We start from the raw sequence: 115,343 nt of genomic DNA, 5'->3' as shown, positions 1-115,343 counted from the left end.
GGCGTGCTCAATATTTCAATTATTCTATCCGAACAGGACGGATCCATCGATATTCCGGAAGGTTATGAATCAATGTTAGCCTTTGTCCGCATGCTGTTTCCGGAAGCAGCGGATCAAATAGAAGCCTATGAAATTGTCGGCTCCTATTGTCCGGGCACTTATGACTTAAGCATCGGCGGCCGCAAGTTCGCAGGGATTTCCCAAAGAAGACTACGGCAAGGCGTCGCAGTCCAAGTATATTTATGCGTGGAAGGCAGCGGCGCTGAACGTGCAGAACTCATTCGCGATTTATACGAAAACGGTTTGCAAGGCGAGCAGACAAAATTCACCTACCCAACGATACAGCCGGAAGTAATGGCATCCCTGTCGGAACTTTTAGGTGAACCACTAACTGTCAGCGACATCAACATTCGTGTCCAGCTACTGCTCCGAGCGCTTTCAACAGAAGAATTCCAAATGGCAGGCCTAACGCCGGAAGAAATGGAACTCTATCTGTTCTACTTAAATCGCGTCGTCGAACGAAATCAAAAAATGCTTGCAAGAGGTTAAAAACGCATAAATCATGTTAGACACGCATAAACGCGCGCAATCACTCATAAACGCGTAGAATCACTCATAAATCGCACAAGACACGCATAAACTCACGCAATTACGCATAAACGCCCCCTCCCCAAAAATAAAAAACCGCCGGATCAATGATTGATCGGCGGTTCTTTTGATACGAGGTTGCCGTTACGCTCCATCGTGAAGACCGGGGCGGTACGCTCAGTGTCATCATCCAATGTAACTAATCTACGGGCGCGGTTCATGATCTGCACGAACTGTTCGTAGTCGCTTCTCAAGGTTTTATTCTCCAATTGAAGCTTTTCAATCTCTTTTTGAAGAGTCTCGACTTTCTCATTTGCGATTTTTGCAGTCTGTTTCCATCTGAGTGATTCAGAGTCGCCTCCGCCGCTATGATGTAAACGAATTAAATAAGCAATAACGGTGTCAAGGGATAATGCGGATAGTGGGACAGGCGTCCGCTCTTCCTGATCTTCCCCTTGCAAAGGGCTATATAGCTGTTGGCTGCGTCGCTTGAAATCAGCACCTAACACACGCATTGCCTGTTTCCGTTCCTTTTTCGCCTCAGATAGTTCTTTCTCGTAATCGCGGCGAACGACTGCATTCCATCTGAATCCGCAAGCGGCAGCTGTCCTATTAAGGGCATCGCCCACTTCTTCGAATGCGCCTAACTGTGTACTGCCTTCCCTGACATGCCGCAACACCGTCTCGGCTAATAAAATATCATTTTCCTCGAGCCAAGCATCCTGTCTAACTTTCACCATCTCCTTGCCTCCTGCCATGTTAATAGTCTCTTTCTTACGGTCAGTGTGGACAGTGTTGAATCCTTTTATTCATTCAAACTAAAACACTTTCCAAAAAATATAAAGTTCTTTTCAAAGAAAACCGTCCTTTTCTCATCTTCCACCTTCTCGACTTTTTGATATACTTAAGAAAAGGCATCGACGGAGGTGGATGAATAAGTGGACTATAAAAATGAAAAGCTTTTCGAAGAGAAAGTATTCAAGGATCCGGTCCACCGGTATATCCATGTGCGCGACAAAGTGATTTGGGACGTCATCGGCACGCGCGAATTTCAGCGGCTTCGCAGGATTCGGCAGTTAGGGACGACCTACATTGTCTTCCACGGAGCGGAGCACAGCCGTTTTCAACACTCATTAGGCGTCTATGAAATTGTTAGGCGGATCATTGATGACGGTTTTAGCGGGCAAAAGGAATGGAATGCTGAAGAACGATTACTGACACTTTGCGCAGCCTTGTTGCATGACCTCGGACATGGCCCGTTTTCCCATGCGTTTGAAAAGGTATTCGCGCTTGACCATGAAAAGTTCACGCAAGACATCCTGACAGGGGACACGGAAGTGAATAAAGTGCTTCGCCGCGTTTCGCCGGACTTTCCTCAACAAATTGCAGATGTCATCGGCAAGACTTATCCGGACAAGCTTGTCGTCAGCCTCATTTCAAGCCAAATCGACGCAGACAGAATGGATTACTTGCAACGGGACGCCTATTACACTGGCGTATCCTACGGTCATTTCGACATGGAGCGAATTCTTCGCGTCATGCGTCCAGACGAGGAACAGGTAGTTATCAAGTTTAGTGGAATGCACGCGGTGGAAGACTATATAATGAGCCGCTACCAAATGTATTGGCAAGTCTACTTCCACCCGGTTTCGCGAAGCGCAGAGGTCATTTTGATGAAAATCCTGCATCGTGCAAGATATCTACATAAAAGCGGCTACAAGTTCACTTACGAGCCTGTCCAATTCAAATCATTTTTCGACCGGACATTCGGGCTCGAGGAGTACATATCGTTGGATGAAGGCGTACTGATGACCTATTTCCAATGGTGGCGCAATGAAAAAGATGAAATCTTGGCGGACCTATGCGATCGCTTCCTGAATCGCCGACTATTTCAATACGCTGAATTCGATCCTGCGACGGAATACCGGAAAATTGGCGAACTTGAAAAGCTATTCAAAGAAGCTGACATAAATCCAGAATATTATCTTGTCACAGATTCATCTTCGGACCTGCCATACGATTTTTATCGTCCAGGTGAAGAAAATGAACGCGTGCCAATTTACTTACAGATGCCAAGCGGGGAGCTGCGTGAGCTATCCCGTTCATCGGAGATTGTTGATGCGATATCAGGTAAACGAAGGACTGACCATAAAATTTATTTTCCAGAGGATCTGTTGGCTGCGAAAAGGGATGAAAACCCTTTGTACGATAAAATTTTACGGATGTTAAGAGGGTAGGAAGGAGTGGAGTGGCTTGTTGCAAGAACATGCCAAGATTGTGCAATTTATTGCCATGGCAAATGAAGTGAACGGACGGAAAAAGCTGCAAAAGATGATCTATATCGCTAAAAAGATGGATTTCCCTTTTGCTGAAAAATATGAGTTGCATATGTACGGACCTTATTCGGAGGAATTAACGCTCCGAGTCGAGGAGCTATGCGAAATGGGCTTCCTCGCGGAAAGCTGTGAAGATAAAGGTTCCTACGTCCAATATAGCTATAATGTAACGGAGGAAGGGGAACGATTCGTCGAAATGGCGGAATCTCCTCACGCCAGTTTAGACGATCTCCTCAGCAGACTGAACGGAAAAAGTTCAAGATTCCTTGAACTGGTTTCCACTTTGCTTTATTTCGATTACCTACCAAAGGACGAGCAAATCGCTAAAGTGCATATCGTGAAAAATAAACTAAATTTCAGCGAAGACGAAATGAACGACGCCTTCGCATTCATCGCAGAACTCCCAACGTGTTCGACAGTCGCATAATAGTACCGAATCCCCTTATGAAAGGGGATTTTTTTATTGGAATAAAGTGATGGAGACCCCGCGCTCAAGAACCCTAAAACCCAATAAAAAACGATGTGAGGATTTATATTCTCACATCGCTTCGATCAGTTGGCGTCGCTCGCGCGTTTGCCTCCAGTTGCAAAATGGTTTTTGGACATTTCTTCGATAATGACAGAAACGTTTTGAATCGGAGCACCCGTCGTTTCAGCGACGACCGCAGACACTTTTTCACAGAGATTGCGTTTCTGCTCATCCGTGCGGCCTTCAAGCATTTTTACAGTTACGATTGGCATACTATTTCCCCCTTTCGACTATCTTTAGGTATAGTGTATATAATAGCAGAATGGGAGGGGTAATAGAAATGACGAATGAGCAGAAACCAAAACAGAAATTAGGATTTACCATCATAAAAGATGATCCAACCGATGGGCATAAAGGGTTCGGAATCGGATCATTGTCACTCGAAAACGTCTCGCCGGTAATCGTCGACATCAATGAAGAGGAGGCGCGCATCGAATTCGGTGCGATGCATGCCCGCAGCGACACGGAACGCGGTGTAAAATTCACGACGAACCGAGAAGATTCCGAAGGCGGGAAACCATACTGGCTCGTCTGGGTCACTATCGACTTCAAGGAAGAAGGCCCCTACTATGCCGGCGTTACTGCATGCGAAATGGTTGTAAACAAAGAGAAGCGCAGAGGATATAAAATTCTTGCCGATCATGTCAATAGAATGGATAAGTCAATGAAGCGGCATATAATGGTCGATTTTATGGATGATAAATCGAAAAAGATTCTCTCCAATTTCCTTTCGACGCATAATAAAGAGATGTGGGACCGAAGCGAACCGAAATTACACATCGATTTAGCCGTAGATTCACCCGAATTATGAACAAACTGTGAAACTTGCCATATACAGCAACTTCTGAGGTTGAATGTCAGTTCAAAAGGAAGTACACTGAAACTACAGCTTGCACTTGTAAGCTAGGACAACCGGAACATGTATATTCTGTCAAATGCTGGTTCATTACCAACCCAAGCAATGCTCCATCACAAGACAGACTGCATGCGACGGTAAAAAAGCTTTGCCTCTCCGATGAATTTCGGAAGGCAAAGCTTTTTTGATTTTTGAATGAATTGCCGGTTCTCGTTAATACATCAAGAGTTCTCGTTCATGGCCCAGGAGTTCTCGTTAATAGTCAAGGAGTTCTCGTTAACGTATCGTGAGTTCTCGTTCTCGGTCTTGGAGTTCTCATTAACGCCGAGTAACTTCTCTTTCTCGACCGAAGACTTCTCATTTATCCACAAAAAGTTCTCATTCCCTGCCCGAAACTTCTCAATCACTAAAAAAATGTCTATTCAAAAAACGAAAATGGAAACAGTTCAAAAGTTCCTGACTCACTGTCCTGGCCGTTATTCTGTTCGCGCAAGTTCTTGTCGGTGCAAAGTTTTTGTGGCATGTCTTTTTCCTTCAAGTACATAAGTCGCTGTTTCGGACATTCGTTGACCGCGATTCCACCGGTTTCGATATCGACCTTTATACTGCTGATGCCTTTCGGTGGGATGAAAGGCTCGGGTGCTTTGCCAGCATGCACCGTTTCCATGAAGTCGATCCAAATTTTCTTTGATGCGGCTTTATCCTGAAGGTCCGTCAGTTGTTGCCCGACGTCATATCCTGTCCAAATTCCGGCAGTGAGTGACGGCGTGTATCCGATAAGGTATTGGTCAGAAATGGTAGTTCCTGATTTAGCGGCATATGGCCTGCTTTGCTTGGAACGCATTGAAAGACCGGTAGCAACGGAATAATCATTGAAAACGGGGTCGAACATTCCTGTCAGTAAATGGGTGAGCACAAATGCATCCTGTTCGGTAATGGCCCGCTTCGTATTTTTCTTCGGCTGCTCGTATACCGTCTTTCCTGTCGAGTCCGTAATGGACAATATGGTTGTAGGTTCGACTTGCAATCCGCCTGAAGCAATCCTGTTATAGGCGTTTGTCATTTCCAACAATGAAACCTCGGATGTCCCCAACGCAACTGCCGGTGACTCCTGGAATTTAACGTTAATCCCTAAGCGCTCCGCCATTTTATTGAATTTCTTATATCCGATATCCTCAAGCGTTTTTACAGCATAAATATTATCTGAAATGGCAACTGCCTGGGCCAGGGAAATTGGATGGCCAGCGAATTTCCCATTAACGTTTTTCGGTTCATAGGTGGAGCGTCCTTCATCATAGGTGAAAACTGTCCGTTCCGTAGACTTGAACGTCAATGGGTTGTAACCTTCCTCAAGCGCCGCCGCATATAATATCGGCTTCATTGCAGAACCAGGCTGCCGTTTCGCTTGTGTCACCCTATTGAAAGGACTTTCCGAATAATTCACGCCTCCGACGAGCGATGTGATGGCCCCGGTTTCAGTCTCAATTGACATAAACCCGACTTGTAGCTCACTATCAGGCATATATTTCGCGATGTACTCCTCGGCCGTCTTCTGATGATGTTGGTCAAGGGTTGTCCGGATTGTCCAACCACCCTCAGCGGGGTAGCGTCCTTTTTTGCTCAAAATCTCCTCCGCTTCCTTCCAAACTTCAGCAAGGAAATAAGGGGCGATCTGCTTCATGTCGGCCCAGTCATCCGTTCTTAACGTGATTGCAATATCCGCCGCACGGTCCCTTTGCTGTTCAGTGATAAATCCCTGATTCTTCATAAGCGAAAGGATCAGCAATTGCCTCTCCCGGGATTGCTCCGGATAATCACGTGGTGAGTAAACCGATGGACCTTTCGCAATCGCCGTAATGACCGCCGATTCCTCAAGTGTCAAATCCTTCGCAGACTTCGCGAAATAATACCGACTTGCAGCCTCAACACCATACATTCCGTGACCGAAATAGACCGTATTCAAATAGCCTTCCAAAATGACATCTTTCTCATAGAAAGTTTCAAGCCGGTACGCATACAATGCCTCTTTAATCTTCCGGGTCCATGATTTTTCATGTGTTAAAAATAAATTACGGGCATACTGCTGGGTAATGGAGCTCGCGCCTTCCGCTTTACGCATCGATTTAATATCTTTCAAAACAGCTCCGGCAATTCGTTTATAATCAAATCCGTTATGATTGAAGAAATTCCTATCTTCTGTCGCAATTACGGCGTCGATCAAAAACGGGGAAATCTCATCAAGATCAACCCAATATCGACGTTCTGCGGAAAATTTATCACCAATTTGCCGCCCGTTCTTATCAAGAAACACACTCGCTTTTGGGACGCTTAAAGAAGGAGCGCCTGTAATTTGAGCGTATAGACGAAGGCATAAAAACATAGTGAAAAACGCAGTTACCGCTGTAATCGCCAGCATGGAAAAACGTCGTAAAAATACTCGTCTCTTTTTCTTCTTTATATACTCTACTCTTTTCATGCAATCCCTTCTCCCACCGTTCTTTGCAGTCAGTATGCAACAGGAAGAAGAAGATTAAACTGAAAAAACGGGAGAAAATGATATTATCATCATCTATTGGAATACTAGGGTGGAAAACGATATAATGAATAGATATTTTGAACCTTAAGGGCGGTGCACGTGTGAAATCAAACATAGAAGGACGTAATGTGAATGTTCATCTTCAGTCCACAATCCGGCACGATGGCCAAACTGCGGATAAACATGAACTGATAGCTTCAGGGATTTTGATTGAAAAAGCAGGTAAAACGTATTTGCAATTTGAAGAGAATACGAACGGTCAACAGGTGAGGACGACTGTCAAATTGGATGAACCGGATGCATTGATCATGAGAACAGGTGCAGTTCAAATGCGTCTGCCTTTCACTGTCGGAGAAATTCGACCAGGTACATATGGCGCAGGTCCAGCGACGTTTGACTTATTAGTAAATACGACGAAACTCGAAGTAATGGAAAACAGGTTTACGGCACATTACGAATTACATGTGGAAGACGCACTTCTTGGCATACATGAAATGACGATTCACTACACGGAGGGAAAATAATGAACGCAGTTGAAAAGATTCAACATGAAATCAAAGAAGCATTTCGCGAGGCGGTAGTCGCTTCTGGACTTACAGAAAGCACTGAAATTCCCGATATCCTCCTCGAAACACCGAAAAACAAGGAGAACGGCGATTATGCAACAAACATCGCGATGCAATTGACGAAAATCGCGAAAAAGCCACCACGCGCGATAGCTGAAGCAATACTTGAGAAAATAGATACATCCAAAACAGCTATTCAATCTGTCGAGATCGCAGGTCCAGGTTTCATCAACATTAAGCTGAAAAGCGATACGTTAGGCGAGGTCATTACCGCGGTTCTTTCCCAAGGGGAAAACTACGGTCGTTCCACTTACGGCAAAAACGAAAAAGTACAAATCGAATTTGTTTCAGCGAATCCAACAGGTGACTTACATCTTGGACATGCTCGCGGAGCGTCGATCGGCGATTCATTAAGCAACATCCTCGATTTTGCAGGCTTCGATGTAGCAAGAGAATACTACATCAATGACGCGGGCAATCAAGTGAATAATTTGGCCCTTTCAGTCGAGGCCCGATACTTCCAAGCATTGGGTCTTGAAAAAGAAATGCCAGAAGACGGCTACCATGGACAAGACATCATAGGGATCGGCAAGCAATTAGCTGAGGAATTCGGAGATAAATACGTAAATACGTCAGAAAAGGAACGTCAGGAGTTTTTCAGAGAGTACGGACTTAATTTCGAATTGGCGAAATTGAAGCAGGATCTTGAGAATTTCCGTGTACGATTCGATAACTGGTTCTCTGAAACATCCCTCTACACGGATGGGAAAATCGGCATCGCGCTTGATAAATTACGCGCGAACGGGCATGTTTACGAAGAAGACGGTGCGACATGGTTCCGCTCAACAACATTCGGGGACGATAAAGACCGTGTACTTATCAAAAATGACGGCACATATACGTACTTGACGCCGGATATCGCGTATCACGAAGACAAGCTTCGCCGCGGTTTCGATAAGCTCATCAACATCTGGGGTGCTGACCACCACGGTTATATCCCGCGTATGAAGGCAGCGATTGAAGCGTTGGGCTACAACCGCGACACACTTGAAGTGGAAGTTGCACAAATGGTGCAGCTTTACAAAGACGGCGAAAAGTTCAAAATGAGCAAGCGGACGGGGAAAGCTGTCACGTTGCGCGAACTTGTTGAAGACGTAGGTCTTGACGCAGTCCGTTATTTCTTCGCAATGCGTTCGGGCGATTCACAGATGGACTTCGACCTCGACCTTGCCATTTCGCAGTCGAATGAAAACCCTGTATACTACGCGCAATACGCGCACGCTCGGATTTCATCAATTTTGCGACAAGCGGATGAATCAGATCTTTCCGCTTCAACGGATTATTTGAATTTATTGCAATCCGAAAAAGAATCGTCGCTATTAAAGAAAATCGGCGACTTCCCGCGGGTAGTAAGCGATGCAGCAAGAATGCGCGCTCCGCACCGGATCACAATCTATATCCAAGAGCTTGCCGCGGAATTCCACAGCTTCTACAACGCGGAAAAAGTGCTTGACCCTGAAAACCGCGACTTGTCCAAAGCACGCCTATCTCTAATAACTGCAACACGCACAACAATCGCAAACGCATTGAAACTAATCGGCGTATCCGCTCCGGAAAGAATGTAATCGAATCGATTTGCCCCTCCAAACAGTGGAGGGGCTTTTTAGTGTCTGCATAAAAGTAATTATCCTGCCCAAAAACGCATAAAATTCCGCAATCCCGCATAAATCCTCCCAAAAACTTATAAATGCCTAAAATCACGCATAAATCCTCACAATCACGCATAAATCACAATACTCACGCATAAATCCCCGCAATCCCTCATAACGCCCCTCGACAACAAAAAAATCTATAGTATAATTAATCTCGTACCAAAAATTACATAACCAAACATGAAGGTGCCCCGCCGTCAACGCCGGGGTTAAAAGGGAAGTCGGTTCAATGCCGGCGCGGTCCCGCCACTGTATGTGCTAGTCTTGCCGCAAGAACGCCACTGGAAAAACTTCCGGGAAGGCGCAGGCAATGCGTTTGATGCACGAGCCAGGAGACCTGCCTTCATGAGTCACCCGTACCCTACGAGGATAGGTTTGGTGGAAATCGGCACAGTTATTCTTTTCGCACGCCGTATTTTTACTAAGCACATTCCTCCGTTCACAAAACGGGGGATTTTTATTTGGAACAAACAGGAGGAAAAGAGAATGAAAAAGTTTTGGCAACTATGGCTGACAGCAATCCTTGCGACGTTCCTGCTCGCGGCATGCGGCACGGATAATGCGAAGAAAGACGACGCATCAAAAACAACACAAAGTGATGTTGCAAAAGAAGCATTCCCGCTTACGTTAACTGACGCAATCGGCAATGAAATCACGCTTGATAAAGCACCTGAAACTATCGTTTCCATGGTGCCAAGCAATACGGAAATTCTATTTGCGCTCGGCCTCAACGAAGAAATCGTTGGCGTCAGTGATTTTGATGATTACCCAGCAGAAGCTCTTGAAAAAGAAAAAATTGGAGGACAGGAGTTCAATGTCGAGAAAATCGTGGCAATGAACCCTGACGTTGTTTTTGCACATGAATCCGGCCTTGGCATGGGCGCTGACGGGCTACAACAAATCCGCGATGCAGGCATTACAGTGTTTGTAGTTAAGAACGCAACGAATTTCGATGAAACATATACGACAATCGAGACAATCGGACAAGCAACAGGTAAGAATAAAGAAGCTGAAACAATCGTATCTGACATGAAAGCGAAAGTGGCTGAGACAATCGCGAAAACTGACAAAGTCAAAGCGAAGTACATGAAGCGTGTCTTCATCGAAACATCCGATGCGCCTATCTACGCACCAGGCAAAAACACATTCATGCAAGAAATCCTTGAGATGATTAGTGCTGAAAACGTAATTACTGAAGAAGGCTGGGTCATGATCAGCCCTGAAGAAATCGTCAGTCAAAACCCTGACGTCATCCTTGTTATGTACAGCTACGTTCCGGATATCGTTGAAAGCGTGAAAAACCGCGCAGGCTTCGCGGATATCACTGCCGTCAAGGAAGACGCTGTCATTCAAGTCGATGAAAACTTGACAAGCCGTACGGGTCCACGCCTTGCTGAAGGACTGGAAGAAGTAGCGAAGGCGGTTTACCCAGAGGTTTTCGGTGAATAAAGCAATAATTGCCTACATCGTGTCCGCCGCCACACTTATCGTGGCGGTATGGCTCGGTGTATCAATTGGAACCGTTAAAATTCCGGTTCAAACATTTTGGGACTCATCGGATACAACAGCTTCAAATATACTATGGAAAATCCGCATGCCCCGCGTCATCCTCGCTGGGTTAGTCGGTGCATCGCTCGCAATTTCAGGAGCCGCCTTCCAAGGATTGCTGAAAAATCCGCTCGCAGATCCATACACCCTCGGAGTGTCGTCCGGCGCCTCTGTTGGTGCTGTTGTGACACTCTTTTTTGGTTTATCGATTCCAATTTTGGGCACATATACACTTCCAGTATTCAGTATGGCAGGCGCAGCCGTGACAATGTTCCTCGTCATTAGCTTTGCAAAACTCGTAGACCGCTCGATGAAAATGGAAACAATCATTCTAACCGGAATCATCTTCGGTTCATTTTTAGGCTCGGTCCTGTCGCTCATGATCGCTCTCACAGGCGAAGAACTACGGCAAATTATCAGTTGGCTCCTTGGAAGCGTTTCGATGCGAGGGTGGAATTACATTTTAATGGTGCTGCCGTTCGTCGTCATCGGCTCCTTCATCCTTTGGCTCAACCGCAGGGAATTGAATGCAATGCTATTCGGGGAAGAACGCGCCCATCATTTAGGTGTCAACGTCAAACGCCGTAAAATCATGATCCTTTTAGGAGGCTCCATATTAACAGGCTCAGCAGTCGCCGTTTCAGGGACTATCGGCTTCGTCGGATTAGTCGTGCCACATATGACACGTCTCATGTGGGGGTCGGATCACCGACATTTGCTCACTTTATCATTCATGAACGGCGCATCCTTGCTCATCATCTGCGACCTGATCGCGAGAACAATCATCTCGCCAACAGAATTGCCGGTTGGCGTCATTACAGCATTCATCGGTGCACCGGTGTTCGCGTACATCTTTTACAGACAGAGAAGGAAAGGGGCCATGTAATATGCTGAAGGTAGACAACCTATCAGGAGGCTACGGCAAAGAACCGATCGTCAAAAACATCTCATTCTCTGTGAAGAAAGGGGAAGTATTAGGCATCCTTGGTCCGAATGGCAGCGGGAAATCGACGCTCCTGAAAATCATTTCAGGCATCTTGCCGAAACTTGAAGGAACTGTCCAGATTGACAGGCAGGATGCCGCAGTTTATTCCCAAAAACAATTTGCAAGAAAGGTCGCGGTCCTTCCGCAACTTCATGCACATGCCTTTTCACATACAGTAAAAGACACCGTCGCACTTGGAAGATACCCGCACCAATCCGGGCTTTTCTCGTCCTGGTCCAGTGAAGATGAAAGCGCAGTGACCAAGGCAATGGATTATACAGGCGTTACCCGCTACAAAGACACACCGATTGAGCTTCTTTCAGGGGGCGAACAACAGCGCGTTTTCGTCGCACAAGCACTCGCGCAAGAAGCACCGATCCTCCTGTTGGACGAACCGACGAACCATCTCGATATTGCCCATCAGCAGCAACTATTGGATACAATCCGGAAACAAGCAATCGAAAAAGGCGTCACAGTCATTTCCGTCTTCCACGACATCAACCTTGCTTCACTTTATTGCGACCGGTTGCTCCTTATGGATAAAGGACGGATTGCGACCATCGGTGAACCGAAGGATGTCATCATGGAGTCGACAATCGGTACTGTATATAACGCTCGCGTAAAAACACAGGCGCACCCTGAACTACCGAAGCCGCAGATGACACTCCTTCCTGAGCAAAAAGGGGAAGTAAAACCGTTTACTGTCAATAAACAGCATTTCACCGTCACGGCCGATCATGTTTCATTAAAAGTGGAACAACCATTGAAAACGATCTCATCTGCAGTCACGAACCCAGGGCTCGGCTGGTACCGTGCATTCGTCAACCGCCACGTCGATGCCAACTACAACTGTGAAGACGTCAAAGCGGAAATGGCGGATTATCTCGAAAAACGTGGCTACCATCTCACTGACACCGTCGGCATGATGACCGCCGTCACTACCGAACACGCAGAAATCGGCGAATATAAGGGCGAATTCGGCACCGTCCTCATCATGGTGACAGCGGGGGTAGGAAACGCCGTCGATGTTTCGCAAGCCCTCAGTCGCGACCGAGAACCGCACATCGGCACCATCAACACATGGGTCATCGTCAACGGCCATCTGCCCGAAGAAGCGTTCATCCAAGCGATGATCACAGCAACCGAGGCAAAAGCGAAGGCACTTCAAACCGAAGATGTCAAAGACCCGCTCACCGGTTCAATTGCAACGGGAACGTCAACCGACAGCCTGCTCATCGCAGCAACGCAAGAAGGACAACATCTGCCCTACGCAGGACCGATCACCCCCCTTGGCAAACTGATCGGCCATGGCGTCTACGACTGTACCATTCGCGCTATTAAAGCCTATAAAAAAGCGAAAGGATGGACCTCTTAATGCAAGCCCATTTTATTGCAATCGCGTTAGGGTTCGTCCTCGACCGCTTAATCGGGGATCCCTCGAACTGGCCGCATCCTGTGCGATGGATCGGCACATTCATCTCGAAACTCACCGCGGTCCTGAACAAAGGACGCGCCCGCGTACTTAAAGGCGCCGGTATGTTGTTCATAACTCTTTTCCTCGTAACAGCAATCGCGATTGCCATAACCGGTATCGCCTACCAATTACATATCGTATTCGGGATCATCACCGAAGCGATTCTTATCGTCATCGGACTTGCCCAAAAAAGTCTACGGGATGCCGCACTCGAAGTGTACGAACCACTAAAGGCAGGAGACATGGATGCAGCAAGGACAAAACTGAGCTATATTGTCGGCCGTGACACAGAAAGATTAAAAGAACCCGGCATTGCACGGGGCGCAATCGAAACCGTATCTGAAAATACTTCCGACGGCGTGACAGCACCATTATTTTGGGCTTTCCTTTTCGGCGCTCCAGGATTATGGATGTATAAAGCCGTCAACACACTCGATTCAATGATTGGCTATAAAGACGAGCGCTACCGTGATTTCGGCAAATTTTCTGCCCTCGCAGATGACGTCTTGAATTTCATCCCCGCAAGGATCACAGGATTGCTCATCTTGCTGACGTCGCGTAATGAAAGTGGCCTCCCACTTAGGAAACGACTAAGCGGCTGGAGCAAAGACGCCAGGCGACATCCAAGCCCGAACAGCGGGTTTTTGGAAGCCGCAACCGCATGGCAGCTTGGCATTAAATTAGGCGGGAAAAGTACATATCGAGGGACTGTATCCGAACGACCGGAAATCGGGCCGGGACAAAAGCCGTTGAATGGAGAGCATATAAAATCTGCAATCGAGCAAATGCACGCAGCCTCATTTGCATTTTGGATAATCTTTACCATCATTGGAGTGATCTTCTATGCAATTGCCTGAACACGGGGCGAACCCCCGCCATGTCTATGAAAAGTTTGGAATGGAAGCCCCTGCCGAAATAAACGATTTCAGCGAAAACTGCAATCCCGCAGGGCCTCCTCGCGCAGTTTTTGAACTCTGGCCAAAACTCATTTCTCGATTAAACGCATATCCCGACCCATCAGGCGAACCGTTTCTGTCTGGTGCAGCGAATTATCATGGCATTCCCGTTTCATCTGTTATCGCAGGAAACGGTGCAGCCGAGCTATTTTCGCTCATCGCGGAACGCTATCGAGGGAAGCAAGCAATTGTCGTCCATCCGACATTTTCGGAATATGAAGCGACGTTGCAAGCAAAAGGAGTAGAAATCACCCGGATTGTTGCTTCGGAAGAGGACGGCTTCAAGTTACCAGTCGAAACGATTTTGAATTCACTCTCATCCGCATCTGTCGTTTATTTGTGCACACCAAATAATCCGACAGGCATCCTACCGGAGCGAGCTGACTTACTATCAATCATACATAAAGCAGGCGAGATCGGCTGTGAAGTCGTACTTGACGAGGCATTCATTGACTTCATCGACGAAAGCAAATCATTCATCGCCCAGGTGAAGGATTTTCCACACGTCATCATCGTCCGCTCAATGACGAAAATGTACGCGATACCAGGTATCCGACTCGGTTACGCCGTCGCGCATCCAGACGTGATTGCCAAATTGAAATCACAACTGCCACATTGGAATGTCAACGGGATGGCGGCCGCAATCGGCGCGGTTTGCCTCGACCAGGAAGCCTATCGCATCGCTGCAATCGGTCACGCGAATGAAGAACGCAAGAAAATGACAGAATTCCTAAAACATCATGGATGCACCGTCACCGATTCAGAAACCAATTTCCTCTCATTTAAGCCGCCGAACGCAAGAAAGCTATACACAGACATGCTCAAGCAAGGCATCGTCCTCCGCCACTCAGAAAACTTCCGCGGCATGGACGGCCACTATCTACGCATCGGCATGAAAAGCAGTGAGGAAATGGAAAAGTTGCGAGGCAAGCTCACAGAGTGGTTTGAAAACGAGCGTTTCTTGGAATAAACGAGCGGTTTTGCAAAAGAATGAGCGGTTCCAGGAATAAACGAGCGGTTTTGCAAAAGAATGAGCGCTTCCTGGAATAAACGAGCGGTTTTTCGAAAGAACGAGCGCTTCCTGAAATAAACGAGCGTCTGCGCAAATCCGCCTGCGTGAAAGTGTCCCTCCATCGTAGAAATGAGAACTTTCAGTAGAAGAATGAGAACTCTATGTAAGTTAATGAGAACTCTTCAGTAATAAACGAGAACTCTCGCGCTGAGAACGAGAACTTCCTGGTCAAGAACGAGAACTCATGCACAGAGAACGAGAACTCGCCTCTCCATTTCCACGGGGGCTTGCAAACTAACAAGCAAACACACCTCGTGCCAAGTGTACTTAACAATCAAAAGAACTGATTTCTAACAGAATGGTGGTCCAAATTATGAGCGGAAAACTGACATTCATCAGCGGAGGCGTGCGAAGCGGGAAGAGCGCTTATGCGGAAAAACTGCTCATCAAAGGCGCAATCACCGCGGAAAGCAGGCTTGTCTATATCGCATCAGGTCGCGCGGTTGATGAGGAAATGAAAAAACGAATTGAAAAACATCAATTGGACCGTGCAGAACAAGCGTGGACGACAATCGAGCAGCCCGCTAACCTGTACGAGGCATTGCCTTTCATTCAACAAAACGATTTCGTCCTTTGGGATTGCCTCACGACTTGGCTCGCGAATGAATTGTACACGAAACAAGACGGTCAGTTTTGTATCCAACTCGATGGATGCATGGAAAATAAGGCAAAACAAATGCTCGAAACAGTGGATGAAATCCGTAAAAAATCAGCACATCTCGTCATCGTTTCAAACGAGGTCCTCGACGAATTTCCATCCCCTTACAAAGAAACGAAGAAATACAGCGAATGGATCGGCAGACTGCACCAAAAACTCGTCGCCTTAAGTGACGACGCCATCGAAATGGATTACGGTCTACCGCAATACTGGAAACGCGAAGGGCAGGTGGCAGTACGATGAAAGGAATCATGGTGATGGGAACGGCTTCGGACGTCGGAAAAACGATGATCTGCACCGCTTTATGCAGGTTGCTTTCAGACGAAGGGATGCGGGTCGCCCCATTCAAATCACAGAACATGTCGCGATTTTCCACAAAAGCAATAAACGGCGAAGAAATGAGCCGGGCGCAATACTTGCAGGCTGAAGCGGCGCGCACAACGCCAATCATCGAGATGAACCCGATCCTGATAAAGCCGGTTGGAGGGATGAAATCTGACGTCCGATTCTTCGGCGAAGCATTCAACGCAATCGATGGATTCGCCTATCGGGAACAATTTTTCACTAAAGCAATCGACGCAATTCGCACATCACTCGACAGGCTTAACGAAAAATTCGACGTTCTCGTCATCGAGGGAGCGGGAAGTCCTGCAGAAGTGAATTTGAACGACCGTGAAATCGTCAATATGAGAGTCGCAGATATGGCGGATGTACCGGTTTTACTCGTTGCAGATATCGACCGTGGCGGCGCAATCGCTTCAATTGTCGGCACGCTTCAGTTGATGGAACCGGAGCATCGGGCACGGGTCAAAGGGATCGTTATTAATAAATTCCATGGTGACGTCGCGCTGTTCGAGGAGGGTATCGATTTTATTGAAACATACACGGGCATTCGCGTCGTCGGGGTCATTCCACATATGATGAATCACGGGATTGAAGAGGAAGACACCGATCGACCCCAACAGAAGGCGCCTGCTGGAGTCGACATTTACGACGAGTGGGCGAAGCATGTGAAGGCGCATATCGATTGGCCGTATCTTCTTTCGGTCATCAAGGTGTCAGGCCAATGAACGGGCTTTTACTATCACTTCAGTTTTTCACATCAATTCCGGTGCGCAAAGAGCTGCCGATGGAGAGAAAAGACGTGACCCGAATGTACATCGCGTTGCCAATCATCGGTGGACTAATCGGAATCTCGATGTACTTAATTGCCTATCTCTTTACCAATGTAATCGGCACTGGACCCTTGCTTGCAGCGGTATTTGTCGTTCTGACTGGCGTCGCACTGACGGGTGGCCTGCACTTGGATGGATTCGCGGATACGGGAGATGCTTTTTTTTCGTATCGCGATCCTATTAAGCGGCTTGAAATACTGGTCGACCCACGTATCGGCGCGTTCGGGACAATGTCACTCGTATTGCTGATACTCGTGAAAATCGCATTGTTCCATGAGTTTTTGTTAGGTCATACGGAATGGCTGCCATTATTCCTTGCTGTTCCAATCCTATCGCGGGTAGGGATGAATATTTACTTTACAACGACACGCCCCGCAAAGGAGAAGGGAATTGCGCATTTTTTCATGGGGAAACTTTCAAAAGGGAAGTTGATTGGCTGGTCAATCTTAATTGGAGCAACAGCTTTAACTGGGCTTGGTTTGGCGCTTCACTCTGTCATTGCTCCGGTCGCACTAGTTCTCGTTCTTGGAGCTGGCCTGTTTTTATTCAGAAGATGGTCTTTAAAGAATTTCGGTGGCGTTTCGGGTGACCTTTGCGGGGCATTCATCGAAGGGATGGAGGCGTTGTTATGGCTAACAATCATCATTTGTATCTGATTCGCCATTTACAGACCGCTGGGAATCGGGAACGCAAATATATCGGTTGGACGGATGAGCCTATTGAAAAGGTTTCAGATGTGTTTTGGAATTTAGCAATCCCCGAAATCGTGCATGGAAGTGATCTGCTACGAGCTCAGGAGACTGCGGCATTGTTGTTTCCAAATGCGGTCTACCATTCGGATGCGAGATTTCGTGAATGCAATTTTGGCAATTTTGAAGGGAAAACATACGCCGACCTTGAAATGGATAAGGACTACCGCAATTGGTTGGATGATATGGAGAGGCGTGCACCGCGTGGCGGAGAAAGTATGTCGGACGTAGAGCGGCGCGTACTTGAAGCGCTTACGGAAATGCCAAACGGTGCCGTCATTGTCACACATGGTGGTCCAATCCGCATCGCGATGACCAGGTTTTCGAAAGAAGTATCCGATTTCTGGTCATGGGAAGTCCCTCACGGATCGGCATGGAAATTCGAGTGGGAAACATACGATAAGTTGAAGGAGAGCGGACGATGCATGTCATTATCGGAGGTGCCCATAACGGGAAAAGGGACTATGTCAAAAAGTTAATGGTCGGCAAGGAATATTACTGGCTGGACTTTTCCGTTGAAGATTCCCCATTTGACGCAATCCCGAATGAACCGACACGGCATACTGTCGTTATAGAACATATCGAAAGTTGGTTAACGACTACCAACTTGTCGGAAGAGACTTCAATTCAGAAAATAGTAGAGGCAGTAGAAGGAAGAGACGTCATTTTCATTTTAACGGATATCGGACGAGGAATCGTGCCGATGGACGCTCTACAGCGGGCGCTTCGGGATGCATGCGGGCGGCTTTATCAGCAGTTAATTGCGCAAGCGGATGAAGTGACAAGGATCTGGTACGGCTTACCACAAACATTGAAGAAAAGGGGAGAAATCGGATGAAAATTTACACGAAAACTGGAGATAAAGGGAAGACAAGTCTGATCGGGGGGCGCGTCGATAAGGATAGCCTTCGCGTTGAGGCATATGGAACGATCGACGAATTAAATTCAATCATCGGCAAGGCGATGACGGAGCTTGAGGGCGATAAATTCGCGGATTTACTTGAGGACTTGGAAGCAATTCAGAATGAATTATTCGATGGTGGCGGGGATTTGGCAAACGTCATGAAAGAGCGTCACTATAAGTTATCCGATGAGCCGATTGAAGTATTGGAAAAGCGAATTGATGTGTTAATGGAAGAAGCGCCGCCGCTTGAGAAATTCATCCTTCCGGGCGGATCACCTGCAGCTGCGACACTACATATCGCAAGAACAGTGACACGTAGGGCAGAGCGGGTAACGGTGACATTGATGAAGGCGGAGGAAGATGTACCAGGCACAGTACAACGGTATTTGAACCGCTTGTCCGATTATTTATTCGTAGCGGCCAGAATCGTCAATGCGCGCCTTGGCGTTCCTGACAATGAATATGTACGCAGTGCGAAAGTGTTCCGCACAGGTAAAAAGAAAGAGGACTGAAAATGAATGTAAGAACGCTTGTCTTAACAGCTTTATTCGCAGCACTCTGCGCAGTCGGCGGGTTCATAAAAATCCCGTCCGGCGTAGGATCCTTGGCGTTAGACACGGTGCCAGCGCTTCTCTCAGCATCCTTTTTGCCACCGGTTTTCGTCGGATTTGCATCAATGACAGGTCACATCGCATCGGCAATGTACGCGGGGTTCCCGCTTGGCCCATTCCACATTCTGATAGCGATCGAAATGTTAGTCATCCTTTATGTTTTTGCACGTCTTCATAAAGCGGGAAGACATTCGTGGAAGTGGATTTTCTTCATCATCGCAAACGGACTGCTTGCGCCGTTGCCGTTTTACTTCCTTGTATCGCCAGCATTCTTTATCCGTGCAGTTCCTGCAATTTTACTCGCTACAGTCCTGAACGCAATCGTGGCAGCAGTTGTTATGCCTGCACTATCGAAAACCGTGAGCGGCAGATTCGGTCTAATTCGATGAGGAATGCAATCGAACTTGGCGATGGACTTATCATAACGACCGACAATTCAGGTGGCATCGGGGAGAAACCGAATGATCTTGTCGCGGTTCCTGATAAAGTAACCGCCCATTTCGCCGCGCGGGTCGCATTGCTTGAGCAGTGGGCCGCACACGCCGACCCGATTGCCGTTCTCATTCATAATTTCAGCGGTGACGAAAGTTGGGAGGCGTATGTAGCGGGCGTAGAGGAAGTCTTCCGGGAATCAAATTTGGATACTCCAAAAATTTCAGGCAGCACTGAAACGAATATGCAGCTCATGCAATCGGCCGTTGCTGTTACGATGATTGGAAGGAAGCGGGAAGCTGCTTGCGAAACCGATTGCGCTTGGTATGTGTACGGCACACCGCTTGTCGGTGGGGCAGTTATGGATAGATCGGGCGAAATCGCCTCCCTCCGATTAATCAAGGAAGCGATGGACCAAGGAATTATCCATCGAATTTGGCCAGTAGGATCCCGCGGGATTTTGGAGGAGTTTCAGAAGTTGACAGGCAACCTTAAAATTGAAATTCAAGTGAATGTTGATGTAAATAAATCAGCGGGTCCCGCCACAAGTGTGTTGGTCAGCGTACCGGCGGCTAAAATTGAAAAAGCAAAACAGCATTTTCAGGAGAAACTATATGAAATCGTCCCGCAAAGTGGCGGCTCCAATGTCAGGTAAATGACGTGGAGTCGCTTTTTCAAACTCAACTAAAGTATCGGAAAATAAAAAATATCCATTGACTGAATGCTCATTCATATCTTAGACTATTAAATATAACGTCGACAATGTATCCGTTTTCTACTACACTATTCATAAAGTTTATAGTTATCGGAAGGGGAGGAAATGAATGAATGCATTATTAGTCGCTAACTGGATCTTATTCCTTGCAGTTGTTGCCTATGCGCTTGCATTATTCACACATTTAATAACGTCACGTACGCAATTCATTAAACTCGGACGAAAAGAAGAGTTTGATAATAATGTGTCTCGTAGACTTCAAGCAATCTGGGTGAACGTGTTTGGTCAGAAAAGATTATTGAAGGATAAGAAAAGCGGGATCATCCACGTCATGTTCTTCTATGGCTTCTTATTAGTCCAGTTTGGTGCAATCGACCTTATTTGGAAGGGCTTGAAACCGGGCTCGCATTTACCGTTCGGACCGATTTATGGCGGATTTACATTCTTCCAGGAAATCGTTGTTGCCGTCATTTTGGTGGCCGTCGTTTGGGCATTCCACCGTCGTTACGTTGAGAAACTCGTCCGCTTGAAGCGCGGCTGGAAATCTGGACTTGTCCTGATTTTCATTGGAACACTTATGGTTTCGACGCTCGTTTCAAACGGCATGAACATGATATGGCAAGGCCATGAAACGACTTGGACAGAGCCAATGGCATCTGCAATTGCAACCGCTTTCAGCTTCATGAGCCCGACTGCAGCAGCAGTTGTGTTCTTTATCGCATGGTGGATTCACTTGCTCACATTGCTTACTTTCCTCGTCTACGTGCCGCAATCGAAGCATGCGCACTTGATCGCAGGACCAATCAATACGTATATGATGCGTTTTGACCGCAGAGGGAAGCTTTCGCCGATCGACTTCGAAGCACTTGAAGAAGCAGAAGACGAAGACGATATGCCGGCACTTGGGGTTGGCAAAATCACCGATTTCACACAAAAACAGATGATCGACTTTTACGCTTGCGTAGAATGTGGCCGCTGTACGAATATGTGTCCAGCTACAGGGACGGGCAAAATGCTGTCCCCGATGGATTTGATCACAAAACTTCGCGATAACTTGACGAACACTGGGGCGCTCGTCACGAAGAAACAACCTTGGGTGCCGGCTCCAATGTTCAAGCATACGAAGGGCAACCAAATCGCACTTGCAGCAGGTCTCGAAGGTGCGACGCTTGATGATATTTACAACCCATCCCTCATCGGCGACGTCATCACGGAAGAGGAAATCTGGGCTTGCACGACTTGCCGTAACTGTGAGGACCAATGTCCGGTTATGAACGAGCACGTCGACAAAATTATCGACCTTCGCCGTTATCTTGTTATGACGGAAGGGAAGATGGACGCAGATGCTCAACGTGCGATGACGAACATCGAACGTCAAGGAAATCCATGGGGTCTTAACCGTAAAGAGAAAGAGAACTGGCGCGACATGCGTCCGGAGCTTCACATTCCGACAGTGAAAGAAATGAAGAAAGCGGACGAAGAGTTCGAATACCTCTTCTGGGTCGGATCGATGGGGGCATTCGACAACCGTTCACAAAAAATCGCACTCGCTTTTGCGCATTTGATGAACGAAGCGGGCGTCAAATTCGCAATCCTCGGGAATAAAGAGAAAAACTCCGGTGACACGCCACGTCGTCTCGGGAATGAATTCCTATTCCAAGAACTTGCGACAGGTAACATCGATGAATTTGAAAAAGCAGGCGTCAAGAAAATTGTCACTATCGACCCGCATGCATACAATATTTTTAAGAATGAATATCCGGATTTCGGCTTCAAAGCGGAAGTCCTTCATCACACTGAAATGCTATATGACCTCGTCATGGCAGGGAAGTTGAAGCCAGTGCATCCGATCAATGAAACAATCACGTTCCATGATTCCTGCTACCTCGGCCGATACAACGACGTTTACGATGCACCGCGGGAAATCCTTAAAGCGATTCCAGGCGTCAACCTTGTCGAGATGAAACGTAATCGCCAAGACGGCATGTGCTGTGGAGCGGGCGGCGGACTCATGTGGATGGAAGAAGATACAGGCCACCGCATCAACGTTGCACGTACAGAACAAGCGATGGAAGTCAGCCCAGGAATCATTTCATCAGGCTGTCCATACTGCTTGACGATGCTGTCCGACGGTACGAAAGCGATCGAAGTGGAAGACAAAGTCGGAACGTATGACATTGCCGAGCTTCTTGAAAAGTCTATTTTCGGAGAAAATCTTCAAGCAGCTGGTGAAGAGGCGGAAGAACAGATTTTGCAATAAACTCAACATTGATTAAACCTATTAAACTATGTCCGATAAATGCAGGATATTGCAACAATTAAAAATGAACGGTATAATTAAGAAAATTGTAAGCTTAGTGAATATCAAGTTAGCGGAAAATGATAGGGAGTCTTTGCACTCCCTATTTTTTCGAATTAATAACCGAGCGAGCGTTCAGTCATCACTGCTTGCAAAGAAATGAAAACGTTATCATTTGAAATGGAGGAGAAGGAAATGAATCGAACAGTCATTATTGATGGGGCACGTACTCCATTTGGAAAATTTGGTGGTGCATTATCCGGCCAAACAGCAAGCGATCTTGGCGCAATTGCCATCAAGGAAGCATTGAAACGGGCAGATGTGAAGGCGGAAGACATTGACGAAGTGATTATTGGTACCGTGCTGCAAGCAGGTCAAGGGCAAATCCCTTCCAGACAAGCAGCGACGAAAGCGGGAATTCCATGGTCGGTAAAAACAGAGACCATCAATAAAGTCTGTGCATCCGGAATGCGGAGCGTCACGCTTGGCGACCAGCTTATCCGTCTCGGTGACGAAGAAGTAATTGTAGCAGGCGGCATGGAATCAATGTCCAATGCGCCTTACTACTTACCGAAAGGCCGCTTCGGATTGAAGATGGGCGACACACAATTGGTGGACGGCATGATCTACGACGGCCTTTCCTGCTCATTCACACCGGACCGCGTTCACATGGGGACGTACGGAAATAAGACAGCCGATTCATTTTCACTAACACGTGAAATGCAAGACGAATGGTCGTTACGAAGCCATGAGCGAGCACTTGCCGCAATTGACGAAGGGAAATTTGCTGAGGAGATTGTTGCCGTAGAAATCCCGCAACGCAAAGGTGATCCGGTAAAAGTTGAAGCAGACGAAGCACCTCGCCGAGATACTTCACTTGAAACACTCGCAAAATTGCGCCCAGCTTTCGGAAAAGATGGCACCATCACAGCCGGAAACGCGCCAGGCGTCAATGACGGTGCATGCGCACTTGTCTTAATGAATGAAGAGCGTGCGGCGAAGGAAGGCAAAAAGCCTTTAGCAACAATCATCGGCCACGCCGAAGTTGCAATTGAGCCCGAAAACTTCCCACAAACACCAGGACTCGTCATCAACGCATTATTGAAGAAAACAGGAAAAGACCTATCAGACATCGATATCTTTGAAATAAACGAAGCATTCGCAGCAGTTGCTCTCGCAAGCTCGCAAATCGCAGGCCTTGACCCTGAAAAAGTAAACGTCAACGGCGGAGCAGTCGCCCTCGGTCATCCAATCGGCGCAAGCGGAGCACGTATTATCCTAACACTTGCGTATGAACTTAAACGCCGCGGCGGCGGAATCGGCATAGCCGCAATCTGCTCAGGCGGCGGGCAAGGCGACGCGATAATGATTGAGGTAGAGAAAGAGTAATTCAGGAAATAGCATCGACTTCTCATTACGGGGTCTGGAGTTCTCATTTATTCACAAAGAGTTCTCCATACAACGTAGCGAGTTCTCGTTTTATCCAAAAGAGTTCTCATTACAGCGACCGGAGTTCTCGTTTAATCCTAAAGAGTTCTCATTACAACGTTTAGAGTTCTCGTTTAAACGAACTTTTCAACAGTAAATATTTTCAATCGTAGACGGGGGTACTTGATTATGGAAATCAAAAAAGTAATGGTTATCGGAGCTGGACAAATGGGTGGAGGAATCGCCCAAGTATGCGCACAAGCCGGCTTTGACGTCAAATTGAACGATATCAAAGAAGAATCCTTTGAGAAGGGGCTTGCCGTTATTACGAAAAACCTTTCCCGCAACGTCGAAAAAGGTCGAATGACGGAAGACGAAAAGAATGCAGTCCTTGGCCGCATTACGAAATCGCTCGACCTTCAAGATGCATCCGACGTCGACATCGTCATCGAGGCAGCAGTCGAAAATATGGACATTAAGAAATCAATTTTCAAACAGCTCGACGGGATTGCGCCAGCGCATGCAATTCTCGCAACAAACACTTCATCCTTACCAATCACTGAAATCGCAGCAGTGACGAAACGTCCGGAAAACGTTATCGGCATGCATTACATGAACCCTGTTCCTGTCATGAAGCTCGTCGAAATTATCCGCGGCCTCGCGACTTCCAACGAAGTGTACCAAGCTGTCGAAGATATGACTCGTAAACTATCAAAAACGCCTGTCGAAGTAAATGACTTCCCAGGATTCGTCGCAAACCGTGTCCTCATGCCGATGATCAACGAAGCAATCTACACATTGTACGAAGGCGTTGCTTCAAAAGAAGCGATAGACGAAGTGATGAAACTTGGCATGAACCATCCAATGGGACCTTTGCAACTCGCGGATTTCATCGGCCTCGACACTTGCCTTTACATCATGGAAACGCTTCACGAAGGCTTTGGCGACTCGAAATACCGCCCTTGTCCGTTGCTCAGAAAGTACGTCAACGCAGGCTGGTTAGGTAAAAAATCCGGCCGCGGATTCTATGAATATTCTTGATTTGATAAAGGCGACGGCTATGTAATCTGGTAGGTCAAAGGTCATGAAACGACGATAAAATTGTGAACATGACCGATAACTTGGCGGAACTGACCGAAAAACTAACCGCTCGTGACCGATAACCCGCCGAATTTGACCGATAAATTTGTGAACATGACCGTTAACGGGTGACTATCACGTTAAGTAAAGGAGCTAATTCCAATGGATTTTCAATTCACCGAAGAACAGCAGATGATGCGTACGATGGTCAGGGATTTTGCGAAGGCAGAAATTGAACCGTTCATTCCACGCATGGAAGCAGGCGAGTTTCCACGCGAAATCCTGACGAAAATGGGCGAGTTAGGTCTAATGGGCATTACCGTGCCAGAAAAATACGGCGGCTCTGATATGGACTTCGTTTCCTACATCATTGCCATTCATGAACTGTCGAAAGTGAGCGCGGTTATCGGCGTCATCCTTTCCGTTCATTCTTCAGTCGGCACGAACCCGATCATGTATTTCGGAAATGAAGAACAAAAAGACCGATACTTGCCGAAAATGGCGACCGGTGAATACCTTGGCGCTTTCTGCCTAACTGAGCCAGGCGCAGGTTCAGACGCCGGATCACTCAAAACAAGAGCCGTGAAAAAAGACGATCACTACGTACTGAACGGCTCTAAAGTGTTCATTACAAATGGCGGGGAAGCGGATGTCTATATCGTGTTTGCATCGACCGATTCTTCAAAAGGGACTTACGGCATCACGACATTTATTGTCGATAAAAATACTCCAGGACTCATCATCGGAAAAGACGAGGAAAAGATGGGGCTTCACGGTTCGCGAACTGTGCAACTCACATTCGAAGACATGAAAGTGCCTGCGAAAAACGTACTTGGCGAAGTTGGCGAAGGCTTTAAAATCGCAATGGCAAACCTCGATGTCGGGAGAATTGGCATCGCAGCACAAGCCCTTGGTATAGGAGAAGCTGCCCTTGAAGCAGCTACCGCCTATTCAATGGAACGTAAGCAATTCGGCAAACCAATCGCAGCAAATCAAGGAGTCGGCTTCAAATTAGCTGACATGGCAACCGCTTCCGAAGCGGCAAGACTCCTCGTCTACCGCGCAGCACAACTTCGTTCGGAAGATAAACCATGCGGAAAAGAAGCCTCCATGGCAAAACTTTTCGCATCCCAAACCGCTGTCGACAACGCCATCGAAGCCGTTCAAGTATTCGGCGGCTACGGATACACAGAAGACTACCCAGTAGAACGCTACTTCCGCGACGCTAAAGTAACCCAAATCTACGAAGGCACAAGCGAAATCCAGCGCATCGTCATCAGCAAGCATTTAACGAAATAACGAAAAGCGGAAGGCGCTTGCTCAGACGCGACAGGCATAAGACAAAGATTCGGTGTGGCGTTTTTTGCCACAAAGAATCTTTGACTTATGACCCGAGCGTTTAGCGCCTGGAGCTGGACAATAACGAAAAGCGGAAGGCGCTTGCTCAGACGAGATAGGCATATACAGTAAATACACCCATACCCTAAGGAGGAAACAAACATGGATTTTAAACTATCGGAAGAACATGAAATGATTCGTAAAATGGTACGCGATTTCGCAATGAATGACGTCGCTCCGACAGCAGCCGAACGTGATGAAGAAGAGCGCTTTGACATGGACATCTGGAACAAAATGGCCGAACTTGGTCTGACAGGTATCCCTTGGCCAGAAGAATATGGCGGAATCGGCAGCGACTATCTTGCATATTGTATCGCAGTTGAAGAACTATCACGCGTCTGCGCGTCAACTGGTGTAACGCTTTCTGCACATACATCACTCGCTGGATGGCCGGTATTCAAATTCGGTACGGAAGAACAAAAGCAGAAATACCTTCGTCCGATGGCGGAAGGAACAAAAATCGGTGCATACGGTCTAACAGAACCAGGCTCAGGTTCAGACGCTGGTGGCATGCGCACAACTGCGAAGCTTGACGGGGATCATTACGTATTGAACGGCTCAAAGATCTTTATTACAAACGGCGGAATTGCTGACATCTACATCGTATTTGCGGTAACAGATCCGGATTCGAAACATAAAGGCACGAGCGCATTCATCGTCGAGAAAGACTTTGCGGGCTTCTCCGTAGGGAAGAAAGAGAAAAAGATGGGGATTCGTTCATCACCGACAACTGAAATCATGTTCGACAACTGCCGTGTACCGAAAGAAAACCTACTTGGTGAAGAAGGCGAAGGGTTCATCGTAGCAATGAAAACATTGGACGGCGGCCGTAACGGAATTGCCGCGCAAGCAGTTGGAATTGCGCAAGGTGCACTTGACGTCGCTGTTGACTATGCGAAAGAGCGTGTCCAATTCGGCAAACCAATCGCTGCGAATCAAGGAATCGGCTTCAAACTTGCTGATATGGCAACTGCGACGGAAGCATCCCGTCTACTCACATACCAAGCTGCATGGCTTGAGTCAAATAACCTGCCATACGGAAAAGCATCTGCAATGGCGAAACTGATGGCCGGGGATACGGCGATGAAAGTAACTACGGAAGCTGTTCAAGTGTACGGCGGTTATGGCTACACGAAAGACTATCCGGTTGAGCGCTACATGAGAGACGCGAAAATTACGCAAATCTATGAAGGAACGCAGGAAATCCAGCGCCTTGTCATCTCCCGCATGCTGACAAAATAATCGGGGAGGATGATGCAAGTGAAGCGCGAAGTGAAATCGTCGGTCAAAGATGAAAGTTTGATTGAAAAAAGACGTGATCAGATCATCCAAGGGGCCGTCCGACTTTTCAAGGAAAAAGGATTCCACCGAGCAACGACAAGAGAAATCGCGAAAGCAGCCGGTTTCAGCATCGGCACTCTTTACGAATACATCCGGACGAAAGAGGACGTCCTCTACCTTGTCTGCGACAGTATTTACAATGAAGTGCAAAGCCGCCTGTCCGCCTCGATGGATCAGGAAGGAACTGTGGAAGGGCTCCAATCGGCAATCGACACATATTACCATCTAATCGACGACATGTCTGACGAATTCGTCGTCATGTACCAAGAATCAAAGTCATTGCCTAAGGACGCCCTCCAGTACGTCCTGAAAAAAGAGATGGAAATGGTCGCCTTATTCAAAAACCTACTGCAAGCATGCACCCGTTCAGGTGAATTGCGGATTAACGAGGAAGCCGTCAACTTGGCGGCACACCATCTCGTCGTTCAAGGACAAATGTGGGCATTCCGCAGATGGGCACTGCGCGCCGACTACACCATCCAAGACTTCATCAGCTTTCAAACCGACCAACTATTTAATGGAATCTTGAAAGGTTGAACCTTAAAAGAAAGGGTGTGCGAGAAATGCAAACAACTGAAATATACAAATCGAAGCACCACGTCCGGTTCGTTACGGCATCCAGCCTATTCGACGGCCATGATGCGTCCATCAATATTATGCGCCGCATCCTGCAATCGACCGGCGCCGAAGTAATTCACCTCGGACATAACCGTTCCGTCGAAGAAGTCGTCAATGCGGCTATCCAGGAAGATGTACAAGGAATCGCCATCTCCTCCTACCAAGGCGGACATGTCGAATACTTCAAATACATGTACGACCTTCTCCAGGAAAAAGGCGCGCCGCATATTCGTATTTACGGCGGCGGTGGCGGCGTAATCCTTCCGAAAGAGATCAAGGAACTGCATGACTACGGCATTGCTTGGATCTTCTCACCCGAAGATGGCCGCAAAATGGGCCTTCAAGGGATGATCAACCGCATGGTAGAGGAATGTGATTTCCTCACAGAAGTTGATGATGAATTAGAACGTCTTGAAAACGTTAGCACCGATCGTCCAGAAGTGCTTGCCAATTTGATCACATATGCGGAAGAAATGTATGACAAAGAAAACCCTGACGCGATTCAATTAATCAAAAAAGCAAGGGAACTTTCTAAACATACGCCGGTTCTTGGAATCACAGGAACGGGTGGGGCAGGGAAGAGCTCACTTACTGATGAATTGATCCGCCGTTTCTTGCGCGAATTGCCGGAGAAGAAAGTTGCAATCCTATCCATCGACCCGACGAAGCAAAAGACGGGCGGAGCATTGCTTGGGGACCGCATCCGCATGAACGCAATCTTCAACAAGCGCGTCTTCATGCGCAGTTTGGCGACACGCGGTTCAAGATCTGAGTTATCTGGCGCCATCAAAGACGTGCTTGACGTTGTAAAAACAGCCGGTTTTGACCTGATCATCGTTGAAACGAGCGGAATCGGGCAAGGGGACGCTGAAATCACGGAAGTATCCGATGTATCGATGTATGTCATGACAAGTGAATTCGGTGCGCCGACGCAGCTTGAGAAAATCGACATGATCGACTTCGCAGACCTAATTGTTATCAATAAATTCGAGCGAAAAGGTTCCGAGGACGCGCTTAGCCAAGTGCAGAAGCAATACCAACGTAGCCATCTTCTATTTGATAAAAAGCTCGATACGATGCCTGTTTACGGGACAATCGCGAGCCAATTCAACGACAAAGGGACGAACTCGCTATTCGCGGCGCTTGTGTCGAAGTTGAATGAAAAATGCGGACTCGACTGGGAAACGTCCTTTACGGAGTTTGTCAAAACTCAGAAACAGAACGTCATCATTCCGAACGACCGCACACATTATTTACGTGAAATCGCCGGTACGATCCGCGACTACCATAAAAAATCCGAACAGCAAGTTGACCTAGCACGCCGTTTATTCCAACTCGAAGGTGCAATTGAAGCTGTAAATGAAAAAGCGCCGGACAATGCACTTGTCGCTTCACTCGAGGCACTATCGGAAGGCGTGCGTGAAGAACTTTCTGCGGAATCAAAACGCATTTTATCAAACTGGAAAACATTAAAAGAATCCTATGCGGGTGATGAATTTATTACGAAAATTCGTGATAAAGAAATCCGCACGCTACTCACGACAACAAGCTTGTCAGGGTTGAAGATTCCGAAAGTGTCCTTGCCGAAATTCAAGGATTACGGCGAAATCCTCCGCTGGGTTTACAGAGAAAATGTCCCGGGTTCATTCCCATATACGGCTGGTGTTTTCCCGTTCAAACGCGAAGGGGAAGATCCGAAACGCCAATTTGCAGGAGAAGGGACGCCGGAAAGAACGAATCGCCGCTTCCATTACTTGTCGAAAGATGACGACGCGAAACGTTTGTCGACAGCATTCGACTCGGTGACACTGTACGGTGAAGATCCAGATGAGCGCCCGGATATTTACGGAAAAGTCGGGGAGTCGGGCGTCAGCATCTGTACACTCGAAGACATGAAAAAGCTGTATGCAGGCTTCGATTTATGCGCACCTTCAACTTCAGTTTCTATGACAATCAATGGACCTGCTCCAATCATCCTTGCGATGTTCATGAATACGGCAGTTGACCAGCAAGTGAAGCTGAAAGAGGAAAAGTTAGGCCGCGTATTGACTGTTGAGGAATTTACGGAAGTGCGCAATGCGACGCTTCAAGTCGTCCGTGGAACCGTGCAAGCGGATATTCTGAAGGAAGACCAAGGACAGAATACTTGCATCTTCTCGACAGAATTCGCGCTTCGTATGATGGGTGATATCCAGCAGTATTTCATCGATAAGAAAGTGCGCAATTACTATTCCGTCTCGATTTCCGGCTACCATATCGCGGAGGCGGGAGCGAATCCGATTTCGCAGCTTGCATTCACGCTCGCGAACGGCTTCACATACGTTGAATATTATTTGAGCCGTGGGATGAACATCGATGATTTCGCACCGAACTTATCCTTCTTCTTCTCGAACGGACTTGACCCGGAATATACCGTGATCGGCCGCGTGGCTCGACGTATCTGGGCAGTCGCAATGCGGGAGAAATATGGCGCGAACGAACGCAGCCAAAAGCTGAAATACCATGTCCAAACTTCCGGTCGTAGCTTGCATGCGCAGGAAATCGACTTCAATGACATTCGTACAACATTGCAGGCGTTAATGGCATTGCAGGACAACTGCAACTCGCTCCATACGAACGCTTACGACGAAGCGATCACGACACCGACCGAAGAATCGGTACGTCGCGCGATGGCAATCCAGATGATCATTACGAAAGAGCATGGTTTATCAAAAAACGAAAATCCTGTTCAAGGCTCTTTCGTTGTCGAAGAACTGACGGATCTTGTCGAAGAATCTGTCCTTCAGGAATTCGAGCGTCTAAACGACCGTGGCGGCGTGTTAGGCTCCATGGAAACACAATACCAGCGCGGCAAAATCCAAGAGGAATCGATGCTTTACGAAATGAAGAAGCACTCGGGTGAACTGCCAATCATCGGCGTCAACACATATTTGAACCCGAATCCGCCTTCCGAAGAAGACATCGACAATATGGAAATCGCACGTGCAACGAAGGAAGAAAAAGAGACGCAAATCACAAACTTGCGCAGCTTCCAATCACAACATAGCGACAAATCGGCTGAACACTTGCGAAAACTGCAGGAAGTCGCAGTCTCCGGCGGCAACATCTTCGCGGAACTGATGGAAACTGTCAAAGTCGCGAGCCTCGGCCAGATTACAAACACATTATATGAAGTCGGCGGACAATATCGCCGCAATATGTAAGAAAGGAAGGACGCTCTGTACGTAAGGGCGTTCTTTTTAGATGGATTCATTCATGGTGACCAGGTTTTGCTCGGGTTTCATGTGGTTATGCTCAAGTTTGAAGGTGTTTTGCTTGAGTTCGGATGACTTTTGCTCGAGTTCAGCATACTTTTGCTCGTGTTGGGACTTTTGACTCACCTGAAACACACCGCAAAACTTCCGCCGCATCATGAAAACCAAACCACGAAAAGTTTCCGAATTTTAATTGTTTAGAAAGTGGATTTTGGCTGTTCCTTCCACGTATAATAAAAGCAATAATGAAAAGAGGTGGGAAAAGATGAAACTGTATCATCATATTATGATTATAATAGTCATCATTACCCTCATCTTCTTTTTATATGGCGTGGGTTACGGGGCGATTCCGTTTTTACTTGCCTCGCTTTACCTTGGCTTCCTTAGCATTAAAGAATTCCAACGTTTGAAGAACAGTAAAAGATGGTAGCATAATAGGAGCTTCATTGTATATAATGATGAGTATGCTTTTGTTCAGAGAAAGGACGTGCGTTTGATGAATCTAACAGAAAAGACAAAGGAAGAACTCCTTGAAGAATCAATGATCGATATTGCGTTTGCCATTTTGACTGACAGACACGAAGCATTGACACTTGAACAATTAATGAATCAAATCCGTGAATTAACAGGTATGTCGGAAAAAGAGATGAAGGCGCGACTCCTTCAATTCTACACAGATATGAATATCGATGGAAGATTCCTTGCCATCAACAACGGCTGGGGATTGCGCGAGTGGTATCCGGTTGATCAAATTGAAGTAGAAACAGCTCCTGTCGTTAAAGTACGCAAAAAGAAGAAGAAAAAAGCGTATGACGATGATGAGGAAGAAGACGAAGAAGAAGAGGAAGTCGATGAGGACGAGCTATTCGACGAAGAGTTCGACGAGCTTGATGACGAAGAGGACATCGACGAAGACGAAGAGGAAGAGGAAGAAGATATCATCGAAATCGAAGAGGATCTCATCGAAGATGATGAAGAGCTTGAACTCGTTCCAGACGACGAATTGGATATTGATGATGAAGACGAAGACGAAGAGTTAGACGAAGACGAGGACGTTCTCTGACACTTTCCACTTGACTTCGAGCGTCAAAGGATTTAATCTTCTATTTGGGCTCCTTGAAAAAGGACACATGAATCCGTGTATAAGCGCTCCTGTTGTAGATAGACTACAGAGGAGCGCTTTTTTGATTTTTTTACTAAAAAACCCCTTAACTAAAAGGAGGAGCTATATATGACTAAATATATCTTTGTAACTGGCGGAGTTGTTTCATCATTAGGCAAAGGAATTAATGCCGCATCTCTTGGCAGATTATTAAAAAGCAGAGGACTACAGGTGACGAACCAAAAGTTCGACCCGTACATCAACCTCGACCCGCGGATGATGAGCCCGTACCAACATGGTGAAGTTTTCGTGACAGAAGACGGTGCCGAAACCGATCTCGACATCGGTCACTACGAACGGTTCATCGACATCAAATGTAATAAATACTCCAATGTAACGATGGGGAAAGTATACTCCTCCGTCCTACGAAAAGAGCGTCGTGGAGATTACAAAGGGGCGACAGTCCAAGTCATCCCGCATATTACAAATGAAATCAAAAGCCTAATCAAACGTGCGGGCCAAGAAACGAATGCAGACGTTGTAATTACGGAAATCGGGGGAAGTGTCGGCGATATCGAATCACTTCCATACCTCGAAGCAATCCGCCAAATGAAGACAGACCTTGGCAAAGACGACGTCATGTACATCCATAACACGCTAATTCCTTACTTGCACGCTGCCAGAGAAATGAAAACAAAACCGACTCAGCATAGCGTTAAAGAATTGCGCGGCCTTGGTATTCAACCGAATATGATCGTGGTCCGAAGCGAGTATCCCGTACCACAGGAAATGAAAGATAAAATCGCTTTATTCTGCAACATCAAACCTGAAGAAGTCATCGAAGCACTCGATGCTGAAACATTGTACGAAGTGCCGATCCGTTTACATGCACAAAACATGGACAAGATCGTTGTCGACTTCCTTGGCCTTGAAACGAAGGAACCTGATTTGACAGAAATCGAAGCGCTTGTGAACCGCGTAAGAAATCTATCACGTAAAGTGAAAATCGCCCTCGTCGGTAAATACGTCGAGCTGCAAGATGCCTACATTTCCGCAGTAGAAGCATTCCGCCATGCGGGCTATGAATTCGATACAGACATCGAATTTGATTGGATCAACTCTGAAGAAGTGACAACTGAAAATGTTGCTGAAACATTGAAAGAAGCAGACGGCATCTTCGTACCTGGCGGCTTCGGCGACCGAGGAATCGACGGCAAAATCGAAGCTGTCCGCTATGCGCGTGAAAACGGCGTCCCATTCTTCGGAGTAGGACTTGGCATGCAGCTTGCTGCAGTCGAATTCGCACGCGACGTTCTTGAAATAAAAGACGCGCATTCAGCAGAATTTGACAGCGAAACAGAAAACGCAATTATCGAAAACAACCGTGACTTCGAAGATCGTACAGATATCGATCAACCAAGCGGCGACATGCGTCTTGGCGCACATCCATGCAAATTGAAGGAAGGAACGAAAGCACAAGAGGCCTACAACGACGAATTAGTCTACGAACGCCATCGCCATCGTTACGAATTCAACAACATCTATCGCGACCAATTCGAAAGAGCCGGTATGATCGTGGCAGGCGAAAGCCCAGATGGACATCTCGTGGAAATCATCGAGTTGAAGGATCACCCATTCTTCATCGGAACTCAATTCCACCCAGAATTCGCATCACGTCCACAACGCCCACAACCGCTAATCCGCGAATTCATTCGCGCAGCACTCAAACACCAAGAAGCATAATACAAAAAAAGGTGAAGGGATCAAATCCCTCCACCTTTTTTCATTCATAATCAAACACGCATAACACCGCCGATACACGCATAAACCTCCGCAGCCACGCAAAAACCCACGGACTCACGCATAAACCTCCGCATCCACTCATAAACCCACGGACCCACGCATAAATTCGCCAGCCCTCACTAATCAATCCTCAAAAATCATCTCATCATACGCCATCTTCACGGCCTCATACAAAAATAACGCCACCATCAAATGAGGTTGGACGATTCTCCCGCCATCATTGCCCGGCAAAATCCCTTTAACCACGCCGGTCGACATATACGTATACGCAAGATCCGCCAATTCATTCTCATCGTTCGCTTTTTCCCCTGCAACAACAGCAAAAGGAATGAATTTATCGGCAAGCATCCGCGCCATACCGAGTGCTCGCTCGTCATTTGCAGTACGAGTAAAAAGCCAAACTCGGTCAGTAGACTGGATTTCCATTCCTTCCACATATTGAGTGGACCCTTTGAAAGGTTCAGCGCCAAATTCCGCATTTATTCCCATCGCGACCATTTCATCAAAGCCCATAAAGATGACTTGTCCTTCACCGATTGTAGCCTGAGCGAGCAATCGGGCCGTCTCCTCAACGGCTTCTTCATTATTCGAACCAGCCCGCTGCAAAAGCCCGCTGATCTGTGTTGTTACTATTTTCATGTTTTCCACCTCGTTTCCATTATATTTTTTTCGCCGGATAAAACCAAGTTATCAATATAGAATAAATATATTTTAAAGATAAGAAGGAGTTTATCCTTATTTGTTGAATTGTAAGTATAGTCAATCATTTAAAGGGGTGAGTGTTATTGAAGAACTTACTGATTGTGGACGACCAGCCGGGAATACGTTTACTATTAAGCGAGGTTTTTAGAAAAGAGGGATTGGAAACGAGGATAGCCTCTAATGGGGCAGAAGCACTCCGTTCCGTAAAAGAGAGAAAACCTGATTGCATCTTATTGGATATGAAAATGCCGGGAATTGACGGGGTAGAAGTGCTAAAAAGAATAAAAAAAGAAAGCCCTTACATACCGGTGTTCATGATGACAGCTTATGGCGAAAATGAATTGACAGAACAGGCACTAAATAATGGGGCTGATAAATATTTCACAAAACCTTTTAATATATACGAAGTGCGCGACGCGGTCATGGATGTTATCGCAAGTCGGAAATAATCATCCTGAATAAAGTGATCACATTCTGGCTAAAATTTATTTGGAATTAAAAACGTGAATTCCTAAAATAAATTCACGTAACTACGAATGAAAAAACACATCCTTGAAAAAGAGGCTCTTCAATTAAAAACACTTCTCACATAAAACAACCCACATACAACCGCAACTTACATCGAGTCCAACAGCGACCCAGACAGTAGTAAATACTGTCTGTTTTTGTTATGATAAAAGAGGTAAATAACGTATCATTCAATAAATTCATCCCACAACTCGGAGGAGGATACCACATGGCACTTGTTTCAATGAAAGAAATGATGATAAAAGGTAAAAAAGAAGGTTATGCAATCGGTCAGTTCAACTTGAACAACCTTGAATATACGCAAGCAATCTTGCAAGCAGCAGAGGAAGAAAAATCACCTGTAATCCTTGGTGTATCAGAAGGTGCAGCACGCTATATGGGCGGTTTCACGACAGTAGTCCACATGGTAAAAGGCTTAATGCATGATTTTAACATCACTGTACCAGTCGCAATCCATCTTGATCACGGTTCCAGCTTCGAAAAGTGTAAAGAGGCGATTGACGCAGGCTTCACATCCGTCATGATCGATGCTTCTTCAAAGCCACTTGCAGAAAACATTGAAATCACAAAACAAGTAGTAGAATACGCACACGCAAGAAACGTATCCGTTGAAGCCGAACTTGGAGTCGTCGGCGGACAAGAAGACGATACGATCGCAGACGGAGTCATCTACGCAGACCCTGCAGAATGTAAAGAACTTGTCGACGCAACAGGCATCGACTGCTTGGCGCCAGCACTTGGGTCCGTCCACGGACCATACAAAGGCGAACCGAACCTTGGATTCGAAGAAATGGAAATCATCTCAAGCCAATCCGACCTTCCACTCGTCCTTCACGGCGGAACAGGCATTCCATTAAAAGACATCCAACGTTCCGTCTCCCTCGGTACAGCTAAGATCAACGTCAACACCGAGAACCAAATCGAAGGAACAAAAGCAGTCCGCGAAGTATTAAACAACGACGCCAACGTCTACGATCCACGCAAATACTTGGCACCAATGCGCGAAGCCATCAAAAAAACCGTAATCGGCAAAATGCGCGAATTCGGGAGCACTGGAAAAGCGTAAGGCGCTTGCTCAGATGCGACAGGCAAAGCCGTAGCGAAGAACGGCTTTTGCGAGTAAAAGCGTAGCGTTACGAGCACATATTTGCCTTGCTTTGCGACCAAAAGCGTCCGCCCGTAGCGGAAATCAACAGTATTAATTTTAAATAAAAGGAGAAGCATCACAGATGCATTCTCCTTCTTTTCCATTCATAAAGAGGAGGAACACACCAATGAAATTTTTCATCGACACAGCAAACTTCGAAGAAATCAAAGAAGCACATAGCTGGGGAATCCTATCTGGCGTAACAACAAACCCATCACTGGTCGCAAAAGAAAACATCTCATTCCACGATCGCCTTCGCGAAATTACTGCCCTCGTACCAGGCTCAGTAAGCGCAGAAGTCATCGCCCTTGACGCAGAAGGAATGATCGAAGAAGGCCGCGAACTTGCTAAAATCGCACCAAATATCACTGTCAAACTTCCAATGACACCGGAAGGCTTAAAGGCGTGCTCCGTCTTCGCCCAAGAAGGCATAAAAACAAACGTGACCCTCATTTTCAGTGCCAACCAAGCTTTGCTTGCCGCACGCGCTGGAGCCACTTACGTATCCCCATTCCTCGGCAGACTTGACGATATCGGTCAAGAAGGAATTCAGTTAATCAGCACAATTGCGGACATCTTCACAATTCATGACTTGGACACGCAAATCATTGCAGCTTCCATCCGCGGGCCGCAGCATATTACAGATGCAGCACTTGCGGGAGCGCATATTGCAACAACTCCTTTCAAAGTACTCAAACAACTATTCAACCACCCGTTGACAGACCAAGGTATTCAACAATTCTTAAACGACTGGGAAGCAAGAAAGAACAAGTGAAACGCCAAAGGAGACTGAAATGGACGTTTATAAAATAAGAGGCGGCAAACCTTTACAAGGAACGATAAAAGTGAGCGGAGCGAAGAACAGTGCCGTTGCATTGATTCCGGCATCCATTTTGGCGGATTCACCTGTCACGATTGAAGGTCTTCCGGAAATTTCGGACGTCTTAACACTGCAGGCGCTTCTTGAAGATATTGGTGGAAAAGTGAATTTCGGAGCAGGGAAGATGACGATCGACCCATCCGAAATGGTTGCCATGCCACTTCCGAACGGCAATGTGAAAAAGCTAAGAGCATCCTATTATCTGATGGGCGCAATGTTAGGCCGATTCAAAAAGGCGGCAATCGGACTTCCTGGAGGCTGCCATTTGGGACCTCGTCCTATCGACCAGCATATTAAAGGCTTCGAGGCTTTAGGTGCAAAAGTGACAAATGAACACGGAGCCATCTATCTGCGTGCCGATGAACTGCGCGGCGCTAAAATCTATTTGGACGTTGTCAGCGTTGGCGCGACAATCAATATCATGCTTGCTGCGGTCCGTGCAAAAGGCCGGACAATTATCGAGAATGCTGCCAAAGAACCTGAAATCATAGATGTCGCAACATTGCTTTCAAACATGGGTGCCAACATTAAAGGCGCCGGTACAAATGTCATCCGAATCGAGGGAGTCGAAAGGCTTCACGGAACGAAACATACAATTATTCCCGATCGTATCGAGGCGGGGACATTCATGATCATGGCAGCGGCTGCAGGAGACGGTGTCTTAATTGATAACGTAATCCCTTTCCACGTTGAAGCACTGACAGCGAAACTCCGTGAGATGGGTGTTGAAGTCGAGGAAAGGGAAGAGCATATTTTCATTCCGAAAACGAGGAATTTGAATGCAGTCGATGTAAAAACACTCGTATATCCAGGTTTCCCGACGGATCTTCAACAGCCATTCTCAGTGCTATTGACACAGGCGAACGGCACTTCTGTCATAACGGATACAATATATTCCGCGAGATTCAAACAGATTGATGAACTTCGAACGATGAATGCAGAAGGAAAAGTAGAGGGCCAATCTGTCATTTTATCTGGACCAACGCCACTACAAGCCGCTACTGTCCGCGCTTCGGATTTAAGGGCGGGTGCAGCTCTTGTCATCGCAGGATTATTGGCGGAAGGCGAAACTGAAATCCAGGAAATTCAACATATCGAACGCGGATACGGCTCGTTGATCGAAAAACTTCGTGGAATCGGCGCCGATATCCGGAAGGAAAATGTGCCCGAAAAAGCGAAAGTACGGGAATAAAGTTCATAAAGTTAATACGGAATAATTGGAAATGTAATTTCCAAGGTATGCTATAATGACAGTAAGAAATCTTACAGCTTTACAATTGAAAAGCGTATTACGGGAGGAACAATCATAATGGAACGCAGTTTATCGATGGAATTAGTACGTGTAACAGAAGCGGCGGCAGTTTCAGCAGCACGCTGGATGGGACGCGGTTTGAAAAACGAAGCGGATGACGCCGCGACAGAAGCGATGCGCACTGTGTTCGACACGATTCCAATGCAGGGAGTCGTTGTTATCGGGGAAGGCGAAATGGATGAAGCACCAATGCTTTACATCGGCGAAGAGTTAGGCACTGGCCAAGGACCGGAAGTTGATGTAGCTGTCGATCCGGTGGAAGGAACGAATATCGTCGCATCAGGAGGCTGGAATGCACTTGCAGTCATCGCAATCGCTGATAAAGGAAACCTTTTAAACGCACCTGATATGTACATGAATAAAATCGCAGTCGGACCTGAAGCGGTTGGCAAAATCAGCATCGATGCAACCGTAACGGAAAACCTTCATGCCGTGGCTAAAGCCAAAAACAAATCGATAGATGAAGTTGTGGCAACTGTCCTCAACCGTGAACGCCATGCGAAAATCATCGAAGAAATCAGAGCTACTGGCGCGCGCATCAAGCTTATCGATGACGGAGACGTAGCAGGTGCCATTAACACGGCATTTGACAACACAGGTGTTGATATTATGTTCGGTATTGGTGGTGCCCCTGAAGGCGTTATCGCTGCTGTTGGACTAAAATGCCTCGGAGGGGAAATCCAAGGACGACTTATTCCTTCAAACGACGAAGAACGTGAACGCTGTGAAAAAATGGGCATCGACGTCACAAAAGTCCTTTACATGGACGACCTTGTAAAAGGAGACGACGCCATCTTTGCAGCAACAGGTGTAACCGACGGTGAACTACTACGCGGAGTCCAATTCAAAGGCGGCTTCAGCGAAACCCACTCACTCGTCATGCGCTCCAAATCCGGCACAATCCGTTTCGTAGAAGGACGCCACAGCCTTAAAAAGAAACCTAATCTTGTAATGCAAGACTAATTTATTTTATTAATAAATCAAAAATAGTAAGCCTCAAAGCCCGGCATAAGCCGGGCATCCTTCTATTCATTGATTTCCTACCTAAGAAGACAACCTCAAAAACTAAAATCAAATAAAGAGTGGTGCTGAATGAACTATGTCGATTCTAACAATTAGCAGTTTAGAAAATATGACGTTAAAAGAGCTTTACGAGCTTGCAAGACAATATAAAATATCCTATTACAGCAAATTAACCAAAAAAGAACTAATCTTTTCAATCCTTAAATCAAGAGCCGAACAAGAAGGATTCTTCTTCATGGAAGGCGTACTCGAAATCATCCAATCAGAAGGCTATGGTTTCCTTCGCCCAATCAACTACTCGCCAAGTTCCGAAGACATCTATATCTCCGCGTCCCAAATCAGACGATTCGACTTGCGAAATGGTGATAAAGTAACTGGGAAAGTACGTCCACCAAAAGAAAACGAACGCTATTACGGACTCCTTCAAGTAGAAGCTGTAAACGGAGAAGACCCTGAAGTCGCACGCGAACGCGTCCACTTCCCAGCACTAACTCCGCTATACCCGGATCGCCACATTCGACTCGAAACGGTTCCAACGAAACTATCAACACGAATCATGGATCTCGTTTCACCAGTAGGTTTCGGTCAACGTGGACTTATCGTTGCACCACCAAAAGCCGGTAAAACAATGCTACTAAAGGAAATTGCAAACGCAATCACGACGAACCATCCCGAAGCTGAATTGATCGTCCTGTTAATCGACGAACGTCCGGAAGAAGTAACCGACATCGAACGTTCCGTTAATGCAGACGTTGTCAGTTCCACATTCGACGAAGTCCCGGAAAACCACGTCAAAGTTGCTGAACTCGTCCTCGAACGCGCTATGCGCCTTGTCGAACATAAACGCGACGTCATCATCTTAATGGATTCAATCACACGTCTTGCACGTGCATATAACCTTGTCATTCCGCCAAGCGGCCGTACACTTTCCGGTGGTATTGACCCTGCGGCATTCCACCGCCCAAAACGTTTCTTCGGCGCAGCGCGTAACCTTGAAGAGGGCGGCAGCTTAACAATCCTTGCCACTGCCTTAATCGACACGGGCTCAAGAATGGACGAAGTTATCTACGAAGAATTCAAAGGAACCGGTAACATGGAACTTCATCTCGATCGCAGCCTTGCAGAACGTCGCGTCTTCCCGGCACTCGACATCCGCCGCTCAGGAACACGGAAGGAAGAACTGCTCATCCCAAGCAACCAGCTTGAAAAACTATGGGCCATCCGAAAAACATTTTCCGATTCCTCCGATTTCGCAGAACGCTTCCTAAAGAAATTGCGTCAGTCCAAATCCAACGAAGAATTCTTCGACAAACTAAACGAAGAAATGAAAGCCCATCGGAATGGAAAAGGTCTATTATAAAATCAACATTTCTACATTGAAAAATAGTTGCAAACCCCAAATAAACCTGTTATAATCTCTAAGTGTGGTTTTACCACCATCTGCTGCATATGCGGTTGACATATACGGACCGTGTAAGGCATCAGTCTTATGCAAGACCTACAATAACACTCTGTTCCAGATGGTTCAGGGCGAGAGGAGAGAGACCGATGAGAGCAGGAATTCATCCAAATTACAAACTTGCAAAAGTTGCTTGTTCATGTGGTAACACATTCGAAACAGGTTCTGTAAAAGAGGACATTCGCGTAGAAGTTTGTTCAGAATGCCATCCATTCTACACTGGACGCCAAAAATTTGCTGCAGCGGACGGACGTATCGACCGCTTCAACAAGAAATACGGCTTCAAAGAAGAAGGACAAGAATAAGACTCATCCAACCCGGCGGATCAACATCCGCCGGGTTTTATCTTTCCAAAAATTTCACATCGTCCACATACCATAATTCAACAAGAAATAAAAGACGTCAATTTCATTCGAATTTAATGTATGATAGACATTCCGAACAAAACAAAAAGCAATTTACATAGAGCGACTGATTGAAAGGGGAACCAATATGTACGTAACAATGCAAGGCGGCTGGATAGAAGTAATTTGTGGAAGCATGTTCTCAGGCAAATCGGAGGAACTAATACGACGCGTGCGCCGTGCGCAATTTGCCAAACAGAAAATCGCAGTATTCAAACCCGAAATCGATGATCGATACAGCGAGGAAGCCGTCGTCAGCCATAACGGTACAACCGTCATCGCAACACCTATCGCGGAGTCGACTCAAATCGAACAATTTGTAAAAGACGAATACGACATCATCGCAATCGACGAAGCCCAATTTTTTGACGAAGGAATCGTAGACGTCGTCATGGATTTGGCGGATCGCGGATTCCGCGTCATCATCGCTGGCCTTGACCAAGACTTCCGCGGCGAACCATTCGGCCCAATGCCTCAACTTTTGGCAGTCGCAGAAAACGTTACAAAACTTCAAGCCGTCTGCACCGTTTGCGGCTCACCTGCAAGCAGAACACAACGCCTTATCAATGGAGAACCAGCTGGCTCCGACGATCCCATCATCCTTGTAGCCGCTTCGGAAGCTTACGAAGCAAGATGCCGCACGCATCACGAAGTGCCAAACGGCGTAACAGCGAACGCAGCAGTAGAATAAAATGTTAGGACAACATGGACAAACCATGTTGTCTTTTTAATTTAATTCATAAAATTGCTGAAAACCAACACACTAATCCAAAGCCTTGAATATGTTATTCAATGTGAAATCTAATTAAGGCAGGAGATAGATTATGAAAAAGTGGATAACTGCACTTATTCTTTTCATGTCAATAGGACTAGCGGGCTGTCAAAATGACTCAGATCAGGAAACGCCAATTGCGTCCGCGGAAACGGAGAAACCGAAAAAGATATATAGCTATACATTTGAAAAGGAACCGGAAAATGTAACACTAATCGACCCGAATACATCTGAAATCATCCATACACTTGCCCCGTATGAACAAGGATATGAACTGGATCAAGAAACATACAGAAAAGAAATCGAGAAGCTTGCAAAAAGGCTTGCAAGAGGAACACCGGAAAACCCTGGATATGACAGGCGAATGATCCTTGATAGAATAGATGAACAGGGCGGTGTCGTAAAAGGAAGCCCTTTAATCATTCTTGATGAAAACGAATTAGTCGAGCGGATCATGGCAGCTTCAGCTGTCGGAGGCGAAGTTGAACTGCCAATCACGGTGACGGAAAGCGGATATGACTCAGCAGATATCCCACATTTGAACGAAATTACAGTCGCATCCTATACGACTTATTTTAAATCGAATCCCAATCGGAATAAAAACATAGAACTATCCGCAAATTCCATCAACAATACAATCGTCGGAAGCGGTGACCATTTTTCATTCAATACCGTTGTCGGTTCACGGGATGAAGAGAGCGGCTACCAACCCGCACCCGAAATCATCAGCGGCGAACTTGTCATGGGAATCGGCGGAGGTGTTTGCCAGACATCCTCAACATTATTTAATGCACTCGACCAAATATCCCTCAAAATATTGGAGCGCCACCACCATTCACGAGAAATTGGATACGTCCCGAAAGGTCGGGATGCAACAGTTTCATACGGTGGACTGGATTTCAGATTCCAAAACTCAACAGACGTCCCTATACTCATAAAAGCGATTTACGGAAATGGCTATCTTACAATCGAACTTAGAACAGCTGAAAAATACAAAGACCGCTTCAAGCCTTTAGATTTGAAATAAATCAGGTTTTTCTGATGCCTGTCCAGCTCCAGGCGCTATGAGGATGCCTTAATTTCTGCAAAAAACCGCAGAAATACGGCAAATCGAACCCTACGCTGTTCGACTTGCTCGGGTCATAAGTCAAAGCTGCTCTGTGGCAAAAACCGCCACGCGCCATCTTTGCCTTATGCCTGTCGCATCTGTGCAAGCGCCTTACGCTTTTCGATAGCACCAGTTTTTTACTGTATTTCGATGCTTTTTTCCCGTACAATAAACATACGAAAAGACTTGAGAAATAAGAGGTGTACAAACTATGTTCGAAAGGCTACAAGCCGTTGAGGATCGATATGACCGACTGAATGAATTGCTGAGCGATCCGGATATCGTAAGTGACATGACCAAATTACGGACCTACTCAAAGGAACAATCCGACCTGCAAGATACAGTCGATGCATACCGCGAGTACAAGGACGCGACAACAGAATACAACAATGCAAAACAAATGTTAGAGGAACCACTCGATGATGAAATGAAAGAACTTGTCAAAATGGAAATCACCGAGTTAGACTACAGAATCGAGGAACTCGAAGGTAAACTAAAGCTCCTATTAGTCCCGAAAGACCCGAATGACGACAAAAACGTCATCATGGAAATCCGTGGTGCAGCGGGTGGAGATGAGGCCGCACTGTTTGCGGGTAATCTCTACAGAATGTACAGTCGCTTCGCCGAGATGAACCATTGGAAAGTTGAAGTGATGGACTCCTCGCCAACAGAACTTGGCGGCTTCAAGGAAATTATTTTCATGATCAACGGCCATGGTGCTTACTCAAAATTGAAATTCGAAAACGGGGCGCATCGCGTGCAACGTGTACCTGAAACCGAATCCGGCGGCCGTATCCACACATCAACTTCTACAGTAGCTGTCCTGCCTGAAGCGGAAGAGGTTGAAATCGACATCCATGAAAAGGACATCCGTACGGATACATTCGCATCATCAGGCCCAGGTGGACAATCCGTCAACACAACAATGTCCGCTGTCCGCCTGACACATTTACCGACAGGCATCACCGTTTCCTGCCAGGATGAAAAATCGCAGATCAAAAACAAAGAGAAAGCGATGAAAGTCCTGCGCGCACGCATCTACGACAAATTCATGCGAGAAGCACAGGCGGAATATGATGAAAAGCGAAAATCGGCCGTTGGTACAGGGGACCGTTCTGAGCGGATCCGTACATACAACTTCCCGCAAAACCGGGTGACAGACCATAGAATCGGACTGACAATCCAAAAACTTGACCAGATCATCGAAGGAAAGTTAGACGAAGTAATCGATGCACTCATCCTTGAGGATCAGGCAAGAAGACTAGAAAGCTTGGATTCCAATGACTGAGAAAATCCACGAAGCATTAAACAAAGCGAAGTCCCTTCTTGAGTCCAAGGATCTCGACGCACACGCTGTACATCTGCTAATGGAGCATGTAACAGGGAAATCGGGAGCGACATTACTTGCTGATTTGCGCGAACCATTAACACCCAAACAGCAGACCGATTTCTGGAATAAAACCGAGCAATTATTAACAGGCAAGCCCGTTCAACATATTATCGGCACAGAACAATTTTACGGAATGTCATTCGATGTGAATAAAAATGTGCTCATCCCAAGACCTGAAACGGAGGAACTTGTATACGGCGTACTTGAACGATGCCGCAATCTCTTCCCTGAAGATGGACGCGTGGCAGATATCGGTACCGGGAGTGGCGCAATCGCGATTGCCATCAAAAAAGAATGGCCGGATGCGTTCGTCGTAGCGACAGACATTAGCGAACCGGCAATCGCAGTCGCAAAGCGCAATGCAAAGCGCAATGAAGTGCATGTGGAGTTCCGGCTTGGCAATATGACGGAACCGATTGAGCATGAAAAATGGGATGTCGTCGTGTCAAATCCTCCGTATGTCACTTTGGAGGAGTCGAAAGAGATGTCTCGTACGGTGCTTGATTTCGAACCTCATACTGCACTTTTCGCTATGGATGACGGTCTTTACTTCTATAAGAAACTTGCAAAAAGCTTGCCGCCACTTATGAATAAACCCGCATTGATTGCCGTTGAAATCGGCTATCAGCAAGGGAAGTCGGTTAGTGGTTTATTCCAAAAGGCATTCCCGAAAGCAAGGGTTTCTGTAAGGAAAGATCTAAATGGAAAAGATCGAATGATATTTTGCGAGATTAGTGAATAAACCCCTCCGACCCTGGCAACAATGAGGTCAGGAGGGGATCGATATGTTACAAGACTATGAAATTAACAACTATACATTTAAATCTAATAGACGGACTGGAAAGTTAGTGCTGATTGTCGAGTTCATTCTCGTGCTTTTCCTTATTCAGTCCGCCTTGATGTTATTTACAGGGAAAGTAGAGCAAGAGGAGTCATTCAGATTCCGTATTCTTGCACATTCAAACACATCTGATGACCAACAATTGAAGTTGGCAATCCAACAAGAAATCGAACCGCTTATCAACAATGCTATCTCCCAGTCAGCATCGAAAGCAGAGATTGTGGATAACCTTGATGCGATTGAAGATATAATTATCCACATCGCGAAAACAATCGCGGATGGCCAAGAAGTGACGCTTGAAAGGAAGGCAGCCCTGTTTCCACCGAAGCGTTCAGGACTTTTCATCACCCCGCAAGCCCCATATGATGCCTATATCTTAACGATTGGCAGCGGTCGTGGGGATAACTGGTGGTGTTCATTGTTCCCAAGGGTCTGTTTCCCGGATAAGGAAGTCGAGACTGTGAAGGAAGCAGAAGAAGAAAAGGTCACTTTCTTCGTGTGGGAGTGGATAAAATCATGGTTTGCGTAATAGTTATCCACTAACGATGTGGATAACTAAGATAAAATGTGTATAAACGGGGGTTTTATTCATGGATACTGAAATTATTTCAGTGGATAACCATGTGGGCAACTTTTTAAGTTATCAACGAGCTGTGGATATATTGAAAAATGGGGGAGTCGTCGCCTTTCCAACCGAAACTGTTTACGGACTTGGCGCAGTTGCAACGGATGCAAATGCTGTGCAAAAGATCTTTGACGCAAAGGGACGGCCTTCCGACAATCCACTCATCGTACATATTGGCAATAAAAAAGATGTTGATAAATACGCTGTCGACGTGCCGGATGACGCCAAGAAGCTAATGGATGCCTATTGGCCAGGCCCGTTGACGCTCGTTTTCAATAAACGGCCCGGTGTGATTGCTGAAAATGTCACGCCTGGCTTCGAAACGGTCGGCATCCGTATGCCGGATCATCCTGTAGCGCTTGAACTTTTGCAGAAACTGGACATGCCTCTCGCAGCTCCAAGTGCGAATCGTAGCGGAAAACCAAGTCCGACGGAAGCGAATCATGTGTTCACAGATTTACAAGGACGCATTCCATTAATCGTTGACGGTGGACGTACAGGCGTCGGCGTAGAATCGACCGTCCTCGATATGACGACAGTCCCGCCGACCATTTTGCGTCCGGGTGGCCTGACTCGTGAAATGATTGAGGAATTGATCGGCCATGTTCACGCGGAAAGTGAGGTTTCGAAGGGGGATGCACCGAAAGCGCCCGGCATGAAATACATGCATTACGCGCCGGAATCGCCACTTTACATCATACAAGCGGATGAAAAGGTGATTCAGGATGCAGTCAATGCATTGCATAATGAAGGAAAACGGGTGGCAGTCATCGGCCCCGATGAATTCAGAGTCAAAGTCGATGAAGCGGACTGGTATTTTTCAGTCGGACCGCTTCATGACCAAGAGGCATTGGCAACAAATTTATACGGCGCAATCCGTCAATGCGATTTGACGGAAGCCGACATCATACTTGCCGCCGAGACGGAATGGACCGGTGTCGGTGCAGCCGTCATGAACCGGTTAGTAAAAGCCGCCGATGGAAAACGGTATTTGTTATAAAACAATATGAATGACCTCTCAAACGCACGCATAAGATGGACAGATGCGGGAGTTGGGAGGTCAATTTTTTGGTAGAAATATTCGCTGCTTGTATAACGACAATTGATGTAGTCATCGTATTTTCATTGTTACGTTTACGTAAAGGAAGGCTTCCGATTGCCATTTGGACAACATTCTTGAATATACTGTTTCCCTTCGTTGGATTTTTAGTGGGGGATTGGTCGACGGGATTTTTATCCACCTGGAGCGGCCTGCTATCAGGGATTCTGCTTTCAATGATCGGTATTCATATGATTTTGCATGATGACGATACAAGCGAAGCGGTGCGTGTAGTGAATCCGGTGTTAATCGCACTTGCTGTCAGTCTCGACACATTTTCAGTCAGCGTCTCCTTCGGGATGCTTCAGTTGAATAAATTCCTATTCATCCTCTCATCAGGACTACTAACTTTAGTGTTTTCATGCACCGCACTTTACTACGGAAGATATTTAAGCATCAAAAACGGTAAGATCCTGCGCTGGATTTGCGGTCTATCTCTTTTTGGCATGGGAGTCATATCCTGCTTTGGATGAATCAATCTATTTCATTATTCGTTAGCAATCGGTTATTCTAATAGTAGGTGATAAAAAATGAATATTTATTTTATTTGTACAGGAAACACATGCAGAAGCCCGATGGCGGAAGCAATTCTACGTTCAAAAGTAGGCGAAGGCATTGCTGTGAAATCCGCAGGGGTCAACGCGTTCGACGGAATGTCGATTTCAACGAATTCTAAAACGCTTATCGAAGAAAAGAACATGCCATATACATCCACCTCAAGAGCCGTAACAACAGATGACCTTGAGTGGGCGGACCTCGTCCTGACGATGACATCATCGCATAAGGCGATTCTTTTGCAATCATTCCCGAATATAGAGTCTAAGACATTTACATTGAAAGAATACGTCACTCCTGAGGCTTATCCAGACGTGCAGGATCCATACGGCGGTAATCTGAAAACTTACCGTGCTACATTTGAAGAATTGAACGAAGTGATTGATGGATTGGTAAGGAAGTTCTCGCAGGGGAGAGAGTCGTAAAGGAATTCGGATACATATACCGCCAATAACGCATAAATGCCCCGAAAAGCGCATAAATCATGCGAAAAGCTCATAAACTCATGAAATTACGCATAAACGCTACAAAAAGCTTATAAACGCCATTAAAAACGCATAAACACAAGCAATCACGCATAATCAAAAATCCTCTTTCATTCGAATCATTTCACAGCCCGAAATATCACTCGAGGGCTGTGTTTTTTTATCGAATAATGGTAGAATGACTTGTGAGTAAATTAAGAAAAGAGGGGACGCATTTGAAAATCGCAATCTCTTCAGATCATGGCGGTAATCGACTTCGTCATGAAATTATGGATCTTTTATCAGAATTGGGATTTGCCTATGAAGATTTCGGCCCGGACTCTGACGAATCAGTCGACTATCCGGACTTTGCAGCACCAGTTGCACAAGGAGTAGCTAGCGGGGAATTTGATCGCGGCATCCTCATTTGTGGAACAGGTATCGGCATGTCCATCGCCGCAAATAAAGTCAAAGGCGTTCGCTGCGCGCTTGTCCACGACGTCTTCAGCGCAAAAGCGACGAGAGAGCATAACAACTCGAACATCCTTGCAATGGGGGAACGCGTTATTGGACCGGGACTTGCAAGGGAAATTGCGTCAACATGGCTTGGCACTTCATTCGAAGGGGGCCGTCACGAACGCCGCGTTGCGAAATTGACGGAACTTGAAGGATAAAACGAGGTGAGTTTTCAATGGATGAAGGTATGAAATTATTGAAGTTACAGCTTGAACAACTTTTAGAGGAAATGGAAGAACAGACAACAATCGTTCCAGGAACGTTCTTTGTCATCGGCTGCTCCACATCGGAAATCGCCGGCAAACGGATCGGAACCGGAGGCGCACTCGAAGTCGCCGAAGCCCTATTCGAAACGATGAATGAATTCTCGAAACAGCATAAAGTGTATCTCGCATTCCAAGGTTGCGAACATATCAATCGTGCCTTGACAATCGAACGCGAAGCTGCGGAAAAATTCAATCTTGACACCGTTTCAGTCATCCCTGCAGTACATGCAGGCGGATCGATGTCCACATATGCATTTGAACATATGAAAGACGCAGTTGTCGTAGAATCCATCCGTGCAAATGCCGGTATCGACATTGGCCAGACGTTGATCGGTATGCATCTCAAACCGGTTGCCGTTCCACTTCGCACATCTATCAATAAAATCGGTGATGCAATCGTAACAATCGCGACGACTCGACCGAAATTGATCGGCGGCGAACGGGCGATTTATGCGCGTCCAGAGGAAGATTGATTTTCATTCAAGAAACACCCGCAATGCTCTCATTCATTCCGGATGAGAGCGGAGCGTTGAGTAATCGGACAAGCCTATCATCCGAATATAAATAAAGTACAAAGGGGAAATGAATCATGGATTTAAGCAATGTGAAACGCGAAGATACAGCAGTATACGAAGCAATCATGGCTGAAAAGAACCGCCAGAATTCCAATATCGAATTGATCGCATCTGAAAACTTCGTCACAGAAGCAGTCATGGAAGCGCAAGGATCGTATTTGACAAACAAATATGCTGAAGGGTATCCAGGCAAGCGCTACTACGGCGGTTGCGAACATGTTGACGTCGTTGAAAACATTGCGCGAGATCGTGCGAAAGAAATTTTCGGCGCAGGACATGCAAATGTGCAAGCCCATTCCGGTGCACAAGCGAATATGGCTGTATACTTCACGGTGCTTGAACCGGGAGACACTGTTCTCGGCATGAATCTTTCCCACGGCGGACATTTGACTCACGGTAGCCCGGTAAACTTCTCCGGAACTCTATACAATTTTGTCGAGTACGGAGTGAGCGAGGAAGACGAGCGAATCGATTACGAGGACGTACGTCAAAAAGCGCTTGAGCATAAGCCGAAATTGATCGTTGCGGGTGCAAGTGCGTATCCACGTGAAATTGACTTTGCGAAATTCCGTGAAATTGCGGATGAAGTAGGCGCGTATTTGATGGTAGACATGGCGCATATCGCTGGTCTTGTTGCAGTAGGGGAGCATCAAAATCCAGTACCGCATGCACACTTTGTTACATCGACGACGCATAAAACATTGCGCGGCCCACGTGGCGGATTGATCCTTGTGAACGAGGAATTCGCTGCGGAATTTGCCCGTAAAATCGACAAAACAATCTTCCCTGGCATCCAAGGCGGACCATTGATGCACGTGATCGCTGCAAAAGCGGTTGCATTCGGTGAAGCATTGAAGCCTGAGTTTAAAACGCATATCCAGCAAGTTAAGAAAAATGCCAAGGCCCTTGCGGATTCCTTGATGGCTGAAGGTGTCCAAATCGTTTCCGGCGGAACAGACAACCACTTATTGCTAATCAATGTGAAATCACTCGGCCTCACAGGCAAAATCGCTGAACACGTCCTTGACGAAGTCGGAATCACTGTCAATAAAAACACAATTCCATTCGACACGGAAAGCCCATTCGTCACATCAGGCATCCGCGTCGGAACACCAGCCGTCACAACACGCGGCTTCAAAGAAGAAGAAATGAAAGAAATCGGCTCCATCATCGCCAATCTTCTGAAAAACCACGAAGACGAAGCAGTAAAAGCAGAAGCGGCTGAGAGAGTTAAAGCATTGACAGATAAATTCCCGTTATATGCATAATTATTGATTTAATTAACCCCGTTCTCACTGAGAGAGCGGGTTTTTCTTATGCAATTTGGTAAATTATTAATAGCTTAAGATGTTTTGCTCGAGTTCGAGGAAGTAATTCTCGTGTTAGAGCGGGTTATGCTCAAGTTAGAGTGAGTTATGCTCGAGTTCGAGCCACTTTTGCTTATCTCGTGACCTTCGACTCATTCCTGAACCAGAAAAAAAGAGCATTTAATTGTCAAAAGCACTTGGCGCAATCTGGTAATTTTTATCACTAGTATCTCCCCGCGATATTAGGAAGGATTTATAATAACTACTCTTTATATAAAAGAATTTCCGTTGATTGAAGTGGAAGCGGCGACTCCTGGGGGATAAGCGGGACAGGTGAGACCCCGCAGTGTCGCGCAGCGACCGAGGAGGCTCACCGCCCGCCCCCCGGAAAGCGTCCGCCTGAAACGAAAATCAACATTTTACAGGTCTAAAAATTGAAAACGCCTCGATTAAATCCTCTAACAATTCCCCATTCAACAACATCCACCATATTTCACACTCCACAATGTCTGAATCAGTAGCTTTCTGTTATAATGTACAGGACATTCCGAAAAGGAGCGAAAGCAATGGCTAAAGTACATGTATTTGATCACCCACTCATCCAGCATAAATTAACACATATTAGGGACATCAACACCGGTACGAAGGAGTTCCGTGAGCTTGTCGACGAAGTAGCGACACTGATGGCTTATGAAATTACACGTGATCTTCCACTAAAAGAAGTGGAAGTAGAGACACCAGTCCAAACAGCAAATTCAAAAGTGTTGGCAGGCAAGAAAATCGGGATTGTTCCGATTCTTCGTGCAGGCATCGGCATGGTCGATGGCATCTTGAACCTAATTCCAGCTGCGAAAGTTGGGCACATCGGCTTATTCCGTGACCCGGAAACACTACAACCACATGAGTATTTCGTAAAATTACCTTCCGATATATCGGAACGTGAATTCATCGTTGTCGATCCTATGCTTGCAACGGGCGGTACAGCAGTTGAAGCGGTTAATTCATTGAAAAAACGTGGTGCGACAAACATCAAGTTCATGTGTTTAATCGCAGCTCCTGAAGGCGTAAAAGTGTTCACAGATGCGCATCCTGACGTAGACGTATTTATCGCTGCTTTGGATGAGAAATTGAACGACCACGGGTACATCGTTCCTGGACTCGGAGACGCGGGAGACCGCCTATTCGGAACAAAATAATAAATAATAACGGGGAAGGCGTGAATGGTTTGAAACGAAAATGGAAGGTTATGACGATCTTCGGTACAAGACCAGAAGCGATTAAAATGGCGCCGCTTGTACTTGAATTGCAAAAACATCCGGAGGAGATCGAATCGATCGTCACCGTGACAGCGCAACATCGTCAAATGCTTGACCAAGTTTTGAATACGTTCGGCATCACACCGGACTATGACCTCAATATTATGAAAGACCGCCAAACGTTGGTCGACGTCGCGACTCGCGGTTTGGAAGGTCTCGACAAGATCATGAAGGAAGCACAACCGGACATCGTACTCGTCCATGGTGATACTTCTACAACTTTCATCGGTAGCCTTGCCGCATTCTACAATAAAATCGCGGTCGGACATGTCGAAGCAGGACTTCGTACATGGGATAAATTCTCCCCGTATCCTGAGGAGATGAACCGCCAGCTAACAGGCATCCTTGCAGATCTTCATTTCTCGCCAACAGAAAAGTCGGCGCAGAACTTATTAAATGAAGGAAAACCTGAAGACCGGATCTACATCACAGGAAATACGGCAATCGACGCACTTCAAACAACAGTGCGGGAAGACTATACGCATCCGATTTTCGAGAAAATCGGCGACGACCGTCTCATCCTGCTTACTGCACATAGACGCGAAAACTTGGGCGAACCGATGCGCAATATGTTCCGTGCCATCAATCGAATCCTTGAAAAGCACCCGGATACGCAAGTCATCTACCCGGTCCATATGAATCCGGCAGTCCGCGAAGTTGCAGATGAACTACTTGGAAACAACAAACGTGTTCATTTGATCGAACCGCTTGAAGTCGTTGATTTCCACAACTTCGCTGCACGTTCACACATCATCTTGACCGACTCGGGCGGCATCCAGGAAGAAGCGCCGTCACTCGGGAAACCAGTAATCGTACTTCGTGACACGACTGAACGTCCTGAAGGAATCGAAGCGGGTACATTAAAACTTGCCGGGACGGACGAAGAGGTAATCTTCAACCTGACCGACGCGCTTCTCACTGACGAAGCGGAATACAGTGCGATGGCAAAAGCGTCCAACCCATATGGAGACGGACATGCTTCCGAACGGATCGTCGTCGCGTTGAAGGAATATCTTTCTTCATTAAATTAATCAAAAAAAGTGACCTTAACGGAGATTTATGCGTGTAACAGAAACTAAAAACGCATAAATCCCGCGAAAGGCGCATAAATGCCAAGAAAAACGCAGAAATTCATCTGAAAAACGCATAAAATACGAAAAAAAACTTATAAAAATGTTTATATGCATACACTGATGTTTATCCTAATAAACCTAACTTCAATTCCGGGACCTCCATCGATTAAATTTAGGGAAATCCCCAATTGAGTTTTAGTCTCTACAAATATGACGATTATTTGACAAGTATGTCCCTTTGTGAATAATTTCACGGGAATCAATTGACATCAAAATGCCCCTATTGTATGCTTACAAAGGGTAAGAATGATAGGGTTTTTAAACATAATGAAAGTGTCTAAATAACTGTTTTTGACATGATTCTATCATCCTTTCACTAAACATCGTTTCGTGGCAGAGACTCACAGGAGTAACTAACAACGCTTCCTAGTGATCCGCTACCTTTACGATTCACTTACAATTTTAGATTTTAGAATCTCTACTTATGTACAAGCCCGCTTGGGGCGGCGAACACTGTTCGTTTGACAACTCATTGTACACCTTCACCGGAATCGAAAAACCGAAAATATGAATCAGGAGAATCACCCACCATGCATACATTGCGAAACATTTTTAATAGGCAGAAGAAAGCCCTCTTTTTTTTGCTCGCATTGTTCGTCATCGGATGGGCTTTTACTGAATACAGACCATTTTTCGGCGGTTTAATCTTAGGTTCATTGTTCGGATTGTATAATTTTTGGATACTTGTCCGTAGAATGGAAAGGTTTGATCAATCGATTTCAGAGGGGAAAGAAACAAGGTCAATCGGAACCGCATTGCGATTCGGATCCGGTGTGGCTGCGGCGGCCATTGCGTTGTCGATGCCGGAAGAATTCAATCTAATCAGTACTGTGATTGGACTGATGATTCCATACATCCTGTTGCTTGTAGACAGGATAGTAGTCCACGTTAAGCATTTCTAACTGACACGCATAAGGGAGGTGAACGAAACGTGAACCATAAAAATCCGGAGTTTGTTTTTCTCGGATTAAGCTTTAACCCAGCGAACATCCTAATGCTTTTTGTAACATGCCTCGTTGTGTTTTTAATTGCATTCATTTCTACTCGTAATTTGAAAGTCAAACCTACGGGTATGCAAAACTTCATGGAATGGGTCATGGATTTCGTCAAAGGGATCATCAAGAACAATATGGACTGGAAAACAGGTGGCCGATTCCACGTACTTGGAATTACCTTAATCATGTTCGTTTTCGTTGCAAACATGCTCGGGTTGCCGTTTGCGGTAGTCGTGGACGATTATCTTTGGTGGAAATCACCGACAGCAGATCCAGTCATCACTCTGACTCTTGCTTCGATGGTAGTTGCTTTAACCCATTACTATGGCGTAAAACAACTTGGTACGAAAGGATACTTCAAAACGTATCTTCAACCAATGCCATTCTTGGCACCACTTAAAATTATCGAAGAGTTTGCGAACACTTTGACACTCGGTCTACGTCTTTACGGTAATATTTTCGCAGGGGAGATCCTTATCGGACTTCTTGCTACACTTGGGGCTGGAAGTGCATTCGGCCTTGTCGGGGCATTGATCCCGTCACTCGCTTGGTTAGGTTTCTCAGTCTTCATCGGAGCAATCCAAGCATTCATCTTCGTTATGTTAACGATGGTCTACATGGCACATAAAGTCAGCACGGACCACTAAAACATATATTGCCCCTTTATAGGGTTAGTAAACAAACACTAAAAAACAAGAAATCTTAGGAGGAAAATACACTATGGGTCTTTTAGCAGCAGCTCTTGCAGTAGGTTTAGGTGCACTTGGAGCAGGTATTGGTAACGGTTTGATCGTTTCTAAAACAGTAGAAGGTATTGCTCGTCAACCAGAAGCGCGTGGTATGCTTCAAACAACAATGTTCATCGGGGTAGCGTTAGTTGAGGCCCTTCCGATCATCGCGACAGTTATCGCGTTCATCGTTATGAACAAATAATTCATACACAACTTTAAAATGGCGAAGAACGCGTCAATATGCCCTTCGCCATTCATTTATGTATCAACTGATGTTTGAAAAAGAAGTTTAAAGATGAAAATTAAGAATGATGTTCTTTCTATACTATATCGAAATCTAAATTGACATGAGCTCTTGAAGGGAGTGAAACAATCGTGTTTGGAAATACCTTCATCCTATTGTCGGCAAACGGCGGAGGATTTTTGTCAGCATTGAATGGCAGATTGAATCTAGGCGATATCATCGTCACAGTACTATTTTTCTCAATCCTCATGGTATTACTTAAGAAATTCGCATGGGGACCACTTATGGGTATTATGGATCAACGTGCTGAATTGATTTCAAATGAAATCGAAGCAGCTGAAAAAAGCCGCTTGGAATCACACAAACTTTTGGAAGAGCAACGTGCCCTTTTGAAAGAAGCGCGTGACAACGCACAATCGATTGTTGAAAATGCTAAAAAACAAGGTGAAACACAACGTGAAGAACTTGTTGCTGCTGCACGCACAGAAGTGAACCATATGAAAGAATCTGCGACACTTGAAATTGCGACAGCGAAGGAAAAGGCAGTTGCAGCGGTTCGCGAAGAATTCGTTTCGCTTTCAATCTTGGCGGCATCTAAAGTACTTGGTAAAGAAATCTCTGAGGAAGACAACCGTGCTTTGATTGAAGAAACGATTGTGAAGGCAGGCGAAGGCCGATGAGTAACTCGGTTGTAGCTGAACGCTATGCATCCGCATTGTTCGAACTATCAGTACAACAAGGACTAACCTCCACAATTCAAGAAGAACTACAAGAATTGAAAAAGGCGTTCCGCGACAATGAAGAATTAGGACAACTACTTAGCTCTCCTAAATTATCAGTCGCAAAAAAGAAGGAAATGATCTCTGACATCTTCAAAGGTGTAAACCCGATCGTGATGAATACATTATTCGTCCTATTGGATGCAAAACGCATGAATGAAGTTCAAAATGTCTGCGATGAATTCCACCAGCTTGCGAACGACGCTGCTGGAGTTGCGGAAGCGTTAGTATACTCCACACGTCCATTGACAGAGCTTGAAACAAACTCGGTCTCTGCAACATTCGCAAAAAAAGTCGGTAAACAATCTTTACGCATTGAAAATATCATTGATCCAAGCCTAATCGGAGGCATCCGCCTTCAAATCGGCAATCAGATTTACGATAGCAGCTTGAGCGCGAAGCTCGAAAAACTGCAACGTAAATTGATCGGATCCTAATTTGAAATTGAGGGGTGACATACATGAGCATCAAAGCTGAAGAAATCAGCACGCTGATAAAGCAGCAGATTGAAAATTATCAGTCTGAGATGGAAGTAAGCGAAGTCGGTACGGTTATCAAAATCGGTGACGGTATCGCACTTGCTCATGGCCTCGACAACGTCATGGCTGGAGAGCTTCTTGAGTTCTCTACTGGTGTCTTGGGTCTGGCTCAAAACTTGGAAGCGAACAACGTAGGTATCATTATCCTTGGGCCATACACAGATATCAAAGAAGGCGATGAAGTACGTCGAACTGGCCGTATTATGGAAGTTCCTGTTGGTGAGGAACTGATTGGGCGCGTAGTGAATACACTCGGTTTACCGGTAGATGGATTGGGCCCAATCGCAACGACAAAAACTCGTCCAATCGAAAGTCCTGCACAAGGCGTCATGGCGCGTAAATCCGTTCATGAGCCATTGCAAACAGGCATCAAGGCAATCGATGCACTTGTACCGATCGGCCGTGGACAGCGTGAATTGATCATCGGTGACCGTCAAACAGGTAAAACGACAGTTGCAATCGATACGATTCTGAACCAAGCTGACCAAAACATGATTTGTATCTATGTTGCTATCGGACAAAAGGAATCCACAGTTCGTGGGGTTGTAGAAACACTCCGTAAAAACGGTGCGCTTGATTACACGATCGTTGTAACAGCGTCTGCTTCTCAACCGGCTCCTATGCTATACCTTGCACCTTACACAGGTATTACGATGGCGGAAGAATTCATGTTCCAAGGCAAGCACGTCCTTGTCGTCTATGATGACCTTTCAAAACAAGCGGCTGCTTACCGTGAACTATCCTTGCTACTTCGCCGTCCTCCAGGTCGTGAAGCTTACCCTGGTGACGTCTTCTACTTGCACTCCCGTCTACTTGAGCGTGCAGCGAAGTTGAACGATACATTGGGAGCAGGTTCAATTACTGCCCTACCATTCGTTGAAACACAAGCTGGGGATATCTCTGCTTACATTCCAACGAACGTAATTTCTATCACTGATGGACAAATCTTCTTGCAGTCGGATCTATTCTTCTCGGGTGTACGTCCAGCGATCAACGCCGGTCTTTCCGTATCCCGTGTTGGTGGTTCCGCGCAAATTAAAGCGATGAAAAAGGTTGCAGGTACACTCCGTCTTGACCTTGCAGCATACCGTGAGCTTGAAGCGTTCGCAGCATTCGGTTCTTCTCTTGATTCAGCGACAAAAGCGAAACTCGACCGCGGAGCGCGCACAGTTGAAATCTTGAAACAAGACTTGAATAAGCCGTTAAAAGTGGAATATCAAGTTGTCGTCCTTTATGCGTTGACACGCGGACTTTTAGACGACGTCGCAATCCAGGATATCCTTCGTTTCGAAGCTGAAATCACAAGCTGGCTCGAGTCAAACCACACTGAAGTGTTTGATCATATCCGTACGACAAAAGACCTTCCGTCTGATGAAGTGATGAAAGATGCGATTAACGCATTCAAGAAGAACTTCGTACCGTCCGAAGCGTAATTGATTGGATTGGATTTTGGTCTAACTAAACAATAAGGTGGTGAATTGCCAGTGGTATCATTACGCGATATTGAAAACCGTATTAAATCGACAAAGAAGACGAGTCAGATTACGAAAGCGATGCAATTAGTTTCGGCTTCTAAATTAACCCGTGCAGAAATGAATGCAAAAGCGTTCGTTCCTTACATGGATAAAATTGAGGAAGTTGTCGGCGCTATCGCAAGCGCGACGAGCGACTCCGGGCATCCGATGCTTGTCAACCGTCCAGTGAAGAAGACAGCGTACATTATAGTGTCTTCGGACCGCGGTCTCGTAGGTGGTTACAATGCTAACATCTTCCGTGCGGCTAGACGTGCGATCGAGGAACGCCACACATCGAAGGGAGACGTGAAAATCGTCGCCATCGGACGCAAAGGGCTTGAGTTTTTCGAGCGCCTCGGATACGAAGTCGTTGAAAGCCTCGTCGGTGTATCGGACCACCCTTCTTTCGATGAAATAAAATCGATCGCGAACCGAGCTGTTGGCATGTTCACAGAAGGCGAATACGATGAAGTGTACTTGTATTACAATCACTTCATCTCCGCCATCTCCAATGAAGTGACGGAAAAGAAATTGCTTCCGCTCACGGATATTTCATCAGCGTCAGCGCATGCCCAGTATGAGTTTGAGCCTTCCGCGGAAGCGATTCTTGAAACGCTTCTTCCGCAATACGCGGAAAGTCTCATCTACGGAGCAGTGCTTGATGGAAAAGCGAGCGAACATGCTTCCAGTATGACAGCGATGAAGACTGCTACAGATAATGCATCTGATTTGATCGATTCATTGAGTCTTCAATTCAACCGTGCACGTCAAGCAGCAATTACACAAGAAATTACAGAAATCGTCGGCGGAGTTGCGGCATTAGAATAAGCACGTACTGAACGGTAAAAGTAAGACAGGAGGGAAAAGCATGAGTAAAGGACAAATCCTTCAAGTTATGGGTCCGGTTGTTGACGTTAAATTTGAAAGTGGTCAGCTTCCAGCAATCTACAACTCATTGAAGGTTCAAATTGAACGTCCGGGCAGTGCGCCTGAAACGTTGACACTTGAAGTCGCACTCCATCTTGGGGACGACGCAGTACGCACAATTGCGATGTCATCTACAGATGGATTAAAACGTGGTGCTCTTGTAGAAGATACAGGTGCAGCAATTTCAGTCCCAGTCGGTAACGTGACTCTTGGACGCGTTTTCAACGTACTTGGAGAAATCATCGACAATGGAGAGGAAATCCCTGCTTCTGAGCATCGTGATCCAATCCACCGTGAAGCTCCCAAATTCGAAAACCTTTCAACTGAAGTTGAAATTCTTGAAACAGGTATTAAAGTTGTTGACTTGCTTGCACCATACATCAAGGGTGGTAAAATCGGCCTCTTCGGTGGTGCGGGTGTAGGTAAAACAGTTCTAATCCAAGAATTGATCAACAACATCGCCCAAGAACACGGTGGTATCTCCGTATTCGCTGGCGTTGGAGAACGTACTCGTGAAGGGAACGACTTGTTCCACGAAATGACGGACTCCGGTGTTATCACTAAAACAGCGATGGTATTCGGTCAAATGAACGAGCCTCCTGGTGCACGTATGCGTGTTGCCCTAACAGGTTTGACAATGGCAGAACACTTCCGTGACGAGCAAGGCGCGGACGTTCTTCTATTCATCGACAATATCTTCCGCTTCACACAAGCAGGTTCTGAAGTATCCGCACTACTCGGGCGTATGCCATCTGCGGTTGGTTACCAACCAACACTTGCAACTGAGATGGGTCAGCTTCAAGAGCGTATCACTTCAACAAACGTTGGTTCCGTTACATCCATCCAAGCGATCTATGTACCAGCCGATGATTATACTGACCCGGCACCAGCTACAACGTTCGCTCACTTGGATGCAACAACTAACCTTGAGCGTAAACTATCTGAAATGGGTATCTACCCTGCGGTTGACCCACTTGCATCTACATCACGCGCACTAAGCCCTGAAATCGTTGGCGAAGAGCACTATGCTGTAGCACGTCAAGTACAAACAACTTTGCAGCGTTACCGTGAACTACAAGATATTATCGCGATCCTTGGTATGGATGAATTAGGCGAAGATGACAAGTTAGTCGTAGGACGCGCTCGTCGTATCCAATTCTTCCTATCACAAAACTTCCACGTTGCCGAGCAGTTCACAGGACAACAAGGTTCTTATGTACCAGTTGCTGAAACAGTCAAAGGCTTCAAGGAAATTTTGGATGGTCGCTACGATCATCTTCCAGAAGATGCATTCCGTCTCGTCGGCCGTATCGAAGATGTTATCGAAAAAGCAAAAGGCATGGGCGTAGAAGTTTAATCTACAGGATCAGGAGGGAAACAAATGAAGACAATTAAAGTCAATATCGTCACTCCCGACGGCCCTGTTAGTGAAACTGAAGCGGAAATGGTGATTGCCGCAACTGAGTTTGGTGAAATCGGGGTCCTTCCCGGCCATATCGCTATGGTTGCGCCACTTCAGATTGGTGCGCTTCGCCTGAAAAATGGCAACTCGACTGTAAATGTCGCCGTCCATGGCGGCTTCATCGAAGTTCGTCCCGATGTTGTCACGATTTTAGCTCAAAGTGCTGAGCTTGCTGCCAATATCGATATTGATCGTGCAAAACTGGCGGCAAAACGTGCAGAAGAAGCACTAAAAGAAAAAAAAGACGACCTCGATATGCAGTTGGCGGAGCTAAACCTAAGACGGGCCATCACTCGTATAAAAGTTTACGAAATGAGATAATAGCTTTAACAAATAGGTGGGCAGAGGAACTCATTCTTCTGCCGCCTTTTTATGGTTGGTGAATGAAAATTGGAAAATTTATGCAATAAATACTATTAAACACGCATAATCGCGTTGAGAAGCTCATAACTCGCTCTAAATACGCATAATCGCGTTGAGAAGCTCATAAACTCGCTCTAAATACGCATAAACGCGTAGAAAAGCTCATAACTCGCTCTAAATACGCATAAACCGCTACAAGCACGCAAAACCGCATATAAACACTCATAAAATCACTGCAAGCACACTTGAATTGTCACCTTCCCCCCATGCCTTAAGACCTTTTTATTACTCAAATGCATCTAACGCGAATATAAATGTCACTTCAATGCTTTAACCGCGCCCAAACGGACAATAATAACCAATAAGGAGTCACTTCACATGAATAGTGTATTTGCTCACAATCCAATGTTAGCGATTATCTCCCATATTTTTTTCATTGGATTAACTTTCTATGCGCTTCAATCAATCATGCCTGAAAAAATCATCAAAAAGAATCACGTTTTCCAAGCGCAATTACTTTTCATTTTATTGAGTTTTGCTATAGGTTCGACTGTATCAAATTTCTTTTTAGACATATCCTATTGGTCAGGGAGAATTCCTTCTTTATTTTACCGTTAACGGTTATTTAGCCAAAAATTAGGGTACATATTCTCTAATCACTACCTATCATGCTCTCGCCGCGTATATGCAAAGCCGTATATGGGGCGATGGCATGAATAAATGTTTAGCTTCCAGTAAAATGTGGGAATTGCAAAATTACAGAACGAAACGCTGATTTTATGCCAGCAAACATAGGGACACAAATCACCAAATGACTACATATTATAGACTATCTTGCGGATAGAGGGAAAATAGCTCTGTAGTTACTTGTTTAATAATGTAGAGCATTGTAGAATAGTATGTGTTTTTATGATTAATTCATGACGAAAAAAATAAGAAAAGATAAAAATATGGCGAATAGTATAAATTTGAGTCGGAGGGACTTTTTGTGGATAAAATAATTATTAGAGGTGGACGTGTTCTTCATGGAAACGTTCGTGTAGAGGGCGCAAAGAATGCAGTACTGCCAATACTTGCTGCAGCATTGCTTGCGTCGGATGGGCCAAATGTCATAAAAGATGTACCTAACCTTTCAGATGTTTCGACGATCAACGAAGTCGTGAAGAGCCTTAATGCAAAAGTTGAATATGATGCAGAAAAAGGTCAAGTGATAATTGATTCAACAAATCCGCTTTCAAGCGAAGCGCATTTCGAATATGTAAGGAAAATGCGTGCATCTATTTTGGTCATGGGGCCACTACTTGCACGCAACGGTTTCGCACGCGTTGCCCTACCGGGTGGATGCGCAATCGGATCCCGTCCAATCGATCAGCATCTTAAAGGATTCGAAGCAATGGGCGCGGAAATTACATTCGGCAATGGACATGTAGAAGCAAAAGCAGAGAACGGACTAAAAGGTGCTAAGATTTACCTCGACTTCCCAAGCGTTGGCGCCACTGAAAACATCATGACTGCCGCTGCATTGGCAAAAGGCACGACTGTTATCGAAAACGCGGCGAAAGAGCCGGAAATTGTCGATTTAGCGAACTTCATCAACGAAATGGGTGGCCGTGTCATCGGAGCTGGAACGGATGCCATCCGTATCGAGGGTGTTCAGAAACTACATGGAACTATCCATCATATTATTCCTGACCGCATCGAAACGGGAACATTCATGGTAGCAGCTGCTATCACAGGCGGCGATGTCACAATCGAAAACGCTGTTCCTGAGCATAATGCTGCATTAATCTCAAAGCTTGGAGAAATGGGCGTCAAGATCACTGAATTGGATGAAGGACTTCGCATTCAGGCGAAACACCCTTTAAAAGCAGTCGATCTTAAGACTATGCCACATCCAGGATTCCCGACAGATATGCAATCACAAATGATGGCACTCATGCTGACAGCAACGGGCACTGGAGTATTGACAGAAACAGTATTCGAAAACCGCTTCATGCACGTGGAAGAATTCCGTCGCATGAACGCAAACGTCAAAATCGAAGGACGTTCCGTCATCATCTCAGGACCATCCAATCTGCAAGGTGCAGAAGTCGCAGCAACCGACCTTCGTGCAGCAGCTGCTCTAATCTTGGCAGGACTCGTCGCAGAAGGCGTCACACGCGTAACAGAACTCATCCACTTGGACAGAGGCTACGTCGACTTCCATAAGAAATTAAAAGCACTTGGTGCCGACATCGAACGCGTATCCGAGGAAGAAAAGGTCGTAAAACAAAAAGAACTTGTATAAGCGAAAGTAGAGGAGGAAATTATTCCATCCTCTACTTTTTTTGTTGAATGAAACACACTTCCACTTCATACAATCAAACATGGACAAACTACTAGCTGCTTTATTAATCGTACTACTATTTTTTATTCCCATCCTCATGAAAAAAACAATCGAGACAGAACCAGAAGTCGTAGCAACAGAGGAACCGTGCACAATCTATATCACTGTGGAAGGGGTGGACAAGCCTTTGCCTCTTGAGGAATACGTCATCGGAGTCGTCGCCGGCGAAATGCCAATGACATTCCACGACGAAGCTTTAAGGGCACAAGCGATTGCTGCACGGACATATGTACTGCAGGCTACAGAGAATGGCAAGAAACCTATCGAGGCAACCGTCTCCGCACAAGTATACAAAACAGAGGAAGAACGGAAGGATCGCTGGGGCAAGGAAGCTAAGAAAAACGAGAAAAGACTGCGAGGAATAGTAGAGTCGACAGCGGGAGACACAATTGTCTACGGCGACGAAATGATCACCGCCATGTTTTTCTCCACCTCCAACGGGAAAACCGAGACAGCGCAAAACTACAGCGGCAGCTCAATCCCGTACTTACAAAGTGTTGAAAGTCCGGGAGAGGAAATCGTTGCTGCGGAAGTTGAAAGACGGATCGAAATGCCAATCGTTCAGTGGAATAAAAAACTCGGTTCCTCTTGGAATGCAGATCGCTTCAAAAACCTTCAACTCGTTCGCAATCATACAGGACGAGTCCAGAAAGCGGTGTCTGGGGAGTTCGAAATGAGTGGTAGGGAAATGCGCGAGGCACTTGGACTGGCCTCAACAGACTTCAACATTGCATACGACGTCACAAACAAAATCGTCATCATCGATACGATAGGATATGGCCATGGAGTCGGCATGAGTCAATACGGTGCGGAGGCCTTCGCAAGGGAAGGATGGACGGCAGAAAACATTATCACATACTATTATTCAGGCACAAAAATAAAAAAGTTTGAACTTCATGAATCTGAATGTTTAAAATCACCAACACTTGCAAACAATAGCAAGTGAGGTGATGATAATGCGAGAAGAAAAACCGAAATCCCCTTCTCAGAAGAATAAGAGTCAAAAGAATAGATGGTTCTGGCCTGCCATCTACGCGGGAATCGCGATCGTGTTCGTCGGCATGATTTGGGGCTACAATGCCATTCAAAAAAGTCCTAACGAAACAGCCGATGCAACTGATCCTGACAACCAACCAATCGTAGAAACAAACGCTGCAAATGAAGTACTCAAATACCCGTTCAGCGAAGAACTTTTCGACAACGTAGCCATTATACAAGACTACTATGATGTAGAGGCTAGCGAAGAAGATCGGGAAAATGCACTGTTAGTCTTCAACCAAGTGTACATTACTAACAAAGGCGTAACGATCTCTGTGGATGGCCAACCATTTGAAGTCGTAGCAGCCATGAGCGGAACTGTTGAAGAAGTCATTCTGGACCAATTCAAAGGCGGCGAAATCAAAATCGCCCACGCTAACGGAATGACAACAGTCTACAGCTCACTAACTGGCATCCTCGTTAAAAAAGGCGACGAAGTCATCCAAGGGCAATCCCTCGGAACCGCCACAGCCAACGAATGGAACGCCCAAGCCGGCACACACCTACTTTTCGAAGTACACAAAGACGGCATCCCAGTCAACCCGCGCTCATTCTTAGGATTCTAAGACCTATCCACCTCGTGAAATACGGGGTGGATTTTTTTATGTGTTTGCACAGACCGCGCCAAGGTCCATTCTTTCACGTTCAAGGTCCATTGTTCCGCGCCAAGGTCCATTCTTCCTCGTTCAAGGTCCATTGTTCCGCGCCAAGGTCCATTGTTCCGCGCCAAGGTCCATTCTTCCTCGTTCAAGGTCCATTGTTCCGCGCCAAGGTCCATTCTTTCACGTTCAAGGTCCATTGTTCCGCTCCAAGGTCCATTCTTCCTCGTCCAAGGTCCATTGTTCCGCGCCAAGGTCCATTGTTCCGCGCCAAGGTCCATTCTTCCTCGTTCAAGGTCCATTGTTCCGCGCCAAGGTCCATTCTTCCTCGTTCAAGGTCCATTGTTCCGCGCCAAGGTCCATTCTTCCTCGTTCAAGGTCCATTGTTCCGCGCCAAGGTCCATTCATTCGCGTTCAAGGTCCATTCTTCCACGTTCAAGGTCCATTCTCACATCGAAATTAAAAACCGTTTAATTGTCAAATGCATTCAGCGCGAACTTTGAATACATTGGCATTCAATCGTACCGCGAAAATTTTAAAATTCCTCTTACTTTCAATCGCGCCTAATGCAGTTTTGTTGGAGCATGAAACCTACCGCGGACGATAAAGAGTATAAATAAACAATCGTCGCGACAATTTAAGGTCTATATCCCCCTGAACTCATCTAAAGGATATTGAAAATTCAAGCTAATGTATTCCGTAATTTGACACGAAAGGATACAATATAGGCGAGGTGATGAAGTGCTATTTAAAACACGGAAAAAGACTTTGGAGATTGACGCTTTAATTGCATTGGAAAAAAGGTTAAGGAAAGGAGATGAAAATAGGACAAGAATTGAAGAAAGACTCTACAATTTAAACGCGGGGTTTGGGGGAGAAGTTCAATTCGACAAATACTTAAAGGAATTCAAGCCCCGATACCCACACGCCATCTTGCATGATGTCACACTTTGTGAAGATAATATTTATTTTCAAATGGACTCAATATTGATAACGCCCGCTTTTATAGTTATATCAGAAGTGAAGAATATCGCTGAAAAAATAATAATCAAATCAAAGCCGCTACAGTTCATCAAAGAATATTCCACTGGAAAAAGAGTGCCCTTACAAAATCCAATTGTAGAACTCGAACGGAAAATCTACCTATTGGATAGTTGGTTAAAAAGACAAAAGGTAGAGATTCCAATAAAGGGAATTGTTGCATTTGCTTATAACAATGAATTGTCCATCGAGGAAAATCCAAGTATGGACATCATGTTCACCAACGAAGTTGCCGCCCATCTTAGATCATTGCAGGTTAATAAAGAGCTATTATACAAATCGGAAATCCACTCATTAGCGAGAAAAATTGTGAAATACCATCAAGAATACAATCCATTTCCTCTTATAAAAAGATACAATATTCATCCAGCACATATAATACCTGGTGTCATATGCTCCAAGTGCGACCAATTGAAAATGAACTGGTTGCAAAAAAAGTGGCGATGTCCACATTGCGGGCACACAGGGAAAAATGATCATGAAGGTGCATTGAAAGACTGGTCGATGTTAGTCAAAAATAATATTACAAATAGAGAGTTTAGGTATTTCACTCAACTCGAAAACCGCAATACTGCTAAAAAATTGTTAGCACGATCGCCTATTGAACTAAGTGGAAACGGGCGAGCATCAAAGTATGAAATTGTGTTAGATCCCTTTATCCATACAGAAGTAAAATAGTATTCATTATATGAGGGCCCCTTTATCTACTACAATGTTCAAAGGTCTATTTATTCACGTTAGCGGCCCATTCTTTCTCACCTCAAGGCCCATTCTTTCTCACCTCAAGGTCCATTCTTTCTCTCCAGGGTCCATTCTTCCTCGCTCAAGGACCATTCTTTCGCGCCAGGGTCCATTCTTCTTCGCTCAAGGTCCATTCTTTCGCGCCAAGGCCCATTCTTCTTCGCTCAAGGTCCATTCCTTCACGCAAGGGTCCATTCTTTCTCACGGAAGGTCCATTCTTTCGCGCCAAGGTCCATTCTTCCACGTTCAAGGTCCATTCTTCCTCGCCGAAGGAAAACCGTTTAAGTGTCAAAGGCATTCAGCACAACTGATTGTTACTTAGGCATAAAATCTGTCCGCGGGAATATAAATGTTTCATTCTATCACCCTTCGCGCTAAGTGCAATTGACAAATTAAAAGTACTTCTATATTTCGCCTCTCTAACAACGTCCTGACATAATCCCATCACACCTCGCATAAGATAAAGGAAGAAACGGAGCTGACAGGGAAAGGAAGAGGGCGTGCACGAGCAAATTCGGAGGCGATGCGTGCGCCTCGGTAAAATGTTGCTGGACACTGGACTTACAGTACGGGCACTTGCGAAAGCGACGGGCTACTCGAAAAGCACGGTCCACAAGGATTTAACGGAACGACTGCCGAATGTGGATGTAGAGTTGTCTGAAGAAGTCGCAAAAGTACTTGCCTATCATAAGTCTGTCAGACATTTAAGAGGCGGTGAAGCAACACGGATGAAATGGATGAATGAAAATAAGAAGGCTCGCAACATGTAATGGAAATAGACGGGGAAGCAACCAGCCTAGGCAGTAGGGCGGACACCCTGTCTTTTCGCATGTGGACAACCCCTCACCCCGAAAAGAAGATTACCTCGAAATTACCCCGAGAAAGTTTAATAAATTTACCCCCACTCACTAACTTGGAATAAAAAAGCAATATACCAAAGCGTTAAGAAAATACCAACCTCCCGAAATAACTTGTAAAAAATACCCATTCTCCATAATTCCCTATGCTTTTTATTTCTGAATAAATATATGTGAAATAACTGTCAATTTTTGTGTTCAACAAAGCACCATTGTGATACAATATATAGTCAGTAGAGTAGGCTAATATACGTATGTGGGATGAATGAGCCGGAAGGGGAAACAGGATTGATGTTTGCTAAGGATATTGGAATTGACCTCGGAACTGCCAATGTGTTGATCCACGTAAAAGGAAAAGGGATTGTGCTTGACGAACCGGCTGTTGTTGCCATTGACAAGCAATCGAATAAGGTTTTGGCTGTCGGTGAGGAAGCCAGTAAAATGGTCGGTAGAACACCGGGGAACATAGTTGCGATCCGACCGATGAGAGATGGAGTAATCGCTGACTTTGACGTGACTGAGGCGATGCTACGCCATTTTATCAATAAGTTGAAAGTAAAAGGGTTTTTGTCGAAACCACGAATACTTATTTGCTGTCCGACGAACATCACAAGTGTCGAACAGAAAGCAATCCAGGACGCTGCAGAAAAATCCGGCGGGAAAAAAATCTATCTTGAAGAAGAGCCTAAAGTCGCAGCAATTGGCGCAGGTATGGACATTTTCCAACCAAGCGGGAATATGGTTATCGATATTGGCGGTGGAACGACGGACGTCGCAGTTCTGTCGATGGGGGATATCGTCACTTCCGAGTCGATAAAAGCTGCTGGCGACATGTTTGACAATGATATCATTCAAGCTATAAAAAGAAAGCATAAACTACATATCGGCGAACGTACAGCTGAAACGATTAAGAAAAGCATTGCAACCGTATTCCGTGGCAGCCGAAAAGAAGAGATGGACATTCGTGGACGAGACATGGTTTCGGGGCTACCGCGTACAATCACAATTAATTCCGAAGAAATTCGGGAAGCGTTGAATGAATCTATAGAAATGATCGTTCAATCGGCGAAAAACGTTTTGGAAAGAACACCTCCGGAACTTTCCGCCGACATTATCGACCGCGGCATTTTCCTTACTGGGGGCGGCGCGTTAATGCATGGGATTGACCAACTCCTCGCAGAAGAACTGAAGGTTCCGGTATTTGTATCGGACAACCCACTTAGCTGCGTTGCAGTCGGGACAGGCATTCTTCTTGATAACATCAGTAAATCAGGACGTTATTGATTTAGCATAACGCTTCTTCCTGTTAATTAAAAATAAAGTATAGATGAAAGGAGGCGGGCATCCATGTTCCGAGGATTTTACACAGCAGGCTCCGGTATGATTGCGCAACAGCGCAGGACGGAAATGTTAGCGAATAATATGGCGAACGCAAACACGCCGGGTTTTAAAGCCGAACAGTCAACGATTCGGTCATTCCCTGAAATGTTCATGTCCACTGTAAACGCTACGCGAATCCCAACGGAAAAAGGCCTTCGCTATAAAGGCTTAACTCCAGTCGGGCCGCTTTCAACAGGCGTTTACATGCAAGAGACATTGCCGCTATTCACACAAGGTTCGCTACGGGAAACCGGCATGACGACTGACGTTGCACTCATTGATGTCAATTTGCCAGTCAATACGGAAACCGGCGAGCGTGGAACTGTCTTTTTCAGGCTTGAGAATGAAAATGGAAATGAACTATACACGCGGAACGGTAATTTCACGATTGACGCGAACGGCAACTTGACGAATCCGATGGGGTACTATGTTCTTGACGCAAACGGACAACGCATTCAATTGCAAAATGATGAGTTCTCGATTTCTGACACTGGGGTCATCATGCAGGATGGGGCAACCGTTGCAACACTCGGTGTTTCATTCGCGGAGCAGCCCTCCTCGCTTTTGAAACAAGATAATGGCCTGTTTGCAAGTCAAACCGGCAACCTGCCGGGCGCACAAGGCGGCTATTCATACCAGCAGGGTTATTTGGAAGGCTCGAATGTTGACGCAGCGAAGACGATGACGGACATGCTTGCCGCGTTTAGGGCATTCGAGGCGAATCAAAAAATACTTCAGGCATACGACCGTAGCATGGAAAAAGCAGTGAATGAAATTGGCCGTGTCAATTAAGACACGATGTAAAAGGAGCGGGAACGAATGATACGATCGATGGCAACAGCAGTAAATACGATGAATCAATTACAGAGCCAAATCGACTTAATCGGAAACAACCTTGCAAATTCATCGACTCATGGATACAAGTCCGGTGCAGCCAATTTTCAGGAATTGCTTTACCAACAATTCAATAATGATAAGGCCGATACGGCAGAGCGCAAATCACCGGCAGGAATCCGCTATGGCGTCGGTGCAATGTTAGGATCCGTGCAAATGAATACTACTGTCGGCACATTGCAAACGACAGGACGGGAACTCGACTTTGCGTTGACGACACCGAAACAGTACTTCAATCTCATTAGACACACCGAAAATGGTGAGCAGACGGTTTACACGCGTCAAGGAAATTTCTATGTTTCACCTGTAGAGGGCGGCAACCTCATGCTTGTCAATGGGGACGGCTACGCGATTGCGAATAGTGCTGGCGAGCCGATTGTTTTCGCAGACAATGTAAAAAATTACACGTTGCTTCCGGAAGGTGTCCTTCAGGTAACGGATAAGGATGAGACAATCCGTCAATATCAAATGGGCATCACTAAGTTTGAACGTCCCAACTTGATGAATCGCTTGTCCGCGACATTATTCTCACTTCCTGATAATATGGATGAATTAGGCGTGAATCCTGAGGACGTACTAACGGAGATGATCGGCGCGAATCGAAGTCAGATCGGAGTGGAGAATGGACAGCTTGAAGCATCCAATGTGAATCTCCAAAAAGAGATGACGGACCTCATTAGTGTACAACGTTCTTATCAATTCAACGCACGGACAGTCACGCTTGCCGATCAAATGTTAGGTTTGATCAATAACATTCGATAAGCGTTAGGGAGAATTCGATATGATTGAAGATAAGCAAAAGAATCCCAGTTGGGACCATACAACAGACAATACGGAACAGCAAACCGTCGTCTCCCGCTCAGAGCGCAACCAGCAAAGGAAGCGGAAACCTGAAAAAGAGGAACCGAGTGCAAAGGGTCGGATTTGGGTACAAGTCCGAATCATACCGATTTGGCTTAGGATCATACTCGTCCTATTGTTATTGGGGGGAGCTGTGGCCCTTGGTACGACAATAGGCTACGGATACATCGGCGACGGCAATCCGGAAGATGCGCTTAAAAAAGAAACATGGATTCACATCATTGATATCATAAAAGGGAAAGAGTCGTAAAGGCTCTTTCGTTTTCATTTCATTATAAAAGTATACATACTTATGGAGGTGGAAGGTTATGCTAACAGCAGAGCAGATTCAAAAAATAATTCCACATCGCTATCCATTCCTTCTTGTCGATAGGATTACTGAGATTGACGAAGGGAAACGAGCAGTGGGCTTGAAAAACGTTACGATAAATGAAGATTATTTTAATGGCCATTTTCCAGGATATCCAGTCATGCCAGGAGTTCTAATTGTCGAAGCACTAGCGCAAGTAGGTGCAGTGGCGATGTTGCAAAAAGAGGAAAATCGGGGTAGACTTGCGTTCTTTGCGGGTATAGATAATTGCCGCTTCAAACGACAAGTCGTTCCAGGTGACACATTGAAACTTGAGGTAGAAATCACAAGAATGCGCGGGACAATTGGAAAAGGGAAAGCAGTTGCAACCGTAGATGGCGAAATCGCCTGCGAAACGGAAATCACATTTGCCCTTGGGCCAGCTGCAAGCGAATCGAATTAAGAATGTGCAAAAGCGCATAATTCATGCACGATATATTGTAGGAGGTACCAAAAGTCATGAAAGATCTTTCTCCAAATATAAAAAGCAGCATCACGCGTTCCATCACTCAAACTTTTGAGCAATATATGACAAGCATCAACTGGGATGAAGACGAATACGACATCGAGGAATTCATCAAAACATGGCGGGAATACATCACCACAAAAGCACTGTGGTACTCAAAAATTCCAGATAAAATGAAAAACGATCCCGCTTTCCACGAAGACCTCGCCCAGCGAATCAACGAAGTCATTCACCGCATTCTGAGCGAACCGCCATCTGAAGAACAAGTTGCAAACATCCAGATGCTGCAGGAAAAGCTCGACAGCTACATGAACTTTCACTGCAAAGCAGAAGCGGCCTACGTTGAAACATTGCTTAAAGAACGAATGGAAAAACAATAAAAAAGTATGGATAGTTCCCTCCTTTTGAGCCAACCTACAAGTATCATACAGTTTGTATGATAGAGGCTTGTGGAAAGGAGGGAATTGTACATGTACAAAAAAGCGATACCGTTCGTACTCGTATCCGGATTGATCCTAACTGCGTGTAACAACAACGTTCCAAAGAACAACGAAACGCCGATGGAAGCTATCGACCGCGGTACACGTGATTTAACGCCAAGAGTCAATAACGGTGCCGGACCAAATTATGATGGCATCAACAACGGCAACGGTGTGAACAACGGTGTGAATGACAACGGAATCATTAATGACGGCAACCGTACCAACAACGGAATCCTAAATAATGATAACCGTAACAACGGAACCATGAATGACAACACAACAACTCCAAATGGCGTCATCGATCGCAACGGAACTAACAACCGCTAACCACAAGCCACAAAGAAAAACCGCCATTTATTGGCGGTTTTTTTGATTTAAATGGCGGGTTCCCATAGAACGTGGTGGACTTCCTATAGACTCAGTGGAACTTCCCATAGAACCGATGTGACTTCCCATAGAATGCGGTGGACTTCCCGTAGAACGCATTGGACTTCCCATAGATCCGGTGTGACTTCCCATAGAATGCGGTGGACTTCCCATAGATTGCGGTGGACTTCCCATAGAACCGCGGTGACTTCCCGTGGAACGTGGTGGACTTCCCATAGAATGTGTTGTAATTCCCATAGAACACAGCAGACTTCCCGTAACCCCGCATCCTCTTCCGATATAATGACCACATTCCCTTATAAAAAAAACACTTATTTGTCAAAAGCATTTAGCGCAAAATGTTGCCATAAAAAAGATATAAAATCCCGCGGGAATTTAAATTGATTTACCTTACTTCCTATCGCGCATAGTGAATTTGACAAATATAAAGCTTCTGACCTACCTCAACTTCCGATTTAATGAAATTTTCATATTTCAACGAAAACTTGCATTTGCCTCAAACTATTACAAATTGGTAGACAACGATATACAATGTTTGTTGAGGTGAGAATGTGATTATTAAATTACGGGAAAAGACAAAGCAGATCGAAGGATTGATTGCACTGGAAAGGAGGTTGGCGAATGAGAATGAAAATAAAAAAAGAATTGCAGAGAAACTATATAATTAAAAAGCAGGGTATGCGGGAGAATGCCAATATGATAAATATATGTTGGAGTTCAAGCCACACTATCCCCACGCCATTTTGCATGACGTTTCACTAAAGTTTGAAGGCGTTTATTTTCAAATGGATTCAATTTTAATTTCTCCAGCATCCATCATCATAACCGAAGTGAAAAATTTTGCTGAAAAAATAGTCGTTAAACCGAATCCACTGCAGTTCATCAAAGAGTTTCCAAATGGAAAAAGAATATCAATGCGTAGTCCAATAACGGAAATTGAACGAAAGATTCATTTCCTCGATAGTTGGCTAAGGAAGCGAAATATCCAAATTCCGATAAAGGGAATTGTCGCGTTTGCTTACAATAATGAATTACAAATCGAAGCAAAACCGGAAATGGATATTATGTTCACCTATGACGTCCCGTTGTATCTTAGGTCCCTAAATGTTGACCGGCAAATTATTAGCAAAGAGGGAATTATATCCTTAGCCAATGAAATATGTAAAAGTCACCAGGAATTCAATCCATTTCCGATGGCAAATAGATTTGATATTGATCCTTCAAAGATTCGGCCAGGTGTTATTTGTCCAGAGTGCGGAAGTTTTCATATGAAATGGCAAGATAGAAGATGGTATTGCCACGTTTGTAGGTATAATGGCAGCAATGAACACGAGGAGGCAATGAGGGATTGGTTTATGTTAATTAAAAATACAATGACGAATCGCGAATTCAGGTATTTTGCACAAAATGACTGCCGCTATGTCGCAAAAAACCTTCTACGAAGGTCTTCAAAGAAAATGGTTGGCAGTGGCAGGTTTTCACACTATGAAATTGAGTTAGATAAAAAATCCTTGCATTAATTGAAAATACAATGAAATTATAGGAACCGGGGGCTGCCGTGTAGCTATTATAGTTACTAATTACCCTCATTTAACATTGTAAAATTCCCATCAATTCCGGCGGCCTAAATCTCATAGAAAACCAATTATTGGTCAAAGGCATTTGGCGCGAAATGTAGCCAATTGGCAAGCCAGAAAAGTCCCGCGAGAATTTCTCAGCATTGACCTTCATCCCGTCGCGCTCAGTGCATTTGACAAATCAAGGGGTTGGATTTCCAGCAAAACTTCCCATAGACCCGCCGAAACTTCCCATAGAACGTCCCGGACTTCCCATAGACCCGCCGAAACTTCCCATAGAACGTCCCGGACTTCCCATAGACCCGCCTGAACTTCCCATAGAACGCCGCCGACTTCCCATAGACCCGCCGAAACTTCCCATAGAACGCCGCCGACTTCCCATAGAACGTCCCGAACTTCCCATAGACTCGCCGAAACTTCCCATAGAACGTTCCGGACTTCCCATAGACCCGCCTGAACTTCCCATAGAACGTCCCGGACTTCCCATAGACCCGCCTGAACTTCCCATAGAACGCCGCCGACTTCCCGTAGCCTAACTCTTAATCCTCCTTCTCCCGATCCTTCTTCAACCGTGGCCTCTCACGCATATCGGATTCAAACCGCCGCAACAAATCCTCACCAAATAACCCCTCAGTAATCAACTCTTCCAATAAATGCTCGGCGTATTGAGTGCGGGCGCGCTTCAAGCGACCCTTCATCAAAACGGAAATATTGTCCCCGATCTGTTGAACAGTATCTACCGCCACACGGAATCCTGCGGGCTCATTTTCCGGGTAGGAGATGACGACACTTGTATCCAATACTTCTCCGGAATCCTTCCAACCCTGGAACAGCTCCTCATGCTGCTTATCGATGAACATCTCAAGAATCCACATCCGATGACTATTCTCTTGATTAATAATTATCCCATCAATCAACGGAAAGTCTTGAATCTTATCATCAATCAAAACACCGACAGATAACATTTTAAAAGTCTTCAAACGCGCCACCCGCCTCACTTTTTGCTCAAGTATACCATACAGCCGAAAAAAACTTTAGAAACATGCCAAACTCGAATTATCTCGAATAAATGAAAACTTGCAAACCTCGACAGTATCACATTTGGAAATAAAAGGGCTCAAAATCACCCAAAAAAGCAGCCGAAACTCGCAAATTTCACCCCCAAAACTCATTTTTGCCGGTTTGTCAGTTTGACCACTCGCTTTGTATGATAAGGGCATCAAGAGATGGAGGGAGGGGAAACAGTGAATCAGGTTGCACTTGTTGGGCGAATTACGAAGGATCCAATTTTGAGAAGGTTGTCGGAAGGAAGGATGCAAACAAGCTTCGTCCTTGCCGTGAACCGCAAATTTAAGAATCAGCATGGCGAAGTGGAGGCAGATTTTATCCTTTGCACGGCCTGGGGGAAAACTGCGGAAAATACGGCGAAGCATTGTGGGAAAGGATCCTTAATTGGGGTCGGTGGGCGTATCCAATCAAGAACGTATGAAAGGGAAGACAGAAGTCGTGTATTTGTAACGGAAGTAATCGGTGAAGAAATTAGGTTCCTTTCTACGAAACGCAGGAGCAGCGAAAACCTGTACGATGAGCCTGAATCCAATGTGCAGCAACAGTCCAGTGAAAGTAATAGTGAACAAGAAAACGTAAAGTCGAAGTTTCATTTGCCACAGGAGGAGAAAGACGGCTTGCCGATTTATTAACCCATCGGGACGATACATATGGGGAGGGATGGCAAGAAAGCGAAAGGTATTTGTACACAAAACTAAATAATGAAATGAGAATATCTACGAAGCAAAAATGATGTAAAGGAATATGGATACTGGATGGATGGGGGTTCGTCCATATCCAAAGGGGAAGCATTGCCTTCCATTGAAGGAATGCTTGCTGCAATGGCCACGATGATCCGGCCGACCAAAAAGCGGCGGGGACCGCTCCCGCCGTAAATCTGAAAAAGGGGGTAACGCATAATGGAACAGATGGAAAGAAAGATCATTCGACTCGAAATGCAAGTCGGAGAACTGATCCGCATCCTTGCATTACTGAACGAACGGATGGTGGATATCGAATCAAAACAACTTGGAAAAGTCGTATCCATACATAAACGGCAACCAAAAATGAGAATATAAAAAGCCCTAATTCCTGAAAAGAATTAGGGCATCAAGACTACCGTTCAAAAGACAATAAATCATCCAATTCCGTATCGGACAATTCCGTGAGCCATTGACTCGATTGGATCAAATCTGCGGACAGAGCCGCTTTCTCTGTTAGCATTTTATCAATCTTCTCCTCAATCGTACCGACAGTCACAAACTTATGGACATGGACAAACTTCGTCTGGCCAATCCTGTACGCACGGTCAGTCGCCTGATTTTCAACCGCCGGATTCCACCAACGATCCGCATGCAATACATGATTAGCACCCGTCAAGTTCAATCCAGTACCGCCTGCTTTCAATGAAAGGATGAAAATCGGGAATTCACCGGCCTGGAACGCCTCAACTAAATGATCACGTTGCCCTTTCGGCATGCTGCCTGATAGGAAAGGGACATCAATATCATGCAACTCGCTCAGACATTGGCGGATCAATTGACCCATTCCGATATACTGCGTAAAAATGAGACATTGTTCGCCATTTGCCGCAATATCCGCGGCCATCGACACAATTCGATTCAGCTTCACCGACCGCTCCAACATCTGCGCGGCGGGCGCATGTGGTTCCTTCAGGAAAAGACCTGGGTGATTGCAAAGTTGCTTCAAGCGGCTTAACATCTTCAAAATAAGCCCTTTTCGTTCAAAGCCCGTCAACGTATCAAGCTTGAACTTCGTATCCTCTATGAAACTTTCGTAGAGCGCCGCCTGCTCAGTAGTGAGCGGACAATATTCATTCTGTTCAAGCTTCTTCGGAAGATTCAACTGCAAATCAGGATCGTTTTTCGTCCTACGCAATAAAAACGGCCTGATCTTTGCACGAAGTTTCCGTTTCTCAAGCTCCGAATCATCCCGTTCAATCGGAATGATGAACTGATCTGTAAACGTTCGGAAACTACCGAAATACCCTTTGTGAATAAAATCAAAAATCGCCCAAAGCTCGGACAAACGGTTCTCGATCGGCGTACCGGTCAACGCAATCTGATGGTCACCATGTAATTTGCGAATCGCGCGGGACTGCTTCGTTTGCATATTCTTGATATTCTGTGCCTCGTCAAGCGTAATGCTCGCAAACACAGTTCCGCCAAGTGTCTCATCATCTTGCGTCACTGTCCCGTATGTACTCAAAATGACATCCGGCTTTCGTTCGGCAACAAGCTTCTCAAATTCTTCATCCTTAGCCCGTGACGGACCATAATGCGTATGGACAACAAGCGTTGGCGCAAACCGCTCAATTTCCTTCTGCCAGTTTCCTAAAACACTCGTCGGGCAAATGATCAATGAAGGAGCTACTGTTTCAGGTCGCGCATGGATATTCAACAAATAGGAAATCAGCTGGATCGTCTTCCCAAGTCCCATATCGTCCGCCAGACAAGCGCCGAAATTATACTCGCGCATGAAAACAAGCCAATTATAGCCTTCAATTTGATACGGTCGAAGCTCTGCCTTCAAATTCGCAGGCACTCCTGCATCAGGAAGCCCATGTTTATTCGAAATCATATCGACATAATCACGCAACGACTGCTTCATCGAAAACGCAAGAAGGGGATCGTCCGATTCTTCGTCATCATCAATCGGAATAATCTCCTCAGGAATCTCCTGGAACAGAAGATCTTTCACCGTCCACTCACCGGAATCCGCTTGCTCCATAAGCTCGCGGATCCGCTTCAGCCAGAGCGGATCGATATGGAACCATTCATCACCGGAACGGATATACTCTCGATTCTCGTCAACCAACTTTTGGAATGAATCCTTGTCGATCTCCTTTCCGGCAAGAGAAAAGTTCCAATCGAATGAAAGTACTTCATCCAAACCAGCAGCAGCGCGATACGACTGCACACTCGCACTCGTACGGACGCGCATCTTCGACTCCGTCACCGACTTCAACCAAGCAGGGAGAATGACAGGAAAACCGAAAGACTGAAAAACCGGCAAATCTTCCTGGATAAAGATCCGAACCTCGGGATCAGACATCGGCATCGACAAAAAGCGATTGCCCGGCTCCACCTCAATCGAACGTAGGAAAGACACCATCTCGGACTGTTTCTCCGAAATTTCGTCAGCATAATCTTTCCATTTGGCAGGTAACGCATCCGCAATATCTGCATTCATTTTCCGAACAGCAGGCGTCCAATGCGTTCCTCGTTCACTTACGACAACCGTTTCTAACAACCACTCCGTATCCGTTTCGGCATCCGGCTCCGTCAAACGGAAAGCAACACGCATCGGCATGTTCGAAACGGACTCACCCGGCCACCCAAACTCGCGTAGATGCGGCAACAGCGCAGGCAACTGTTCCATTCGCATTCCCGAAGCTTCGATTTTTTCTCGAATCGCATCATGCAAAATCATCGAAGTAAAAACGGAAAGGTTGAGCTTATCCTCGTCAAATCGGATTTTCCCTGCGTCCATCTCAACATGATGCCAAAAATCCGTTTCGGACAAAACGTTCGCGGCCTCACGCAAAGCTGTCAAATGGTCTTCATCCTCAGACGCTGATCCACCGAACGTAGCAAAAGGATGCGTTTTGCCGGAAAATACTTGAATAAAATCATTCGTGTTCAAATGGACGCCTTTTTCATCCGTCGTCGCCAACAAACCGTACATAGCCTGCTCATTATTGAAGAACAGAAAAGAAGAAAGCCTTTCCGGATCAATAGAGCGTCCCGAAGAATCCGTGGCGGAAACCGTATAACTGCCAAGTGCATTTCGATTGATCGACAAATCAAAATGAAGATTCAAAGTACCCTTTTTCGTCATAGATTCAAGTTCCCCTTTTCCATTTCTTCGGATAACGCACGGAGCCTTTTGAACTGCTCGCGAACCGTGTCGATATACCGATTCCAGAAATCCGCTTTTCCGCTCTTTTTCGCGCCGGCCTTCATATTCTTGAACAATTTTACCGCGCGGCGGTAGCTATGACGGTTCTTCTCCTGGATGAACCGTATTGCATACGTATGGAGCAAAGGCATGACAGCAGCGGAATCATTTGAGAGCACAAATTTCAATGTGTCAGGATCAATCCCGTCATAGGGAACATTGAACCTATGCATCAGGGCTGCCCATTCGGCAAAACGTTTTCGTTCAATGAGGAAGTCGCCGAATGTGTCCACACCAGCTGACCCGTAGAGCATGAACAGCTCTTCCCGCCGTTCTTCGGTGAAGGCGGCTTCTTCTAACAAACCGTCAATTTTACGTATAAAGTGATAGCCTTCGTTCGAATTCTTGATTGATTCAAAAAAGGATCTGATATGTGGAAAAATCGTATTCATAATGATGGATAGTGCCTCGTACTCTTCCATCTCCGCTGCTTTATCGGCTAACGGTAGCCAATGATCCAAAAGTTCACCGCCCGCTTTTTCCGCAACTATTGCAAGGGATTCATCATCCCCTTGAGTTAAATAAAAGAAAGCGGCAAAAAACGGTGCATCCACTGAATCATGTTCCCGCAACGAAGCGAGCTCTTTTTCCTTCGAAGCCTGATCGCGATACAAAAAATCCCACAGTATTGAATAGATATCAAGGCGTGCCTGGAAAAGCCCATGATGGCGTAATACCAATCCCGGGAAGTCAATCTTCAACGCATTATAAAAAGCATCCGTCTCAAATGGTCGAGGATTTTTGCCTAACGCTTGGACCTGGCTCCGCAATTTTCCAATTTGTTCGTTGAGCCACGTCTGTATCTGCCACTGCCGGTACGTGAATTGGTTGGATTCCTCCAGTTGCATCCGGAGATACTCCCATGCGGCATCTATGAGGTGCATGCGGTAGAACAATTCAAATAATGGTTTCCACTCATATTCGAAAGGGGATAGAGGAATCACCTTTTGGTCCAATAACGAAGATTCATGAATGAATACATTCGGACTTTCATTAGGGTCCATCTCACGAAGTGGTTTCGTCAGTCTATACAACGCACTGTTCCATGCATTTGGCGTACGTTCTGAAATGGATAGTGCCATTTGTTCTACCTCTCTTCGTTGCCAATCATGCTGCCATTCCGTTAACGACTGGAATCGGGCATACAGGAAAAAGACAATCGCTATTTTATGCGCACACCATTCACTTTCCCCGCAGGAGCAAGTCAACTCCGTCTCAGGAAAGGCGATCTTCACGTCGATTGCTTCACCCTCATCGACAAGTGTCGCCTCCATTGCCGAACCGTCATCTTCGCACCAAGTGTTAGTGAAAGACCCCCTTCGGACAATGGAAATTGCCTTCCTGATGATCTGTGCCTCTCTATGAATATCCGGACGGAAGGAATGTCTGATTGTATGCATCAACTCATCTATTTTACGCTCATGCAAATAAGAAACACGTTCTACTGTCATGTGCATTGGCTCACTCCCTAAAACTAAGCATTCCCTTCATTATAAAGGTTTTAGACCGCAACCGTAAACGATTTCATTTTAAACTGGTGTTTTCAATAGGATTCAAGTGAAACTGAAGGAAATCTAAATTCAAAGATAAGCATTTATTCAAGAAGCATTGAATACTATAGAGAACAAATCATTCACAAAACAGTCACAACTGTGATAGAATAATAATAATCGGAATATTCAATGATGGAGGGATGAAGATGCTTTCTGTTCAACGTATGACGCCGTTTTTCACAAGCCAGGAAGATTTCCGACTTAGGCTCGTGTTTGCCTATCAGTATTTTTCCATTATTAAGGGCGGTGAAGTGTATCAGTTTGTGCCATCCGAAGGGAAAGAAATCGTTGTGAACGTGAAAAGTCTGCAGGTCGAGAATTTAGGTGAGGTATTCGTCTTCCAGCGAGGGAGCAAGTTCATTCGACTACCACTCTATCAGTTGCTGCTTATATCGGATCTACATTTGCATCTTTCGACAATACTTGAAGGGACGTTGAAGTTGAAAATTGAAGTGCCTGAAGTGGTTATTGAGGAGGCAGGCTATCTTATTGAGGAACTTGAAGCGGAATATTACGATCGCATGATTGACTATGCGTTAGAGACGAAGAACCGAAGCTTATTTATACAATTAACGGAAGGAATGCTCTAATTTTGAATATCAACTCATGAAAAAACACTTATCGTAAGTAAACGATGAGTGTTTTTTATTTTTGTAGTTTACGATAAATAGTTTGTGGGTATAGAAGATTGCTTGCTAACTAACTAACTAACTTTTAGCTGGTGAAGAAGTGTAGGGCGATCACGAAGACAGTGGATCCGGTTAGGCCGAATAGGAAGTCTTGTATTGTGAATCGATGTTTTTCATCATTATTCATGAAAATCCGCTCCTTTGTCGATTTCCCGGGAAATTTGACACTTAGGAAATAAAAGTTATTCCATTTAGACTGACCAAAAAGACCTGTTTCCATTCATTGGACTCTACGAAAATTGAAAAATCTTTAGGTTTTGATAAAGTAGTATTAATGGAACCTTTATAAATTCAGCATTTATAAGCAGAAAGGATTGTCGCTATGTTCTATGAATACAGGTTTTGGCACTACTTGACGAGGTCAGATGAGCTTGCTTCAAATCTACAAACTGGTAAGATGCGTAACTTCACTAGAAGGTTAATAATAGTATTAGTCACGGGAATTATCCTTTTTTCGTTAAGAAATATTTGGGGCATGAATACTGAAACACTAACATCGTTAATGGTTTCAATGACAACAACAGACTACATAATTGCAAGATTTGCTTCTCTTGCGGGCACTATTATTTGGTCACTTCTTTACATAGGTTTTCATATTTTCGGGGTCGCTTTGATTCTTTCTTGGATCACGAAAATCCCCTATTCTCGGCTTGTTCCGCTGCAAGTGCTTATAACAGGCATATTGCTGATGGAAAAGGCGATTATTTTTATGGTTTTTGCAATAAAAGGAGTAACTGTAAACCTATCATTCCTATCATTCGGCCCGCTTGCCGCAACTGTAATGGAGAGTTGGTATTTGATCCTTTTTCTTAATCAATTGACGATCACAAGTGCGCTCATCATCTCGCTGCAATTCCGATTCATAACGGGGTATCTCCAGCATGAGAACCGAAGAGCATATTTATGGATGTTAGTCGGCCTGCATACGGCGATGGCCCTAATTACAGCATCAGTCGCATTTATCCCGTTCAATTCCATGCTGAATTCGGTTTTCGGAGGTGGCTTTTGATGAATAAACGAATGAGCATCACCGTTGCCCTCATTATCAGCATGTTCATCGCGGTCAATGTCCACCTTTTATTCTCGAAAAATAGCATGATTTCAAAATCAGTATATGTAAATAAGTACGAGCGCATGACACCGGGTCATTTTGTGGAAGAAATCCATAAAGAAGGGCTTGTTTCACCAGAAGGAATATTCACGGTCTACGTCGGCGATGACGACACAATCGAGGAATGGCTCGTGAAAGAGGGGGACAAGGTCCGAATTGGAGATGAAATCGCACTTCTGCAGACAGAACAAGCTGACAATCAGCTTATAGCTTGGCGAGCGGAAGAAGAAGGGCTTCTTGAACAACGAAATGCCATCGAGTCGATCCTCTCAAGCTTGGAATCAGAACGTTGGACTGACGAAGATAACACAAGTGTTAATACTACAGAAACGCTGGACGAAACAGATATCGAGTTGAATGTTAATGTCCAAGTTAGCCAGGACGGAACCTATGCCCAGGCAATTGCCGAAGCCGAAAGGGAACTATCGGGGATTAATCGCAAATTGACTGTAGTGCAAACACAACTAACACAAACCTCAGCACGTCCGGCATTAGTCAGCCCAGTAGATGGCACGGTCGCTAATGTGAATAAATACGGTACCACACTTGCGACGGAACTATATAGCGACACAAAAGTGATTTCCACATATGTTTCCCTTGATGAATGGCAGAAGGTCGAAGTAGGAGACTTTGTCAGCATCCAACAAAACAATTTGGACACTGTCATCGAAGGGGCAGTTTTAGCTGTCTCGGAAGTGCCTGCAACGGATGATAGATGGCGACAAGCTTATGATCAATTGGATACGAAAGAACGGAAAAATCCTCTCGAACTCTATGAAATTCGTATACAACCAGCGAATGAGCTTTCGACTTTACCATTTGGAGCGAATGTAAACGCGAAAATCGTTGTCAACGAAGCTGATGCAGTAACCATAAAGATTCACTGGCTTGAATCCTACACCAATAACACCGCGATTGCTTGGAAACTAAATGATCATGGTCGAGCCACCAAAACTGAAATTATCATTCCATTTGAATCGACCAACCGAGCAGTCGTAACGGATGGTCTGAAAATAGGGGACGTCGTGATTTACGATGACGACTTATCCAAATACAGCACCCCGTTCAAAGTATTTTTCCCTTTCCCGCTCGAACTTCCCGAAAAGGAGCAATGGCGGGGATTCGGGTGGAAAAACTACTTAAAATACGGCATAAGCCAATAACGAAAACCGCCCACGTGGCGGTTTTTTTATTCGGGCATAAATCCCGCAATTAGGCATAATCTACGAGTACATATCAATTATGAAATGTGTATAGAAATTACATACCAAACGCTCCAAACTTATTTCGATTCTACTTCATCGTCCCACTTAATATAGTGAAACATGATAATCAAAAGAAACGGGGAAGGTAAATTGAAAAAAGTAATCGTTCTAGCAATCATAATCCTATCATTTATACTTACCGCAAATAAGGCTGGAGCTGCAAGTGAGCCGAAGAGATACATCGGACTTCATGATAAAATGCTGCCAATTGAGGATATCCGTGTTATCAATGGAGATACAAAAGTGTTGTTCGAGGACATAACAAAGTTCTTGTACATAACTGTTAATAAGGAAACCGATATAGTTAAATTGTCGAAGCATGGGAAAGAAATAACATTGAAATTGCCTACGGATAAGAAATTCGATACCCCGCTTATTCTTGATGAAAACAATAAACTGTTCGTCAGTTTAAAGTATCTGACGAATGAATTTGACTTCCAGCTCGAATATTTCCCTAAGCACTATACTTTACGCATTTACCGGGACAACTATCCCCATATTAGCCACGTGGATTATGAAGGTGTCATACGAGATTATGTGAATAAAAAGCAGACCGCATTCATTCAGAAGCCGAAAAAAGCAGACGTCTACCTGACCTTTGATGATGGGCCAAATAACTTCACAGTGAAAAATAACAACACATTAAAAAAATATAATGTATCCGCCACATTTTTCTTCCTCGGCAACAATATGAAAAACAACAAAGATATCGTCAACTCTGTCAACGCCGACGGGCATTACATCGGATCACACAGCATGAGCCACGACAAGCAAAAAATCTATAAATCAACAACCGCTTTCTACAATGAAATGCATGAAGGTGCAAAATTGGTCAAGCAGATGACAGGGAAAGACAACAAGCTTGTTCGCGTCCCATACGGCAGCTCGCCATTAGTCACCTCTTCCATGCAAAAACAACTCATTCAAAGCGGCTATAAAATGTGGGACTGGGACGTCGACTCGAATGATTGGCGATACACGGACAAAGAGGCCAATCAAATCTATCTAAATGTCAAAAACGGAGTCAATCGTGCCTATAATTCCGGCAACCGCTCCATTGTCATCTTACTCCACGACCGCAGCCAAACGACAATCGCCTTGCCGCGCATCATCGAATGGCTCCAACAGGAAGGCTATGATCTGAAAACATACAAGCCAGAAAGTCACATCGTCACCAACTTCCTTCGGGATCCGATGCTCTAATTTCACCTGCCGCCCAGATCTTCCTGCGCGGCAGTTTTAAAAATCTCTTATTTGTTAAGTGCACTCAGCGCGAACGAAAAATCCATATACTCAAAGGTATCCACGGTCATATGCGCATAAACTCCCCCAAAAGCTCATAAATACACAAACTCACGCATAATCGCAGCTACATACGCATAAATCCATAAACTCACGCATAACCACAACCACATACGCATAAATCCCGCCAGAAACGCATAAACTCGCAAACTCACGCATATCCGCCTACGATGGCACAGCAAAAAAGCAGCCTTTCCATCCCCGGAAAGGCTGCTTCATCATTATTCAGTCGATTCTCCCACTATTTCTTCCATTTCCTCAGGCTTCGCACGATAAACCATGAAAGCGAGGACAACCGCAACAATCGACATCGCAAACGCAATGAAATAAACAAGTTCAACGCCCGCCACCATCGCCAAGCTTGCTGTCCCTGGATCATTAGGCGTTGCGGATTGATCCAAAAACTTCAACTGCCTCGCATTCATTATGCTAATGAACACCGAAACTCCAATCGCTCCCGCAACCGGCTGCAATGTCGACATGACTGCCGTTCCGTGCGGATATAATCGTTTTGGCAACTGGTTCAACCCGTTCGTTTCCGCTGGCATCATGATCGCCGACACCGTCAGCATGATCAAAATATACCCAAGAACGACAATCCAAATCGGCGTGTCAACCGTCAATCGGCTCATCATGAACATCGTTCCGCTCAACACAAGAGTCGCCGGAATCATCAAGACGCGCGGTCCAAATTTATCAAAGAGATGACCCATGAATGGCGACATGATGCCGTTTAACAAGCTTCCCGGTAATAGCACTAAACCAGCAGTGGCGGCGGTCAACGCCAATGGCCCCTGCATGTAGATCGGCAAAATGATCTCAGACGCGAACATCGCCATGATGATAATCACGAACATGAACACAGCATGCGTAAACATCGGGTAGCGAAATACCCGCAAATCCATGATCGGCTCTTCCAATTTCAACTGCCGAAGCACGAATAGTACAATGCCGACAACCCCCGCAAGTATTGCTGGAAACACATTTACACTAAGAAAACCGTCTGCACTTTCCCCGACGGAACTAAACCCGTACACAATCCCACCGAAGCCGATTGTTGAAAAAACTAACGAAATAACATCAATCTTAGGCTTCGTCACCTCAGATATATTAACCAAATACTTATATGCGAACGCAATCGAAAACAACGCGAACGGAATAACGATTATGAATAAATAACGCCATCCAAGGTATTCCACAATCACCCCTGAAAGAGTTGGCCCGATCGCCGGAGCAAACATGATAACAAGGCCAATCATTCCCATTACCTTTCCACGTCTTTCCGGAGGATAAATCAATAAAAACACATTGAAAATTATCGGCATCAGCAATCCAGTTCCAACCGCTTGGATCAATCGCCCGAGTAATAAAATGGAAAATGCCGGTGCGCTGGCACTAATAATCGTACCAATCGTGAAAACAATCATCGTACCAAGAAATAATTGCCGAGTCGTGAACCATTGCAACAGCAACGCGGAAATCGGTATAACAACAGCCATCACAAGCATGAAGCCTGTCGCCATCCATTGCACGGTCGGCAACGATATTGAAAACTCATCCATAAGTGTAATGAGTGCGATATTCAGTAACGTTTCGTTCAAAATCGCAAAAAAAGCACCGATAATGAGTGAAAGCATAATCGGCATGACCTTCACATTCGGATCATCCGCTAAAAACTCGTATTTCTTATTTTCCTGCATATATAAACTCCTCTCATCCGCCTATTTATTGTTGGCATTCCCGCTCCAAAATAGTCGGAAGGGAAAAATGATAGCATGCCTACAACCTCCTTGCAACTCTTTTTTTGAACAAACCGATAAGTAGTTTAAAATGCTTATAAACGTGTAATATAGTAATAGAATTGAAACAATAGATAAGGATGTGGATCCAAGATGAGCCCGAATCGTAAAGCAACTGAATTGCTGCAATCAAAGACGAACATTCAAAATTGGGGTGCCCGGCGAGCCTCCCGAAAGCGGAAATTTAAAACAACATCCAAGCACGTCAACGATTACATCGTCCTTGACTTTGAAACAACGGGCTTCCGCGCAGGCGCTGACCGCATCATCCAAATCGGTGCTCTCAAATTCATCAACCACGAGCGCGTCGAAGTTCTCAACACATTCATCAACCCAGAACGCCATATACCACTCACGATAACAAGACTTACCGGCATCACGAACGAGATGGTCGAATGGGCACCAACGATTGAACAAAAAATCTACGAACTCATCGAATTCATCGGCGAATTTCCCATCATCGCCCATAACGCATCGTTCGATATGGGATTCCTGTACGCCCTCGACAACATCCAAGGCATCCAGATCCCCGAATACACAGTCATCGACACCGTTCCACTCGCACGAAAAACAATTACCGAAACACCTAATCACAAACTTGGCACCTTGGCAAAGTACCTCCAACTCGAACACGACGCCCACGACGCAATCGGCGACTGCCTCGCCACCGCCGCCATCTACCAATACTGCACCGCTCAATAACCGCCGATCCTGGCGGTTTTTTGAATCAAAAACACATAACCATCACTAAAAACGCATAAACTCTCCCAAAAACTCATAAACTCCATAAAATACGCATAACCGCCTCCAAACAAGCATAACTCGTCACAGTCACGCATAAATCCCACCAATCCCGCATAAACGCCTTCAAGCTAACCCCTTATTTGTCAAAAGCATTAAGCGCGATGTGAAGAAAGAAGTCCAAAAAGTTCCCCGCGACTAAAATTTCACACATCCCTTCAGTTGAATAAATGATATTATTAAATAACCTGCATCTGAAAATAGGGAGGGGACATAAAATGAATAATTCAACAAAGCTATTAGCATTTGTCTATAGCATTTTCATAGTAGTCCCTCTTTATTGGATACTCGGGAATGCGTATTACTTGAATCATATAAACGGTTTTGTATTTTTAGCGGCATTAATAGTTCTAATGATTATTGCTGCAATCCCATTGATTATTTTTCGAAAAGATAAGTTTAGGAGCCTTATTGCAACTTGGATAATCGTATTATCATCACTCTTTTGCGCTTATGAATTACTACTCTTAGAATATGAAAGCAATACCTTTATTGCTGAGGTTTACAGAGAACCAGAGGAAATCATACAAAGCTCCGGGATTTATATTTTGGCAATTGGGCTTAATGACATCCATTACTTGGATGAAGAGAATATCGTAAGGGATATTTACGATAGAGACGGTGTTCAAATTTTTGATTTGTATAAGATTACAAATCGGGATCGGTACAAAAGTAAAACAAATGAAATTAAACGATTTTTGGGATTTGGCAAAGAGCAATTCCACGTAATGGGTGAGAATGTAAAAGGTTTTATTCAGGAAGATATTGTGGTTATAAATGAATTTCTTGGCAGAGAAAACCTTAAAGGCGACAGTGCGGGACTAGCATTAGGACTTTCAGGAATGATCCATCAAGGCAGCTTGCACAACCAAATTCCAATCGGAGTCACTGGAACACTACAGCCAAATGGAAGAGTCAATCAAGTGGGCGGAATAGCAGGGAAGATGATGATATCAGAACAAAATGGTTTTCCGTATATCATCGTTCCATATGCAAATAAGGAGGAAGCGGAAACTATAAAATCCGAACAACAACTTTCAATTGAAATCATACCTGTTCATCATATTGATGAAGCTGTGATTGTAATTAACGAACTTAACGGGTCTACTTGAACATTGCAGAATTCAAAAATCTCACGCATAAACTCCCCAGATCAGCATAAATCCAGAAGTTCACGCATAAACTCAGAAACTTACGCATAAATCCAGCTTCTCACGCATAAACGCCGAAACTCACGCAAAAAAAGAAATCTCCACTTAACATGAAGATTTCTTTTTAGATCTTTAATTATTATTCTCCGCCAGTAACGCCAAGTGATTCACCAGTGATCGCCGCTGCACCGTCTGAAGCTAAGAATAGCGCTGTAGCTGCAATTTCTGAAGGTTCCAGTAAACGTCCCAACCATTGACCGCCTAAGATATGACGATTTAACGCTTCTTCAACCGTTGAACCATCACGTTCAGCAAGCTGAGGTAATTGTTTTTCAATGAGTTCTGTACGAGTAGGTCCAGGTAAGATCGAATTCGCTGTAATGCCAAATTTCGCATTTTCCATTGCGACTACGTTTGTGAAACCGATTTGTCCATATTTCGCAGCAACATAAGCAGATTTATATTGGTCAGGTCTTCTACCGTGTCCTGAAGAAATCGTGATGATACGACCGTAGTTTTGCTTCTTCATTGCAGGGAGAGCATGTTTTGTCACTAAGAATGTACCTTTAAGAATAACGTCAACAACTAAATCCCATTTTTCTTCAGGGAATTCTTCTACAGAAGAAATAAATTGAAGTCCTGCATTGTTTACGACAACATCAACTGTTCCGCGTTCTGCAATCACTTGTTCAACTGCAGTTTTAACACTTTCTTCACTTGCAACGTTCACTGTGTAGCCTTTTGCATTTCCTAATTTTTCTGCAGCCTCATTAGCAGCGTCGCCATTTAGATCGAAAACTGCAACAAAGTCACCATTATCTCTAAATGCTTCTGCAATTGCATAACCAATTCCACGTGCTGCACCTGTTACGATAACTGTACGATCTTTTTTCATGAGTATTTCTCCTTTGCTTCATTAGATTTTTGAATACAATTAGAGATTCTTTTCCACGCGTTTCCACGTAAGCTTATCTTCTGGTTTAAGTCCGTTAAATATAACGACGACATCACCATTAATCTTCGCGATACGAGGCTGAGACTGCCCAAGCCACGTTGGATTCATACTTACTTCCATATGATGAGTCAATTCTTGTTTTTCTTCGTTCACTTCAAAACGACCGGAATATGCTAAATAACCATTTGCTGCTTGAGCCATTTCTTCGATTGTACCCGTATGCAAATCACCGGACTCATAAGCTGGGCGTCCAGATGCCATAAGTTGTGCAGACATATAACCATCAGGGTTGTACATGATGAACCCTTTTGCATCCTCGCCTAAAGGATAAATAACCTTTCCATCTTGATCTGTCGTTTGATAAGACACTAACGACCAAGTCCCAATCACTTGTTCACGTAGAGATACTGTCATTTTTAATTACCTCCTTAATGTTTCTATACTTATTGTAGTAGGTAAACTTATATAATAAAAATACATATAACCAATACAATGTATTTGTGAAATTTATAAATGGTTGTTCATAGAACCTTTACACAAATAATCATTAATAAATAAGAATCGCTGCAATGATTACTGCAATGAGTGCTAATAAATTCGCACCCGTCATTGCAATAAATTGATATTTAAAGCCGTTTTTATGATTCAGTCCTGTTAGTGCAAAGAAGGTTAAAACAACACCTGTATGCGGCATGACTGTAAATACTGCCGATGCAATAGCGGCTACCCTATGAATAGCTTCCGGTGCAATTCCCATTGCTAAATAATTGTCAGCGAATGCTTCCATTACAATTCCCAATGACCCTGAAGCGGAACCAGTAATAGCACCGAAAGCTGCAGAAGCAATGGATAAACTGATAAGTGGATTCCCTGGAATACCCAATATGAATTCTGAAATATAGGTAAATCCAGGTGCCAATGTAATAACAACACCAAAAGCTACAGTTGAAGAAGTTAAAAAGACTGGCATAATCGAGCCAACTGCACCTTCATTAACAACTACTTTTTGGCTTGGGATATAGTTATTGAAAATCAGGGCTGAAACAACAATTGAAGATATTAATGCAATTAATATAATATTAGCTACTTCGAATGCACTTCCGATAAGGATAATGGCAATTAGAAGTACGATAGGTAGAATACTTAGTAAAAATGGGGGAACCTCTTTCTTCACTTCAACTTTCGTATCTTCTACTTCATAATCTGCAAAGGTTTCCCCTCTTGCGATACTTTTAGTTAATACTGATTTCATATACCAAAGTCCAAAAGCAATCGCAACGACCGTCCCAATGATTCCTAATAGTGGTGCAGCGGTAAGGGTTGTGCCAAGATAGGCTGTTGGGACAACATTTTGAATGGAAGGTGTTGCGGGCAGCATCGTCATTGTAAATGTACCTAAACCAAGCATGATCGGAATCGTAATGATATTCCATGCAATATTTAATTGTTTAAATAATGGTTTTGCGAGTGGAACGAGTACAAATACAACAACAAACAAGCTGAGTCCACCGTAAGTAAGGACGGCGGTAATAATAAATAGTGCTACTAATACTGGGAATGGTTTATCTGTACCTGTTTTTGATAAAATCTTCTGCGCAATTGAATGAGCAGCTCCACTCGTATCAATATACTTAGCTAAAATAGAACCTAAAATAAACACGGCAAAGAAATTGATAATAAAACCTGCAAGCCCCGTCATATAAGAATTTTCTGCTCCAACCAGGAAAGTGAAAAGATCCATCTGGTTTGTTACGATGACAATGATTGAAGCAATCGGTGCAACGATCAAAATGTTAAAGCCCTTCATTGCAGCAAAAACGATTAATGCAATTGCGAGCAATATACCTATTACTTGAATACTCTCCATTTTTATTTCCCCCTACATATATTTTTCAGATATATTCTTGTCCAAAAGGTTATTTCCATACCCTGGAAAATATCTTTAATTCAAGATATTTGCAAGGGGAAAATCTCGAATCCAAGAACTACCTCATCTATTGTTATCGCTTTCCTTATCCTTGCGTCCCCATTATAATTGCCATAGGAGTATAATAAAAATACATATAATGTATAGCATATATTTGAAAAACCTATAAATGAGGGGAACGTATGGATAGTAGACAAATTCATTATTTTACTGAAGTAGTCAAACAAGGGAGCTTTTCGAAAGCGGCCGATCATCTGTTTGTTTCACAGCCAACAATTAGTAACGTGGTAAAAGACCTGGAAAAAGAATTAGACACGCAGTTATTGATTCGAACAACAAGAAAATTGGAACTAACGGATACGGGAAAGTTACTTTACCAGTATGGGGAACAGTTCTCTCAACTGTTTCGACAATTAAATCAAGAGTTGAACGATGTGAAAGATGCTGCGAAAGGCACGATAAAAATGGGGATTTTCTCCTCAGTCGGTACGGAGATTCTCACAGACATCATGTCTGATTTCTATAAGCGGTATCCCAACATTCTCATCCGTTTTGTAGAGGACGGAGAGTCAAATTTAAAAAATGCTTTAGATAATGGAGAACTGGATCTGATTGTTCTTGAGGAATCGAAGAATAAGAATCTGAACTATATTCCGTTTTTGAAAGGGGACCTCCGTCTTCTTGTTCATGAAACTCATCCATTTGCAGACAAAGAATCGGTGTCATGGAAAGAGTTAATGGATGAAAAATTCATCATCTTTCACGAAGGCTTTGCGGTTCGCCGTTTTATCATGAAGGAATGTGAAAGAATGGGCTTTCAACCAAACATTATTTGTGAAACATCACAGTGGAAATTCATTTTTGAGATGGTTTCTTCGAATATGGGAATCAGCATCTTGCCTCAAAGTGACGTCACAGAATTAAAAGTCTCTCATTTAGGAATCAAAGTATTGCCACTGATCGATCAAGAAGTCCACTGGCAAATAGGCATCGTCTGGCAGAAAGACGGCTATACTTCATACGCGACGAGAGCATGGATCCAATTTTTAAAACAGCGATTGGAATAAGAAAAACCGCCGAGACCGGCGGTTTTTTAAATGAAACACGCATAAATATCTACCAAAGCTCATAAACTCCAATACTTACGCATAAAGCCCTCCAAAAGCTCATAAACTCCAGTACTTACGCATAAATTCCCATAAAAACTCATAAAATCATATTCTGACGCATAAAACAAAAAAACTCCGCATAACCTCTACTATCTCGATAAGCTCAAAATTCAAAAAACTACCCAAAAATCGAGTTTCACCCAAACTATTCCATTCGCGCGGCTTGCAAGTTAAACTAACCATGAGGTGATAAAATGATCTACAAAAAACGGAAAATGCCAAACGAACTCAAAGCACTCATTTCCTTAGACAAACGCCTGCCGCATGATCACGAAAAAAAGACCACCGTCCAAAAGAACCTACTAATCTATCAAGCAGGCTACAACGGCGAACTCGAATTCGACGACCAAATAGCAAATTTCAAGCCGAACTACTCGTTCGCCATCCTTCACGATCTATACCTACAACACGAAGGCACCTATTTCCAAATCGACTCACTACTCATCACACCATCATCAATCACAATCATCGAAGTGAAAAACTTCAAAGACAAGACGGTCATCAAAGCAAATCCAACCCAATTCATTCGAGTTTTCCGAAACGGAGACCGGAAACCAATCCCGAGTCCAATCATGGAAGTTAACCGTAAAATCCAGTTCCTATCAAAATGGCTCGACAAAAGAAGCATCAAAATCCCCATCGAAGGCATCCTCACATTCTCCGACACCAACGAAATCGCCATCGAACATCCGTCACCCGAGATGGAAATTCTACTCACAAGCGCAATACCAGCCTATTTAAGCTCGCAACCTGAAGCCCAACAAGTTCTCGACAAAAAAGCAATACAGACTCTCGCAAACACATTTATCGCAAGCCATAAAGACTACAATCCATTCCCAATCGCAGACCTATACGGCATCAATCCGTCCGATATCAAACCCGGCGTTCTCTGCCCATCCTGCAACGAAATCGGCATGAGGTGGGGGAGGGAAAAGTGGAACTGCTTATGCGGCCACACTGGCAAAACCGAACACTACCAAACAATCGAAGACTGGTTTATGTTGATCAAACCCAAAATGACAAACAGCGAATTCCGCTATTTCACCAAACTCGACAACCGCAACGTCGCACGCGGTCTGCTTGCCAAAACCGGCCTGCAACTTATCGGGGAAAGGAAAGCGGCACATTATATCTTAACGAAAGAAGGGAAATCCCCAATCCCCGTCGAATAAAGCAACACTACTATGAAACGGGGGGAGCCTACCAATGAACATCACACTACAAAAGGTAACTCAAGACAATATACGCGCATGTGTCAGGCTTGAAGTAGCTGAATCCCAAAAAGAATTCATCGCGAAGAACGTCAACACAATCGCCTGGGCATACGTCGATCCGAACTTCACACCATACGCAATCGTAGACGATGAAACAGTCATCGGCCTCCTTGCAATCGAAGACGTACCCGAAAACGAAGACTACGACCGTTACTGGATCCCACGCTTCATGATCGGCGATCAATTCCAAGGCAAGGGCTTCGGCAAACAAGCGATGAGAGTTGCCATCGACATGCTCGCAGCCAAGCCAGACTGCCAAAGAATTCGCCTATCCGTCTGGCCCGAAAATCCAGGAGCCATAGAATTCTACCAAAAAGTAGGCTTCACCGTAACCGACGAACTTCTCGAAGATGAACTCGTAATGGACTACTACATCAACGAACCCTAACGTTCCCACCAAGGAGCGTTTTTTTATGGCAATAAACCTCAAAAACTCATAAACTCCTACAAAAGCTCATAAATGACTTCAAAAGTCCATAAACTCCCCCAAAAGCGCATATCTTCCCGCAAAAGTCCATAAACACTCGCAGAAACGCATAAACTCCCAAAACATTCCATTCTCTCTCAATTCCCATTTCTTTTGCTCTCCATCTCCAAATCTATTAAAATGAAAGACATATAATTGAGGAGGTTATTAATTGAAGAAATGGCTAACAACCGTACTCGTTTCAATTCTATTAGTCAGTGCATCCAGCTCAGTATCTGCTGCTACATTTAAAGACGTCTCTACAAACTATTGGGCTTACCCACAAATTGAGGAACTCTACTCAAAAGACATCATTAGCGGTTACAACGATGGAAGTTTCAAACCAGGACAACTCGTGACGCGCGGACAAGCTGCCAAGATTATCGGAAAAGCACTAAAATTAACGCCTTCCGAAAACTTTTCATCCAATTTCACAGATGTCCCACCTACACATTTTGCATACAATGAAATCGAAGCACTCGCCGAAAAGGGAATAGTCGCAAACTCAACCAAATTCAATCCAAATGATCCACTTACACGCGCTCAAATGGCGAAAATCATAGTTGAAGGCTTCAAAATTATCGTCGACGATCACCATATGGCTCAATTCGTAGATGTACCGAGAGATTATTGGCATGGCTACATTATTACACTCGCAGAAACGGAGATTTCACAAGGAGTGACAGCATCCAAATTTGACCCGCATGCTTCAGTAACTCGTGCCCAGCTCTCTGCATTCATAGGACGTGCACTCGAATTTGATACCAAACGGGAAGTCGGCACAATAACGTACGATGAAAAACATAAAATGTACGTGGATAAATCAAAGCCTACGCCATTTCCGAAAGTAATTGATGTAAAGCAAAATGCAGTTGAAACGATTAATCTTGTCAATAAAGAGCGGAAGGCCAAAGGGATCAATCAACTTTCACATGATCTTGATCTAACCGAAATTGCGCAAATCAAAGCTGAAGACATGGCCAAGAACGGCTATTTCGACCACACATCCCCAACTTACGGATCGGTCGGGGACATGCTCGCCACGTTCAATTACACTTGGACCACTTACGGAGAAAATATCGCATATGGCTACCGAACACCAGAAGAGGTAGTCACTGGATGGATCAACTCATCAGGCCACTATCGAAATATGATGAATACAAACTTCACAAACATCGGTTCCGGCTACGCAACATCCACTAACGGCAGAACATACTGGGTACACATCTTCTCTAAAAAGTAATCAAAAAGCCCGTGAATCCCTTTAGATTCACGGGCTTTTCAATTAATCTCCAAAACCCTAACTCTTAATTTGTCAAAACCAATTTGGCGCGACCCAAATCCGTCTAACAATAAAAATAACCCCACGACAGCCCAAAACACGCATAAACACTCTCAAAAGCCCATAACCCCTCCAAATCCCTCATAAATCCCAATTTCTACGCATATCCTCTCCCAATCCCTCATAAATCCCAAATCTCACGCATATCCACTAACACTCCCACAAAAATCCTCCTCCCAAAAACAAGAAATTCCTGTATAATCAACCTCAAGATCATGAAAAGAAAGGAGACCCGAAAATGTCCGCCAACAAACAAGCTTCTACCGACACATACAAACCCGATCCGCGGTTCAAAATTGCGCATAAAGAAGCCCTAATCGGCGTCGCACTTGCAATCTTCAATTTCATCTGGTGGTACGGTTTCGCCTACGGACTCGGATCCCGCCCACCCGAAGAATATACATACATCCTCGGCTTGCCCGACTGGTTTTTCTATAGCTGCGTCATCGGCTTCGTCCTGATGTGCGCACTCGTCATCATCATCACAAAATTTGTCTTAAAAGAAGTCCCGCTCGACGCGGATCCATACGCCGAAACAAAGGAGGAATCGCAAAAATGATGAACATGCAAGTCATCATCCCGCTCGTCATTTTCTTGGTCGCAATCTTTGCCATAGGCTTCATCGCATCAAAACAAATGAGCTCAAGCGGAGGGTTCCTCCAAGAATACTTCCTTGGTGGACGTGAATTAGGAGGCTTTGTCCTCGCCATGACAATGGTCGCCACGTACGGAAGCGCTTCCAGCTTCCTTGGAGGCCCCGGAACTGCATACACAGTCGGCTTCGGCTGGATTCTACTCGCAATGACCCAAGTCGTCACGGGCTATTTCGTCCTGCTCATCTTAGGGAAAAAATTCGCCATCCTTGGCCGGAAATACAACGCCGTCACGATGATCGATTTCCTCAAAGCGCGCTACAACAGCCCAGCAGTCGCGATTCTATCAGCCATCGCAATCATCATTTTCCTATTCTCCGCCATGACCGCACAATGGGTCGGCGGGGGGCGGCTCATTGAATCGCTCACGGGACTCGAGTACACGACAGCGCTCTTCATCTTCGCGATTTCCGTCCTCGTCTACGTGACAATCGGCGGATTCCGCGCAGTCGCACTAACCGACGCCGTCCAAGGAGCCATCATGGTCGTTGGCACACTGATCCTACTAATCGGCGTCATCATCGCAGGCGGGGGAGTCCCAGCCATCATGCAGGATTTATTGAATGAAAACCCGAGACTCGTCACACCATTCGGAGCAGACGGAACCCTAACTGCCGCCTACGTATCCTCCTTCTGGATACTCGTCGGTGTCGGCGTCGTCGGACTTCCGCAAATGGCAGTCCGCGCAATGAGTTACAAAAGCTCCAAAGCGATGCACCGGGCACTCGTCATCGGAACAATCGTCACCGGTTTCATCATGCTAAACATGCACTTAATCGGCGTTTTCGCCCGACCAATCTTGCCAGGTATCGACGTAGGGGATAAAGTAATCCCATTAATCGCACTCGAAGTACTACCCGCATGGCTCGCAGGCATCGTCCTTGCAGCACCAATGGCAGCCATCATGTCGACAGTTGACTCGCTACTATTATTAGTCAGCTCAGCAATCGTCAAAGACGTCTACCTGAACTTCATCAAACCGGAAGCTACTGAAAAGCGGGTCAAACAAATAAGCATCGGCGTCACAGGCATCCTTGGAATCATCGTATTCCTATTAGCCATCCAGCCGCCCGACCTGCTCATCTTCCTGAACCTATTCGCCTTCGGGGGACTCGAAGCCGCATTCATCTGGCCAGTGGTCCTTGGACTCTACTGGAAATACGGCAACAAATACGGCGCCTTACTCAGCATGATCACCGGAATTGTGAGCTACATCGCAATCCACTTCTACAACAATGCATACGGCAACCTATTAGGCGTCCACACAGTCACGATCCCAGTCGTCCTGTCCCTAATCGCCTACATCATCGGCTCCCTCGCCATTAAGCGAAAAGCCTTCCAATTTTAGCAATAAAAAGCGGACCCCCACACCGGAGAGTCCGCTTTTCCCATCTAAAAACGCATAAACTCTATCAATCAAGCATAAATCCCCACACTCACGCATAAACGCCTCCAAACACGCATAAACTCCGCTAAACACGCATAAATACACCCAAACACGCATAACGCCCTCACCCCAACCCCTAATTTGTCAAAGGCATTCAGCGCGACCAGTGGAGAACTACACAAAACAACCCCCGCGATATCTAAATAGTGAAATTCCCTTATACAAATGTTACAATAAACATATACTAAAAAAGACCGAGCGTCGTCCAACGCTCAGTCAATTTAATAATTGCAGCTTACATCCGCATGAAGAGCGGTTGCCCAGCTTGCGAAAGTGTAGTAACCACCTTGCTTACTTGGGAGTTAGCGGAGGGTGGTTACTTTCTTTTGGTGAACAATGCTAACGATGCAATAACGGCCGTAGCCCAGAGTGCATGCAATATACATAACTGCACAAGTATATTCATTGTTTCGTAAGTCACCATATATGATCACCTCCTTCGCAAAAGGAGTGTGACAACCGCCCATCCGCATATGTTGCTGCATCTATTATTTTATCATTTCAGATTAATTAAAGCGAACTAATATTCCCTATAACTACAATTATTATTCAACCATTAAGAGCAATATCTCTGGAATCTCCCTAATTCACGCATAATTCATCCCAGACACGCATAACCTCCGCCAAACACGCATAACTCCCCAAACTCACGCATAACTCCTCACAAACACGCAAATGCCCGCCCCAATATGCTAAACTATTCTCTATCATCTACTCACTCAGAAAGAAGGCTATCAATCACCATGTGGAAACTATACATACTTCTCACCATCACCATGCTACTCTGGGGACTCAACCTCCCAATGCTCAAATACCTCCTCATCTACATGAACCCCGTCACGATGACCGCATTCCGCATCCTCACAGCCGGAATAACAGTCTTCATAATCCTTGCAGCCTTCAAAATTGTTCGGCTGCCAACAAAAAAAGAATGGGCATATATAGTAGGCGGAGCCGTCCTCAACGTCGTCTTCCACCACTACTTTCTCAATATGGGCCTCTTTCGCACGACCGGCACCAACGCCAGTCTAATTCTCGGAACCGGCCCAGTCCTAACAGCAATCTGCACAGCACTCATCCTGCGCAACTACCCGACTAAAATCCAATGGATCGGGGCCGCAATCGGTTTCATCGGAATCGGATCTGTCGTACTCGCAGGTGGCGAATCATTAGCTGGCCTTCAAATTGGCGACGCATTTGTCTTTATCTCCATCCTTGCACAAGTCCTATCTTTTTTGGTAATCTCGAAGGCAGCAAGAACGCTTGACCCAAGGCTACTCACCGCGTACATGCTTATAGTAGGCGGCCTAATTCTGTCCGTCATCAGCTTGATACAAGAACCCGGTGAACTGATAAAATTCACAACCGTCCCGTCAAGCTTCTGGGTAATATTTGCAACAAGCGCCATCCTTGGTACAGCCGTCGGACACATGCTCTACAACTACTCTATCGGGCAAATCGGCCCCTCTAAAGCCGCAATCTTCATGAACCTGAACACCTTATTCGCCCTTTCAGGCTCAGCCCTATTCTTGGGAGAAATTATCACAGGTAGCCACCTATTCGGCTTCCTACTCATCATAATCGGCGTCATCTTAGGATCCGGCGCCGCCGAAGACCTCTGGAAAAAAAGAAAAACAACCCCCAAGCCGTCGCTCTAACGACGGCTTTTCCTATCCACGCATAAATCGCCCTAATAACGCATAAACTCCCTAAATCCCGCATATTCGCTCGTACTCAAGCATAAACTTCCCCATACACGCATATTTGCCCGTAATCAAGCATAAACGCCCGCCATTCGCGCATATTCACAAAAACATTACAAAAACATTACAATCAAATTACCATTTTCCATAGAGTTAGAACAAATTCAATGGTAGAATAACTTTGATACTGACTACTCGAAAGAGGGGGAAATGATTTGAAATCAATGCAAAGCAAAAAGTTTTTAGCAACATCGATTGTTGCAGCGGCAGCAGCTGTTGCAGTAGCAACTCCATCGGCTTCCGCAGCCACTAGCACATTCAAAGATGTATCTACTAACTATCAGGCCGCGGTAGACTTCCTGTACACACATGCCATCACGAGAGGGTATACGCCTGACCAATTCGGAACAACGGATTCTGTCAAACGTGCGGATGCTGCAGTTCTGATCGCTAACGCATTAGGATTCGACCCTAACAAAGCCTATAAAGACGCTGGCTTCAAAGACGTTCCAGCACGTTCAAAGTGGGCAGTCAACGCACTTGTCGAAGCTAAAATCATCGACGGCTTGAATGCCAATGAATTCGGCTCAGACGAACTATTAACACGTAACCAAATGGCGAAAGTACTCGCAAATGCGGGCAAGCTTTCCATCGACAATAATGTAAAATCAACACAATTCAAAGACGTCAACTCAAACTTTGCAAAATACGTTGAGGCACTTGTGAAAGCCAGTGTCACTCAAGGCAAATCCGATACAAACTTCGGCGCTTATGACAACGTCACTCGCGGCGAAATCGCTTTATTCCTATATCGTGCACAAGAAAGTCTTGGCTTTATCGACCTAATGGTCATGCATATGAACGACCATCATGCATACTTATCAACATTCCCGTATGTATCAACGGTCGTGAATGAACTAAGAAGCGAACATAAAAACAACGTACTTCTTCATGCAGGGGACGCATTCTCCGGTGACCTTTACTTCAACGCATTCCATGGTGCAGCAGATGTCGCTATGATGAACCAACTTGGTTTCGATGCAATGACATTCGGTAACCATGAGTTCGACCTTGGAAGCTCGGCAGAAGGGCATTTGAAACTTCAGGAATTCGTCAAAGCTGCAAAATTCCCGTTCGTTTCAGCAAACGTCGACTTCTCGAAGGACAAGCTTTTCGATGGTCTTCAAACAAGAAATGTTTCCGCTAACTATAAGGACGGACAAATCTATGATGGAATCGTCATTAATGTAAACGGTCAAAAAGTCGGCGTCTTCGGTTTAACGACTGAAGAAACTCCTACTATTTCAAGTACTGGTGAAGTTAAATTCGAAAACTATATTGAACGTGCCAAAGCTTCCGTCAAGGCATTTGAAGCTCAAGGCGTCAATAAAATCATCGCGCTTACGCATATCGGTTTCGACGATTCACTCGTATGGGACAATGACCAAGAACTTGCGAAACAAGTTGCGGGAATCGACATCATCGTCGGCGGTCATACGCATTCCTCAATCGGCGAACCTGTAGTTGTAATTAACGGCAATTCACCAACAATCATTGTCCAAGCAAATGAATACGGAAAAGTACTTGGAACATTGGACGTTAAATTCAATCCTAAAGGTGAAATCTACTCACATGCTGGTAAGTTAATCACCATTGATACTAAAGAAATGAAAGCAGACAAAAAAGCAGCTGATATTTTGGCACCATTCACGGAAAAAGTGAAAGAAATCAAAGAAGAATCCATCGGCTCTAAAGCATCAGTGCTTTTAGACGGAAATCGCGACACAAATAATGAAGGCCTTTCAAGTGTTCGTCATAACGAAACAAATCTTGGAAACTTGATCACTGACGCAATGCTTTGGAAAGCGAAGTCCATCAACGACAAGACAACAATCGCAATCCAAAACGGCGGCGGTATTCGTGAATCAATTGCAGAAGGTGACATTACTACAGGCGATGTCCTAAAAGTTATGCCATACGGCAATGCACTTGCAATCGCTGAACTTTCTGGCGCTGACTTATTAGCAACGCTTGAACACGGCATTGGCGCTGATGTAATCGACGGCGGAAAAGGCTTGAAAGAAAGCGGCGGATTCCTTCACGTTTCCGGCATGAAATTCACATATGACAGCACGAAAGCGAAAGGTGAGCGTGTCCAATCCGTTCAAATCCTTGAAGGCGACAAATATGTTGATTTGGATAAAACAAAAACATACTTCATCGCAACAAACGTGTTTACTGCTAAAGGCGGCGACGGATTCACGCATCTTGGCAATGCATACAAAGCAGGTAAAGTATCAGAACCAGGCTTCGTAGACTATGAAAACTTCATCGAATACGTAAAAACACTTGAAGGCGACCTAACACCTGAAATCGAAGGCCGCATCATCGACGTTTCTCTTGCAACTCAACAAAACGGCTACAAAACAAAATAATTAATAAATAGAAGAGGTGAGAATTCTACAATTCTCACCTCTTCTATTTTTATTATGTAAGCACCACTCATTATCCACCCCATTTCGACCCAATTCCGCACCCCGTTTAGACACGAAACTCCAAAATAACAGAAATTAGTCCTAATGAAACATATAAATCTAAAAATCGATATGGTAGACTAAAAGAAACATTTTCCACAAAGGAGTACAGTATTAGATGAAAAAAAGTGTTTTATATTTGTTGTCGCTTCTATTGATTTTTTCATTTGACCTTTTCACACCTAACCCTGCCTCAGCCGCTACCGATTTTGTGGACATCCCTTCAACACATAGAGCGTATAAAGAGATAAGCTATCTACAGCAAGGAAATATAACAACATCCGACATATTCACCCATTACGACCCTGACGCACCAATGACACGTGCGCATGCCGCTGCAATGATCGGAAAAGCGATCCAATTGCACGGGACACCTGTCGAATCAAGATTCTCGGATGTAGCAACAGAGCATTTTGCTTCAGGATACATAGAAGAATCCGTTAACCGTGGCATTATCTTCGGCTACAAACAAGAAGACGGAACTTATCTGTACAAGCCTGAACAGCAATTAAAACGCGGTGAAATGGCATTACTCATCAGCAGGGCATTCGGCTACCAATCTGACACGACGAACGCCGCTGCAAAGGAATTCATGGCAAAAGGAATTTCGCAAGGGACAGGCAATGGCAACTTCGGAACAGAGGACCTTATGAAACGCGGGGACTTCGCAGTATTCCTTGCACGTGCAGTCAATGCAGAATTCCGAGTGAAAGGTGAGGAACAATCATCCACTCAAATGTTCGTAGCCGTGGATGAAACCACTACGCTTAACATGCGGACAGGCCCATCCACTGACTATACAAACACTAAAAAGTTATTTACAGGCTACCCGGTCGACATTCTCTATACTGTCGGAAGCTGGGTATATGCAAAAGTGGACAACTCCTATGGCTTCATCCATGGTGAATACTTAACTACAGATGAGCCGACGATTAGTGGAATCCAAGATCCAATCGATGTCATTACTGATATTATCGGAGTCGAAAAACCATTAAACCAGCTGACAATCGTCATTGATCCCGGCCACGGTGGAAAAGACCCTGGAGCAGTTGGGAATAAAATGCAGGAAAAAGAAGTCGTCTTGGATATTTCCAAACGCGTCAAGAAATACTTCCAAGGCACGCCAATCAACGTCAAGCTGACACGCGAAACAGACGTTTTCGTTGAACGCTCAGATCGTGTAAAATTCGCAAAAGATAACAAGGCGGACTTGTTCGTGAGTGTACATGCAAATGCCTTTAACGGTAAAGCAACAGGCATCGAGACATTCTACTATAGCGCGGCAAATAACCCGAAAGTAGCGGAATCAAAAGCGCTTGCGACATACATCCAGAAGCGGATGCTTGAAGCATGGAAACTACCGGACCGTCGCGTACAAAGCAAATCGCTTCAAGTCATCCGTGAAAATTCAATGCCTGCTACTTTAATCGAAGTCGGTTTCATCGACAATGCAAAAGATGCACAATTTATCGCATCTCCAGCACATCGCGAAACGATGGCGAAGGCGGTATTCCTTGGCACTCTCGATTATTTGTATAACTATGAAGGCCGCGAGGATATCATGTCGTTTTATACGAACAACCATGCTACACCTTCAAAAAAATATCATTAATAGGTTATCAACAGCCCTACTGGAATTTCTCTTTCTGGAGGGCTTATTTTATAGGTATCTCTGACAAGGACGGTGAAATCAGTGAAAAAGTATATAGGTTCCATAGCAATCATTTTTACACTCATTTTCACAATACAAATCAATGCAAATGCGCAAGAAATGCTGAAAACGTATTTGATCAGTGGCGGGGAACAAAGCGAATTAGTCAAGTATATGAATGAAAACGGTATGCAAGTTGAGAAAGCCTACTCTGATTTCGACATTATTTCCGCATCATTGACAAGTATCGAACTTGATAGATTACAAGATAAATACCCTGAAATCACAATCCAAAACAACATCACATATGAAAAAGATGCGGACAAAGATTTATCTTCCAGTTCACTCATCAACACAACGAAAAAAATCACAACCCCCTATACCGGCAAAGGCATCAGAGTCGCTGTCCTTGACTCCGGAATTGACGTCAACCATCGGGATCTGCGTGTCTTAGGCGGCTATTGTTCAATGGCTAATGATTGTCCGATTGACGTTCCTTATGATGACGACAACGGCCACGGAACACATGTCGCTGGGATCATTGCTGCTCTTGCCAATCAAACCGGAATCGTAGGGATTGCACCTGAAGTCGACCTTTACAGCATTAAAGCACTAAACGGCTTTGGCGTCGGTTCGACAAATAGCCTGATTGATGGCATTGATTGGGCCATCGAGCAGAAAATCGATATCTTAAACTTAAGTATTACGACTGAAAAAGACGATCCGGCGCTTGAAAAAGCGTTAAAGAAAGCATACGAAAAAGGAATGCTTATCGTTGGGTCCGGAGGCAACAATGGCGACCAGCAAAACAGCTCAGTCATGTACCCAGCCAAATACGAATCCGTCATCGCAGTGGCGGCCGTCAAATCAGACTTGACGAAGCTTAAAAACAGCGCGACTGGAAAGGAAATTGACATTGCAGCACCAGGCGAATCAATTTTCAGTACCTACCCCATGAAATGGGATTTTGAAGATAGTAAAGCGGACGGCTACACACGCTTGTCCGGAACATCAATGGCGACAGCACATGTGACGGGTATCCTCGCACTCTACAAAGAACGATTCCCGACATTGACGAATACCGAGCTTCGCAAGTTGATAATGAATTCCGCAAAGGACCTTGGTGAACCGGGAAAAGATAATATCTACGGTTACGGTCTTATCCAGTACAAGCAAAACTTTGAAAATACAATCGAATTCATAGAGAAGTCGGAGCCTGGAAAGTTAACGTTGCAATATACAGGCGATAAAAAAGTAGCAATCCAAGGGGACAACAACATCGTTCTCACAGATGGAAAATGGGAAGTTTACGGTGTTGCAGGAACCTTTGATTTACTGATTAAAACCAAAACAGCACAAGGAACCGAGTGGATAGAAAAGAAAATCATTCATCTACAAGAACCTAATTTCAAAGACATGAATAACCGCCAGCGTTTTGCCGGTCCTATAGGATATTTGACGTCTAAGAAGCAATTAAAAGGCTTCCCTGACGCAACAATCCGTCCATATGAAAATATCACAAGGGCTGAAGCGGCTACCATTATAGGAAGGGCTTTAGGATATCCCGAAAAATCCGCAACAAACACATTTAAAGACGTATCGCCAACTTCATTCGCAGCCGGTTACATCGAGGCATTGAAAAACGCCGGAATCGTTTCCGGATTTGCAGGCAATACATTCAAGCCTGATCAAAAGGTGACACGTGGGGAAATGGCAATCCTCATATCCAAAGCATTCAAGTTGAAAACGGATAACGTCAATCGATTCACAGACTGCAGTCCATCAATGGCTTCCTATGACGCAGTCAATGCTCTCGTCGCCGCCAAAATAACAAATGGCTACACTGACAACACATTCAAACCGAACGACCAAATGAGCCGTGCAGATTTCGCAGTCTTTCTTGCAAGGGTACAAGAGGATGCGTTCAAGTAAATGGAAAACCGGGAGTGAGAATAAACAATGAAAGCGATTAAAATTACGCTAATGCTTCTATTAATAGCGAGCGTGTTTCCTACTTTGCAAGCAAAGGCAACGACCGGAAGCATAGATGAATTTGCACTGAACTTCGAAGGGACTCCCTACAAATTTGCAGGCAACACCCCTGAAGAAGGATTCGACTGCTCGGGCTTCATCGTTTACGTATTCAACCATTTCAATATTAAACTCCCACGAACGTCAGAGGGACAATTCGACCACGGCACACCGATTGAAGCCGCCGACTTGCAACCGGGAGACCTCGTATTCTTCAAGGATACGTACAAACAAGGAATCTCTCATACTGGCATTTATTTAGGTGATAATCAATTCATCTCTGCCGAAAATGAAAAGCGCGGAGTCGCCAAAGCGAAATTATTTGGCCATCCATACTGGGAGCAGCGTTACATCGGGGCAAAACGTCCAACGGATACGAATGCAAATCCATCACCGACTATCCCGGTTATTCAGGAAAAATCATTTGTTGATGTAGACGCAAAGCACCCTGCCTACAATGCTATTCTGGATTTAAGCAGTTCGGGCATCATCAACGGTTTTCCGAATGACGAATTCAAACCGGAAGAAACAATCACACGTGGACAAGCAGCAGCCATGCTAAATCGTGTTTTAAAGCTAACACCGATGAATGATGAAATTGTTTTTAACGATGTCGATAAAAATCATCAATTCGCAGTCCATATTGCAGCAATGAATGAAGCGGACATTTTAAGAGGATATGAGAACGGAAACTTCGGCCTGAACGATAATCTAACGCGCACACAGTTAGCCGTCATCGTCGACCGCGCTTTCAACCTACAAGAGAAAGCAAAAGGACAAGTTCACATCTCATCGCTCTACAACGACATCCCGTCAACGTACTGGGCCATGAACTCAATAAACGCCCTAAAACAGTTAGATAAAACAGGCGTCTTCCAAACGCCAACATACGAATTCACCAAAATCGTCACAAGAGCCGAATTCGCAGCAGCTGTCTACAGCGCGGTCAACACAAATTAATAAAATCTTATTCAAACTCCGTCTCATAGACCGATATAATAATAGAAATTTGGATTTAAGTGCGGACTTAGGATTGAAGTGGAAGGCGGCGACTCCTGCGAAAGCCGTTACGAAGCACGGCTTTTGCGAGTAAAAGCGCAGCGTTACGAGCAGGGAGTAGTTAGCGGATGCCTTAATTTCTGCAAAACCACGCAGAAATACGGCAAATCGAACTCTACGTGGTTCGATTGGTTGAAGCCGTGCCCGCGGAAAGCGTCCGCCTGAAACGGAAATCCGGTAAATAGCTTTTTAGGGGGAAGTAAATGAAACGCAAACTAACAGCGATGATCGTCATCCTGATGCTACTACTACAACTAACACCCTCAGTCTCCCATGCGGACGAACTGACAGGTTTGACATTGGAAAAAGAACTCCGTGAATTGGTCGCAATGGGAATCATCAAAGGCTTCTCAGACGGCAAAATCTATCCAAAATCCGACGTAAGCCGAGGAGACTTTGCCGCATTCTTAGCAAGAACAATGAAACTATCAGCAGAAATACCAGAATTCACCGACGTGAATCCATCTTCAGCTATCGCAGGTGAAATCGGGGCCATCCAAAAAAGCGGAATTATGAAAGGCACATTGGACGGCAGATTCATGCCTGAGAAATTAATGACGAGGGAAGAAATGGCCGTTACTGCGGCCCGCGCAATCGCCTACATTGGCATTTCAGTCGATGCACAGGAAATCGTTCTGACAGATGAATCCATATTCGCATCTACGGAAGGGGTTAACGCAGCGAAAATCGTATTTGCAGCGGGCATCATGAACGGAACGAAAGTCGACCCGACACGCACAATCATCACATTCGACCCGGCAGGACTTTCGAAAAGGGACCAAGTGGCGGCAGTACTTAGCCGATTTCTCGCATTCAGGGCGAAGCATGAACTGCCTGAAATAGATCCGGAAGAGCCAACAGAACCGGAAAAACCAACTCCGCCTGTAGGCGCAGCGGATAAATTCCAACTTGCTATCGTTGAAAATAAAGCAATGAAGCTGTTAGACAAGAAATACGATACGTACGCTGAAGCGGTCAAAGCATTTACTACCAGTCCGATAGCAGAAGGTATCTATAGGGGCAAAGAGTTACTACGCATTAAAAGCGGCATGGCATTTGCCCAAGGTCCTTTAAACAATGCTACAGTCATCTATTCAAGCCCAACATTCGCTACACAACTCACATACATCGAGGCGGGGCGTGAAATGGGCATTCTTGAATACGCGGAAAACTATGTAAAAGTACAAGTAGGGGACACAGTCGGCTATGTGAAACATAACCAAATTGATTTCGTACCCGTTTCTATCTCAGAATCCAAAGACTACTATATTGGTAACAGCGCGGGTGAGCTGCTGCATTATACGTACAACTACCTGACTCACGCTTACGGGGCATACAGCATCGGCCCAGTTCCCGAATTCATGAAGATAGGGACACGCTACTATTCAAGAGATGGCGTCCATTTCCTTGATGGCGCAGGTAAAGCAGTCGGTACGCATCATCCATACTTCCAGTTCCAGTCCATCCGTTCGAAAACAGAGTATACTGCCGAAGAAATGGATGCTTTCATCCTTCAGATTATTGCTGAAAAGGAAAGCACTGGACTACCGAAATACGCTGGAGCAACCGCCAATTCAAAGATTATTGGTCTTGGCTCCTACATTAAGGAAATGGAAGAGTACTACCGAGTTAACGGACTTTTCATCCTATCAGCCGCCATGCACGAAAGTGACTTCGGTATGAGTAAAAACGCATTTGATAAAAACAATCTTTTCGGCATCAAAGTATTCGACAGCACACCTGAAGCAGGGGAGAAATACGCAACCCCTGAACGTAGTATCGAAGCATTCGTATTGGAATATGCCAATAAAAACTACGGCATTCCAGGACGTCCTTACGCGAAAGGCGCAGTGCCTGGTAATAAAACCGTCGGCTTCAACGTCCATTACGCATCCGATCCGACATGGGGAGCAAAAATTTCCGGACATATGTGGAGAACGGACAAAGCGATGGGCAGCAAAGACTTCAACAGATACCGACTTGCCAGAACAAACGTAAAAACATCTTTGAACGTCCGAACTGAACCAGCAGTGTCACCTGAAACACTACTCTTCACATACTCCGAACGCGACCTTGGCCGCAGCGGCGAAAGCGGCTACCCAGTAGCCATCGTCGAACAACAACAAGGCGCAGACGGCTACATCTGGTACAAAGTCTTCGCCGACTCCGTCACCCACGACAAATCCGGCCAACACATCGAATTCGGCTGGATCCGCGGTGACCTCGTCACAGACTTGAATACGAAATAACAAAAAAGTAGAGGGCAAGTCCCTCTACTTTTTCTATTTCAATTAAATAAACCTTTAACACGCGCTCAAGAATGGTGGTAACGCGCTCAAGAAGCATAGCTCTACGCCCAAGAAATCGCCCCTAAAATTAAAACCATTTAGATTGTAAAATGCATTAATCGCGAGTAGGAAAAGCTTAGGTAAAGCAAACTGTCCACGTCCATAGCAAAATTGAAAATCGGACGGAATAAACTTGAATCACGCATAAATCCCAAAACTCACGCATAAAGCCGCCGAATCACGCATAAACTCAAAAACTCACGCATAAAGCCGCCGAATCACGCATAAACTCAAACACCCACGCATAAACCGCAGGATTCACGCATAACCGAAACTTTACCCTCGCCTTACCCGCGCCTCAACATCCCCACAAATCGGTTAAACCCTTCTCGATACATAACCCGGATCATCACCGCATAAACAACCGCCCCAATCGGCACAAGCACTGCCAACTGATAAAGCGAATACCAATCCCCGGCATGCAACAAAACCTTCGCTCCCCACACAACAAGCCCCATCACAACCGCAGGCCCCACAACACGAGAACTCATCCGCGCAAAACGCTTCAACTCGGCTGCCCCCAAATCCTTATAAACTACCATCATTGAGACAGTAAAATAATAAACACTGACAACCGAAGCTGAAATCGCAAGTGCTGGATACCCATACTTATCGACCAATAGCCAGTTCAAGAAGAAATTCACCGCAATCGTTGTCACACTAATCCGGAATACAACCGCCGTCTTGCCCCTCGAATACATCGATTTAGACAAAATAAGCTGCATCCCCTGGAACACAATAATCGGCAAATAAAGCAGCAACGTGACATAAGTATTCGCAGTATCAGCCGCCGTAAATTTCCCTCGTTCATAAATGAATGACACAACCGCATCCCCAACGACTAACAATCCAACTGCAATCGGCAGCAGTGTCACCAACGAAATCTCCATTCCGCGGAATACAGTATCCTTGAATTTATCCAACTGCTCCGTCTGCTCGCTCATCAACGTAAAAATGATCGCGGCAAGCGTCGTAGCATAAATCGCATTCGGAATACTTACGATCAACGACGAGAAATTCAAATATGTAACAGCTGCCTCCTCAGTCCCAGAAGCAAAATATCGGTTCACAAACATATTCACCTGACCGACAACCGAATTCAATAGCGATGGAATGATCAGTACCAAAAACGCCTTTGCAAACGTTTTTTCCATATTGAATACCGGTCGCCACTTATAATCGGAGCGGGCAAGTGCAACAACCTGCACAATAACACCCATCACTGTTCCGGTAATAAACCCGTAAACAAGCGAATAAATGCCCCACACATCACTGAAAAGAATCGCAAAAACTGCCGCCATCAACGTCGCCAACAACTTCGACATTTGTGAAGGAACAAAAATCCTTCGCGACTGCAAATACGAATCAAGCAATCCACTTAACGCAATCATCGTCATGAACGCGAAAAACAATCGTGTCATCTCAACAGCAAGCATCTTCGTTTCAAAAACTGCCTTCTGATAAATAAACGGTACAAACCAATCCGCAAAAAACCATCCGAACAAGCTCACAATCACGAATAATAAAACCGTCCAATTTAAAAGCGCATTCGCATTCCGGTCACTATGATCCGGATTACCCGCACGGCTCTTCACATACATCGGCAAAAACACATTATTAAAGCCTGTCGAAATCATCGCCACCATCAGCGTAATAAACCCGAACGCCAAAACATAAGCATCCGTCTCATGCGACGCTCCAAACTCCTTCGCAACAATCGACTCACGAATAAAGCCCGACACCTTCAAAACAAGAGCAAGCAACGTCGTCCACAAAGCCGCCTTCTTCAATTTGCTCATAACCTCATCCACCTAACCCGCGCTAACGCCCACAAAAGACGCAGCACTTTATGTAAATTTCCACTCAAATACGCATAAACGGTCTTAGTCACGCATAATTTCTACAATTCACGCATAAACACCAAAACTTACGCATAAATCGCCCTAAAAACGCATAAACTCCCCAAATCCAGCAAAACGCCTTCGAAAAACCCTAATTTGTCAATACCATTAGGCGCGATAGGGAAATAGGGGAGCACCATAAACTCCCACGGCACACTTATTCCATCCAGCCTACTACATAACGGGAAGTCCCCGCCATTCTATGGGAACTCGCAATGCTTTCATGGGAACTTCAACGCATTCTATGGGAGATCTTCGACCTCCTTGGGGAAATCATCTCCCTTGAATCAAAAAAAATGCCCCCAACCCGGGCTGGAGGGCACTAAATATCTTTATCTCTAATCTTTAAAATCCCTTAACTTAAAAAGCAGGATAGCATGCACCAGCATACCCGTTGATTGAAGCGAAAGGCGGCGACTCCTGTGGGATTCAGCGCGAATGGTGAGACCCCGCAGGAAAAGCCGTAACGAAGAACGGCTTTTGCGACCAAAAGCGAAGCGTTGGGAGCACCTCCGAGGAGGCTCACCCGCGCCCCACGGAAAGCGTCCGCCTGTAGTGCAAATCAACACCGTATAACTTACTTTTTACCCAACGCCTTCAAATAAATCCCCTCATACTTCTCCGCAGCAGCAAAATGCGAATAATCCGCAACAATCTTTGCCCGCGCCGCATCAGCCAACTGCTGCGCATAAACAGGATCCCCTAACAACCGAATCATCGCATTAGACAAATCCTCAACATTTTGCTCCTCAACAAGCAAACCGTCCACGCCGTGCTCGACAATCTCCTTCAATCCACCAACCGCACAAGCAATCAGAGGAGCACCAGATCCCATCGCCTCAAGCGCAGAAATCGACGTCGCTTCCTCGACACCCGCTGAATAGATCGACGGAACAAGAGCAACATTCGCCAATGCATAATACTCCAGGATATCCGAATGATCAACCGCGCCAACCAACGTAACACGATCCGAAATGCCAAGCTCCTTCGCCTTCGCTTCCATCTGATCCTTCATCTCACCAGTTCCCGCGAACACAACTCGCGCCTTAGGGAACTTTTCAAGAACCGCAGGCAGTGACAAAATCGGATAAATAACACCATTCTTCTTAGTCAAACGACGCGGAACGAAGAAGATCATATCGTCCTTCGCAAAGCCATACTTCTCCCGGAATTCATCCCGACGCTCTACCTCAGGCTTAAACGTCTCAACATCGATGAAATTCTTAATCATATTCCCAACGACGCCGGCTTCCTTCTCAATATAATCCTTAATCCGCGTATCAACCGTAATCACTTCGCGCGTCGACTTATACGACTGACGCTCTGCTTCCATCAGTTCGTCCGCTTCAACAGACCCCTCAAGAACAGTACCTTTCGAAATCCCTTCGAAAGTCAAATAACCATGAACCGTACTGACTACAGGTACATCCGATTCAAGCGCGGCAAGCGTCGTATAAGCATCTTGCGCGTTAATCAAATCATAACCGCCGCCCTTAACCTTCTCCTTTATCAACGACTCCAACTCGTCCCTCCGTCGATTCAACGTCCAGACATACCCGGAACCTTTCTTCATCTTATTCAAAACAAAAGCCGGTCCACGGACAATCCCATCACGCTTCCACTTAGGTACGTCCGAAAAAGAAACGATATCGACAGAATGTCCTCGTGACTCAAGTCCAGACTTCAATGTTGTCAAATGGACTGATAATCCTCCTAAATGGGGATAATCATATGCAGTAGCTAATAATATTTTCAATTCAACGTCCTCCATTCAAAAAACGCTCACGTAATAAATCGACATTGCGCAACGCTTCTCGGCGCAATTCGTCAACATTCGGCGCAATCATCTCTTTCGTCTTTGCACCATTGTCAAGCACGTAAATCGCATTTTCAAGCAGCGCCTCTTTCGTGAAATCCCCAAGAGGGAAAGAGCGGTCCCACATTCCGGAGCGCTTCAAAAAGCTTTCGACTTTCTGGTCATAGCTCAAACCGATGTGCGGAACATTCGAAAGCGCTGCAAATATCAATGCATGCAAGCGTAAAGCAATCGTCAATTCAGTCTTCGAGATGAAGTTATAGAACTCATTCGGTGTAAATGAATCACCTAACAAACGAGTCTTACTTGGATTCTTCATCTTCGCCATCACTTTTTTCGACACATTCGTATCATAAGGCGGCTCCATCGGAACGAAAACAGGCAAGACACCACGCTGTTCAATCAGCTCGTCCAACACCCATGCAAGCTTTTCGATATATTCATCTTCATGATCAAACCAAGGACGAGGGGCAACCGCGACTAAGCGCTCATCACCTTTCAAACCAAGTGAAGCATATGCCACATGATCTTCCGTAGGTTTGAAAGCGAACACGATATCAGCAGTAACAACCGTCTCAGGCTTTGTCACTTTCAAATTTTTAAGGTACTTTTTCGAATACTCGTCCCTTACGGTAACGAAATCAGCCTTATTGGCAAGCGCTCGCATAAGGAACTTGCCCCAACGGCTCGTAACCGGGCCAATTCCTTGTGAAAAGAACATGACTTTGGTTCCGCATAGCTTCGCCAACAAAACAATCAGCAAATAATAAGGTAGCGGGCCAAATAAAAACTTCGTCGGATATGTATCCTGCAGCAAACCGCCGCCACCGGATATCAATAGATCCGCCTTACGCAGTGCAGCAACCTTTTCCTTATTCTCATGTCGCCAGCCACGGTAAACCGATTCGACTCCATGCTCCTTCGAAGTCTTATCAGGAGAGAGCGAAAATACCGTAATATCCGGATTATCAAGCTCAGCACGCAAATTATCAACAATCGCTTTCAAAATGGCCTCATCACCCGTATTACCAAGACCATAAAAGCCCGAAATAACTATTTTCAATACATATCCTCCTCAAAACAAAAGCTTCCACGAAGCCGTGAAAGCATAGTTATAGATAAATTAAAGTCGACTTTTTATATGTGACGAAATCATAACGAAAATGTTGCCGTCATCTCTTAAATGAAGAGTAATATCCGTTGCTTGAAGTGTAAGGCGGCGACTCCAGCGGGAACAGCGCGAGCTGAAGACCCTGGACTGAGCGCAGCGAGGGAAGCGGCTGAAGCCGTGCCCGCGGAAAGCGTCCGCCTGGAACGTAAAGCAACAGTTTATGCAAACAAAGTCGTATATTGCTTATTATTACTTATGATATCATCGTTCCCGTTTGCTATGCAACCACTACGGGATTCTGCTATACTTATACAGTTAAAAGCGAACGAATCGAGGGTCAGTCCATGAAAGAAACTTACCTTGGCGTCCACGTGTCGCCACTTACATATGAAGGAATCATCAACGAAATAAAACCCCGGATGACAGCGGGCCAACAATCGACAATCATCGCCGTCAACCCGGAAAAAGTCATGGCCGCGCAAAAAAATCCCGAAGTGA

General features: G+C 45.2%; 110 protein-coding genes, 1 pseudogene and 1 riboswitch (2 of these 112 cut by a window edge). Of the genes and pseudogenes, 94 read left to right on the top strand and 17 right to left on the bottom strand.

What is annotated here, in order from left to right; translation table 11 throughout:
• On the top strand, positions 1–549 hold the 3' portion of the coding sequence (locus ACFPZG_RS02100; RefSeq protein WP_283733102.1) for a lipoate--protein ligase family protein. The gene continues 285 nt to the left of window position 1, outside the view; the window shows 549 of its 834 coding nt (coding positions 286–834); the start codon falls outside the window, past its left edge; its stop codon occupies positions 547–549.
• Positions 550–692: 143 nt separating this feature from the next.
• On the opposite strand, the gene ACFPZG_RS02095 is transcribed toward ACFPZG_RS02100, so the two are convergent.
• Positions 693–1,328 (bottom strand): RsfA family transcriptional regulator, encoded by a 636-nt coding sequence (locus tag ACFPZG_RS02095; protein ID WP_317940406.1) that lies wholly within the window; start codon positions 1,326–1,328, stop codon positions 693–695.
• Between the two features lie 198 nt (positions 1,329–1,526).
• Here ACFPZG_RS02095 and ACFPZG_RS02090 point away from each other — a divergent pair, with 198 nt between their 5' ends.
• Complete coding sequence (locus tag ACFPZG_RS02090; protein ID WP_317940405.1) at positions 1,527–2,825, top strand: HD domain-containing protein; 1,299 nt, start codon at positions 1,527–1,529, stop codon at positions 2,823–2,825.
• A gap of 16 nt (positions 2,826–2,841) precedes the next feature.
• Positions 2,842–3,351: a YwgA family protein gene (locus ACFPZG_RS02085; RefSeq protein WP_283733101.1), complete on the top strand. Its 510-nt coding sequence runs from the start codon at positions 2,842–2,844 to the stop codon at positions 3,349–3,351.
• A gap of 125 nt (positions 3,352–3,476) precedes the next feature.
• Here ACFPZG_RS02085 and ACFPZG_RS02080 read toward each other — a convergent pair whose 3' ends face one another.
• Complete coding sequence (locus tag ACFPZG_RS02080) at positions 3,477–3,665, bottom strand: 2-hydroxymuconate tautomerase (protein WP_283733100.1); 189 nt, start codon at positions 3,663–3,665, stop codon at positions 3,477–3,479.
• Between the two features lie 68 nt (positions 3,666–3,733).
• Between ACFPZG_RS02080 and ACFPZG_RS02075 the strand changes: the two genes are divergently transcribed.
• Positions 3,734–4,264 (top strand): YwhD family protein, encoded by a 531-nt coding sequence (locus ACFPZG_RS02075; RefSeq protein WP_283733099.1) that lies wholly within the window; start codon positions 3,734–3,736, stop codon positions 4,262–4,264.
• Between the two features lie 463 nt (positions 4,265–4,727).
• Here ACFPZG_RS02075 and ACFPZG_RS02070 read toward each other — a convergent pair whose 3' ends face one another.
• Positions 4,728–6,785 (bottom strand): transglycosylase domain-containing protein, encoded by a 2,058-nt coding sequence (locus tag ACFPZG_RS02070; RefSeq protein WP_317940404.1) that lies wholly within the window; start codon positions 6,783–6,785, stop codon positions 4,728–4,730.
• Between the two features lie 161 nt (positions 6,786–6,946).
• Here ACFPZG_RS02070 and ACFPZG_RS02065 point away from each other — a divergent pair, with 161 nt between their 5' ends.
• The 25 genes from ACFPZG_RS02065 (at position 6,947) to ACFPZG_RS01945 (ending at position 34,665) form a co-directional block, all read left to right on the top strand.
• Complete coding sequence (locus ACFPZG_RS02065) at positions 6,947–7,369, top strand: DUF1934 domain-containing protein (RefSeq protein WP_317940403.1); 423 nt, start codon at positions 6,947–6,949, stop codon at positions 7,367–7,369.
• Entirely contained in the window at positions 7,369–9,036 is a 1,668-nt protein-coding gene (argS, locus tag ACFPZG_RS02060) for an arginine--tRNA ligase (RefSeq protein ID WP_317940402.1), read from the top strand. Before ACFPZG_RS02065 ends, argS begins: the two co-directional genes overlap by 1 nt.
• Before the next feature lie 254 nt (positions 9,037–9,290).
• Positions 9,291–9,482, top strand: a riboswitch (cobalamin riboswitch).
• A 127-nt stretch (positions 9,483–9,609) separates the two neighbouring features.
• On the top strand, positions 9,610–10,572 hold the full coding sequence (locus ACFPZG_RS02055) for an ABC transporter substrate-binding protein (RefSeq protein ID WP_317940401.1): 963 nt from the start codon (positions 9,610–9,612) through the stop codon (positions 10,570–10,572).
• On the top strand, positions 10,565–11,557 hold the full coding sequence (locus ACFPZG_RS02050) for a FecCD family ABC transporter permease (RefSeq protein ID WP_283733095.1): 993 nt from the start codon (positions 10,565–10,567) through the stop codon (positions 11,555–11,557). The genes ACFPZG_RS02055 and ACFPZG_RS02050 overlap by 8 nt, the downstream gene beginning before the upstream one ends.
• A 1-nt stretch (position 11,558) precedes the next feature.
• Entirely contained in the window at positions 11,559–13,031 is a 1,473-nt protein-coding gene (locus ACFPZG_RS02045; RefSeq protein ID WP_283734714.1) for an adenosylcobinamide amidohydrolase, read from the top strand.
• Entirely contained in the window at positions 13,031–13,987 is a 957-nt protein-coding gene (cbiB, locus tag ACFPZG_RS02040; RefSeq protein WP_283733094.1) for an adenosylcobinamide-phosphate synthase CbiB, read from the top strand. The genes ACFPZG_RS02045 and cbiB overlap by 1 nt, the downstream gene beginning before the upstream one ends.
• Entirely contained in the window at positions 13,974–15,056 is a 1,083-nt protein-coding gene (gene cobD / locus ACFPZG_RS02035) for a threonine-phosphate decarboxylase CobD (RefSeq protein WP_283733093.1), read from the top strand. The genes cbiB and cobD overlap by 14 nt, the downstream gene beginning before the upstream one ends.
• 400 nt (positions 15,057–15,456) lie before the next feature.
• A complete protein-coding gene (locus ACFPZG_RS02030; RefSeq protein ID WP_381426387.1) occupies positions 15,457–16,059 on the top strand; it encodes a bifunctional adenosylcobinamide kinase/adenosylcobinamide-phosphate guanylyltransferase in 603 nt (200 codons plus the stop codon).
• On the top strand, positions 16,056–16,886 hold the full coding sequence (locus ACFPZG_RS02025) for a cobyric acid synthase (RefSeq protein WP_317940400.1): 831 nt from the start codon (positions 16,056–16,058) through the stop codon (positions 16,884–16,886). The genes ACFPZG_RS02030 and ACFPZG_RS02025 overlap by 4 nt, the downstream gene beginning before the upstream one ends.
• A complete protein-coding gene (gene cobS, locus ACFPZG_RS02020) occupies positions 16,883–17,647 on the top strand; it encodes an adenosylcobinamide-GDP ribazoletransferase (protein WP_283733090.1) in 765 nt (254 codons plus the stop codon). The genes ACFPZG_RS02025 and cobS overlap by 4 nt, the downstream gene beginning before the upstream one ends.
• Positions 17,620–18,219, top strand: coding sequence for a histidine phosphatase family protein (locus ACFPZG_RS02015; RefSeq protein WP_283733089.1), 600 nt, complete (start codon positions 17,620–17,622; stop codon positions 18,217–18,219). The genes cobS and ACFPZG_RS02015 overlap by 28 nt, the downstream gene beginning before the upstream one ends.
• Positions 18,162–18,578 carry a bifunctional adenosylcobinamide kinase/adenosylcobinamide-phosphate guanylyltransferase gene (locus ACFPZG_RS02010; protein WP_317940399.1) on the top strand — a complete coding sequence of 139 codons (417 nt, stop codon included), beginning with the start codon at positions 18,162–18,164 and terminating at the stop codon, positions 18,576–18,578. The genes ACFPZG_RS02015 and ACFPZG_RS02010 overlap by 58 nt, the downstream gene beginning before the upstream one ends.
• A complete protein-coding gene (locus tag ACFPZG_RS02005) occupies positions 18,575–19,156 on the top strand; it encodes a cob(I)yrinic acid a,c-diamide adenosyltransferase (RefSeq protein ID WP_283733087.1) in 582 nt (193 codons plus the stop codon). Before ACFPZG_RS02010 ends, ACFPZG_RS02005 begins: the two co-directional genes overlap by 4 nt.
• A gap of 2 nt (positions 19,157–19,158) precedes the next feature.
• Positions 19,159–19,644 (top strand): ECF transporter S component, encoded by a 486-nt coding sequence (locus ACFPZG_RS02000; protein WP_283733086.1) that lies wholly within the window; start codon positions 19,159–19,161, stop codon positions 19,642–19,644.
• On the top strand, positions 19,641–20,342 hold the full coding sequence (locus ACFPZG_RS01995; protein ID WP_283733085.1) for a hypothetical protein: 702 nt from the start codon (positions 19,641–19,643) through the stop codon (positions 20,340–20,342). The genes ACFPZG_RS02000 and ACFPZG_RS01995 overlap by 4 nt, the downstream gene beginning before the upstream one ends.
• Before the next feature lie 169 nt (positions 20,343–20,511).
• Positions 20,512–22,662 carry a (Fe-S)-binding protein gene (locus tag ACFPZG_RS01990; protein ID WP_317940398.1) on the top strand — a complete coding sequence of 717 codons (2,151 nt, stop codon included), beginning with the start codon at positions 20,512–20,514 and terminating at the stop codon, positions 22,660–22,662.
• Positions 22,663–22,896: 234 nt separating this feature from the next.
• Positions 22,897–24,090 carry an acetyl-CoA C-acetyltransferase gene (locus tag ACFPZG_RS01985; protein ID WP_283733084.1) on the top strand — a complete coding sequence of 398 codons (1,194 nt, stop codon included), beginning with the start codon at positions 22,897–22,899 and terminating at the stop codon, positions 24,088–24,090.
• A 228-nt stretch (positions 24,091–24,318) separates the two neighbouring features.
• On the top strand, positions 24,319–25,170 hold the full coding sequence (locus tag ACFPZG_RS01980; RefSeq protein WP_283733083.1) for a 3-hydroxybutyryl-CoA dehydrogenase: 852 nt from the start codon (positions 24,319–24,321) through the stop codon (positions 25,168–25,170).
• A gap of 201 nt (positions 25,171–25,371) precedes the next feature.
• Positions 25,372–26,508: an acyl-CoA dehydrogenase gene (locus tag ACFPZG_RS01975; RefSeq protein WP_283733082.1), complete on the top strand. Its 1,137-nt coding sequence runs from the start codon at positions 25,372–25,374 to the stop codon at positions 26,506–26,508.
• Positions 26,509–26,709: 201 nt separating this feature from the next.
• The gene (locus ACFPZG_RS01970; protein ID WP_317940397.1) at positions 26,710–27,849 is read left to right on the top strand and encodes an acyl-CoA dehydrogenase; all 1,140 of its coding nucleotides are present in this window, start codon (positions 26,710–26,712) and stop codon (positions 27,847–27,849) included.
• A gap of 12 nt (positions 27,850–27,861) precedes the next feature.
• On the top strand, positions 27,862–28,485 hold the full coding sequence (locus ACFPZG_RS01965) for a TetR/AcrR family transcriptional regulator (protein WP_283734713.1): 624 nt from the start codon (positions 27,862–27,864) through the stop codon (positions 28,483–28,485).
• 26 nt (positions 28,486–28,511) lie between these two features.
• Entirely contained in the window at positions 28,512–31,769 is a 3,258-nt protein-coding gene (gene icmF / locus ACFPZG_RS01960; protein ID WP_317940396.1) for a fused isobutyryl-CoA mutase/GTPase IcmF, read from the top strand.
• A gap of 316 nt (positions 31,770–32,085) precedes the next feature.
• Positions 32,086–32,250, top strand: coding sequence for a hypothetical protein (locus ACFPZG_RS01955; protein ID WP_283733081.1), 165 nt, complete (start codon positions 32,086–32,088; stop codon positions 32,248–32,250).
• 66 nt (positions 32,251–32,316) lie between these two features.
• Positions 32,317–32,883, top strand: coding sequence for a DNA-directed RNA polymerase subunit delta (gene rpoE, locus ACFPZG_RS01950; protein ID WP_317940395.1), 567 nt, complete (start codon positions 32,317–32,319; stop codon positions 32,881–32,883).
• Positions 32,884–33,051: 168 nt separating this feature from the next.
• Positions 33,052–34,665 carry a CTP synthase gene (locus ACFPZG_RS01945; protein ID WP_283733080.1) on the top strand — a complete coding sequence of 538 codons (1,614 nt, stop codon included), beginning with the start codon at positions 33,052–33,054 and terminating at the stop codon, positions 34,663–34,665.
• 183 nt (positions 34,666–34,848) lie between these two features.
• Here the strand turns inward: ACFPZG_RS01945 and ACFPZG_RS01940 are convergent, their stop codons facing one another.
• The gene (locus ACFPZG_RS01940) at positions 34,849–35,364 is read right to left on the bottom strand and encodes a DUF2529 family protein (protein WP_283733079.1); all 516 of its coding nucleotides are present in this window, start codon (positions 35,362–35,364) and stop codon (positions 34,849–34,851) included.
• A 146-nt stretch (positions 35,365–35,510) separates the two neighbouring features.
• Here ACFPZG_RS01940 and ACFPZG_RS01935 point away from each other — a divergent pair, with 146 nt between their 5' ends.
• The 33 genes from ACFPZG_RS01935 (at position 35,511) to ACFPZG_RS01775 (ending at position 65,691) form a co-directional block, all read left to right on the top strand.
• The gene (locus ACFPZG_RS01935; protein ID WP_317940394.1) at positions 35,511–35,876 is read left to right on the top strand and encodes a response regulator; all 366 of its coding nucleotides are present in this window, start codon (positions 35,511–35,513) and stop codon (positions 35,874–35,876) included.
• 287 nt (positions 35,877–36,163) lie between these two features.
• The gene (locus ACFPZG_RS01930) at positions 36,164–37,021 is read left to right on the top strand and encodes a class II fructose-bisphosphate aldolase (RefSeq protein WP_317940393.1); all 858 of its coding nucleotides are present in this window, start codon (positions 36,164–36,166) and stop codon (positions 37,019–37,021) included.
• Between the two features lie 208 nt (positions 37,022–37,229).
• The gene (gene fsa / locus ACFPZG_RS01925; RefSeq protein WP_317940392.1) at positions 37,230–37,877 is read left to right on the top strand and encodes a fructose-6-phosphate aldolase; all 648 of its coding nucleotides are present in this window, start codon (positions 37,230–37,232) and stop codon (positions 37,875–37,877) included.
• Between the two features lie 19 nt (positions 37,878–37,896).
• Entirely contained in the window at positions 37,897–39,174 is a 1,278-nt protein-coding gene (locus ACFPZG_RS01920) for a UDP-N-acetylglucosamine 1-carboxyvinyltransferase (RefSeq protein WP_317940391.1), read from the top strand.
• 117 nt (positions 39,175–39,291) lie between these two features.
• On the top strand, positions 39,292–40,257 hold the full coding sequence (gene glpX, locus ACFPZG_RS01915; RefSeq protein ID WP_283733076.1) for a class II fructose-bisphosphatase: 966 nt from the start codon (positions 39,292–39,294) through the stop codon (positions 40,255–40,257).
• A 136-nt stretch (positions 40,258–40,393) separates the two neighbouring features.
• Positions 40,394–41,677, top strand: coding sequence for a transcription termination factor Rho (rho, locus tag ACFPZG_RS01910; RefSeq protein WP_317940390.1), 1,284 nt, complete (start codon positions 40,394–40,396; stop codon positions 41,675–41,677).
• 188 nt (positions 41,678–41,865) lie between these two features.
• The gene (rpmE, locus tag ACFPZG_RS01905) at positions 41,866–42,081 is read left to right on the top strand and encodes a 50S ribosomal protein L31 (protein ID WP_283733074.1); all 216 of its coding nucleotides are present in this window, start codon (positions 41,866–41,868) and stop codon (positions 42,079–42,081) included.
• 187 nt (positions 42,082–42,268) lie between these two features.
• Positions 42,269–42,871 (top strand): thymidine kinase, encoded by a 603-nt coding sequence (locus ACFPZG_RS01900; protein ID WP_283733073.1) that lies wholly within the window; start codon positions 42,269–42,271, stop codon positions 42,869–42,871.
• Between the two features lie 133 nt (positions 42,872–43,004).
• Positions 43,005–43,979 (top strand): VanW family protein, encoded by a 975-nt coding sequence (locus tag ACFPZG_RS01895; RefSeq protein ID WP_283733072.1) that lies wholly within the window; start codon positions 43,005–43,007, stop codon positions 43,977–43,979.
• A 292-nt stretch (positions 43,980–44,271) separates the two neighbouring features.
• Positions 44,272–45,348 (top strand): peptide chain release factor 1, encoded by a 1,077-nt coding sequence (gene prfA, locus ACFPZG_RS01890; RefSeq protein ID WP_283733071.1) that lies wholly within the window; start codon positions 44,272–44,274, stop codon positions 45,346–45,348.
• Positions 45,341–46,192, top strand: coding sequence for a peptide chain release factor N(5)-glutamine methyltransferase (gene prmC / locus ACFPZG_RS01885; protein ID WP_283733070.1), 852 nt, complete (start codon positions 45,341–45,343; stop codon positions 46,190–46,192). Before prfA ends, prmC begins: the two co-directional genes overlap by 8 nt.
• Positions 46,193–46,235: 43 nt before the next feature.
• Entirely contained in the window at positions 46,236–46,820 is a 585-nt protein-coding gene (locus ACFPZG_RS01880) for a stage II sporulation protein R (protein ID WP_283733069.1), read from the top strand.
• A 61-nt stretch (positions 46,821–46,881) separates the two neighbouring features.
• Positions 46,882–47,916: an L-threonylcarbamoyladenylate synthase gene (locus tag ACFPZG_RS01875; RefSeq protein ID WP_317940389.1), complete on the top strand. Its 1,035-nt coding sequence runs from the start codon at positions 46,882–46,884 to the stop codon at positions 47,914–47,916.
• 68 nt (positions 47,917–47,984) lie between these two features.
• Entirely contained in the window at positions 47,985–48,488 is a 504-nt protein-coding gene (locus tag ACFPZG_RS01870) for a manganese efflux pump MntP (protein WP_283733068.1), read from the top strand.
• 57 nt (positions 48,489–48,545) lie between these two features.
• On the top strand, positions 48,546–48,995 hold the full coding sequence (locus ACFPZG_RS01865; RefSeq protein WP_283733067.1) for a low molecular weight protein arginine phosphatase: 450 nt from the start codon (positions 48,546–48,548) through the stop codon (positions 48,993–48,995).
• Positions 48,996–49,270: 275 nt separating this feature from the next.
• Positions 49,271–49,708: a ribose 5-phosphate isomerase B gene (gene rpiB, locus ACFPZG_RS01860; RefSeq protein ID WP_283733066.1), complete on the top strand. Its 438-nt coding sequence runs from the start codon at positions 49,271–49,273 to the stop codon at positions 49,706–49,708.
• Positions 49,709–49,725: 17 nt separating this feature from the next.
• Positions 49,726–50,289, top strand: a complete 564-nt coding sequence (locus ACFPZG_RS01855; protein WP_283733065.1) for a TIGR01440 family protein — start codon at positions 49,726–49,728, stop codon at positions 50,287–50,289.
• Between the two features lie 116 nt (positions 50,290–50,405).
• Positions 50,406–51,659, top strand: a complete 1,254-nt coding sequence (gene glyA / locus ACFPZG_RS01850; RefSeq protein WP_283733064.1) for a serine hydroxymethyltransferase — start codon at positions 50,406–50,408, stop codon at positions 51,657–51,659.
• Between the two features lie 605 nt (positions 51,660–52,264).
• Positions 52,265–52,894: a uracil phosphoribosyltransferase gene (upp, locus tag ACFPZG_RS01845; RefSeq protein WP_283733063.1), complete on the top strand. Its 630-nt coding sequence runs from the start codon at positions 52,265–52,267 to the stop codon at positions 52,892–52,894.
• Positions 52,895–52,944: 50 nt separating this feature from the next.
• Positions 52,945–54,045: a non-hydrolyzing UDP-N-acetylglucosamine 2-epimerase gene (gene wecB, locus ACFPZG_RS01840; protein ID WP_381426395.1), complete on the top strand. Its 1,101-nt coding sequence runs from the start codon at positions 52,945–52,947 to the stop codon at positions 54,043–54,045.
• Positions 54,046–54,677: 632 nt separating this feature from the next.
• On the top strand, positions 54,678–55,049 hold the full coding sequence (locus ACFPZG_RS01835) for an ATP synthase subunit I (protein WP_283733061.1): 372 nt from the start codon (positions 54,678–54,680) through the stop codon (positions 55,047–55,049).
• Positions 55,050–55,078: 29 nt separating this feature from the next.
• The gene (atpB, locus tag ACFPZG_RS01830) at positions 55,079–55,789 is read left to right on the top strand and encodes a F0F1 ATP synthase subunit A (RefSeq protein WP_283733060.1); all 711 of its coding nucleotides are present in this window, start codon (positions 55,079–55,081) and stop codon (positions 55,787–55,789) included.
• Between the two features lie 73 nt (positions 55,790–55,862).
• On the top strand, positions 55,863–56,075 hold the full coding sequence (gene atpE / locus ACFPZG_RS01825; protein WP_060209511.1) for a F0F1 ATP synthase subunit C: 213 nt from the start codon (positions 55,863–55,865) through the stop codon (positions 56,073–56,075).
• 197 nt (positions 56,076–56,272) lie between these two features.
• Complete coding sequence (gene atpF, locus ACFPZG_RS01820; protein ID WP_283734712.1) at positions 56,273–56,797, top strand: F0F1 ATP synthase subunit B; 525 nt, start codon at positions 56,273–56,275, stop codon at positions 56,795–56,797.
• On the top strand, positions 56,794–57,333 hold the full coding sequence (locus ACFPZG_RS01815) for a F0F1 ATP synthase subunit delta (protein ID WP_283733059.1): 540 nt from the start codon (positions 56,794–56,796) through the stop codon (positions 57,331–57,333). The genes atpF and ACFPZG_RS01815 overlap by 4 nt, the downstream gene beginning before the upstream one ends.
• A 23-nt stretch (positions 57,334–57,356) precedes the next feature.
• A complete protein-coding gene (atpA, locus tag ACFPZG_RS01810; RefSeq protein WP_317940388.1) occupies positions 57,357–58,868 on the top strand; it encodes a F0F1 ATP synthase subunit alpha in 1,512 nt (503 codons plus the stop codon).
• 51 nt (positions 58,869–58,919) lie between these two features.
• On the top strand, positions 58,920–59,777 hold the full coding sequence (atpG, locus tag ACFPZG_RS01805) for an ATP synthase F1 subunit gamma (protein WP_283733058.1): 858 nt from the start codon (positions 58,920–58,922) through the stop codon (positions 59,775–59,777).
• A gap of 40 nt (positions 59,778–59,817) precedes the next feature.
• Positions 59,818–61,233 carry a F0F1 ATP synthase subunit beta gene (atpD, locus tag ACFPZG_RS01800; protein ID WP_283733057.1) on the top strand — a complete coding sequence of 472 codons (1,416 nt, stop codon included), beginning with the start codon at positions 59,818–59,820 and terminating at the stop codon, positions 61,231–61,233.
• A 24-nt stretch (positions 61,234–61,257) separates the two neighbouring features.
• A complete protein-coding gene (locus ACFPZG_RS01795; RefSeq protein WP_283733056.1) occupies positions 61,258–61,659 on the top strand; it encodes a F0F1 ATP synthase subunit epsilon in 402 nt (133 codons plus the stop codon).
• A 420-nt stretch (positions 61,660–62,079) separates the two neighbouring features.
• A complete protein-coding gene (locus tag ACFPZG_RS01790; RefSeq protein ID WP_283733055.1) occupies positions 62,080–62,319 on the top strand; it encodes a DUF1146 family protein in 240 nt (79 codons plus the stop codon).
• A gap of 370 nt (positions 62,320–62,689) precedes the next feature.
• Positions 62,690–63,988: a UDP-N-acetylglucosamine 1-carboxyvinyltransferase gene (gene murA, locus ACFPZG_RS01785; RefSeq protein ID WP_317940387.1), complete on the top strand. Its 1,299-nt coding sequence runs from the start codon at positions 62,690–62,692 to the stop codon at positions 63,986–63,988.
• A 79-nt stretch (positions 63,989–64,067) separates the two neighbouring features.
• Positions 64,068–65,033 (top strand): stage II sporulation protein D, encoded by a 966-nt coding sequence (spoIID, locus tag ACFPZG_RS01780; protein ID WP_283733054.1) that lies wholly within the window; start codon positions 64,068–64,070, stop codon positions 65,031–65,033.
• 10 nt (positions 65,034–65,043) lie between these two features.
• Positions 65,044–65,691, top strand: a complete 648-nt coding sequence (locus ACFPZG_RS01775; RefSeq protein WP_283733053.1) for a M23 family metallopeptidase — start codon at positions 65,044–65,046, stop codon at positions 65,689–65,691.
• On the opposite strand, the gene ACFPZG_RS01770 is transcribed toward ACFPZG_RS01775, so the two are convergent.
• A complete protein-coding gene (locus ACFPZG_RS01770) occupies positions 65,688–66,026 on the bottom strand; it encodes a hypothetical protein (protein ID WP_283733052.1) in 339 nt (112 codons plus the stop codon). The genes ACFPZG_RS01775 and ACFPZG_RS01770 overlap by 4 nt on opposite strands.
• 439 nt (positions 66,027–66,465) lie before the next feature.
• Here ACFPZG_RS01770 and ACFPZG_RS01765 point away from each other — a divergent pair, with 439 nt between their 5' ends.
• Positions 66,466–67,443, top strand: a complete 978-nt coding sequence (locus ACFPZG_RS01765) for a nuclease-related domain-containing protein (protein ID WP_317940386.1) — start codon at positions 66,466–66,468, stop codon at positions 67,441–67,443.
• Positions 67,444–67,588: 145 nt separating this feature from the next.
• Here the strand turns inward: ACFPZG_RS01765 and ACFPZG_RS01760 are convergent, their stop codons facing one another.
• The gene (locus ACFPZG_RS01760; RefSeq protein WP_283733050.1) at positions 67,589–67,756 is read right to left on the bottom strand and encodes a hypothetical protein; all 168 of its coding nucleotides are present in this window, start codon (positions 67,754–67,756) and stop codon (positions 67,589–67,591) included.
• Between the two features lie 250 nt (positions 67,757–68,006).
• Between ACFPZG_RS01760 and ACFPZG_RS01755 the strand changes: the two genes are divergently transcribed.
• The 8 genes from ACFPZG_RS01755 (at position 68,007) to ACFPZG_RS01720 (ending at position 73,122) form a co-directional block, all read left to right on the top strand.
• Complete coding sequence (locus ACFPZG_RS01755; RefSeq protein WP_283733049.1) at positions 68,007–68,276, top strand: sporulation transcriptional regulator SpoIIID; 270 nt, start codon at positions 68,007–68,009, stop codon at positions 68,274–68,276.
• Between the two features lie 378 nt (positions 68,277–68,654).
• Positions 68,655–69,647 (top strand): rod shape-determining protein, encoded by a 993-nt coding sequence (gene mreB, locus ACFPZG_RS01750; protein ID WP_283734711.1) that lies wholly within the window; start codon positions 68,655–68,657, stop codon positions 69,645–69,647.
• A gap of 63 nt (positions 69,648–69,710) precedes the next feature.
• Positions 69,711–70,535, top strand: coding sequence for a flagellar hook-basal body protein (locus ACFPZG_RS01745; RefSeq protein WP_283733048.1), 825 nt, complete (start codon positions 69,711–69,713; stop codon positions 70,533–70,535).
• A gap of 27 nt (positions 70,536–70,562) precedes the next feature.
• Entirely contained in the window at positions 70,563–71,399 is an 837-nt protein-coding gene (locus tag ACFPZG_RS01740) for a flagellar hook-basal body protein (RefSeq protein ID WP_283733047.1), read from the top strand.
• Positions 71,400–71,418: 19 nt separating this feature from the next.
• Positions 71,419–71,748, top strand: coding sequence for a DNA-directed RNA polymerase subunit beta (locus ACFPZG_RS01735; protein ID WP_283733046.1), 330 nt, complete (start codon positions 71,419–71,421; stop codon positions 71,746–71,748).
• 58 nt (positions 71,749–71,806) lie between these two features.
• Positions 71,807–72,250 (top strand): 3-hydroxyacyl-ACP dehydratase FabZ, encoded by a 444-nt coding sequence (gene fabZ / locus ACFPZG_RS01730; protein ID WP_283733045.1) that lies wholly within the window; start codon positions 71,807–71,809, stop codon positions 72,248–72,250.
• Between the two features lie 56 nt (positions 72,251–72,306).
• Positions 72,307–72,693 (top strand): hypothetical protein, encoded by a 387-nt coding sequence (locus tag ACFPZG_RS01725; protein WP_283733044.1) that lies wholly within the window; start codon positions 72,307–72,309, stop codon positions 72,691–72,693.
• A 90-nt stretch (positions 72,694–72,783) separates the two neighbouring features.
• Positions 72,784–73,122, top strand: a complete 339-nt coding sequence (locus ACFPZG_RS01720) for a hypothetical protein (RefSeq protein WP_283733043.1) — start codon at positions 72,784–72,786, stop codon at positions 73,120–73,122.
• Between the two features lie 83 nt (positions 73,123–73,205).
• On the opposite strand, the gene ACFPZG_RS01715 is transcribed toward ACFPZG_RS01720, so the two are convergent.
• Positions 73,206–73,472: a hypothetical protein gene (locus ACFPZG_RS01715; RefSeq protein ID WP_317940385.1), complete on the bottom strand. Its 267-nt coding sequence runs from the start codon at positions 73,470–73,472 to the stop codon at positions 73,206–73,208.
• Positions 73,473–73,868: 396 nt separating this feature from the next.
• On the opposite strand from ACFPZG_RS01715, the pseudogene ACFPZG_RS01710 reads away from it, so the two are divergent.
• Positions 73,869–74,702, top strand: a pseudogene (locus tag ACFPZG_RS01710) (nuclease-related domain-containing protein); the annotation flags it as partial.
• Positions 74,703–75,298: 596 nt separating this feature from the next.
• On the opposite strand, the gene ACFPZG_RS01705 reads toward ACFPZG_RS01710, so the two are convergent.
• Positions 75,299–75,739 carry a YwpF family protein gene (locus ACFPZG_RS01705; RefSeq protein ID WP_317940384.1) on the bottom strand — a complete coding sequence of 147 codons (441 nt, stop codon included), beginning with the start codon at positions 75,737–75,739 and terminating at the stop codon, positions 75,299–75,301.
• A gap of 264 nt (positions 75,740–76,003) precedes the next feature.
• Here ACFPZG_RS01705 and ACFPZG_RS01700 point away from each other — a divergent pair, with 264 nt between their 5' ends.
• Complete coding sequence (locus ACFPZG_RS01700) at positions 76,004–76,459, top strand: single-stranded DNA-binding protein (RefSeq protein WP_317940383.1); 456 nt, start codon at positions 76,004–76,006, stop codon at positions 76,457–76,459.
• Between the two features lie 267 nt (positions 76,460–76,726).
• A complete protein-coding gene (locus tag ACFPZG_RS01695) occupies positions 76,727–76,885 on the top strand; it encodes a hypothetical protein (protein WP_283733041.1) in 159 nt (52 codons plus the stop codon).
• 37 nt (positions 76,886–76,922) lie between these two features.
• Here the strand turns inward: ACFPZG_RS01695 and ACFPZG_RS01690 are convergent, their stop codons facing one another.
• Both ACFPZG_RS01690 and ACFPZG_RS01685 read right to left on the bottom strand, forming a co-directional pair.
• Positions 76,923–79,667, bottom strand: coding sequence for a DEAD/DEAH box helicase (locus ACFPZG_RS01690; protein ID WP_317940382.1), 2,745 nt, complete (start codon positions 79,665–79,667; stop codon positions 76,923–76,925).
• Positions 79,664–81,244 (bottom strand): hypothetical protein, encoded by a 1,581-nt coding sequence (locus tag ACFPZG_RS01685; RefSeq protein WP_283733039.1) that lies wholly within the window; start codon positions 81,242–81,244, stop codon positions 79,664–79,666. Before ACFPZG_RS01685 ends, ACFPZG_RS01690 begins: the two co-directional genes overlap by 4 nt.
• Before the next feature lie 242 nt (positions 81,245–81,486).
• Between ACFPZG_RS01685 and ACFPZG_RS01680 the strand changes: the two genes are divergently transcribed.
• The 4 genes from ACFPZG_RS01680 to ACFPZG_RS01665 all read left to right on the top strand — a co-directional run bounded on the left by ACFPZG_RS01680 (position 81,487) and on the right by ACFPZG_RS01665 (position 85,608).
• On the top strand, positions 81,487–81,930 hold the full coding sequence (locus ACFPZG_RS01680) for a transcriptional regulator (RefSeq protein ID WP_283733038.1): 444 nt from the start codon (positions 81,487–81,489) through the stop codon (positions 81,928–81,930).
• A 451-nt stretch (positions 81,931–82,381) separates the two neighbouring features.
• Entirely contained in the window at positions 82,382–83,038 is a 657-nt protein-coding gene (locus tag ACFPZG_RS01675; protein WP_381426386.1) for a hypothetical protein, read from the top strand.
• On the top strand, positions 83,038–84,303 hold the full coding sequence (locus ACFPZG_RS01670) for an efflux RND transporter periplasmic adaptor subunit (RefSeq protein ID WP_317940381.1): 1,266 nt from the start codon (positions 83,038–83,040) through the stop codon (positions 84,301–84,303). Before ACFPZG_RS01675 ends, ACFPZG_RS01670 begins: the two co-directional genes overlap by 1 nt.
• Positions 84,304–84,465: 162 nt before the next feature.
• Positions 84,466–85,608 (top strand): polysaccharide deacetylase family protein, encoded by a 1,143-nt coding sequence (locus ACFPZG_RS01665; RefSeq protein ID WP_381426385.1) that lies wholly within the window; start codon positions 84,466–84,468, stop codon positions 85,606–85,608.
• A 320-nt stretch (positions 85,609–85,928) separates the two neighbouring features.
• On the opposite strand, the gene ACFPZG_RS01660 is transcribed toward ACFPZG_RS01665, so the two are convergent.
• The gene (locus ACFPZG_RS01660; protein ID WP_283733033.1) at positions 85,929–87,407 is read right to left on the bottom strand and encodes an MDR family MFS transporter; all 1,479 of its coding nucleotides are present in this window, start codon (positions 87,405–87,407) and stop codon (positions 85,929–85,931) included.
• Between the two features lie 192 nt (positions 87,408–87,599).
• On the opposite strand from ACFPZG_RS01660, the gene ACFPZG_RS01655 reads away from it, so the two are divergent.
• On the top strand, positions 87,600–88,208 hold the full coding sequence (locus tag ACFPZG_RS01655) for a 3'-5' exonuclease (protein ID WP_317940380.1): 609 nt from the start codon (positions 87,600–87,602) through the stop codon (positions 88,206–88,208).
• Between the two features lie 317 nt (positions 88,209–88,525).
• Positions 88,526–89,419: a S16 family serine protease gene (locus ACFPZG_RS01650; protein WP_317940379.1), complete on the top strand. Its 894-nt coding sequence runs from the start codon at positions 88,526–88,528 to the stop codon at positions 89,417–89,419.
• A gap of 178 nt (positions 89,420–89,597) precedes the next feature.
• Here ACFPZG_RS01650 and ACFPZG_RS01645 read toward each other — a convergent pair whose 3' ends face one another.
• The 3 genes from ACFPZG_RS01645 to ACFPZG_RS01635 all read right to left on the bottom strand — a co-directional run bounded on the left by ACFPZG_RS01645 (position 89,598) and on the right by ACFPZG_RS01635 (position 92,280).
• Positions 89,598–90,353, bottom strand: coding sequence for an SDR family oxidoreductase (locus ACFPZG_RS01645; protein WP_283733030.1), 756 nt, complete (start codon positions 90,351–90,353; stop codon positions 89,598–89,600).
• 39 nt (positions 90,354–90,392) lie between these two features.
• Positions 90,393–90,827 carry a lipocalin-like domain-containing protein gene (locus ACFPZG_RS01640; protein WP_283733029.1) on the bottom strand — a complete coding sequence of 145 codons (435 nt, stop codon included), beginning with the start codon at positions 90,825–90,827 and terminating at the stop codon, positions 90,393–90,395.
• 133 nt (positions 90,828–90,960) lie between these two features.
• Entirely contained in the window at positions 90,961–92,280 is a 1,320-nt protein-coding gene (locus tag ACFPZG_RS01635) for a GntP family permease (RefSeq protein ID WP_283733028.1), read from the bottom strand.
• A gap of 242 nt (positions 92,281–92,522) precedes the next feature.
• On the opposite strand from ACFPZG_RS01635, the gene ACFPZG_RS01630 reads away from it, so the two are divergent.
• The 12 genes from ACFPZG_RS01630 (at position 92,523) to ACFPZG_RS01575 (ending at position 109,918) form a co-directional block, all read left to right on the top strand.
• On the top strand, positions 92,523–93,407 hold the full coding sequence (locus tag ACFPZG_RS01630) for a LysR family transcriptional regulator (RefSeq protein WP_283733027.1): 885 nt from the start codon (positions 92,523–92,525) through the stop codon (positions 93,405–93,407).
• Between the two features lie 296 nt (positions 93,408–93,703).
• On the top strand, positions 93,704–94,681 hold the full coding sequence (locus tag ACFPZG_RS01625) for a nuclease-related domain-containing protein (RefSeq protein WP_317940378.1): 978 nt from the start codon (positions 93,704–93,706) through the stop codon (positions 94,679–94,681).
• Between the two features lie 34 nt (positions 94,682–94,715).
• Entirely contained in the window at positions 94,716–95,171 is a 456-nt protein-coding gene (locus ACFPZG_RS01620) for a GNAT family N-acetyltransferase (protein ID WP_283733025.1), read from the top strand.
• Positions 95,172–95,421: 250 nt separating this feature from the next.
• A complete protein-coding gene (locus ACFPZG_RS01615) occupies positions 95,422–96,492 on the top strand; it encodes a CAP and S-layer homology domain-containing protein (protein WP_283733024.1) in 1,071 nt (356 codons plus the stop codon).
• 337 nt (positions 96,493–96,829) lie between these two features.
• A complete protein-coding gene (locus tag ACFPZG_RS01610; RefSeq protein ID WP_317940377.1) occupies positions 96,830–97,150 on the top strand; it encodes a YhdT family protein in 321 nt (106 codons plus the stop codon).
• Entirely contained in the window at positions 97,150–98,592 is a 1,443-nt protein-coding gene (gene panF, locus ACFPZG_RS01605; protein ID WP_317940425.1) for a sodium/pantothenate symporter, read from the top strand. Before ACFPZG_RS01610 ends, panF begins: the two co-directional genes overlap by 1 nt.
• 842 nt (positions 98,593–99,434) lie before the next feature.
• Entirely contained in the window at positions 99,435–100,349 is a 915-nt protein-coding gene (locus ACFPZG_RS01600; RefSeq protein ID WP_317940376.1) for a DMT family transporter, read from the top strand.
• Between the two features lie 269 nt (positions 100,350–100,618).
• The gene (locus ACFPZG_RS01595; protein ID WP_283734708.1) at positions 100,619–102,829 is read left to right on the top strand and encodes a 5'-nucleotidase C-terminal domain-containing protein; all 2,211 of its coding nucleotides are present in this window, start codon (positions 100,619–100,621) and stop codon (positions 102,827–102,829) included.
• A 217-nt stretch (positions 102,830–103,046) separates the two neighbouring features.
• Positions 103,047–104,540: an N-acetylmuramoyl-L-alanine amidase gene (locus ACFPZG_RS01590; protein WP_317940375.1), complete on the top strand. Its 1,494-nt coding sequence runs from the start codon at positions 103,047–103,049 to the stop codon at positions 104,538–104,540.
• Positions 104,541–104,621: 81 nt separating this feature from the next.
• Positions 104,622–106,511 carry a S8 family peptidase gene (locus ACFPZG_RS01585; RefSeq protein WP_317940374.1) on the top strand — a complete coding sequence of 630 codons (1,890 nt, stop codon included), beginning with the start codon at positions 104,622–104,624 and terminating at the stop codon, positions 106,509–106,511.
• A 27-nt stretch (positions 106,512–106,538) separates the two neighbouring features.
• On the top strand, positions 106,539–107,570 hold the full coding sequence (locus ACFPZG_RS01580) for a C40 family peptidase (protein ID WP_283733020.1): 1,032 nt from the start codon (positions 106,539–106,541) through the stop codon (positions 107,568–107,570).
• A gap of 302 nt (positions 107,571–107,872) precedes the next feature.
• A complete protein-coding gene (locus tag ACFPZG_RS01575) occupies positions 107,873–109,918 on the top strand; it encodes an S-layer homology domain-containing protein (RefSeq protein ID WP_283733019.1) in 2,046 nt (681 codons plus the stop codon).
• A 386-nt stretch (positions 109,919–110,304) separates the two neighbouring features.
• Here the strand turns inward: ACFPZG_RS01575 and murJ are convergent, their stop codons facing one another.
• The 3 genes from murJ to csaB form a co-directional block, all read right to left on the bottom strand.
• Positions 110,305–111,816 carry a murein biosynthesis integral membrane protein MurJ gene (gene murJ / locus ACFPZG_RS01570; RefSeq protein ID WP_283733018.1) on the bottom strand — a complete coding sequence of 504 codons (1,512 nt, stop codon included), beginning with the start codon at positions 111,814–111,816 and terminating at the stop codon, positions 110,305–110,307.
• Positions 111,817–112,495: 679 nt separating this feature from the next.
• Positions 112,496–113,674 carry a glycosyltransferase family 4 protein gene (locus ACFPZG_RS01565; protein WP_283733017.1) on the bottom strand — a complete coding sequence of 393 codons (1,179 nt, stop codon included), beginning with the start codon at positions 113,672–113,674 and terminating at the stop codon, positions 112,496–112,498.
• 1 nt (position 113,675) lies between these two features.
• Positions 113,676–114,797, bottom strand: coding sequence for a polysaccharide pyruvyl transferase CsaB (csaB, locus tag ACFPZG_RS01560; protein WP_317940373.1), 1,122 nt, complete (start codon positions 114,795–114,797; stop codon positions 113,676–113,678).
• A gap of 120 nt (positions 114,798–114,917) precedes the next feature.
• On the opposite strand from csaB, the gene ACFPZG_RS01555 reads away from it, so the two are divergent.
• Complete coding sequence (locus ACFPZG_RS01555; RefSeq protein ID WP_381426384.1) at positions 114,918–115,193, top strand: hypothetical protein; 276 nt, start codon at positions 114,918–114,920, stop codon at positions 115,191–115,193.
• On the top strand, positions 115,190–115,343 hold the start of the coding sequence (locus tag ACFPZG_RS01550; protein ID WP_283733016.1) for a WecB/TagA/CpsF family glycosyltransferase. 566 nt of this gene lie beyond the right edge of the window; 154 of the gene's 720 nt are visible here — the first part of the coding sequence; its start codon is at positions 115,190–115,192; the stop codon falls past the right edge of the window. The genes ACFPZG_RS01555 and ACFPZG_RS01550 overlap by 4 nt, the downstream gene beginning before the upstream one ends.

This window comes from Sporosarcina thermotolerans (assembly GCF_042658975.1).
GTDB lineage: Bacteria > Bacillota > Bacilli > Bacillales_A > Planococcaceae > Sporosarcina > Sporosarcina thermotolerans.
Note: the sequence above shows the minus strand (reverse complement) of the source record. Positions and strands in the feature narration are given on the sequence as shown.

What these genes read in the sequence shown, in the direction of transcription:
- atpD (WP_283733057.1), top strand. Translation starts at nt 59,818, where the DNA reads ATGAGTAAAGGACAAATCCTTCAAGTTATGGGTCCGGTTGTTGACGTT.
- ACFPZG_RS01895 (WP_283733072.1), top strand. Translation starts at nt 43,005, where the DNA reads ATGAAAAAGTGGATAACTGCACTTATTCTTTTCATGTCAATAGGACTA.
- ACFPZG_RS01650 (WP_317940379.1), top strand. Translation starts at nt 88,526, where the DNA reads ATGAATAATTCAACAAAGCTATTAGCATTTGTCTATAGCATTTTCATA.
- ACFPZG_RS02095 (WP_317940406.1), bottom strand. Translation starts at nt 1,328, where the DNA reads ATGGTGAAAGTTAGACAGGATGCTTGGCTCGAGGAAAATGATATTTTA.
- ACFPZG_RS01745 (WP_283733048.1), top strand. Translation starts at nt 69,711, where the DNA reads ATGTTCCGAGGATTTTACACAGCAGGCTCCGGTATGATTGCGCAACAG.
- ACFPZG_RS01580 (WP_283733020.1), top strand. Translation starts at nt 106,539, where the DNA reads ATGAAAGCGATTAAAATTACGCTAATGCTTCTATTAATAGCGAGCGTG.
- ACFPZG_RS02005 (WP_283733087.1), top strand. Translation starts at nt 18,575, where the DNA reads ATGAAAATTTACACGAAAACTGGAGATAAAGGGAAGACAAGTCTGATC.
- ACFPZG_RS02070 (WP_317940404.1), bottom strand. Translation starts at nt 6,785, where the DNA reads ATGAAAAGAGTAGAGTATATAAAGAAGAAAAAGAGACGAGTATTTTTA.
- panF (WP_317940425.1), top strand. Translation starts at nt 97,150, where the DNA reads ATGAACATGCAAGTCATCATCCCGCTCGTCATTTTCTTGGTCGCAATC.
- ACFPZG_RS01875 (WP_317940389.1), top strand. Translation starts at nt 46,882, where the DNA reads ATGGATACTGAAATTATTTCAGTGGATAACCATGTGGGCAACTTTTTA.
- ACFPZG_RS01590 (WP_317940375.1), top strand. Translation starts at nt 103,047, where the DNA reads ATGAAAAAAAGTGTTTTATATTTGTTGTCGCTTCTATTGATTTTTTCA.
- ACFPZG_RS01770 (WP_283733052.1), bottom strand. Translation starts at nt 66,026, where the DNA reads ATGGACCTTGAACGAGGAAGAATGGACCTTGGCGCGGAACAATGGACC.
- ACFPZG_RS01680 (WP_283733038.1), top strand. Translation starts at nt 81,487, where the DNA reads ATGCTTTCTGTTCAACGTATGACGCCGTTTTTCACAAGCCAGGAAGAT.
- ACFPZG_RS01775 (WP_283733053.1), top strand. Translation starts at nt 65,044, where the DNA reads ATGCGAGAAGAAAAACCGAAATCCCCTTCTCAGAAGAATAAGAGTCAA.
- ACFPZG_RS01740 (WP_283733047.1), top strand. Translation starts at nt 70,563, where the DNA reads ATGATACGATCGATGGCAACAGCAGTAAATACGATGAATCAATTACAG.
- cbiB (WP_283733094.1), top strand. Translation starts at nt 13,031, where the DNA reads ATGCAAGCCCATTTTATTGCAATCGCGTTAGGGTTCGTCCTCGACCGC.
- atpA (WP_317940388.1), top strand. Translation starts at nt 57,357, where the DNA reads ATGAGCATCAAAGCTGAAGAAATCAGCACGCTGATAAAGCAGCAGATT.
- glpX (WP_283733076.1), top strand. Translation starts at nt 39,292, where the DNA reads ATGGAACGCAGTTTATCGATGGAATTAGTACGTGTAACAGAAGCGGCG.
- ACFPZG_RS01670 (WP_317940381.1), top strand. Translation starts at nt 83,038, where the DNA reads ATGAATAAACGAATGAGCATCACCGTTGCCCTCATTATCAGCATGTTC.
- ACFPZG_RS01685 (WP_283733039.1), bottom strand. Translation starts at nt 81,244, where the DNA reads ATGCACATGACAGTAGAACGTGTTTCTTATTTGCATGAGCGTAAAATA.
- ACFPZG_RS02015 (WP_283733089.1), top strand. Translation starts at nt 17,620, where the DNA reads ATGGCTAACAATCATCATTTGTATCTGATTCGCCATTTACAGACCGCT.
- ACFPZG_RS01630 (WP_283733027.1), top strand. Translation starts at nt 92,523, where the DNA reads ATGGATAGTAGACAAATTCATTATTTTACTGAAGTAGTCAAACAAGGG.
- ACFPZG_RS01555 (WP_381426384.1), top strand. Translation starts at nt 114,918, where the DNA reads ATGAAGAGTAATATCCGTTGCTTGAAGTGTAAGGCGGCGACTCCAGCG.
- ACFPZG_RS01635 (WP_283733028.1), bottom strand. Translation starts at nt 92,280, where the DNA reads ATGGAGAGTATTCAAGTAATAGGTATATTGCTCGCAATTGCATTAATC.
- ACFPZG_RS02010 (WP_317940399.1), top strand. Translation starts at nt 18,162, where the DNA reads ATGCATGTCATTATCGGAGGTGCCCATAACGGGAAAAGGGACTATGTC.
- cobD (WP_283733093.1), top strand. Translation starts at nt 13,974, where the DNA reads ATGCAATTGCCTGAACACGGGGCGAACCCCCGCCATGTCTATGAAAAG.
- fsa (WP_317940392.1), top strand. Translation starts at nt 37,230, where the DNA reads ATGAAATTTTTCATCGACACAGCAAACTTCGAAGAAATCAAAGAAGCA.
- argS (WP_317940402.1), top strand. Translation starts at nt 7,369, where the DNA reads ATGAACGCAGTTGAAAAGATTCAACATGAAATCAAAGAAGCATTTCGC.
- ACFPZG_RS01815 (WP_283733059.1), top strand. Translation starts at nt 56,794, where the DNA reads ATGAGTAACTCGGTTGTAGCTGAACGCTATGCATCCGCATTGTTCGAA.
- glyA (WP_283733064.1), top strand. Translation starts at nt 50,406, where the DNA reads ATGGATTTAAGCAATGTGAAACGCGAAGATACAGCAGTATACGAAGCA.
- ACFPZG_RS02075 (WP_283733099.1), top strand. Translation starts at nt 3,734, where the DNA reads ATGACGAATGAGCAGAAACCAAAACAGAAATTAGGATTTACCATCATA.
- ACFPZG_RS01625 (WP_317940378.1), top strand. Translation starts at nt 93,704, where the DNA reads ATGATCTACAAAAAACGGAAAATGCCAAACGAACTCAAAGCACTCATT.
- rpoE (WP_317940395.1), top strand. Translation starts at nt 32,317, where the DNA reads ATGAATCTAACAGAAAAGACAAAGGAAGAACTCCTTGAAGAATCAATG.
- ACFPZG_RS02055 (WP_317940401.1), top strand. Translation starts at nt 9,610, where the DNA reads ATGAAAAAGTTTTGGCAACTATGGCTGACAGCAATCCTTGCGACGTTC.
- ACFPZG_RS01865 (WP_283733067.1), top strand. Translation starts at nt 48,546, where the DNA reads ATGAATATTTATTTTATTTGTACAGGAAACACATGCAGAAGCCCGATG.
- rho (WP_317940390.1), top strand. Translation starts at nt 40,394, where the DNA reads ATGTCGATTCTAACAATTAGCAGTTTAGAAAATATGACGTTAAAAGAG.
- spoIID (WP_283733054.1), top strand. Translation starts at nt 64,068, where the DNA reads ATGGACAAACTACTAGCTGCTTTATTAATCGTACTACTATTTTTTATT.
- upp (WP_283733063.1), top strand. Translation starts at nt 52,265, where the DNA reads ATGGCTAAAGTACATGTATTTGATCACCCACTCATCCAGCATAAATTA.
- ACFPZG_RS01900 (WP_283733073.1), top strand. Translation starts at nt 42,269, where the DNA reads ATGTACGTAACAATGCAAGGCGGCTGGATAGAAGTAATTTGTGGAAGC.
- murJ (WP_283733018.1), bottom strand. Translation starts at nt 111,816, where the DNA reads ATGAGCAAATTGAAGAAGGCGGCTTTGTGGACGACGTTGCTTGCTCTT.
- ACFPZG_RS01855 (WP_283733065.1), top strand. Translation starts at nt 49,726, where the DNA reads ATGGATGAAGGTATGAAATTATTGAAGTTACAGCTTGAACAACTTTTA.
- ACFPZG_RS01720 (WP_283733043.1), top strand. Translation starts at nt 72,784, where the DNA reads ATGTACAAAAAAGCGATACCGTTCGTACTCGTATCCGGATTGATCCTA.
- ACFPZG_RS01695 (WP_283733041.1), top strand. Translation starts at nt 76,727, where the DNA reads ATGGAACAGATGGAAAGAAAGATCATTCGACTCGAAATGCAAGTCGGA.
- ACFPZG_RS01795 (WP_283733056.1), top strand. Translation starts at nt 61,258, where the DNA reads ATGAAGACAATTAAAGTCAATATCGTCACTCCCGACGGCCCTGTTAGT.
- ACFPZG_RS01655 (WP_317940380.1), top strand. Translation starts at nt 87,600, where the DNA reads ATGAGCCCGAATCGTAAAGCAACTGAATTGCTGCAATCAAAGACGAAC.
- ACFPZG_RS01790 (WP_283733055.1), top strand. Translation starts at nt 62,080, where the DNA reads ATGAATAGTGTATTTGCTCACAATCCAATGTTAGCGATTATCTCCCAT.
- rpmE (WP_283733074.1), top strand. Translation starts at nt 41,866, where the DNA reads ATGAGAGCAGGAATTCATCCAAATTACAAACTTGCAAAAGTTGCTTGT.
- icmF (WP_317940396.1), top strand. Translation starts at nt 28,512, where the DNA reads ATGCAAACAACTGAAATATACAAATCGAAGCACCACGTCCGGTTCGTT.
- ACFPZG_RS01835 (WP_283733061.1), top strand. Translation starts at nt 54,678, where the DNA reads ATGCATACATTGCGAAACATTTTTAATAGGCAGAAGAAAGCCCTCTTT.
- ACFPZG_RS02045 (WP_283734714.1), top strand. Translation starts at nt 11,559, where the DNA reads ATGCTGAAGGTAGACAACCTATCAGGAGGCTACGGCAAAGAACCGATC.
- ACFPZG_RS01610 (WP_317940377.1), top strand. Translation starts at nt 96,830, where the DNA reads ATGTCCGCCAACAAACAAGCTTCTACCGACACATACAAACCCGATCCG.
- ACFPZG_RS02025 (WP_317940400.1), top strand. Translation starts at nt 16,056, where the DNA reads ATGAAAGGAATCATGGTGATGGGAACGGCTTCGGACGTCGGAAAAACG.
- ACFPZG_RS01965 (WP_283734713.1), top strand. Translation starts at nt 27,862, where the DNA reads ATGCAAGTGAAGCGCGAAGTGAAATCGTCGGTCAAAGATGAAAGTTTG.
- ACFPZG_RS02030 (WP_381426387.1), top strand. Translation starts at nt 15,457, where the DNA reads ATGGTGGTCCAAATTATGAGCGGAAAACTGACATTCATCAGCGGAGGC.
- prmC (WP_283733070.1), top strand. Translation starts at nt 45,341, where the DNA reads ATGACTGAGAAAATCCACGAAGCATTAAACAAAGCGAAGTCCCTTCTT.
- ACFPZG_RS01880 (WP_283733069.1), top strand. Translation starts at nt 46,236, where the DNA reads ATGTTACAAGACTATGAAATTAACAACTATACATTTAAATCTAATAGA.
- ACFPZG_RS01990 (WP_317940398.1), top strand. Translation starts at nt 20,512, where the DNA reads ATGAATGCATTATTAGTCGCTAACTGGATCTTATTCCTTGCAGTTGTT.
- mreB (WP_283734711.1), top strand. Translation starts at nt 68,655, where the DNA reads ATGTTTGCTAAGGATATTGGAATTGACCTCGGAACTGCCAATGTGTTG.
- ACFPZG_RS01665 (WP_381426385.1), top strand. Translation starts at nt 84,466, where the DNA reads ATGATAATCAAAAGAAACGGGGAAGGTAAATTGAAAAAAGTAATCGTT.
- ACFPZG_RS01645 (WP_283733030.1), bottom strand. Translation starts at nt 90,353, where the DNA reads ATGAAAAAAGATCGTACAGTTATCGTAACAGGTGCAGCACGTGGAATT.
- ACFPZG_RS01945 (WP_283733080.1), top strand. Translation starts at nt 33,052, where the DNA reads ATGACTAAATATATCTTTGTAACTGGCGGAGTTGTTTCATCATTAGGC.
- ACFPZG_RS02080 (WP_283733100.1), bottom strand. Translation starts at nt 3,665, where the DNA reads ATGCCAATCGTAACTGTAAAAATGCTTGAAGGCCGCACGGATGAGCAG.
- wecB (WP_381426395.1), top strand. Translation starts at nt 52,945, where the DNA reads ATGACGATCTTCGGTACAAGACCAGAAGCGATTAAAATGGCGCCGCTT.
- ACFPZG_RS01955 (WP_283733081.1), top strand. Translation starts at nt 32,086, where the DNA reads ATGAAACTGTATCATCATATTATGATTATAATAGTCATCATTACCCTC.
- ACFPZG_RS01985 (WP_283733084.1), top strand. Translation starts at nt 22,897, where the DNA reads ATGAATCGAACAGTCATTATTGATGGGGCACGTACTCCATTTGGAAAA.
- atpE (WP_060209511.1), top strand. Translation starts at nt 55,863, where the DNA reads ATGGGTCTTTTAGCAGCAGCTCTTGCAGTAGGTTTAGGTGCACTTGGA.
- ACFPZG_RS01940 (WP_283733079.1), bottom strand. Translation starts at nt 35,364, where the DNA reads ATGAAAATAGTAACAACACAGATCAGCGGGCTTTTGCAGCGGGCTGGT.
- fabZ (WP_283733045.1), top strand. Translation starts at nt 71,807, where the DNA reads ATGCTAACAGCAGAGCAGATTCAAAAAATAATTCCACATCGCTATCCA.
- ACFPZG_RS01725 (WP_283733044.1), top strand. Translation starts at nt 72,307, where the DNA reads ATGAAAGATCTTTCTCCAAATATAAAAAGCAGCATCACGCGTTCCATC.
- ACFPZG_RS02000 (WP_283733086.1), top strand. Translation starts at nt 19,159, where the DNA reads ATGAATGTAAGAACGCTTGTCTTAACAGCTTTATTCGCAGCACTCTGC.
- ACFPZG_RS01640 (WP_283733029.1), bottom strand. Translation starts at nt 90,827, where the DNA reads ATGACAGTATCTCTACGTGAACAAGTGATTGGGACTTGGTCGTTAGTG.
- cobS (WP_283733090.1), top strand. Translation starts at nt 16,883, where the DNA reads ATGAACGGGCTTTTACTATCACTTCAGTTTTTCACATCAATTCCGGTG.
- ACFPZG_RS01660 (WP_283733033.1), bottom strand. Translation starts at nt 87,407, where the DNA reads ATGCAGGAAAATAAGAAATACGAGTTTTTAGCGGATGATCCGAATGTG.
- ACFPZG_RS01980 (WP_283733083.1), top strand. Translation starts at nt 24,319, where the DNA reads ATGGAAATCAAAAAAGTAATGGTTATCGGAGCTGGACAAATGGGTGGA.
- ACFPZG_RS01930 (WP_317940393.1), top strand. Translation starts at nt 36,164, where the DNA reads ATGGCACTTGTTTCAATGAAAGAAATGATGATAAAAGGTAAAAAAGAA.
- ACFPZG_RS01620 (WP_283733025.1), top strand. Translation starts at nt 94,716, where the DNA reads ATGAACATCACACTACAAAAGGTAACTCAAGACAATATACGCGCATGT.
- ACFPZG_RS01735 (WP_283733046.1), top strand. Translation starts at nt 71,419, where the DNA reads ATGATTGAAGATAAGCAAAAGAATCCCAGTTGGGACCATACAACAGAC.
- ACFPZG_RS01975 (WP_283733082.1), top strand. Translation starts at nt 25,372, where the DNA reads ATGGATTTTCAATTCACCGAAGAACAGCAGATGATGCGTACGATGGTC.
- ACFPZG_RS01575 (WP_283733019.1), top strand. Translation starts at nt 107,873, where the DNA reads ATGAAACGCAAACTAACAGCGATGATCGTCATCCTGATGCTACTACTA.
- prfA (WP_283733071.1), top strand. Translation starts at nt 44,272, where the DNA reads ATGTTCGAAAGGCTACAAGCCGTTGAGGATCGATATGACCGACTGAAT.
- ACFPZG_RS01970 (WP_317940397.1), top strand. Translation starts at nt 26,710, where the DNA reads ATGGATTTTAAACTATCGGAAGAACATGAAATGATTCGTAAAATGGTA.
- ACFPZG_RS01690 (WP_317940382.1), bottom strand. Translation starts at nt 79,667, where the DNA reads ATGACGAAAAAGGGTACTTTGAATCTTCATTTTGATTTGTCGATCAAT.
- ACFPZG_RS01600 (WP_317940376.1), top strand. Translation starts at nt 99,435, where the DNA reads ATGTGGAAACTATACATACTTCTCACCATCACCATGCTACTCTGGGGA.
- ACFPZG_RS01995 (WP_283733085.1), top strand. Translation starts at nt 19,641, where the DNA reads ATGAGGAATGCAATCGAACTTGGCGATGGACTTATCATAACGACCGAC.
- ACFPZG_RS01920 (WP_317940391.1), top strand. Translation starts at nt 37,897, where the DNA reads ATGGACGTTTATAAAATAAGAGGCGGCAAACCTTTACAAGGAACGATA.
- ACFPZG_RS01595 (WP_283734708.1), top strand. Translation starts at nt 100,619, where the DNA reads ATGCAAAGCAAAAAGTTTTTAGCAACATCGATTGTTGCAGCGGCAGCA.